The sequence below is a fragment of the Clostridium sp. Marseille-Q7071 genome (assembly GCF_965112025.1).
Genome location: NZ_CBCOPR010000001.1, coordinates 2804316 through 2919658 on the forward strand (window position 1 = coordinate 2804316; position 115343 = coordinate 2919658).

Below are 115343 nucleotides of genomic sequence, written 5' to 3' on the forward strand. Positions count from 1 at the left end.
TTTGGATTTAAGAGAACTAGATTTTACAGTAGCCTTTAAAGTCATTATTTGTACTAAGGAATCAATAGACCCAGAGTTACTTAAAAACTTACCTAAAGAGTGTAAAGGTGTAATTACAGATAAGGGTACATTGTGCCAGATAATGCATTCAGAGGTTTCAAAATGGAATAGTATTAAATATGTTATTAGTCATCTAAACTGTGAAATATCGGATACAATTGCATTTGGAGATGATTATAATGACATGGAAATGATAAAAAATTGTGGAACAGGTGCTGCAATGAAAAATGCGATTGATGAACTAAAGTCTGTTGCAAAATTTGTAGCAAAAAGTAATGATGAAGATGGGGTTGTTGTATTTTTAGAAAATAATAAATTTATTTATACGAACTAACTAATGATAAATAATATTATAGATATGGCAAAGAAAGCAAATGCAAAATTAAAAGCAGAGTTTCTTGAAACAGATATTAAATGATATGGGATTAAAGCTTAGATATGCAAAAACAATTTATAAGACAAAATGACCTTTTGCAGGAATAGGAAAAGAAAGAGCAAATGAGTCAATGAAATTATTTAAGGATCAAAATATTAAAGCTATTTTTGATGTTTCAGGTGGAGCTTCTGCCAATCAAATATTAGGGTACCTTGATTATGAAATTATTAAAAAGAATAATAAGCCTTATTTTAAAGTTATATTATGATTTTCGCTTGTAAAATGTAACAAATATGTAATAATTAAATATCTTAATATTAGAGTAATCTAGGAGGTTGTAAGATGAGTTATGAGCCATATACTTGTATAGATTGCGGAAGTGAATTTTGTCCTTGTCACTTGGCGGAATCTGGCAACTGCATTCTATGTTCACACCTAGATGGCAAAGATTTTTGTGATTGTTGCAATTGGAATGGTGTTTGTATATATCAGGAATTCGTTACTAATAACTTTAAAAGCAAACCAGGAAGAAAATATCAAAGTTGTAAAGTCATAGATAAATACAAAATTGAAGATAAAATACTAATTTTAAAAGTAAAAGCTAGTGACAAGCTTGTTAGTGAACTTGTGAATCCAGGAAGTTTTGTTTTTGTTAGAAAAACAGATTGTGAAAAAAAATTTGACACTCCAATTTGTGTAATGGATAGTAATACTTCAGAAAATGTATTAACTTTAACTATTGAACTTAAAGGGGTCAAAACCAAATCACTAGATAAATTGGATATAGGTGATGATATCTTAGTTAAAGGGCCATTTTGGAATGGAATATTAGGACTGAAAGCAATAATGGAAGCTAAAAATCAGATTTGTTTATTAGTAGTTAGAGGAATTGGTCAAGCACCTTTATTGCCAGTTTTAGAAAAGTTAAAGCATAACAACAATAAATTAATTGTCTTAATTGATAAAAATCCTTTTAAAGATATTTTTATTAAGGAGGAACTTTCTAAATATGCTGATGAAATTATAGAATGTATAACTATAATTCCTGGCGGACTATTAAGTGGAGCATGTAAAAATAAGTTAGAATATATACTAGAAAGTAACAAAATCTCATTGGTACATTGCGATGGTGCAGATATATTAAATTATCAAGTTATGAAAATAATAGAAGGTCATGATAAAAATATTAAGTTTTCTTGTTGTAATAATGAAAAAATGTGCTGTGGTGAAGGAGTATGTGGAGCGTGCACCATTATGAATAATGACGAGAAGTTAAGAAGACTTTGTAAGATACAGACTGAACCAAAGCATGTTTTAGAAGGGAGGAGAATGTTTTGAAGGTTGTAGTAATTGGGGGTGGATGGTCCGGTTGTGCCGCAGCCATATCCGCTAAAAAAGCTGGTGCAGAGGTTACCTTACTTGAAAAAACAGATTTATTATTGGGACTAGGAAATGTAGGCGGAATAATGAGAAATAATGGTAGATATACTGCTGCTGAAGAACTTATAGCACTTGGTGCAGGTGATTTAATTCACATTACTGATAATAATTCAAGACATAAGAATATAGACTTCCCTGGTCATAAGCATGCATGGCTTTATGATGTTAATAAAATAGAGCCAGAGGTTAGAAAGCACTTGTTAGACTTAGGAATTGAAATTAAATTGGTAACTAGAGCAGTAGATGTAGAAAGAGAAGGGAGTAAATTAAAAGGCATATATATTTCGGATGGAAGTTTTATTGAAGGAGATGTTTTTATAGAAACCACAGGATCTACTGGACCTATGGGAAATTGTTTAAGATATGGTAATGGATGCTCTATGTGCATATTAAGATGTCCTGCTTTTGGACCAAGAATAAGCATTAGTCATAGGGCGGGAATAGAAGATATAAAGGGAGAAAGAGACGAGGATGTTTATGGAGCTTTTAGTGGATCTTGTAAACTAGCTAAGGAAACTCTTTCCAAAGAGATAATAGAAGAACTTGATGAAAAGGGTGTAGTAGTGTTAACTGTTCCTGTTGAGGATATCAATTTAGATAAATTAACGCAAAAGGTATGTCAACAATATGCACTTAAAGAGTTTGCTGAAAATATAGTTTTACTGGATACTGGCCATGCAAAACTGATGACATCTTATTATCCATTAGAAAAGCTTAGAAAAATTAAAGGATTAGAATCAGCAAAATTTTTAGATCCTTATGCTGGAGGAAAGGGAAATTCTATTAGATATCTTTCTGTAGCACCTAGGACAGATGACTTAAAAGTCATGGGATTAGATAATTTATTCTGTGGAGGAGAAAAAAGTGGACTGTTTGTAGGTCATACAGAAGCTATATCCACTGGTTCTATTGCAGGGCATAATGCAGTTAGGAATTATCTTGGAATACCATTATTAATTTTACCAAGGAATCTAGCTATTGGAGATATTATTGCTTATGCTAATGAAAAGGTACAGACTAAAGAAGGTAGAAGAAATAGATACACTTTCGCGGGAGCTGGATATTTTAAACGAATGCAAGAAACGGGATTATACTCAACGGATAATGAGGAGATTCATAATAGAGTTAAGAAAGTAAACTTAGATAATATATTTAATGAAAAATTAATATAAGATATTAAAGGTTGGAGCAGATGTTCCAATCTTTTTTATTAAATATAAGCAGTTAAATTTTAAAATAGATATATGTAGAGATCATGAAAATAAAGTTTTTTATGATGTAGTTAAAGGATCAAAAATTCATTGCAAGAAGTGAGTATATAAACTATTAAAAGATAGATTTTTAAAATTTAAGAAGGGTCATATTAAAAATATATATAATTATACTTATAATAAGGTGGATAATATTATCCACCTTTATCTATTAAAATAATATCTTATTTTAAGCTATCTTTGTATATTTTAATAATATCATCTTCACAAACTATATTTGGATGATTTTTAAGTTTAGCATCATTGCTAGCCATTGCCTTACCATAACTTAATATTTCCTCATCAGTAAGGTCTACTGGTTTTCCTAGAACTTCTATTAAAAATTCACCTAGTTCATCTAAACTATTAAATTTAAGTAATGATATTATTTTACTAACTTTTGCTTTATCACTACAAAAGTTTAAGTACGATTTTAGCAACATTCCATTTGCCTTTCCATGGGGAACATTTTTAAAATAAGTCAATGCATATCCCATACCATGAGGAAGCGAAGTGCCAGCTTGTGAAATTACCATTCCAGCAATAGTGGAAGCAATTAATAATTTTTCGCGAATTTCAAAGTTAATTTCATTTTTTCTTAAAGATTGAATGCATTGACCAAATAATTCTAACCCTTTTTCTGCTAATACATCACTAAAGATATTAGCATTGGTAGCTAGATAGCCTTCGATTAAATGTGAAAGTGCATCCACCCCTGTATTCATTGTAACTTCTTTAGGGGTACTCATAAGATAAGTTGCATCTAAAAAAGCGACTGTTGGAAATATTCTTTGAGATATACCTTTTTTTGTTTGAAGTTCATGATCTGTAACAATAGCATAAGGTGTAGTCTCTGTACCTGTACCAGCAGTAGTAGGTACTGCTATAATTGGAATGGAATTTAATAATGGTGAGATAGATAAATCATTTGAATTTGAGTCAATATTTTTAATAAGTACTCCAGCTGCTTTTGCTGCGTCTATTGGAGAGCCACCACCTACACCAATTATAAAATCCACTTCTTCATCTTTTCCTAAAGTTGCAATTTTTTCTACAGTTTCTAGAGAAGGATTTTCTTCAACTTCATTAAATATAACATAAGGTATATTTAAATCCTTTAAAGATGTTTCCACATCTTTTAAAGAGCCATTTTTTCTTGATGAATTCCTACCAGTAACAATTAATGCTTTTGTACCAATACTTATTAATAAATTTTTATGATTATTTATAGCATTTTTTCCTACAACAATTTTTGTTGGCATGTGAAATATTGGATTATTCATAATAATACCTCCTAAATAAAAGACTTTACATAAATATATCATTATTAGAAATTTTCTACAATAACAGTCAAATTATAAAAAAAATGTTTATAGTGTATATTAGTCATTTTAAGGAAATGAATACTTAGTATGTCAGCAAAGCTTGCTTGGAATTTCATGAAAAAATAATTGATAGCAACACTATTAGTAAAAACTATAGGTGTGCTTGATAAAAAATATTTGCTTTATTTTCCACTAGTTATTTTTAGACCTTTCACATAAATTTTTGCAAGATGATAATGCTAATTTTAGGAGGTGAAAATATGTCTAAGAAAAATAAAAAAGAAGATATTAAATTAAAATCTCAAATGACTTCTATGGTTCAAGAAAGTGAAGATAGTAGAACTTCTAAAACAGGATTTATGGAAATGATGCCTAACTCAAAACAAATACTGAAAAAATAATATTTAAAGAGCTAGACATCTAGCTCTTTAAATATTATTAACAGAAGAAATTACAAAAATAATTGTGATTTTTAATCCTTTACTATTAATTATAGAACTATTAATTGATTTTTATAGTTTTAAATATTATAATTCAAATGATGATTATTGAGTTTGACTAACTAGAATATAATTAGGAAGTGGTAATTTGCAAGAAAGACTACAAAAATATATGGCATCCTGTGGAGTTGCATCAAGAAGAAAATGTGAAGAAATAATATTAGATGGAAAAGTAAAAGTTAATGGCACAGTAATTACAGAGTTAGGATTTAAAATTAATCCTGAACTAGATATAGTACTATTTAATGATAAAATAATTAAGCCAGAAGGAAGAAAAGTCTACATAGCACTTCATAAACCAGAAGGATATGTATCTACTGTCAGTGATGAAAGAGGTAGGAAGACAATAATTGATTTAATAGATGTTAAAGAAAGAATATATCCTATTGGGAGGCTAGATTATGATACCTCAGGATTGATATTATTAACTAATGATGGAGATGTCTATAATAATGTAATACATCCCAGGGAAGTTATTAATAAGGTTTATATAGCAACTGTAAAAGGTATACCTACAAAGGATGAAGTAGAAAAGCTATGTAAAGGTGTAGATATTGGAGGATATATAACTGCTTCATCAAAATGTACTATAATTAAAAAAAATACTGAAGATAAAAATAATATAACATCTGATTTAAAAATAATTATTCATGAAGGTAAAAATAGGCAAGTAAGAAAAATGTGTGATGCAATAAATCACAAAGTTATAAAGCTTAAGAGATTATCAGTAGGTAAAATTCAATTAGGAAATTTACCAAAAGGTAAATATAGATTTTTAAATGAAGATGAAATAAAATACTTAAAAGGTGGGAAATAAGTTATTGTTTAAATATGTAAGCGACGTAAGCAGTTTATCTCAATATATTATAAAAAACTATTCAATTGATAATAATGTAGCAATTGATGGTACATTAGGAAATGGGTATGATACTGATTTTTTAAGTAGTTTTTTCAACAAGGTTTATAGTTTTGATGTACAAGATATAGCTATAGAAAAATATTCTGAAAAGAAAAAGGAAAATGTAATTTTAATTAAAGATTGTCATAGCAAACTAAAAGAATATGTAAAAGAAAATGTAGATGTAGTAATGTATAATTTAGGATTTCTACCTGGAGGAGATAAAAAAATAACTACTGAAACAATCACAACTTTAATTAGCATAAAATCTTCTGTAGAAATATTAAAACCAGGAGGAATAATAACCATAGCAGTTTACATTGGACATGAAGAAGGAGAAAAAGAAAAGAATGAAATATTAAAATATGTTTCTGATTTACCGAAGGATAAATATGGAGTAATGCTTCATAAGGTTATAAATAGAAGTGAAAAAGCTCCTCAATTAATTGTAATAGAAAAGAAATAATTAAATTTATAAAAAGATTTTATTATAAATAATAATTAGTAACTTTACATAGTATAATGATAGATAGTAAATTTAAATAATTGTAAGATATAAAAATTTAATTAGAATATGAAAAAATAATTATTTTAATGTATATAACGATTTAGACATAATATTATTATATACATGTAAAAAAAGTTGATATTTCAGAATAATAGCTTGAAAATAATACATTAATTTGAAATTTCATAAAAAAGAAAAGTAGCATATTGCATGAACTTAAAAAAGAAATGAAGCCAATATTTCAAAATACAAAAAAATGAAATATTTATTGATAAATGGTTCACAAAATGTTAAAATGAAACAGTAAAAAAGTTAAAAGTGAAGTAAATAAAAAAGCATATAGTTAATAATTTCTTCATTTTATGAAGGGGTGGTTTAATAATGGATAACAATAATCAAGATCTTATGAGAATGATACAAACAAAATTTCCAAGACTAAGTAAAGGACAAAAGCTTATTGCGGAGTATATATTAAAACATTATGATAAAGCAGCCTTTATGACTGCTGCTAAACTTGGAACTAGTGTAGGCGTAAGTGAATCTACAGTAGTTAGATTTGCTAATCAATTAGGGTATAGTGGTTACCCAGAACTTCAAAAGGCTTTACAAGAGCTTATTAAAAATAAACTTACAACAGTTCAAAGAATAGAACTTTCAAATGATTTTATAAGTCATAATAATGCATTGAAAGGTGTTTTAAAATCTGATATTGAAAATATACGAGTCACATTAGAAAAAATTAATCATTCAGCTTTTGATGAAGCTGTTAATAATATTTTCAAAGCTAAGAATATATACATTATTGGATTAAGAAGCTCTACTGCCCTTGCAGACTTTTTAGGATTCTATTTAAATTTAATATTAGATAACGTTAAAATTGTGTCTTATGGTATGAGTGACATTTTCGAGCAAATGTTAAATTTGTCTGAAGAAGACTGTGTAATTGGGATAGGATTTCCTAGATATGCTATGCGAACTATAGAAGCATTAACTTTTGCAAAATCTAGAAAGGCAGCAGTAATTGCTATAACTGACAGTGTATTATCTCCTTTAGCAACTAGAGCTGATTATACTTTAGTAGCAGAAAGTAATATGGCTTCTTTTGTTGATTCCTTGGTAGCACCATTAAGTGTTATTAATGCACTTATAATAGCAGTTGGGTTAAGAGAAAAAGAAAAAATCTCTAAAACTTTTAATGATCTTGAGAACGTTTGGCAAGAATATCAAGTTTATTCTTATAAAAAGGAAGAAAAATAAAAAAAAATTATTGATTTCTGGAACAACATGTCTTATGATGATAATTGTAGGACATGTAATCGTTTTAGAAATTAATAATTTTTTATCATTTAATTTCTAAAATATAATTTCCTTCATAAATGTTAAAAAATTTTTAATAATTAAGAAGGAAAAATTGCATTTATAACGAATTATATAATATAAATGAAGGATTTAATATTAATTTTTTTAATATTAAAATATATTAAATTTAATTAAGATAATTATTTCATTATTAGGGGGTAATAGCATGGATACTAAAGCTTATATTGAGCAAGTATTAGAAAATGTTAAAAAAAGAAATAGTAGTGAGCCAGAATTTATTCAAGCAGTTGAAGAGGTTTTACACTCTTTAGGACCAGTTTTAGAAAATCATCCAGAATATATAAAGGCTAATATTTTAGAAAGATTCTGTGAACCAGAAAGACAAATCATGTTTAAAGTACCTTGGACAGATGATAATGGAGATGTACATGTTAATAGGGGATTCAGAGTACAGTTTAACGGAGTTATAGGACCATATAAAGGTGGTTTAAGATTCCATCCTTCAGTTTATTTAGGAATAATAAAATTCTTAGGATTTGAGCAAATATTAAAGAATTCATTAACTGGACTTCCAATAGGTGGAGGTAAAGGTGGTTCTGACTTTGACCCAAGAGGAAGATCAGATGCTGAAATCAGAAGATTCTGTGAAAGTTATATGACTGAACTTTATAGACATATAGGACCAGATGTTGACGTTCCAGCAGGTGATATTGGGGTTGGTGCAAGAGAAGTTGGATATATGTATGGACATTATAGAAGAATAAGAGGAGCTTTTGAAAATGGAGTTTTCACTGGAAAAGGATTATCCTATGGAGGAAGCTTATTTAGACCAGAAGCTACAGGTTTTGGTGTAGCATATTTCTGTGAAGAAATTCTTAAACATGAAGGAACAGATTTTAAAGGTAAAACAGTAGCTTTATCAGGATTTGGTCAAGTTTCATGGGGAGCATGTAAAAAAATTGCTCAATTAGGTGGAAAAGTAGTTACAATTTCAGGACCAGATGGATATATTTACGATCCTAATGGAATTATAACTGAAGAGAAAATTAGCTATCTATTAGAAATGAGAAATTCAGGTAGAGACAAAGTTAAAGATTATGCAGATAAATTTGGCGTAGAATTTTTCCCAGGACAAAAACCATGGGGTGTTAAAGTTGATATTATAATGCCATGTGCTACTCAAAATGATATACATTTAGAACATGCTAAACAAATAGTTGCTAATGGAATAAAATTTGTTTGCGAAGGCGCTAATATGCCATGTACAAACGAAGCAGTGCAATATTTCTTAGATAATGGATTAATTGTAGGACCAGCTAAGGCTGCCAATGCAGGTGGAGTTGCTACTTCAGCTCTTGAAATGTCACAAAACAGCATGAGATTATCATGGACAGGAGAAGAAGTTGATGCTAAACTTCGTCAAATAATGACTAATATCCATAATAATGCAATGAAAGCTGCGGAAACTTATGGATTTGGTTATAACTTAGTTGCAGGAGCTAATATTGCTGGATTTGTAAAAGTCGCTGAAGCAATGCATGCACAAGGAGTTTATTAATTTTAAAATATATATGAAGAGAATTCTCTAGGGAATTCTCTTTCTTTACGATTAGAACTGTTATTATAATTTAATAATCAAGCAATTTATTGTTAATATTATATATGTAACAATTAAAATTAATTGCTGATCTATTTTAATATAAGAGGTATGAAAGAAAATAACTAGTAAAAACTAAATTCTAGGCTTCTCTAAGATATGTCTATAGATATTCATAATAGATAAGATATAATTGAGTTCTAAAGATTCATTATGTTAAAGAATAAACTAATATATTGATTGATTATTTTTGAATATACCTAAAGAAAAAGACTGCAATTGTGCATTATATACTGTGAATTGTAAATTAATAAATCGTGACTAGCTGTCACGATTTTCTTCTAGTTAATTGATATATACTAGATATTGAAGTATAATTTATAAGTCTAAGTAGGAATTTTGTAGAAAATTTAGGTGGTGAAGTAATGTCAAAAGTTGTAGTAATTGGCGGAGGTCCAGCTGGTATGATGGCTGCAATATCTGCAGTTGAAAATCATAGTGTAATATTATTAGAAAAGAATGAAAAACTCGGTAAAAAGTTATTCATAACTGGTAAAGGGCGATGTAATGTGACCAATGCTAAGGAAATAGGGGAGTTTTTAAGTTATATCCCTACTAATCCTTATTTTTTATATAGTTCTCTATATACTTTTACTAATGAAGATACAATGAATTTTTTTCAATGTAGAGGAACAAAGTTAAAAGTTGAAAGAGGAGATAGAGTATTTCCGAGTTCTGATAAATCTTCAGATATAATAAAAACTTTAGAATGTGAGTTAAAAGAGAAAAATGTAAATATTATGAAGAATAGTGATGTAAAAGAATTTATTCTTCAAGATGACAAGATAAAAGAAGTAGTATTGCAAAATGGTAAAAGCATTACTGGTGATTATTTTATAATGTGTACAGGAGGTGTTTCTTATCCTCAAACTGGTTCAGATGGAGAGGGATTAAAACTTTGCAAAGGTATTGGACATAACATTATTGAATTAAAACCATCCTTAGTACCTGTAGAAATAGAAGAAGAGTTTGTTAAAGAACTTCAAGGATTAGCATTAAAAAATGTGGAATTAACCCTTAGAGATAGCAAAAATAAAATTTTTTTTAAAGAATTAGGAGAAATGCTATTTACCCACTTTGGAATATCTGGTCCGTTGGTTTTAAGTGCTAGTAGTAGCATAAAGAATAATGAAAAATATAAAATAATAATAAATTTAAAACCAGCTTTAAGCGAAGATGAGTTAGATAAGAGAGTACAAAAGGATTTTAACCAATATTTAAATAAGGATTTTAAAAATGCCTTAGATGATTTATTTCCTAAAAAGCTTATACCAATAATAGTTAGACATAGTGGCATAGATGAAAATAAAAAGGTTAATGCTATAACTAAAGAAGAACGTAAAAAACTTGTTCAGTTAATACAAAATTTAGTATTAACAGTTAAAGCTTTAAGGCCAGTGTCAGAAGCTATAGTAACTTCAGGAGGAATAGATACTAAAGAAATAGATCCCTCAACTATGAAATCAAAAATAATTTCGAATTTAAGTTTTGCTGGTGAAATTATTGATGTTGATGCCTATACTGGAGGATATAATGTACAAATTGCATTATCTACTGGATATTTAGCAGGGCAAAAGATAGGTGATTAATTATGTTATCAATAAGAGGTGCAACTACAATAGAAAAGAATGATGCCTTAGAAATAAAAGAAAAGGCTATTGAATTAATAAATAAAATTTTAGAGATAAATTCATTAAATACGAATAATATAAAGGTATTACTTTTTTCTTGCACTAGGGATATAACAAAAGCTTATCCAGGTGCATATGTAAGAGAATATTTCAATTTAAATAAAGTTAGTATTATGCATTTTAATGAAATGGAAGTGGAAAATTCATTAAAGCTTTGTATAAGAGTAACTATTTTATGTGACGAAGAAGAAAGAGATGTTAATTTTGTTTATCTTCATAAGGCAGCATCACTTCGAAGTGACATTAGCCTTAGATAATTAGCGTTTTTATATTAGAAAGGAAGATTGTGAATGAGAATGTCTGTTGCTATAGATGGACCTGCAGGAGCAGGAAAAAGTACCATAGCAAAAATAGTAGGTAAAAAGTTTAACTTAATGTACATAAATACTGGAGCAATGTATAGAGCTGTTACCTACGTAGCGATGAAAGAAAGAATCTCTTATGAAGATACAGATAAATTAATAAGTCTTTTAGATAACTTAGAAATGCATTTTGAGGGAGACAATTTGATATTAAATGGAATAGATATTACATCAGAGCTAACAATGCCTATAATTAGTAATAATGTATCAAATTATGCAGCCTTATCTTTAGTAAGGCAAAAGCTAGTAAAAATGCAACAAGCAATAGCTAAAAAATATGATGTTATTATGGATGGTAGAGATATTGGTACAGTAGTACTTAAAGATTCAAAATTCAAATTTTATTTAACTGCTAGTGCTGAAACAAGAGCTATGCGTAGATATAGTGAGTTAATAGAAAAAAATATAGAAGTAAATTATGATAGTATACTTGAAGATATAATAAAAAGAGACTATATTGATTCTAATAGAGAAGTTGATCCCTTAACTAAAGCTAAAGATGCAATTGAAGTAGATTCTTCAAATTTAACAATAGAAGAAGTGGTTGAAGTAATATGTAATCATATAAAAAATAAAATTTCTAATTGTGTTAGTTAAACTTTCTCTAATATGATAAAATAATACTAAAGTCAATAAATAGGTGGTGAAACAAATGAAGGAAATATTATTAGCGGATAAAGCTGGATTTTGTTTTGGTGTGAAAAGAGCAGTAGACACAGCTTTAAATAAGAAAAAAGAATATACTGATAACATATATACACTAGGGCCATTAATTCACAATAATGATGTAGTAGAGCTATTGAAAGAAAATAACATATACTCTATAGGTAATGATGATATAAATAAATTAGATGAAGATAATGTGGTAATAATAAGATCACATGGGGTTTCAGAAGATATCCTAAATACTTTAAAAAATAAAAAATTAAATATTGTAGATGCTACTTGTCCTTATGTTAATAATATTCAAATGAAGGTAAATAACTATTACAAACTAGGATATAGTATTTTAATTGTTGGAGATGAAAACCATCCTGAAGTAATAGGAATAAATGGATGGTGTGATAATAGTGCTATAATATCTAAAGATGGTGAAAATTTAGAAAATCTCCCAAGAAAAATTTGTGTGGTTTCTCAAACTACTGAAAAACAAAGTAATTGGCATAAGGTTCTTAATAAAGTAATAGATCAGTGTAAAGAAATAGTGGCTTTTAATACTATTTGTAGTGCTACTGAGGTAAGACAAAAATCCGCAGAGGATATTTCTAAAAAAGTAGATGCTATGGTAGTTATAGGTGGATATAATAGCTCCAATACTACTAAACTTTATGAAATATGTAAGAAAAATTGTAATAAAACTATTCATGTGGAAAATGCTGATCAAATACCCATGGATTTTATTGAAGATGTAGAAATAAAAAAAATAGGGGTGACAGCTGGAGCATCAACGCCAGATTGGATAATTAAGGAGGCTATATTAAAAATGAAAGGTGAGAACACAATGATTAATAGTGAAATGCAAGAATATGAAAAGTATATGGATGATGGTATTGAACTAAGAGTGGGAAAAGTCATTAAAGGAGAAATATTTAAAATTTCCGATAAAGAAGCATATTTAACTATAGGGGCAAAGAATGAAGCATATTTACCAATCAATGAAGTTACTAAAGATGAAAATGCCAAACTAACTGGCATTTTTAAAGTTGGTGATATGGTTGAAGGTAAAATAATAAGTGTTAGAAATCAAGATGGATATATAGTTATTTCTAGGGTTGAAATTGAGAGAGAAGAATTATATAAAGAATTAAAAAGAATTTTTGAAAGTAAAGAAATTATTGAAGTTAAGGTTATAGAAGAAGTAAAAGGTGGCATTATTTCTACATATAAAGGAATAAAAATATTTATACCTGCATCACATATATCTTTAGATAAAATTAAAGATCTAAAAACTTTAATTGGAGAAACTTTAGAGGTTAAAATCATTGAATTTGAAAAACAAAAAATTGGAATGAAGATTGTAGCTTCAAGAAGAGAAATTCTTCAAGTAGAAAAAGATAAGAAGGAAAAAGAAACTTGGGAAAGACTTGAAAAAGATCAAATAGTAGAAGGTATTGTAAGAAGAATATCAAGTTTTGGTGCTTTTGTTGAAATTGATGGAGTAGATGGATTACTTCATATATCAGAGATGTGTTGGAATAAGTTAGTGAGTCCTAAAGAAATGGTAAAAATAGGACAAACAATTAAAGTGTATATTATGGATATAGATAAAGAGAATAAAAAACTTTCTCTAAGTCTAAAGAGATTAACAGAGGATCCATGGATAAATGTTAAAAACAAATATCCTGTAGGAAATATTGTCCTTGGAAAAGTAGTCAGATTTGCTAAATTTGGTGCTTTTATAGAATTAGAACCTGGAGTTGACGGTTTAGTTCATATTTCACAAATTAGTACTAATAAAATAGATACTCCGAAAGAAGTATTAAAAATTGGAGAAGATATAAAAGCAGAAATAATGGAAGTAAATGAAGAAAATAAAAGAATATCATTAAGCATAAAAGCAGTAGAACAAATTTAAGGATTGCTGTTTATAATTAATGAATTGATTGATAGAAAGCCATCACTATGATGGCTTTTTTGATGTATAATAGATTTATAAATAGTTTATTGAGTTAGGCAAATTAGTTCTAATAATCAATTATTAGATAGTAGTTTTAAAATATAATTAAGAGTTGAAAATATCACTAAATAAGAGACTAGGAATTTAAATCTTTTTATCAATCAAAAGATTAGGATTGCTGCTTTATAAAATATGAGAAATTTAATATTAAATTGTAGACAATATTATTAATGAAAAATATTTGATTACATTGGAAAAATTACTACTCTAATTTCTATAGATGAATTTTCATATTTGATTAATAAATAATCAGCTTTTGCAGTAGTAAACCTTCAATATTTTATAAATATATTAAATAGAATTAACTAACCCAACAAGATATATTAATATAATGAATATGTATTACTAACTTAGATTAGTTTACTTATTAAATTTTAATTGTTTAAAATTTGGAATAATAGAAAAGATTATAAAGTAAAATATAGTAATCTAATAGTTAGTGTTAAGAGAGGGCATATGTATAAATGTAAAAAGCTAAGTTGGTTTAATATTAATAAATTTAAAAAATTGAGTAGAGAAAACGTATGTTTTGAATTTACAAGAGAAGACTTCTTTAAAGGTTATAATAGTTTAAATCCTATTAGTAAACTTCTATATAATAAAAATGTTAAGTTATTAAAGTATAATAGGAAATATATAGGATATATTTGGTTTACGAGAATATGTAAAAGCTTTTATAAAATTAATAGTATGACAATAAACTGTAGTAATAATGAGATAATCCTATATAGAAAGTTTTTTCAATCTTTTAAGAAAGGGAGCTTATTTGAAGCAGATGGAGGCTTTAATAAATTATTAATTGATATAGGATTTAAAGAAGTAAATAAATTATTTGAAATGAAAACTATATTAGAAGAAAAATATAATTTAAAATTACCTCCGGAAATAAGCTTTAAAACCTTTGAAATAGGAGAAGATGAAAAGATTAGATGTAGTCTTCAGAATAAAATTTTTAAAACTAGCAGCAGAGCGGAAATAGACATAGAAGATATAACATTTGAAGAAGAACAAAAATATTATTTGAATGAAGGGTCTATATTTATAAAATATGGTGAAAAATTTATAGGATATGGTCAATTAATTAAAGAGAATAATAAAGTTTCAATAGTGAATTTTGGAATATTAGATGAATTTAGGAATAGGGGTTATAGCAAGATTTTGCTAAAATATTTATTAAATATAGCTATAGATAATAATTTTAAAGAAATATATTTAAAATGTAATAGTGACAATATTAAAGCTTTAAAGTTATATAAGGAGCATAATTTTAAAATTGAAAAAGAATTTTGTACTTGGGGTTACACAGTATAAAAAGATAGATTGATAAATCAATCTATCTTTTTATTTTATCTTCCTAAAGCTCTATATTTTTCTAATCCTAAAGCAAAAATATCCATAGCATCTTTCAAAGCCTCTGTATTTAAACAATAAGAAATTCTTATTTCATCCTTGCCTAAACCTTCTGTAGCATAGAAGCCTTCAGCAGGTGCAAACATAACAGTTTTATTATTATGATTAAACTCTGTTAGCATCCATTTAGCGAAATCTTCTGAATCTTTTATAGGAAGCTTGACCATAACATAGAACGCTCCTGTTGGCTTTTCACAAGTTACTCCTGGAATTTGTGAAAGTTTCTCAAATAATATGTTTCGTCTTGTTTCATATTCAGCTTTAACTTTAACAAAATAATCTTTTGGAGTATTAACTAAATTTGCAGTAGCTAACTGTTCTATAGTTGGAACACATAATCTTGCTTGACAAATCTTTAAAATTTGTGCGATCAGTTCTTTATTTTTAGATGCTACTAAACCTATTCTAGCACCACAAGCGCTATAACGCTTAGAAATACTATCAACAAGTATAATTCTATCTTGTGCATCTTCCATATAGAGTGCTGAAGTATATTTTAAATCATCATATACAAACTCTCTATATACTTCATCGGAAATTAAGAATATATCATGTTCTTTAGCTATATCAGCAAGCATTCTTATTTCCTCTTCAGTATAAACTACTCCTGTTGGATTTCCAGGATTAGATATCATTATAGCTCTTGTCTTATGGTTTATATGTTTTATTATTTCCTCTTTTGGAGGAAGATGAAAGCCATTTTCAGCTTTTGTAAGGAAAGGAACTACATTAACTCCAACAACTTGAGCAAAACCAGAATAATTAGTATAGAACGGCTCAGGTGTTATTATTTCATCTCCATCATCAGCTATAGCTGTAAGTGCTAAAGAAATAGCTTCAGAACCTCCATTTGTTATTAATAGCTCATTGTAATCAAAGTCTATATTCCATTCTTTATAGTACTTTCTAAAACTATTAATTGTTTCATCAATACCTTGAGATTGAGCATATTTTAAAACATTGTCATGATAATTATTTATTCCTTCCATGAAAGTAGAAGGCGTTTCGATATCAGGCTGTCCAATATTTAAATGATAAACCTGAATACCTTTTTTCTTAGCAGTTTCAGCAAAAGGCGCTAATTTACGAATTGATGAATAATGCATTTTTTGAATACGATTTGAAAACTTCATTTTTAATCCTCCATTTGACTCTAAGATAGATTATTTTTATTAGAATTATTTATTTCAGCTATATCAGTGAAAGAAGTATAAGAAGATTTAATATCAAAAATAGTGCAATTTTTAAACTTTCCGCTAAAATAACTTCTTTCCTCAAATCCATTGTAACTTATAGAAATTTTCTTTTGCTTATCAATATCTTTAGCATTATACATATTATGATCCTCCTTTTAGGTATAGTTTTTCCTAAAAGGAGAATTTTTATTATATTTACTTATATTTTGCTGCTACTGCTTTGAAGCTTACTGATTGCCATAATGTTTATGAAGAACTTTTCCTAACCTTTTAATACCTTCAATGATTTTTTCATTAGTCATATTAGAGTAATTTAGTCTAAAGAAGTTATTCTTTCCACCATTTGGAAAGAAAGAAGCTCCTGGAACATAAGCAACTTTTTCTTTAAGTGCATCTTCCATAATCTTAGAAGAGTCTAGGTCCTCTCTTAATTCTACCCAAGTAAATAATCCTCCCTCAGGAAGTGTAAACTTCACATCTTTTGGGAAATATTTTTTGATGTTGTCTATCATTAAGTCTCTGCGAACTCTATAAACTTCAATTATTTTCGCAATATGATCATCTAATTTATATTGTTCCATAAATTTTGCAGATGAAATTTGACATAATGTATTACATTGTAAGTCAGCACCTTGTTTAATTAGGACGTATTTTTTTAATATTTCTGGACTTGCTACAATCCATCCAAGTCTTAAACCAGGGCAGAATGTCTTTGAAAAGGTACCCAGTGTAATTACATATCCAGCTTCATCGAAAGCTTTAATAGATGGTAATCTTTCACCATCAAATCTTAATTCACCATATGGACTATCCTCTATAACTGGAATTTCATATTTTGCTGCTAATTCAGCTATACGCTTTCTTCTTTCTAAAGACATAGTTATTCCACTTGGATTTTGAAAATCTGGAATAGTATAAATCATTTTAACATTAGAATGTTCTTTTAAAGCTTTCTCTAGATCTTCTATAACCATACCGTCTTTATCCATAGGAATTTCTATAAATTTAGGATTGTATGCTTTAAAAGCATTAATAGCTCCAAGATAACTTGGACTTTCACATATAATTATATCTCCCTCATTTATAAAAAGTTTTGCAGAAAATTCTAATCCCTGTTGAGAACCATTAGTTAGCATAATATTTGATATATCACATTTAACTCCTGCTGGTGCCATTCTTTCTTCAACAATTATTTTTCTTAGAGGAGCATATCCTTCTGTAGTTGTATATTGTAATGCTATTTCTCCTTGCTCAGTTAAAACTTTACTAGTAACTTCAGCTAATTTCTCCTTTGGAAATAGCTCGGGAGCAGGGAACCCACCTGCAAATGAGATAATTTCAGGCTGCTCACTTAATTTTAATAACTCTCTAATTTCTGATGCTTTAATATTTGATATTCTATCTGCATATTGTAAACTCATATTGCACCCCCCCATAATAAAAATAAAAATTTAACGAAAATTTAATAAACTCCGTATATTTCAATTATAACTTAAGTATCATAGGGTTTTCAAGGCTATAGGAAAATTTTGCTTAATTATAAAAATTGTGATTTTTAAATAATTTTAAGACATATGTAAAGAAAATAGTTAGAGAATATTTTACATCATAGAAAGAGCAAATTCTACATAACAATGGTTTTATTTTTGACCTCTGATAATCTAATATAGCTAGCAATATTATTATAGTACTGTAGTCATTTTTAAAGATTCTTTGATTTGCAATTTCAGTTTTTTAATATTTTAAAGTATAATATAATAAAAAGTTTATTGCAATGAATAAATACTGTAGAAAAAACTTTTATTATTTAAAGAAATTATATATAATTAAATAATGGTTATAATCTTACAAAGGAGAATGAATAATGATAAAAGAATTGAAATATTTTATTGAAACTTGGGGATGTCAAATGAATGAGGAAGACTCCGAAAAGTTATCAGGCGGATTAAAGCCACTAGGTTATAAAAGAACAGCGTCTAAGGAAGATGCTGATATAATAATATTTAATACTTGCTGTGTTAGAGAAAATGCAGAGCAAAAAGTTGAAGGAAATTTAGGTGCACTTAAGAAACTTAAAAAAGAAAAGCCAGAGCTTGTAATTGCAATAACTGGATGTATGATGCAACAGGAAGGAATGGCAGAAAATATAATAAAGAAGTTTCCTTATGTAGATATAATAATAGGTACTCATAATGCTTATAAGTTTAATGAATATTTAAGCAGAGCATTAGGTGGTGAAAGACCTATAGTAGAAGTGTGGAATAAGGAAGAGGATATAGTAGAGGGAACACCTATTGATAGAGCAAGTAGTATCAAAGGATTTGTCACCATTATGTATGGATGTAATAATTTCTGTACATACTGTATAGTTCCACATGTAAGAGGAAGAGAAAGAAGCAGAAAGCCCGAAGAAATTGAAAAAGAAATTATAGAAATGGTTAAAGCAGGCTATAAAGAGATAACATTATTAGGCCAAAATGTTAACTCTTATGGTAAAGGTTTAGAACCAGAGATTAATTTTGCAGCATTACTTAGAAGAATAAATCAAATTGAAGGACTAGAAAGAGTAAGATTTATGACTTCACATCCAAAGGATTTAAGTGAAGAAGTTATTGAGGCTATTGCAGATTGTGATAAATTATGTGAATCTATACATCTTCCAGTACAATCTGGCTCTTCAAGAATACTTAAGAAAATGAATAGACATTATACTAAAGAACAATATTTAGACTTAATTAAAAAAATAAAGCATAGAATTCCAAATGTAGCGTTAACTACTGACATAATTGTAGGATTCCCAGGAGAAAGTGAAGAAGACTTTCTTGAAACTTTGGAGTTAGTTAAAGAAGTGGAATATGACTCAGCATTTACTTTTTTATATTCAAAACGTAAGGGTACTCCAGCGGATATGATGTTAGATCAGGTTGATGAAGGAGCTAAAAAAGACAGATTTAATAGGTTGGTTGAAGCAGTAAATGAAATTTCTGCTAAGAAAAATAAAGAATATGCTGATAAAGTTGTTGAAGTTCTTGTTGAAGGTTATAGCAAAAACGATGAAAGCAAATTAACAGGCAGAACTAGAACAGGAAAGCTAGTTAATTTTACCGGAAATGCTGATAGCATAGGAAAACTTGCTAATGTTAAAATAACAAAAGCACAATCCTTCTCTTTGATAGGAGAGCAAATTTAGTTAAGAGCATTGTTTTAAATTAAGGCATATTCAAAGCAACAACAAGACAGTATGTTAGCTTATTTTGCATCATACTTTATTGTCAGAAGTCTATCATAGTACCATTATGAGTAAATCTGACAGCTTGTGTGATATAAGTAAACTAACACCTTTGACTTGTTATTTTCTTTTAGATGCTTAATGATGAAAAAAAAGAAATTCCTTTTATTTATATTAGGAAATAATTGATGAAGTTTTTATTAGTGAAATTAACATTTTTAAAATTATGCTAACTTTAAAAGCGACAATGTCGCTTTTTTTATAAGAAGAATAAAGGAGAGATAAAGAATATGTCATTCACTCCAATGATGAGACAATATCTAGAAATAAAGGATAAATGTAAAGATAGTATATTATTCTTTAGATTAGGCGACTTTTATGAGATGTTCTTTGAAGATGCTGAATTAGTATCTAAAGAGCTAGAATTAACTTTAACAGGTAGGGATTGCGGATTAGAAAATAGAGCACCTATGTGTGGTGTACCTTTTCATGCAGCAGAAACTTATATATCTAGATTAGTTTCAAAAGGATATAAAGTTGCAATTTGTGAACAGGTAGAAGATCCTGCTGTAGCAAAGGGGATAGTAAAAAGAGATATAATAAAAATAGTAACGCCTGGTACTTATACTGAATCCTCTTTTTTAGAAGAAAATAAAAATAATTTCTTAATGGGTCTTTATATTAGTGAAAATCTGTCTTCGGTGTGTTTTTGTGATATATCTACTGGAGAATTTTATTGCAGCGATTTTAATTATGATATAAATATTATTATAGATGAAATCTCTAAGTTTAATCCTAAAGAATTAGTAATATCAAATATGGTTAGTGAAGAAATACTAAAGGAAATTAGAGAAAGATTTGAAGTTTCTATATCAAGATTTGATGAGGATTTTTTCTCCACAGAAGAAGAAAAGTTACAAAATCAATTTAAAAATTATGAAGAACTTCAATTTAGTGAAAGTTTAGTAAGAGGATGTAATGGCTTATTAAATTATATAGTTGAAACACAAAAAGTTACGCTATCCAATATTGATACTATTGAAATTTATAATATCTTTGATTACCTTGTAATTGACGGCAACTCAAGAAGAAATTTAGAGATAACAGAAAGTTTAAGGGATAAAACTAAGAGAGGGTCATTGCTTTCAGTATTAGATAAAACTAGTACTGCTATGGGAGCAAGAAGACTTAGAAAATGGATAGAGCAGCCATTGGTAGATAAGAAAGAGATTGAGCTAAGACAAAATGCTATTGAAGAACTAATAAAAAATATTTCACTACAAGAAGATCTTGATGAGGCACTAAATGATATTTATGATATAGAGAGATTAGTTGGTAAAATTAGCTCTAAAAGTATAAATGCTAAAGAACTTTTAGCACTAAAAAACTCTATTGAAAAAATTCCAAGGATTAAAGATTTACTATCAAGTTTTAGTGAAGATTTGCTTATAGATATTGAAAAAAACTTAGATGATTTAAAAGATATTTATGAATTTTTACATTGTTCTATTAGTGAAAGCCCAGCGATTTCTGTAAAAGAAGGTAATATAATAAAAGAGGGCTATAATGAAGAAATTGATGAACTTAGAAACTCAAAGAAATGTGGTAAACAATGGATTGCCAATCTTGAGAGTAATGAAAAGAAATCAACTGGAATTAAATCTTTAAAAATAGGTTATAATAAAGTATTCGGCTACTTTATTGAAGTAACTAAAAGTAATTTATCCTTAATTCCAGAGGGAAGATATATAAGAAAGCAAACCTTATCTAATGCTGAAAGATTTATAACTCCCGAACTTAAAGAAATGGAAGATAAAATTTTAGGTGCAGAGGATAAATTAATTTCTTTAGAGTACGAAGTTTTTGTAACTATTAGAGAAGAAATAGAAAAACATGTTGATAGGATGAAGACTTCTGCAAAGCTTATATCAGAATTGGATTCTTTATGTAGTTTGTCCAAGGTTGCAAGGGATAACAATTATATAAAACCATCTATTAATACAAAAGGTATATTAAAAATAGAAGATGGAAGACATCCTGTAGTAGAAAAAATGCTACCAATAAATAGTTTTGTAGGAAATGATACTTTATTAGACGGAAAAGATAATCAAATGTTATTAATAACTGGACCTAATATGGCAGGAAAATCTACTTATATGAGACAAGTTGCGCTTATAACTTTGATGGCACAGATAGGAAGCTTTATACCTGCAAAATCAGCAGATATTTCCGTATGTGATAAAATCTTTACTAGAATCGGTGCTTCTGACGACTTAGCTGGAGGAAAGAGCACCTTCATGGTTGAAATGTGGGAAGTATCAAATATATTAAAGAATGCTACTAATAAAAGTTTAATATTATTAGATGAGGTAGGACGAGGAACAAGCACCTATGATGGGTTAAGTATTGCTTGGGCAGTTATTGAATATATATGCGAAAGCTCAAATATTAAATGTAAAACTTTATTTGCAACTCATTATCACGAGCTTACAAAGTTAGAAAACAAGATAAAGGGTGTTAAAAACTATTCAATTGCAGTTAAAAAAGTTGATAATAATATAATCTTCTTAAGAAAGATAATTCCAGCAGGCGCTGATGAATCCTATGGAATTGAAGTTGCAAAATTAGCAGGGATACCAAATAAAGTTATTGATAGAGCAAGAGAAATACTATCTCATCTTGAAGATAATAACAACAATAAAGATATAACTACTATTTATACTGAAAATAAGGCTGTAATTGTAGAGGAAAAAGATTTACAAGAGGAAATTACTAATAATGAAGTAGCTGTAGATAAAGTAAGTGTAGAAAAAGCAGCTAAAAAAGAAAATAAAGTTGAGGTATTAGAAGAAATACAGCTTGGATTTGAGGATATTCAAAGTATGAATTTAATGAAAGAAATTAAAAATATTGATATTTTAAATATGACTCCAATGGAAGGCTTTAATAAGCTATATGAACTAATCAAGAAAGCAAAATCATTATAAAAATACCTTTTCTTAATAGGAGGTGATTTTTTGAAAAGAATTAATATTTTAGATTTTGAAACTTCAAATAAAATTGCGGCAGGTGAGGTTGTAGAAAGGGCAAGTTCTGTTGTAAAAGAACTTATTGAAAATAGTGTTGATGCTAATTCAAAAAATATTATTATTGAAATAGAAGATAGTGGCAACAAATTGATTAAAATCAGTGATGATGGAGATGGTATTCATCCTGAAGATATAGAAAAAGCCTTTATGCCACATGCCACAAGTAAAATTAGAGGTATAGAAGATATATATAATATTAATAGTTTTGGCTTTAGGGGGGAGGCCCTTTCTAGCATAGCATCTATATCAAAAGTTACATTAAAGAGTAAAACTAAGGATGAACCCTTTGGAAAGGAGATATATGTTGAGGGAGGCAAGGTAGTTCATATTATGGATACAGCTTGTAATGATGGAACTACTATAGAGGTAAGAGATTTATTCTTCAATGTGCCTGCTCGTCAAAAGTTTTTAAAATCAGCTCAAAGGGAAGCTTCATTAATTTCTGATTTAGTGCTGAGATTAGCCTTAGGAAATCATGACATATCCTTTAAACTAATTAATAAAGGGAAAGTAACTATAAATACTTATGGCACAGAAGATATAGTAGAGACTATTAGAGTGTTATATGGCAAGGAAGTAAAGGAAAATATAATTCCTTTTGAAAAATATAATGATATAGTTTCTGTTCATGGTTTTATTGGAAATGCTGAGATAAGCAGAGGTAGTAGAAACAGGCAATCTATATTTGTAAATAAGAGACTTATAAAAAATAGTACAATAACTGCAGCAATAGAGAATGCCTTTAAATCTTTCTTAACAATAAATAAATTTCCTTTCTTCGTATTATTTTTAGATATTTTTCCTGAATTCATTGATCCTAATGTCCATCCTACTAAAGCGGAGATTAAGTTCTTTGATGATAGATCTATATTCAAGTTAGTATTTGATGGAGTTCATAGTGCATTAAGGGAATATATGCAGCATTCTTTTAGTATTGAAGAGGATGTTTTAGTTGTAAAGGAAAAGGAAGTTGTAGATAATAATTATATACAACCTAAATATGAACAAGAAGCCTTTAATGATAGTATTTTTGAAAGAAAAATATCCAATAAGGATATTGAATTTCAATCTATACCTATAGATCTAAAACCATTAAAAAATGTTGATTTAATAAATAACTTTGAAACAAAAGAAGAATTAGTAAAAAAACCTGAAGAAAAATTTGAAAATGAAACTATAAGTACTAAAACTTTAAAAATAAATAATATAGAAGAAAGCCCTATAGAAAACTTAAGTTTACAACCTAAGTTTGGTCATATAAATATTATTGGACAGTTTAATAATACTTATATAATAGGTGAGAGCAATAATGAATTGATATTAATTGATCAGCATGCTGCTCATGAAAAGTATCTTTTCGAAAAATATAGAACATCAATAAAAAAATTGGAAGTAGTGTCTCAAATTTTATTAACTCCAATAGTTATTGAACTAACTTATGAAGATTTTCCTTATTATAGCGAAAATGTAGAAGCTTTTGAGAATGCTGGGTTCAAAATTGAAGATTTTGGCGATAATACTATAAGTATAAGAGAAGTACCTATGTTTTTAGGTAAGCCTGATGTAAAATCTCTATTTTACGAAATATTAGATAATTTAAAAAAACTAGGTAGTGGAGAAACTACAGAAGTTAAGTATAATAAAATAGCTTCTCTTGCATGTAGAGCAGCAGTAAAAGCTAATGATAAGTTATCAATAATGGAGATGGAGAAGTTAATGGAAGATTTGCGTTATATTGAGGAACCATTTACTTGTCCTCATGGGAGACCTACTATGATCAAAATAACATTAAATGAACTAGAAAAAAGATTTAAAAGAATACAATAGAATAGAGTTTAGGTGAGATTTTATGAAGGATTTGTTTATTCTTGCAGGACCAACTGCAGTGGGAAAAACTGAAATATCCATTAAGCTGGCAAAAAAACTAAATGGTGAGATAATTTCCTGTGATTCAATGCAAATATATAAAGAAATGGATATTGGATCTGCTAAGATAACTAGAGAGGAAATGAAGGGAATAGAACATTATTTAGTGGATATTATTAATCCAAGTGAAGAATTTAGTGTGGCTCAATTTAAAGAATACGCTGAAGATGCTATCCACAAAATTTATGATAAAAATAAGCTACCTATGGTGGTAGGAGGTACAGGGCTTTATATTAACTCCCTTATCTACAATTATAGTTTTGGTGATACCAGTAAGGATGAAAAGTATAGAGAGTATTTAAGCAGTCTAGCAGAGCAAAATGGCAAGGATTATGTTCATAATATGCTTAAAGAAATAGATGAAGACAGTTTTCAGAAGCTTTATCCCAATGATTTAAAGCGAGTGATTAGAGCATTAGAAGTATATAAGACTACAGGTAAGACTATGAGTGAGTACTTAGCTGAACAAAATATTTATGATATACCTTATAATGTATATTACTATGTACTAACCATGAATAGAGAAAAGCTTTATGAACGAATTAATAAAAGAGTAGATATTATGATGGAAAAAGGACTCTTAGAAGAAGTAATTGCATTAAAAAATAAAGGGTATACTGAAGATATGCAATCTATGAAAGGAATAGGGTATAAAGAACTACTATATCACTTAAAAGGCGAGATATCTTTAGAAAAATCTATTGATATGATTAAGCAATTTAGTAGAAATTATGCTAAGAGGCAGCTTACATGGTTTAGAAAAGATCCTAGAGTAGTTTGGGTAGACAAAGATAGGTTCAATAATGATGATGAAGTTGCTAAGTTTATCGAAGAAGATTTTAAAAGAAAAATATTAATGAATAATTAAAACTAAATAATTTCCCAAATAAAAGGATTTTATAATTATTCATAGAATAAGTTAATTATATTTACGGAGGTGTTTTTAATGAGTAAATCTACAAATAATTTACAAGATATATTTTTGAATGGTGCTAGAAAAAACAAAGTGCCAGTTACAATACATTTAACAAATGGATTTCAAATAAAGGGTAATGTTACTGGTTTTGATAGCTTTACAGTTATTTTATATTCTGATGGAAAACAAATGCTAATTTATAAACATGCTATATCAACAATTACTCCTCTAAGACCAATTTTATTCAATAGTTCAAATGAAAATTCTAATGAAGATTAAATACATAAAATATACTTAGATTAAAAAATCTAGGTATATTTTATTTTAGGCATACTAAAGAAAATAACTAGTCAAAAGTTATGTATATTTTACGCTATACTGACTATTTTTTTAATATGACTTAGCTCATAAAACTCTTATTCAAGTAAATTATTGAGATTTGATTATTATTATTTACTATGTTAGTATTATGAAGGTAGTTTTTGTATAAGGAGATATGAATTATGATAGATATAACTAAAGAGTTTCTAATGAAAAAATATAATATAAATTCTACGCTTTTAGAGCTTTATGAAAATGCATTAGAAGATGTAAAACCACAATTTGAAAAATTAGATGAAATAAGAGAATATAATCAGCTTAAGGTTTTAAATGCACTTCAAGAGGAAAGAATAAGTGATATGCATTTTACTAATTCTTCTGGGTATGGATATGGAGATATAGGAAGAGATGCCTTAGATAAAGTTTATGCTAAAGTATTTAATACTGAAGCTGCTTTAGTTAGACCTCACTTTGTTAATGGCACTCATGCTATTGGTGCAGCCTTATTTGGAAATTTGAGGCCTGGTGATACAATGGTTAGTGTTTGTGGAGCACCTTATGATACTCTTCATAGCATAATTGGAATTAGTGAAGAGAAAAATATAGGTTCATTAAAAGAGTATGGTGTAAATTATAAACAGATAGATTTGGAAGAAAATAAAAAAGTTAATATAGAAGCTATGAAATCTATATTAAGAGAAGATAATACTGTAAAATTAGTACATATTCAAAGATCAACAGGTTATGGCTGGAGAAAATCCTTATTAGTAGAAGATATAAGACCGATAATTAAAGCAGTTAAGGAAATAAATGAAGATATAATATGTTTCGTAGATAATTGTTATGGTGAATTTATACAGATTATCGAGCCTACAGATGTAGGAGCAGACTTGGTAGCAGGTTCGCTTATTAAAAATATTGGTGGAGGTATAGCTCCAACTGGAGGATATATAGCTGGAAAAGAAGAGTACGTAAATCAAGCAGCATATAGGTTAACTATACCAGGAATAGGTGGAGAATGCGGTTCTACCTTTGGAGTAATGAGAACACTGTTCCAAGGATTATTCTTAGCACCTCATATTGCTATTGAAGCAGTTAAAGGAGCAATATTTTGTGCTAGAATTATGGAATTAGCAGGTTTTGAGGTTCTTCCAAAGTATAATGATGAAAGAAGCGATATAATTCAAGCAATTAAGTTTAATGATAAAGAGAAATTAATAAAATTCTGCAAAGGAATTCAAGCAGGATCACCAATAGATTCTTTTGTAGAATGTGAGCCGTGGGATATGCCAGGATATAGTGATCAAGTTATAATGGCGGCAGGTGCCTTTATTCAAGGTTCTTCAATAGAGTTATCTGCTGATGCTCCAATTAGAGATCCATTTATAGCATATCTTCAAGGTGGATTGACTTTTGACCACGCTAAAACAGGAATATTAATTGCATTAGGGAAAATATTTGCATAATAAAAGCGTGACATTTTGTCACGCTTTTATTAATACTTTCTATATAACCCTGCAAGCTTTCCAAGAATAGTACAATCTTTTACTAAAATTGGATTCATCGAAGCATTTTCGGGTTGAAGTCTTATATAGCCATCTTCCTTATAAAAAGTTTTAATTGTAGCCTCATTTTCGATAAGAGCTACTACAATATCACCATTATTGGCTACAGAAGTTTTTTCTATAATCGCCAAATCACCATCAAATATTCCAGCCTCAATCATACTTTCTCCAGAAACTTTTAATATAAAAAGATCATTTTTATTTTTTATAAAATTTATTGGCATAGAAAATGTATCTTCAATACTTTCATGAGCAAGTATAGGCTCACCAGCAGTTATTTTACCTACTATAGGAATATCTATTAACTCTTTTTTTATTGGAGAGCCTAATAAAAGCTCTATTGCTCTAGGTTTAGTGGGATCACGTCTTATAAGTCCTTTTTTTTCAAGACGAGATAGATGACCATGAACCGTAGAGGTTGATTTTAAATTTACTGCTTCGCATATTTCTCTAACAGAAGGCGGATAACCTTTTGTGGATATTTGTTCTTTTAAAAATTCATATATTTCAATTTGTTTATTATTCTTAACATCAGCCATAGAACCACCTCATTTCTTAGAGAAATTATATCATAAGAAATTTTAAATATCAAACTTATGTTCTATAAGACATATGAAATTTCAATATGTTTATAATAAGTGAATTTAAATAATACTAATAATAAAGTTAAAATTATTTCAATTTAACATTTTTTCCTGTATACTTATGTAGTTTACAAAGTTAGGCATCTTCAAAAAAATAATAGACCAGTATATTAGCCTATTTTCCATCATACTACGTCGTCAGAACCCGCCCATAGCGCCACTATGAGCAGAACCTAACGCCTTGTCTGATATGGAGGCATATTCAAAAAAATAACTAGTCAGTATACTCATCTATTTTGTATCATACTGCGTCGTCAGAACTCCATGATAGTTAAACTATCATGAAAACCTGTCTTCTTGTCTGATATGAAATATATTTCGCATCTTTAACTAGCTATTTTATTTCATATGCTTAAAATATACTAACATCTTTGATCTATTATTTTCTTTCAGATGCCTTATAGGAAAGCTTAAGGAGAGAGAAAGATGACAAATAGTTTCAGTGATTTAAATATAAGTGAAAATATAATTAAGGGTTTAGGTGTACAAGAAATAAGGATACCAACAAAAATACAACAGAAATCTATACCATATATATCTGACAATAAAGATGTAGTTGCACAATCAGAAACTGGTAGTGGAAAAACTTTAGCTTATCTGTTACCTCTTTTTCAAAAAATTGATGCTTCAAAAAGAGAAAATCAAGCTATAATATTAACTCCTACCCACGAGTTAGCAGTACAAGTACAAAAGGTAGTAGATACTTTGTCTAAAAATAGTAATTACAATATAACCTCTTCAGTTATAATTGGAAATGTAAATATTAAGCGTCAAGTAGAAAAGTTAAAAGAAAAACCCCATATAATTGTTGGTTCTACTGGAAGAATATTAGAATTAATAAAAATGAAGAAGATTTCTGGTCACACAATAAAAACTATAATTATAGATGAATGCGATAAGCTATTAGATATAAATAACATAGAAAATACAAAAGCTGTAATAAAGACTACTTTAAGAGAAAGGCAAGTCTTATGTTTTTCAGCAACTTTAACAGAAGAAGTTATTAATTTTTCAAAGGAAATGATGAAGGAACCTATTATTATAAAAAGTGAAGTAGAAAATGTAACAAATAAAAATATTGATCATATATATTTTATTTGCGATAGAAGAGATAAAATTCTTATGGTAAGAAAATTAGTAGCAGCTTTAAATCCTAGAAAAGCAATAGTATTTATTAATAAAAGTGATGAGATTGAAATAATGGCAGAGAAGCTTAGATATCATAAACTAAAAGCTGAATCAATTCATGGTACATCTTTTAAAAGTGATAGAAAAAAAGCTATGGATGCTTTTATTAATGGTAAATCTAATATATTAGTTTCTTCTGATTTGGCCTCTCGAGGTCTTGATATTAAAGGTGTCACCCATGTTATAAATCTAGATATACCAGAAAACTCAATGGATTATATACATAGGGTAGGAAGATGTGGAAGGGGTAATGAAAGAGGCGTAGCCATATCAATAGTAACAGAAAGAGAAGAAACTATTATTTCTCAATATAAAAATAAATTTAAGATTAATATTGATTTAAAGGATATATATTATGGTAAAATTATTAATCCTAAAGAAAAACAGTTTATAAAGAAAGATAAAGGCATAACGTCTAAACCAAAAACTAAATTTAAGAATAATAATAAAAATAGTAAAGAAAAAACATATAAAGAAGCAAAAAATAAGAAAACTTCTGAGAAAAAATTTAAATAACAATATATGCTGAAATTTATTAGTTTAACATAATTTCAACAAGAATTCTCCCATCTTCTTAGGTGGGAGATGAATTGGTGCTAACTAAATAAAATGAGAAATAAGGTGATATTGTGCTAAAAGCTTATAAATATAGGATATATCCTAATCAAGAACAGAGAGTATATTTAGCTAAAACATTTGGTTGTGCTAGGTTCGTCTATAACAAAATGTTGAGTGATAGGATTAAAGCCTATGAAGAAAATAAAGATTTAGATATTTAAAAATTAAATATCCTACACCAGCGCAATATAAATATGAATTTCCTTGGCTGAAAGAAGTTGATAGTTTAGCACTTTCTAATGAACAATTAAATTTAGACAAAGCGTATAAAAACTTTTTCAGAGATAAATCAGTAGGGTTTCCAAAATTCAAAAGCAAAAATATAAATTATCATAGTTATACTACTAATAATCAAAAAGGTACTGTATATATTGAAAATAATAAAATAAAAATACCAAAATTAAAAACAATGATTAAGATAAAACAACATAGGCAATTCAACGGATTAATTAAGAGTTGCACTATAAATCAAGTCCCTAGTGGTAAATATTATATATCAATTTTAGTGGATACTGAAAATATACAATTACCTAAGATAGAAAAGAAAATAGGCATAGATATGGGGCTTAAGGAATTTCTAGTATGCTCAGATGGATACAAAGAGCCTAATCCAAAGCATCTTAGACGATCAGAAAGAAGATTAATTAAGTTACAAAAAGACTTATCAAGAAAGCAAAAGGAAGTAATAATAGAAATAAAGCAAGATTAAAAGTAGCTAAATTACATAAAAGGATAGAAAATCAAAGGGCAGATTTCTTACATGAATTATCAATAAAACTAATTAGAGAAAACCAATCTATAGTTATTGAAGACTTAAAAGTTAAGAACATGCAGCAGAATCATAAATTAGCAAAAGCTATAAGTGAAGCTAGTTGGTCAGAATTTAGAAAGATGCTAGAATACAAATCTAAATGGTATGGAAGAGAATTTATAATAGCACCTAGTAATTATGCTAGTAGTCAATTATGTTCAGAGTGCGGGTATAAAAATTCAGAAGTGAAAAAATTAGCACTTAGAGAGTGGACTTGTCCGAATTGTGGTGTACATCACGATAGAGATATAAATGCTAGTAAAAATCTACTGAAATTAGCAATATAATTTTAGTAATTAGTGAGGTTGGAATGACCTTTTGAGCATGGGTAAACTTGTTCCAATAGGAATATTGACCATGAAGCTATAACTTCAACTAAGTAAGTACTAAGTAAGTGGTAGTAGTTCACAGTCCTTTTATATGATATAATAGGACTTGCGTTTTATAAATATTATTTATACATAAATAAGTGAAAGTAAAAAAATTAATTATTTTAAATAAATTTATAATTATCAATGTAATAAAAAGAATAATAAATTGGAGGTAATAACATATGATACAAGCAACTAATGTTAGCTTAAGATACGGTGCACGTAAGCTGTTTGAAGATGTTAATATAAAATTTACTGAAGGAAATTGTTATGGAGTTATAGGTGCTAATGGAGCAGGTAAATCTACATTTTTGAAAATATTATCTGGAGAGCTAGAAGCTAATACAGGAGAAGTTTCAATAACTCCAGGACAAAGACTAGCAGTATTAAAGCAGGACCACTTTGCTTATGATGAAGTAGAAGTTTTAAAAACTGTTATTATGGGTCATCAAAGATTAATTAAAATTATGGAAGAAAAAGATGCATTATATGCTAAAGAAGATTTTTCTGATGAAGATGGCATAAGAGCTTCAGAACTTGAATGCGAATTTGCAGAACTTAATGGTTGGGAAGCAGAAAGTGAAGCAGCTACACTATTAAATGGATTAGGAATAAATGAAGAATTACATTATAAATTAATGAAAGACTTAAATGGATCAGAAAAAGTTAAAGTGCTATTAGCACAAACTCTTTTTGGAAAGCCAGATATACTATTAATGGACGAACCTACTAACCATTTAGATGTAAAATCTATTAAATGGCTTGAAAATTTTCTTCTTGATTTTGAAGGAACAGTTATAGTTGTTTCTCACGATAGACACTTTTTAAATAAAGTTTGTACTCATATGGCTGATATAGATTTTGCAAAGATTCAGCTTTATGTAGGAAACTATGACTTTTGGTATGAATCAAGCCAATTAGCTCTTCAAATGTCCAAAGATCAAAATAAAAAGAAAGAAGAAAAAATTAAGGAGCTTCAAGCTTTTATTGCTAGATTTAGTTCTAACGCTTCAAAGGCAAAACAAGCTACAAGTAGAAAGAAGCAACTAGATAAACTTACTCTAGAAGATATTAGCCCATCTTCAAGGAGATATCCTTTTGTTGGATTTAAGCCAGAAAGAGAAGCCGGAAATGATTTATTAGAAGTTAAAAATTTAAGTAAAACTATAGATGGAGTTAAAATTTTAGATAATGTTAGTTTTATGGTTAATAAAGGTGATAAGATAACATTTCTAGGAGATGGTATAGCAAAAACTACACTATTTAAAATACTTATGGGGGAAATGGAAGCAGATAATGGAGAATTTAAGTGGGGCGTTACTACATCTCAAGCTTATTTTCCACAGGACAACTCTGAATATTTTAATGAGTGTAATTTGAATTTAGTAGATTGGCTAAGACAATTTTCAGAAGAAAAATCTGAAAGTTTTATAAGAGGTTTTTTAGGAAGAATGTTATTTTCAGGAGAAGAAGCACTAAAAGAAGCTTCTGTTCTATCTGGAGGGGAAAAAGTTCGTTGTATGTTATCTAAAATGATGTTAAGCTCTGCTAATGTATTAATTTTAGATGAACCTACTAACCATTTAGACCTTGAATCTATTACAGCAGTTAATAATGGTCTAATAAATTTTAGTGGAACTATATTATTTACATCTCATGACCATCAATTTATACAAACAGTTGCAAATAGAGTAATTGAAATAACTCCTAAAGGAATCATGGATAGAGCAATGACTTATGATGAGTATTTAGAAAATGAGGAAGTTCAAGGAAAAGTTGCAGAAATGTATAAATAAACTAGTTATTTTGTTGACAAAATTTTAAAATTGGATATAATATATAACATAATTTAATATTAAAATTCTGTGAAGAGGACAGTACTTTCTTATAAACTTTAAAGCGAGTAGAGGCATGGTGGAAGCTCTGTAAGAAGATAAGAAGCTAAAATGGTAACATAGAGGCATCTAATAATTAGATAGGAAGAGAACCTTGGAGAAGCTACCTGAAAGGATAAATAAGTTTTAGTTATAAAATTTATTAATTATTTGCATAGGGTTTGTCGCTAGAAGCGTTAAAATATTGAGTGGACTTTTGTCAACTAGAGTGGTACCGCGGATATTACACCCGTCTCTTATTTTAGAGACGGGTTTTTTATGTAAAAAATAAATGAAATATTAATTTATTAAGTTATAATTTTATTTTTAATAGAAAATAATAACTTAATATGTTATAGGAGGTCTAATAATGGATTATAAAAATTATATAGCTAAATTATTGTGTAAGCATATAGAAATTGATGAGGAAAATATAGAAAAATTAATAGAAATACCACCAAAGCCAGAAATGGGGGATTTTGCCTTTCCTTGTTTTAGTTTAGCAAAGACTATGAGAAAAGCTCCTAATATGATATCAACTGAACTAAAAGAAAAAATAGTAGATGAAAACTTTGAAAAGGTAGAAGCTTTTGGACCATATTTAAACTTCTTCGTTAATAAAGAAAGCTTTGTTAAAAATATTATTGAAAAAATATTAAATGAAAAACAAGATTATGGTTCAAATGATAATGGAGAAGGTAAAAATGTAATAGTTGAATATTGCTCTGCTAATATTGCAAAGCCATTCCACGTTGGACATTTATTTACAACAATGCTGGGAAATTCTCTATACAAATTATTTAACTTTCATGGATATAATGCAATAGGAATTAATCACCTTGGAGACTGGGGAACACAGTTTGGAAAATTAATATATGCCTATAATAACTGGGGTGATGAAAAAGCTCTTGAAAGTGACCCAATAAAAGAAATGTTAAGAGTTTATGTTAAATTCCATGATGAGGCGGAAAAGAATCCAGCACTTGAAGATGAGGGCAGAAAACACTTCAGACTATTAGAAGAAGGAAATGAAGAAGAAGTTAAACTTTGGACTAGATTTAAAGAATTAAGCTTAAAAGAGTTTGATAAATTATTTAAAATCCTAAATGTTAATTTTGATTCTTTTGATGGAGAAAGTTTTTATACAGATAAAATGGATGCTGTTATAGAGGAAATAAATGAAAAAGGATTACTTACTGATAGTAATGGTGCTAAAGTAGTAATGCTTGATGAATATAATATGCCACCATGCATAGTTAAAAAGGCCGATGGAGCAACAATTTATGCAACTCGTGATTTAGCAGCAGCTTTTTATAGAAAGAAGACTTATGATTTTTATAAAAATATATATGTAGTTGCTAAGGATCAAGCACTTCACTTTAAACAAGTATTTACTACAATTAAGCTTATGGGTCATGATTGGGCAGATGATTGTATTCATGTTGAATTTGGATTAGTACGTTTTGCTGATAAAAAGCTTTCAACAAGAAAGGGAGATGTAGTATTCCTTGAAGATTTATTAAATGAAGCGGTGGCTAAAACCTTAGAAATAATAAATGAAAAAAATCCAGAACTTGAAAATAAAGAAGAAGTAGCTAAAAAGGTTGGTATTGGTGCAATAGTATTTACTTACCTAAAAAATTCAAGGGAAAGAGATATAGTATTCAACTGGGATGAAATGCTAAGTTTTGAAGGTGAAACAGGACCATATGTTCAATATACTTATGCAAGAGGTAAAAGTATATTAAGAAAAGTAGGAGAAGAAGTAACTGGAGAAGTGGACTATGGCAAGTTAAATTCTAAAGAAGAGTTTGAATTAGCTAAAGAGCTTGGAAACTTTGAAAATGCAATAAATAATGCCCTAGAAAAACTGCAGCCTTCTGTAGTTACAAGATATTGTATAGAAGTAGCTAAGGCATTTAATAAGTTTTATAATGCTCATAATATTGCAAATTCAGAAGATAAAGCTACAAAGAATGCTAGAATCAATTTAGTTAAATCTACACTTCAAGTTCTAGAAAATGGATTAGGTTTAATAGGATTAGAAGTAGTAGATAAAATGTAATCAATGGATAATTGACAATTATGGTGGAAATTAGTTTAATTAAAACTAATTTCTTTAATGAATTTTTTACTAGTAATACAATTGCTAGTGTTTTATAAAAAAGTTATATAAAAAAATATATTTTTTATTGAAAACTATTTTCAATTGGTATTTATTATTGTATAATATATTTGGCATTTAAATTATACCGCGGCAAACCAAAAAATTGGAGGTAAATTTATATGGCAAAAATGATGGGACCACGCTTTAAATTATGTAGGAGATTAGGACTAAATGTTGCAGGTCATCCTAAAGCAATGGAAAGAGCAGTGAGAGGAACTTCTAGAGCTGATAAAAAATTATCAGATTATGGTATTCAGCTTTTAGAGAAGCAGAGATTAAGAGCTTATTATGGAGTACTTGAAAAGCAATTTAGTAGATATGCTAAAAAAGCTATTAAAGATGCTAAGAGAAATAAAGAAATTCCAGGGGAAGCACTTATAAAAATGCTAGAATGTAGACTAGATAATATAGTCTATAGATTAGGATTTGCAAACTCTATTCGCCAAGCTAGACAAATGGTTAACCATGGTCACTTTTTGGTAAATGGAGAAAAGGTAGATATACCTTCTTATAGAATCGAAGTAGGAGATATAATTACTTTAAAAGAAGCATCAAGAAAAAATGAAATGTTTAAAGAAAATTTTGAATCTACTTTAATAGGACATTTACCATACTTAGAGAAAGACATGGAAGTTTTTTCTGGCAGACTTTTAAGAATACCTGATAGAAGTGAGGTTCCAATACAAATAACTGAGCAATTGGTTATAGAGTATTATTCTAAGTAATATATCGAAGTAATGTAGATTTAGAGTAATAAATTTATAAAGGTTTTAAGGTTGTTATGCTTTTAGTATAACAACCTTAATTTTTTATATAAATCATTTTAATATGTAAAATTTTGATAAGAACTAAAGGTTTAAAATTTACAAAAAAGCGCAAAAGGAAGCAGAGTCGGATGCTTCCTTTCATGTGTATATTTAGAAGATTTGGATGTAATTAATGGACAATGCAAATTTTAAAAAATCTTATAATATAAACTTTGAACACCCATTTTATATATGATTTTATATTATTTGCTCTTCTTTTTAATAATAACATATGAAGAAACTAAATGCAAGTGAAAATCATTATCAAATAAAGTATTATTGTATTTTATTGTGTTAGTAATATAAATTTTTTATAATAGTTATATTAGATATGTAAAATAAAGTATTATTAGGTAAATTTAACATGTCTTAAATAAAATATATAAAAGGGGCTTGAATTTTAATATGGATATTTATTTGCTTATAAGTGAGTTTATATTAATAGTATATTATATTTTAGAAATTATAAATAATTTTAACTTTGGCATATTATCTGTAGGTTTTATATTAGTCTATATTATTATTACAATGGGACAAAGTATATTTCATAAGAAAAGCATTTATCTTATATTAACTTTAATTAAGTTTATGTTAATTTATTTTGGGTATTTTTATGTAGATAATAAGACAGTTATTTTTTTACCATTAAATTTATATACAAATATTAAAATAAATAGTTATCCACATATAAAAGTATTTATTGCTTTAATTATTTTACTAGTATTACCTAATGATTTAATCCAGATATATACCTTTATAACTTTAATTACGTACCTTATATATTACGTATTAAATCATTTTACTAATTCTATAGAACAGTTAGTAAAGGACACAGTTATTTTAAAGAATAAAAATGAAACTTTGAAAAATAAAATATATAGACAAGAGGAGTTTGAATCCCAGTTAAAATATACTTTTACATTAGAAGAGAGAAATAATATATCTCAGAAAATTCATGATGAATTAGGACATACTCTCTCTGGTACTGTATTTCAATTAGAAGCAGCAAATTTACTTTTAGATAAGGATATAAAAAAGGCTAAAGCTCTTATTGGTAATACCATTGATAAGTTAAGAGATGGAATGGATAATATAAGAAGTACATTGAAAGAAATTAAACCAGAAAAAGAGCAAATAGGTATTAGCAAAATAATGTTATTGATAGAAGAAATAAGAAGAAGTAGCGATGTTGAAGTTATTTTGTTTTATGATAACTATATAGATAAGGCTTCTTTTATTCATTGGAAAATTATATATGATAATATTACAGAATCCATAACCAACAGTTTGAAACATTCGGGAGCTAATAAAATAACAATAAACATATCTGTAATTAATAATAAACTTATAAAATTAGAAATAAAGGATAATGGAATAGGAGTAAAGAAGATAAATAAGGGTATGGGAATAAGGGGAATGGAGGAAAGATGTGAAAGTATAGGTGGAAAGCTTATAGTTGATGGAAGTGATGGTTTTTCTGTAATATCACTACTTCCTATTGATATTTAGGGGGATATTATGAGTGTTAAAATTTTAATAGCAGATGATGATGAACTCATTAGAGAAAGTTTAAAGATTATTTTAAATATGGATGAGAAATTTACAGTTGTAGCCACTGCTAGTAACGGTTTAGAGGCTGTTAAAGCTTGTTTAAAGGAAGATATAGACGTTGCGCTGTTAGATGTTAGAATGCCTGTTATGAATGGTGTAGAGGCTTTAAAAGAGATTGTATCAAAATGTAGCACAAAGACTTTGATATTAACTACTTTTGATGAAGATGAATATATAAAAGATGCACTAAAATATGGGGCTATGGGATATTTGCTTAAAAACAATTCTCCAGAGAAAATTAAAAATGCTATATATACAGTTATTAATGGAAATATAGTACTTCAAGATACTATTATAAATAAAATAATAAGCCATGATAAAGAAAATCAAGCTAATTTTACTGAAAATAATAAATTTACTGGAAGGGAACGAGAAATTATAAAATTGATCTCCGAAGGCTTATCCAATAAAGAAATAGCATTAAATTTGTATATATCTGAGGGAACGGTTAAAAATTATATTTCCTCCATATTAGATAAAACTTGCCTCAATCATAGAACTCAAATTGCTATATATTATTTAAAAGGATTACTTTAAGCAATGCACAATTTATACAATGGAGAATTGACTATGGAGAATTGAAAATTAAGGTAGAAATTATTTTTAGGTAAAATAATTTCTTTAAACGAATTTTTGACTAGCAATATACAATTGCCAGTTATGTGGCGAACACTGTCCGCTGCTACAATTAATAAACTTTAAATTTCTCAGTGGTAGCTGAGAAATATCCATAATTGTCCATTGTCAATAGTCAATTCTCAATTACATAAGTGTAAACTAAAATAATTTAACATCACAACTCTATAATCCTATAGATTAAATTTAGATTTTTATGTCTATATAGATAATGTATGACTTTAGTAATATTGAAATTATGACCTTCTCCACTTAAGAGAAGGTCTATTTTTTTATATTATATTTATAAGGAAAGAATTTATGGAGGATTTTGATATGAAAGTTTTAGAAGTAAATAATTTAATTAAAAGATTTAAGGATGTGACTGCTGTTGACAATATAAATTTTTCAATAGAAGATGGGGAAATTTACGGACTATTAGGACCAAATGGTGCAGGAAAAAGTACCACAATAAATATGATTTGTGGACTTATAAGTAGTGATATGGGGGAAATAAAGATATTAGAAAAAGATATAAAAAAAAATGTAAATTTTATCAAGGAAAATATAGGACTTGTACCTCAAAGTATAGCGGTATATTGGGAACTTACAGCATTAGAAAATGTAAAGTTTTTTGGTAGTTTATATGGATTAAAAGGTAAAGAACTAGAAAAAAAATCATTAGAAGCATTAGAATTTGTAGGACTTATAGATAGAATTAAAGAACCCTGTAGAAACTTTTCAGGAGGAATGAGTAGACGACTAAATATAGCTTGTTCTATAGTGCATAAACCTAGAATTATAATAATGGATGAACCGACAGTAGGAATTGATCCTCAGTCAAGAAAGCACATATTAAACTCTGTAAAAAAACTTAATAAAATGGGCAGTACCATAATATATACTTCGCATTATATGGAAGAGGTAGATGAAATATGCAGTAAGGTTGGCATAATGGATCATGGAAAATTAATAGCTGAAGGAACTAAGGAAGAGTTAAAGGCACTGATTACTGATTACAATTATATAAAAGTTCAGGTTGCTAATGTAGATAGTATAGATATTAACAAGCTTAAAAATATTAATGGTATTAATGATATTGATATTAAAGAGAACATTGTTGTTTTTGAGATTAATAAAGATATGATAAACATGGATAAGATAGTGAGAGTTTTTGTAGATAATAATATTTCTATAAGGGGAATAAATACAGTATTACCTAATTTAGAAGATGTGTTTTTAAACTTAACTGGTAGGAAGCTTAGAGATTAAGAGGAGTGGTATTAGTGAGAACTATTAGTATTATAGTTAAAGAAATGAAACAGCATTTAAGAGATAAAACATATATGATATCAATGATTTTATTTCCCATATTTTTAACGGCAATTTTAGGGAGTGCTACTGGTAGTGATTTAGAAAATGAAATAGTTTTTAACTTGAAACCTGTAATATATTATATAGAAGGACAAGGAAAAACATCTAAAGCCTTTGAAACTATGATAAAAGAATTAAATAATATAGAAAAAAAGGAAATTTATAGTTTTGAAGAAGGCATAGAACAAATTAAAAATAATAAGTTCTCTGCTTATATTCACCTTAAAGTTAATGAAGATAAAATAATTATATATAAGAATGAAAATTATAATATTGAAGGATCATTAATGGAATTGGTTCTAAATTCTTTTGTAGAAAGATTTAATATTCTTATAGAGATAAATAAAGTTACTAATGAAAATTTGGTAAAAGTAAGTGCAATAAGTAAGGCTGAAAGCCATAACTATGTAGAAGTAAAATCTTTAGATAAATTAAAAGGTCCTCCTGCGAAAGATTACTATGGAATAATGATGCTATTGATGATGGTAATGTATTGTGCCATGGGTGGAATGTCTATAGTTAATACTGAACGATATCGTAAAACTTTAGACAGACTTATAATTGCTCCAATAAATAGACTTAATTTGTTTATTGCAATGGCAATAGGAGCATTTATAGTGAATTGTATTCAGTTTGCTATAGTAATATCTGTGCTTAAATATTTATTTAATATAAATTTTGGAGAAGATTTTATAAGCGTAATATTAATTATAGCATCACTAGGGATATTAGCTATATCTATTGGATGCGCAATGTCTCTAATGATTCCAGGAGAAAAGTGTCAAGGAATTTTAAATATATTATTGGTATTATTATGTTTTTTAGGTGGAAGCTATATGTCTATAGAAAGCCTTAATAGTGAATTCTTAATGAAACTAGCTAATGTTTCACCAGTTAGATGGACAAATAATAGTATCTTTAGCGTAATTTATGCAAATGATTACTCAAAATTTTATAGTACTCTAGCATTAAATTTTGGTATTGCAGCAATATTATTTTTAATATCAATGATGCTATTTAAAAGAATGGAGGATTAACATGAGAAATTCTTTCCTTATAGTAAAAAATAATTTTAAAATCATATTTAAAAAGAAGTCTTCTATATTCACATATGTACTACTTCCTATATTTAGTTTATTGTTTTTATTATTTATTCAGCTTTCAAGTAAAATACCAATATATAATATAGGAGTTATAAATAAAGATAATGAGACTTTATCTAAAGATATGATAAGTTATTTAGAAAATACTAAAAGATTCAGTCTATTAAGTATAGAGGAGAGTGAAGTAAAAGATAAAGTTACTAAAGGTGAAATTTCTTATGCTATAATAATTCCAAAAGACTTTGAAAATAGTATTATAGAAAATGAACCTAAAAACATAGAAATTTTAACTATAAAAGGTCAAGATACAACAGTATGGATTAAAAATTATATAAATATGTATATAGAAAATTTAAAGATAATAAGTGAGATAAGTAAAAATAGCAAAGAATTTTATGATATATATAAAGGGTATAAATTTAATGGAAAATTGTCATTAGAGGGAAAAACTACAGAAGATATTACTGCTAAAAAAGTTTTTACGACAAATTCTATGGGAATATTTATAATGTTTTTAATGTATACATCTATAAATATTTCTAAGCTTATAATAAAGGAGAAGAGAGAAAAAACCTATTACAGAATATGTGTAGCGCCTTTTTCTTCAAGACAGTATATACTTGGGAATATGTTTACCAATCTATTAATTATAGGTTTTCAGCTATTTATAGTAATATTAATTTTAATAAAAATAATAAAACTTAACACAAATTATTTAAATTTCTTTATATTAATGATGGCTTTTGGTACTGTTGTAGTATCTCTTGGAGTTCTAATTATATCTTTTGCAAATTCTTCAATGTCAATAGGAGGAATTACAAACTTTATAGTAGTCCCTAGTTGTATGTTAGGAGGATGTTTTTGGCCTATAAGCAGTAGGGGAGAAATATTTAAAAAAATCTCTTTTTTAATGCCTCAAAGCTATGTTATAAATGGAATAGAAAAAATACAGAGTAATTTACATTTTAAAGCCTTAATTCCCAATATAGCTATATTAATATTATTCACTCTAGCATTTTTAAGTATAGCAGCTTATAAAATGAAGATAAATAAATCTATGGGGGAATTTGTATAATATATCAATAAAAAAGGAGTTCATCGAACTCCTTTTTCTAATTCACAATTCACATTCAACAATTGAGAATTGACGATTGACAATGGACAATTGTAGATATTTCTCAGCAATCGCTGAAAAATTTAAAATTTATTAATTGTAGCGGCGAACAGTGTTCGCCACATAACTAGCCCTTGTATTACTAGTTAGAAATATATTAAAGAAATTATTTTGATAAAAATAATTTCATTCTGAATTATGAATTGTGCATTGATAAAGTTTGCCATTTTTTACATCACCATATATTTTCGTAAAGGAATAAAAAATCCATGCATCAACGGCTTTTAACTGCTAATGAGACGGACCCAGATATATGAAAGAAAGTTATTATTTTGATAAAGATTTTCAATACTTATTGAAAATCTTTATCAATAATGATATAATAGGATTGTATTAAAGTTAACAAAGTAGCAGAGTTAACTTATCTATTTTGCACAATGGTTAGATTAAACTAACATAAGAAAAATCTGATAGTATAATACTCTAGCTAATAACTTAATAGGTAAACTTTAAAAACAGGATATTTTATAAAATATTTAGAATAAAAATATTGATTTTGAATAACTACCCTAAGAGGAGGTGAGTGTTATGACATTAGCTATGGCAAGAGAAGGTGAAATAAATAAAATAAAGAAAATAACAGGTAGAGACAATGTGCGGCAATTTCTTGCAAAGTTAGGTTTTGTAGAAGGAGAAAGCGTTACTGTCATATCAGAGATATCAGGAAATATGATAATAAACGTAAAAGATTCAAGAATAGCTATTGGTAAAAGTATGGCTAATAGAATTATTATTTAGAGAGGGGAATTATCTATGATGACGTTAAAAGATGTTGAATGTGGACAAAAAGTAACTGTAGTAAAACTTCATGGAAAAGGAGTTATAAAAAGAAGAATTATGGATATGGGAATAACTAAAGGGGTTGAAATTTTTGTTCGTAAATTGGCACCTTTAGGAGATCCAATAGAAGTAAATATAAGAAATTATGAGTTAACACTTCGTAAAGCAGATGCGGAAATGATAGAAGTAAAGTAAAAAATAAATTATAAACCTTTTAGGGGGGGATTTAAATGGAAAATATAAGAATTGCTCTTGTAGGAAATCCTAACTGTGGTAAAACTACAATGTTTAATTATTTAACTGGAAGTTCACAGTATGTTGGAAACTGGCCTGGAGTAACTGTAGAAAAAAAAGAAGGTAAATTAAAACAACATAAAGATGTAAAAGTAATAGATTTGCCTGGAATATATTCACTTTCACCATATACTTTAGAAGAAGTTATAACAAGGAACTATCTTATTACAGAAAAACCAGAAGTTATTATAAATATAGTAGATGGTACAAACCTTGAAAGAAACTTATATCTATCAACTCAGGTAATGGAACTTGGAATTCCTGTTATAATAGCCTTAAATATGATGGATATTGTCAGAAAAAATGGAGATATCATCAATAAGGACAAGTTAGGTAAATCTATGGGTTGTACTGTGGTTGAAACATCTGCTTTAAAAGGTGACGGATGTAAAGAACTAATTAATAAAGCAATAGAATTAGCTAAATCACACAAAGTTAATGTAATAGAACATACTTTTTCAAATGATGTGGAAAAAGTGTTGTCTGATATTGAGAATGAAATTCAAAATCAAATTTCAAAAGAACATTTACGTTGGTTTGCTATAAAATTATTTGAAAATGATGAAAAGGCAATTGAACAAGGAAATATTTCAAAATCTTCAAAAGATAAAATAGGAGCAATTGTAGATGGTTTTGAAGATAAATTAGACGATGATGGCGAAAGTATTATAACTAATGAACGTTATAATTACATAAGTAAAATAATTACTAAATGTGTAGTTAAGAAAAACAAATCTAAGTTAACTACTTCTGATAAGATAGATAAAATAGTTACTAATAGAATTTTAGGATTACCTATATTTGCAGCTGTTATGTTCCTTGTTTATTACTTATCTATTTCAACAATAGGTACTGGCGCTACAGATTGGGTAAATGATGTGTTGTTTGGTGATATTATACCTCCTGCAGTAGAAGGCTTCCTTACATCTATAGGAACTGCACCTTGGCTAAATTCACTAATACTTGATGGTATTATTGCTGGTGTAGGAGCTGTACTTGGATTCTTACCACAAATGATGGTATTATTTTTATGTCTTGCGATTTTAGAAGATTGTGGTTATATGTCACGTATAGCGTTTATAATGGATAGAATATTCCGTAAGTTTGGTCTTTCGGGTAAGTCATTTATCCCTATGCTTATAGGAACAGGTTGTGGTGTTCCAGGAATTATGGCATCAAGAACTATTGAGAATGAATCAGATAGGAAGATGACTATAATTACGACTACATTTATGCCTTGTTCTGCGAAATTGCCAATAATAGCTTTAATTGCAGGGTCATTATTCCCAGGGTCAGCTTGGGTAGCACCTTCAGCATATTTTGTTGGAATTGCAGCTATTATATGTTCTGGAATAATTTTAAAGAAAACAAAAGCTTTTGCAGGTGAGCCTGCTCCATTTGTTATGGAACTACCAAAATATCATGTGCCTAGTGTAAAAGGTGTGTTTATTCATATGTGGGATAGATCAAAATCCTTCGTTAAAAAAGCAGGTACTATAATATTCCTTGCTTGTGGATTAATATGGTTCTTGAGTACATTCAATTGGTCATTAGAAATGGTAGAAACTCCAGATTCAATATTAGCTTCAATTGGTAAAGTAATAGCACCTATATTTAATCCGTTAGGATGGGGCGACTGGAAAGCAGCAGTGGCAACTATTTCAGGATTAATTGCAAAAGAAAATGTAGTTGGTACATTTGGTATTTTATACGGAGTTGGAGAAGTAGCAGAAGATGGTGTAGAAATTTGGAATACTCTACAAGGCTCATTTACACAACTATCTGCATATTCATTCTTACTATTTAATTTATTATGTGCTCCATGTTTTGCAGCAATTGGTGCAATTAAACGTGAAATGGGTAATGCTAAATGGACTTGGGTAGCTGTAGGATATCAAACTGGATTAGCTTATGTAGTGGCACTTACGGTTTATCAATTAGGATCACTGTTTACAGGAAAAGGATTCGGAGTTGGAACTTTAGTTGCTTTAGTACTATTAGCAGGATTCTTGTATATGCTATTTAGACCTTATAAGGATTTTTCTAATTCAACTAACATAAAAGACGATAAGGTAGAGAATATTAGAGCATAGCGCGTAAGGAGATAATAAATATGTCTACATTTATAATTGGTACATTAGTACTAGGATCATTTGTTCTTGTTGGATACAAAGTTTATAAAGATAAAAAAAATGGCAATTGCTGTGGCGGAGACTGTTGTGACTGCCATAGCTCATGTAAGCCTACTAAGTCAAAATAAAAAATAAAAAATCTATTTTTCAAGTAATTCCTTATTAGATACTTGAAAAATAGATTTTTTTATTTGATGAAATCATGGTGACTTCAGTCATGAGTTATAACATGCTTAAGGTAGTTACATATGATATATACAAATAATTATATTATATTTATATGTACTTATAATTATAAGGAGTGGTTATTATATCATGGACGTGAAGATGTATATTCAATAAAATAATTGATGATAATAATTTTAGAATATTAGAAGATTATAATGAAAGCATTAAAGAGTCTATTAATGTAGCTTTTCTTAACACTGAATATCAACGATATATAGTGCATTAAGTTTGTAATACTTTGAAGTATGTCATTGATAAAGGTAAAAAAGAATTTGCTGCAGATTTAAAAACTATATATCATGCACCAGCTGAAGAGCAAGGACATGCTCATATAGTTAAAGTTACTGAAAAATAGCAAAGACACTATCCCGATGAAATGAAAAGCTGGTCAGTTAATTAGGATTTTATAAACTTATATTTAAGTTTCAGTTGATGTACGTAAGGCTATATACGCAACGAATGCTATTGAAATCCTTAACAATACTTATCGTAGATTGAATCGTCAGCAAAGTGTATTTCCAAGTGACACTTCTTTGCTTAAAGCATTGTACTTAGCAACTTTTAGAGCCATAAAAAAGTGGAATTTACCACTTTTAGAAACTGGGGGGAAGTTTATAGAGATATTCATAATGTATGAAGGAAGACTTCCTTAAAGTTTACGGCTAATATAAAAAACACACCCGCATTAAGAGTGTTCTTGACATGTAATTTATTTACTATCTTTAGTTCATTATTCAGTTTACATAAAATTATTTACAGAACCATAAAAGAGCATGACTCATGTCATGCTCTTTTTATTGATTAGATTTTTTTATTGAAATTGTTTCTTTGTAGTTAGGACATTTTGCTGCACAGCTTCCACAGTTACATTCACCTTTACCTTTTTTCTTAATTTGTTTAAATAATATAACTGCTGAAGCTATGAGAATACCACCTGTTACTAAGATTTCTATCATATTATCACCTCAATTAAAATATAAGGCCTCCTATATTATATATAAGGAATGCAGCTATCCAAGCTACTGCTATTTGGTAAACAGCAGAGAAGAAGGCGAATTTACCACCAAATTCTTTTTTCATAGCTCCTATTACTGCAATACAAGGAGTATATAGTAATGAGAAAGCTAAGAATGATAATGCACTTAGAGTAGTAAAGTTAGCTGCAATAGCGGCCTCTAACTCTCCAGAATATAACACACCCATTGTACTTACAACAACTTCTTTAGCTGCAAGTCCAGTAAGTAATGATACAGAACTTTGCCATGTACCAAAACCTAAAGGTGCAAATATAGGAGAAATAAAGTTACCAATAGAAGCTAAGAAGCTTTCATCAATTTCTGCCATACCACTCATATTAAAGCTTTGTAAGAACCAAACAATAACTGATATTGCAAATATAATTGTTCCTGCTTTCTTTAAGAAACCTTTACCTTTTTCCCAAGTATGATGAAGTACTGTTTTAGCTTCAGGTACTTTATATTCAGGTAATTCAATTATAAAAGGTTCTTCAGCTTTTTTATATAAAGTATTTTTTAGTATAATAGCTACTAAAAATGCTACTAAAATTCCAAGTAAATAAAGTCCAAATACTACTTCTGTTTGGTGACTAGCAAATAATGCTCCGGTAAATAGTGCATAGATTGGTAGTCTAGCATTACAGGACATAAAAGGTAGTATTAGAGCAGTTATCTTTCTATCTTTTTCACTTTCAAGGGTTCTAGCTGACATGATCCCAGGAACAGAACAACCAAATCCCATCATAAGTGGAATAAAAGCTTTTCCAGAAAGACCAAATTTTCTCATAAGCTTATCCATAATAAAAGCAGCTCTTGCCATATATCCACTGTCTTCTAATATAGACATGCCCAAAAATAAAGTTAATATAATTGGCACGAAAGTTATGATTCCTCCAACACCGCCAATGATACCGTCAACTATTAAAGAACTAAACCAAGGACTACTATTTTCTAAAAGTCCTCCAACTAATCCTGCAAAATCTTCAGTAATTAATCCCTCTAACCAATCTTGAAGAGGTGCACCTACCCACTCAAAAGTAAATTTAAATATAATCCATAGTAGTGCTAGAAATATTGGGTAAGCTAAAAATTTATTTAATACAATCTTATCAATTTTTTCACTTATAGATTCTTTTTTAGTCTTTGGTAATTCTACACAAGAATTTAAAATATTCTCTATATAAGCATATGCTTCAGATTCATTCATTCCACTAAAATTATGCTTAACATTTATTGTTGTATCCAGTTTGTTAAAATCTTTACTGTTTAGGAGTTCTTTAACGGCTTCAATACCTTTTGATTTAGAAGCTGAAATAGGAAGTATGTTTACTCCTAATTTTTTAGAAAGTAAATCAAAATTTATATGGATATTTTTAGATTTAGCAACATCTATCATATTTACAACTAAAACCATTGGTTTCTTAAATTCTGTTAGTTGTGAAGTTAAATATAAATTTCTTTCTAAATTTGTAGCATCTACAATGTTTACAATTAGATCAACCTCATCACTTTGTAAAAATTCCTTAGAGATTTTTTCTTCATTTGAAAATGTATCCATAGCATAGATACCAGGCAAGTCTACAATTTTAACATTTTTTCCTACGTAACCTTCTTTTTTATCAACAGTAACCCCAGCCCAGTTTCCAACATACTGGTTAGAACCTGTAAGAGAATTAAAAAGAGTTGTTTTTCCTACGTTAGGGTTACCAAGTAATGCAACAGTAACCATTAATTTTTCCCCTCCATCTTTATAAAAATATTTCTTGCGTCTTTTTTTCTTATAGCAAAATCCGTTCCACGCAAATTAATTATAATGGGATCTCCTAGGGGAGCAACCTTTTTCATAATAACTTTAGTACCTTCAATAAATCCTAAAGCTAAAAGTCTTTTAGACAATTTCTCATCACAATTTAATCCTTGTATATAAGCGATATCGCCTAGCTTTAAATCATTAATGCTCATGTCTTTTACTTCCACATAAGCAGCTTTACTTAAATTTAAATTATTAATGCTCATAATTTTCACCTCTTGTTGATAACAATTATCAGTATCATTATATGATTATTTATTGAAAAAGTCAATATTTTTTTAGAAAATTAGGTTATTTAAAAGAGTATTTGGAAATAATAATAAGTTATAGCAAGTTTTTTTAAATACTAATAATTTAAGTTTTTGCATGTATATAATTTGTAGAAAATAAATAGGTGAATGTGATATAATAATCAATATGTTGTATTTACCATTATTTTAATAGGAATTATATATTAATTATTTTGGTAACTTTAATTTAGAAAAGAGTGATATGGTGATTATTAAAGAAAATGTGATTTATGTAGAGGATTTTAATGAAGAGAATTGTTTAATATTTAATGATAAAAAGGATTTATTTAAGGATGCTATTTTTTTTGATTTAGAGCATTACGTATATAAAAAGCCTATATGCATAGGGGTTTTTGGTAGTGCATATTATGATGAGAATGAAAATTCTTTAAGAATAACTCAATATATGCTCGAAAATAAATATGAACTTAAAAAACTTCTAAGATTATCAAAAGATTATTTTAAAACTATGATTGAAGAGCACAATAAGAAATATATAATAACTTTTTCAGGTAATAATGATTTTACAGTAATTAATTATTTGTATGAGAAACATAAGATAAATTTTAAAATAGAAGAGCATTTTAAAGATATAGACTTACAAAAATGTTACGAAAAATCTATGAAAACTTCTATAGGACTTAAAAATTTAGAAAGTAAATTTAATATTACAAGAGAAAGTGAAATAATTAGCGGATCAAATTTAGCTAAAACCTTTAGTAAAATTATGAAAGATGAAGAATATTTTAATAGAATGCCTGTGGATAAAAAAGAAAAAATTTTACTATACAATATGCAAGATGTAGTTAGTTTGTTTTATATATATGTAAATTGGAATAAGTATATATTTCCTTCTATTGAAGAAGAAAATATTGTTAAATGCGAAGAGAAAATTAATTATAAAGTTATTGAAAACAATAGCTGTAGCTAAATGGTGTTTTAATCCATTTAGTTACAGCTTTTATTATTTTTATGTTATATATTATAGGATACTGTAATAAATATAGTAATAATCTAAAAAATAATAAGTCTTCTACATATTATTTTATATGTTACTACATAAATATTTAGGGGGTATATAAAATGATTTCTAATACTAATATATCAACAAATAGAAAAAATAAATTAGATGCATTTAGAGAGGTAGAAGAATTATTAAATAAACGGAAATATAAAGGATTTTTTAGAATAAATAGCGAAAATAAAACATTGTCCCCAGACATTGACAGTATTGTTTATCTAAGGCATAAAAATAATAGAATAGAAAAATTCAATGTAGCTTTTACTATAGAGCATGAAAAGGCTATACGAATTTATGAAGTCGAGCTACTATTAGAAGGTAAACCTGTTGATTATTTATATAAGCAATCTGTAATAAATATTATTATGAATAAAATTAAAGAAAGCTTGTATATTAAAGAATTAAATCCACAGTATTCTGGCTCTATTATTAAAGCTTATATAGGCGCAATTGAAAATGTAAATCATAACAATTAGTTATAAGAAAGGGGTAGCGATGGAAAAAATAAAGGGAAAAATTGAGATGAGTCTTGGAGAAGTAAAGTGTAATCTAGTTTTAAAGAATGCATTTTATATCAATGTGTTTAATGGACAAATTGAACAGGGAGATATAGGCATATGTGATGATACAATCATAGGTATTGGTAGTTATGAGGGAGATATAGAAATCGATTGTTCAGAACAATATGTAGCTCCAGGTTTTATAGATTCCCATGTTCATATTGAATCCTCAATGATAACACCAGAAAAGTATTCCTCAATAGCAATTAAAAATGGGGTAACCACTGTAATAGCAGATCCTCATGAAATAGCAAATGTAGAGGGGATAAAGGGAATTGAATTTATGCTTAAAAATTCTGAAAATGCTATGATTGATATATACTTTATGTTGCCATCTTGTGTTCCTGCTACAAGTTTTGAAGACAATGGATATACTTTAAATTGCGAAGAACTTCTAAAATTATCTGACCATTCTAAAGTCCTGGGATTAGGAGAGGTAATGGACATTAAGTCAGTTATAAATAAGGATGAGGAGATGTTATGTAAACTTAAATCATTTAATGGCAGACCTATAGATGGCCATAGTCCAATAATATCTCCTATAGAATTAAATGCTTACATTACTAGTGGAGTTAAAACAGATCATGAATGTTCAAATTACAAAGATGCTTTAAATAAAATTTCAAAAGGTATGTATATATTGATGAGAGAAGGATCAGCAGCTAAGAATCTAACAGCATTATTAAAAGCTATTAAAGATGAAAATTACCATAGATTTTTATTCTGTACCGATGATAGACATATAGAAGATTTAATGGAAGAAGGATCAATTGATAATTGTTTGAGAATAGCCATAAGAGAGGGGATAGATCCTGTTAAAGCCTTTACAATGGCAACTTTTAATGCAGCACAGTGCTATGGATTAAAAAACATTGGAGCTATAGCTCCAGGATATAAAGCGGATTTAGTTATTTTTGAAAGTCTTAAACAAATAAACATTAAAAGAGTATTAAAAAATGGAAAAGACCCATTATTAAATGCTAAGACTAGTGCTATTTATAATATTAAGACTTCAATGAACCTAGATTTTGTATCAATTAATGATTTCAAAGTTCCTGCTATAGGAAATGAAATTAATGTGATAAAAGTTAAACCACAATCTCTAGAGACTATAAAGGAAATAAGAAAAATTTCGGCAGAAAACGGATATGTTTCAAAAATAAATAGTAGAGATGTTTTAAAATTGGCAATATTTGAACGACATAGAAGAAGTAAAAAATATTCTGTAGGATATGTTGAAGGGTTAGGGTTAAAAGATTGTGCTATAGCCCAAACTGTTGCACATGATTCTCATAACATTATTGTAATTGGCGATAATGATAAAGATATGGAGGTAGCTGTTAATTCTCTTATTACTATAGGCGGAGGAATAGTTATAGTTTCTGAAGGCAAATTGATATCACACTTATCACTTCCAATAGGAGGATTGATGACATTTCAAGAACCATATATCGTTTGTGAGAATGTAAAAAGACTTAATAGAATAGCAAGAAGTTATGGAATAAAGCAGGATTTTGATCCATTTATAACTCTTTCGTTTTTATCACTTCCAGTGATTCCTGAAATTAAACTAACTACTAAAGGTCTGTATGAATTTAGTACAGAAAGTTTTATAGATTTATTTGTATAAATAGAATTATAAGAATGATAGAATGTTTTTTATTGTTACGAAAAAACATTCTATTTTTATTGCTCATATTAGAAAGGCTCAATATAAAATTTTTATATTGATAAGAATTTCAAAGTTATAATTATATAAAATACAAAAATATGTTATTTATTCTTATAATTGTCAATAATAACAATTAAATGAGTACTATAAATAAAATGGAGGTAAAACAGTGAGTTATTCTAAGAAAAAAAGAGGGGGATTTACTCTCATAGAAATAATAGTGGTTATATCAATTATTGCTATATTAGCTTTTATAGCTGTACCTAAATTCGGAAATATACAGGAGAATGCTAAGCAAAAGGCAGATGTAGCAACTGCTAAAAATATAGCAATGGCAATAAATACAGAATTATCAAAAGGAAAATCAGTACTTAAAATAGATGAAACCGTGGTTAAACAGTATTTTAATAATGAAGAAATAAAACAACAAGCTTTAGTTAATAATAATTTACCAAATAAATTTTCTATCCATATAAAAAGTGATGGAGAAATATTTATATTTACGGGAACTAGGCAGGTTTATCCTAGTCTAAAAAATGATACACAAGTATCAGAAGGCAAAGATATTAAAACTTTTGAAATAGCATGTAATTAAAAGTGGAGGTAGCATGGTATTAATATATAGCTTTATATTTATAACTGGAATTTTTTTAGGGAAATTCTTAAACTTTTGCATCAATGAAACAATTAAAAATGACGAAGAAAATAAAATAAAAAATTGTGAATATAATTTTCAAAATTTATTCGTAGAACTGATAACGGGTACTATGCTTTTGCTTTTGTATATTAAATATGGATTATGCTTGCAATTGATAAAGCTTTACACCTTATCATGTTTCATAATTGTAATTGGAGTTATAGATTTTAATACAAGATATGTATACGATAATACTGCTTATGGGGCTATAATTTTAGGCAGTGCCTTTATGATAATAGAATATATTAATGGATATCCTATTAAAGATTATATTCTTGGTGCCCTATTAGGAGGAGGAATCTTTTTAGCATTGATTCTTGTTACTAAATCTATATATAAAAAAGAGGTAATAGGATATGGAGATTTAGAAGTTTCAATTATAATAGGAGTCTTTCTAGGAGCAACAAGCAGCATATTAATTTTTGCATTGGCTAACATATTAGCTACTATAATATGTATATACATGATAGCTAAGGGAGAAAGTAGAAAAAAAACTATTCCTTATACACCCTTTATAACCATAGCTACTTTTATTGTAATATTATATAAGGATATTATTATAAAGTTTATTTTTAATAATTAAATATTAAATTACTTAGGTGAAATTTATAGTAATAGATAAATTAAAATAATTGCAAAGTATTGAATTTCTTACTTTCTCATAGGATAATTTTTATTAAAATCAGTGGTTATTAAAAGGTAAATGTGGAGGCTTTGAAAAAGTAATAAATTTGTTGACTTATGACGAAAAAATGTTGATAATGTAAAATGGTAGATGGATATTTTAAAATAAAAAAAGCTATGTATAATAAAATTTTTCATATTTTAAGAAAAGTCTAATTAATAATAAAAAATAGTTTTTAAATTTATATATATTGGAAAGAATTTAAGATAGGTATAATTAGAATTATTAGATTCACTACATTTAAAAAAATAAGCAATATTGTATTTCATAAATTAATAAATATACAATAAAAATGAATATTTATTATATAAATTTCATATTATCAATTGAAGTTAGAAAATATTATGCTATAATATCTTTTGAGAAATAATGTGATTTAGTATGAGTTAGAAAAATAAACATAATAGACTGAAGCATTATAACATTTTTATTATCTTAAAGGAAAGATTTTTTAATCTTAATAATTAAATTTAAAGTAGTAGGTTTAAAAACAGATTATTAAAAGTATATTTACAAATTAATAGTTGTCAAAATAAATTTTTAAAATATAATGTTTCATAATATTTTAAACAGATGAAAAGCTAAGAGTTTCAAAAAAGCTTATAACAATAATAAGTAATCAAAGTATAATAAGAAAAAATGAAAACATTTACTTTATTAATTAAGTTAAGTGAAATAATGTAATATCAATATGGAATATAAAATTAAAGCATTATTATGGAAAAGATAAAAGTATTTATTTTATAAATTTAAAACTAAGAGCTTACAATAGTGGACAAGCCGTATTAAAAAACTTTGTAACAATAATAAGCAATCATATTATAACTTAAATTTTATTAGATTTTAGACACATTTAGAAGCAAAGTTTTTTAATATTAGAGAGTAATAATAGATTCAATTTTAAATCAGAACTAATTGAAAATATTACCCAATATCCACATATAGATTTTAGTGAATTGTTCTATATTTAATGTAACTGACATTAATTTATTTAATTATTCCACATGAAATTACATATTTTAATAATAAGAAAATAGCTATATGTGCTAAAAAACTTATAGCATAGTTAAGTAGTACTATTTAGCTGCAATTAACTAATGAAAATTAACAAGGAGGACAAAAGATGAAAAACTCAAACACGTCGCAAAAGAAGAAAATGGGTCTTTTTGCAGCAACTGCACTAGTTGTAGGAAATATGATTGGTTCAGGAATATTCATGTTACCAACTACTTTAGCAAATGTAGCAGGGCCAGGTTCGACATTAATAGCATGGCTTTTGACTGGAGTAGGGTCAGTATTTATAGCATTGAGCTTTGCAAGATTGGGAAGTGTTATTCCAAAGACTGGAGGGCCTTATGAATACTCAAAAGAAGCCTTTGGTGAATTCGTTGGATTTACAAATGCATGGCTGTATTGGACTGGTTCAGTTATAGGAAATGCAGCAGTAATTATAGCAATAGGAAGTTATTCTAGTGCAGTTTTCCCAATTATAGGTAGTAATCATTTAGTTGGATTTTTATTTTGTTCAGCTATACTTTGGGGATTAACTCTTATAAATATAAAAGGTGTAAAACTGACAGGTAATATAGCAAGTATAATAACTGTATTTAAGCTTTCTATATTATTAATATTTATAGTAGTAGCTGGAACTCATTTTGACGTAAACAATATAACACCAATGTTTCCAAGTGGTGAAGGGGTAAATACAATATCAACAGCAGCAACAGTAACATTATGGGCATTTATAGGACTTGAATCTTCAAGTATTGCAGCAGGGGATATTGAAAATCCAGGAAAAAATGTAGCGAAGAGTACAATTTTTGGAATATTATTAGCCTGTTTATTTTATTTAGCATTAAGCTTTTTTGCAATGGGTGCAATGCCACAAAGTGAAATAGCTAAAAGTACAGCTCCAATATCAGACATATTAACTCAATATTTTGAAAAAGGAATTATAAATTTTATTAATATATCAATAGTTATATCAATAACAGGAACAGCCATAGGATGGATATTCTCTTCAGCGAGAATTGCTTACGCTGCTGGCAGCGATGGAATATTCCCTAAAGTATTTTCATCTAGTCATGAGAAGTATGGAACTCCATATAAAGCATTAATATTGAGTTCAGTAATTACAAATTTAGTTTTACTTCTTAACTTTTCTAATGGATTTGTAGGAGCGTTAAATATAATAACTTTAATTGCAACATTAACATATTTGCCTATATACGCAATCACAATAATGTCAGACATGGTTATTATGAGAAAACAGGGAACTTTAACGAAAAAACAAATAGTAAAAAAGAGTATAATACCAATAATAGGATTAATATATGCAGTATGGGCAATTTATGGATCAGGATTGAAAGTAGCATTTTATGTAGTTTTATTAGCGGTAGCAGGAATGCCAATTTATGTTTATTTAAAGATAAAAAATCAAAAAGAAACAGCAAAACTTTAATCTATTAAAGGCTAAAGTTAAATAAATTTTTAATTTATAATAATATAAATTAGTAATATGAAAACCAAGAATAAACCGCTTTTGATTATTTTATGTTTAAATAATTAAAAGCGGTTATATGTTTTCAATTTAAATTTTAAAATAGCACATCTATTATATATTTAAACTTTTCAGTATTATCTTACAGTATAATATTTTGGAAGTCCATTTTCATATTCAATTTTTGACTCTCCTAGAATAAGTGGTAAGGTATAATTATAAGCTTCTATAGTAACGTTATTACCTTCTAAATTTATCCATTCCCTAGGGAAATATTTAATTTTATTTGCAACTTCTGATGTGTGAAGTGCAAAAGGTTCTGACTTATAAGGAGTGTTAGAAATTCTTTTTATAGCAACCATATTGCCAGTTTCGCCTTCTTTAGAATACTCTAGTGCAAAGGAACCAATATCATAAGCCTCTTGAATGTCAGTTTCTGATGCGAAATGCATAGCTGACCTTTGCATTGTAGAAAGCTCTATAGCTCTTACTTTTTTTACTCCATTTTCTTTTAATAAATTTTTAAGATAATTACATACTCCACCAAGTTGTGCATGACCAAATTTATCTAATCCAGTTGAAGACATTTCTCCTAAAAAAGATCCATCAGCAGTCCTAATACCTTCAGAGACAACTATTACAACAGTATTTTTTTCTTCAAGTTTTGCATTAACATCTTTCACAAACTTTTCAATATTAAAAGGAATTTCAGGAAGGTATATAAAGTCCACTACAGATTTTCCGTTTATAGTGGCAATACAAGAACTAGCAGCTAACCAACCAGTATCTCTTCCCATTGTTTCTATTATAAATACATTTTTAGCACTATAAACATTAGCGTCTATGCTGTTTTCTAAAGCTATAGTAGCAATGAACTTAGCAGCGCTACCAAATCCAGGGGTATGGTCCATAATAGGTAAATCATTATCAATAGTTTTTGGAACACCTATAAATTTAATATTGATATTATGCTCTTTAGCATAATTACTAAGTTTATGTACTGTATCCATTGAATCGTTTCCACCTATATAGAAAAAAGTGCTAATTTCATATTCTTCTAATATTTCAAATAATTTTACATATTCATCCTTGTGATTTTCATAATTTTTTAGCTTGTACCTACAAGAACCAAGTCCAGAAGAAGGAGTGTACTTAAGTCCACTTACTACTTCCTTTGGCATTTCTGATAAGTTGAGTAAATTTTTATTTAAAATACCTTCAATACCATTTAATCCAGCATAAACATTATCATAATATTTGCACTCTAAATTTTTTTCAAATATTCCGATAGCACTTGAATTGATAACCGAAGTAGGACCACCGGATTGGGCCACTAAACAATTTTTCATATTAATTATCTCCTCTCACTATTATATACACCATATTTTATTATAATATATAATAGTGATAGCTACAATTATATTATCATATTGTGTAGTAAAATAACGAATATTGTATTATGATAACAATAGTTTAATATGTATATAGATATACCAGCTCTAAAATTAATATATATATGAAAAAATTGGTATTTTTTAGTGTTATAATTGAAACTATTGAATTCACAATTCACAGTTCACAATTATGGACATTTCTCAGCAAAAGCTGAGAAATTTAAAATTATTTATTTTTGAAGTGATACAATCACTTCTTATAACGAACTAGTAATACATTGCTAGTAAAAATTAGTTTAAGAAATTAATTCATAAAGAATTAATTTCCACCATAATTGTGAATTTTGCATTGTGAATTGTGAATTGAAATACTCGAGAGCGTAGCTATATTTAGCTATATATTAATTTTTAGGTAGTTTGTTTATATATAATTATAGAAGGAGTGTAGGTTATGGAAAATGGATTGTATCCTAAAGAAAATAATGATATGCATGGATATGTAGATGAAAATGGTAAAACAATTATAGATTTTAAATTTGATTTTGCAGATGAGTTTGAAGATGATATAGCTCTAGTAGAATTGGAAGGCAAATGCGGTTTTATAAATAAAGATGGAAAAATAGTTATTGAACCTAAATATGATGATGTAAACTATTTTAATGAAAATATGGCAGTAGTTGAAATGAATCATAAATATGGATATATAAATAAAAATGGAGATTTGGTTATTAAGACAAAATTTGAAGAAGCAAAAGGTTTTACTGAAGGGTTAGCAGCTGTTAAACTTTTGGGGAAATTTGGATATATAAATAGCGAAGGAAAAATGATAATAAGCCCATCTTATGACGATGCAAATGAATTTGAAAATGGATTAGCACTAGTTAAAAAAGGTGAAAAATTTGGATATATTGATAAAAATGGTAATGTAGCTATAGATTTCAACTTTGATTATGGTAGTGATTTTAATGAAGATTTAGCAGCAGTAGCTATAGGTGATAAATTTTTTTACATAGATAAAAATGGAGAAAAGATCTTTAATAAAGACTTTGAATTTGCTAATAGTTTTAGTGAAGAATTGTCAGCTGTTTGTTTTAACGATCAATATGGATTTATAGATAAAAGTGGGAATTTTATCATAGAGCCTGAATATGATTGGAGTGATAATTTCACTGGAGAATACGCAGTAGTCTCAATTGGGGAAAAATATGGATTTATAAATAAAAGTGGAAATGTTATAATTCCAATAGAATATGACAATGTTTTTGACTATAGTGAAGGATTATTCTCTGTTCAAATTCATGAAAAATGGGGCTATATAGATATGAACAATCATATTGTTATAGAACCTATTTTTGATGAAGTTGAAAACTTCTACAATGGAATTGCTAGAGTTATAGTTAATGAAGTACCCCAGTATATTAAAAAAGATGGAAGCATACTTTAAGAATAGTAGATTTTTAAATATGTAATCATTATATTTGGATAATACTGTAAAAATAGTTTTTATGATACAATTAAATAAATGATTATAATGGGGGATGAATGATATGAAAATGATTGATCTACATTGCGATACTATAGGGAGGCTCATGTATACTGGAGATAAAGTTAATTTAAGGAAAAATAATTTTTCTGTAGATGTTGAAAAACTAGTTAAAAGTGACTCCATGGCTCAATTTTTTGCTTTATTTGTAGATTCACAAGAGGTAGATGACCCTTTAAAATATGCTCTAAATATGTTAGATAGATTTTATAATGAGATTCAAGTTAATAATGATAAGTTAAGATTAGCAACTAATTATCAAGAACTTATAGAAAATAATAATAATAATAAGATATCAGCTTTTTTAACAATTGAAGAAGGTGGCGTAATACAAGGTAAACTTAGCAATTTAAGAAATTTCTATAGATTAGGTGTTAGACTTATGACATTAACTTGGAACTATACTAATGAAATTGGCTTTCCAAATTGCAAAAGTGAATTACAAAATAAAGGATTAACTGAGTTTGGTATAGATTGCGTAAGAGAAATGAACAATTTAGGGATGATAATAGATGTTTCTCATCTATCTGATGGCGGATTTTATGATGTTGCTAAATACTCTAGTAAACCATTTGTAGCATCTCACTCTAATTCTAGGCAGATATGTCATCATCCTAGAAATTTAAATGATGATATGATTAGGCTGCTTGCAGAAAAAGGCGGAGTTACAGGAATAAATTTCGAAAAAAGTTTTTTAAATACTAAAGGCAGGAGCTTTGCTCAGGATATAGTAAAACACATAAAGCATATAATTAATATAGGTGGAAGTGAAGTTGTAGCCCTAGGTACAGATTTTGATGGAATAGATGCTAAAGGGCTAGAGATAGATAATATTGGTGATATGGATAAACTATTGGTTGCACTAAATAATGAAGGGTTTAGTGACGATATAATAGAAAAGATCTTTTATAAAAATGCTCTTAGGGTTATTAAAGAAGTAATGAAATAGCATATTTATATGAAAAATTAGTATAATATATAATAGATACGAATAGAGCAAGAAACTTTGCTCTATTTTTATTAAAATTCAAAGAAAATTCACAAAAGTCTTAATGCAATTCATTATTTATTTGGTAGAATTAAATATATATAATTATTTCTAATAGAGTTTCCAGTTTAAAAAAGGAGAGGTTTGAATGGAATATCCAAAATTTTCATATGACAGAGTTGAAAGCAATATAGTACTTAAAAAGGTAAACATTACTGGTAATGTATGTGGCGAGTTTGTAGAATTTACTATAGATCATATATATGAAAATAAAGGCAAGAGTGATGTAGAGGCAATATACACTTTTCCTATACCAGAAACATCAGTATTGTCAGGCTTTGAAGCAAATATTGGGGGAAGAAGCATAAAAGGTATTATAGAAGACAAAAAAGAAGTTGATAAAATCTATAATAATATAAAGGATGACAATTCTAATTTTTTATTAGAAGAGTTTAATGCTAATGATTTTAGAATTTCTATGGGAAAAATATTAGCTGGAGAAAGTATTAATATAAAGATATCATATATTGAAGAATTAGCTTATGATAATGAACAATTAAAGTTAACTATTCCTAGAATAATACCACCAACCAATATAGACTCAAATGAAAATTTAGTTAAAAAGAATAATTATAAATTATACTTGAATTTATTAGTTGAATCTTTTACTAATATGGAGTTTATAAGCAATACTCATAAAATAAAAGTAGAAGAAGGTAATGATTATTTATATAAAATTACTTTAGCTTCATCTAAGGAAAATTTAGATAAAGATATGATAATTTATTTAAAGGAAAAAACTTTTGAAGAAACTACTGGAATGATATATGAAAATTCTAAGGAAAATAATAGTATAATTTACTTAAGATTCATACCTGATATAGAGCCTTCCAAGGAAAAGAAAATTGATAATTATATATTTATGGTAGATATATCAAGCTCAATGGAAGGGAAAAAGCTTCTAGAAGCTAAAAATGCACTTCAGCTTTGTTTGAGAAATTTATCTAAAGAAGATACCTTTAATATAGTTGCAATGGGAGATAAGCTTAATTATTTCTCAGAAGATAGAAGAGTAGAATATAATGAAGAAAATTTAATAAAAGCCTCTATGTGGATAGATGAATTACAGTGTGAAGATGATGCAGTTATCTTTGAAGGAATTAAATACGCTTTAAAAAATGAAGCTTTAGGAGAAGAAAATACTATTTTATTATTTACTGATGACATTGTAGATAATGAGAAAGAAATATTAGATTATGTAGATGAACATTGTATTGAAAGTAGAATTTTCCCATTTGGCATAGATGCCTCTGTTAATACTTATTTTATTAATAAATTAGCTCAAATTACTTATGGTAAAGCTGAATTTATTAATAATAATGAAAGAATTGAAGATAGTATTTTAAAACAATTTAATAGAATTAGAGGATTACAAATTACGGATATTGAAATTGATTGGGGGTTGGTTGAAGTTGAAAGAACTTATCCAAGAACCATTGAATACATGTATGATGGGGAACTGTTTTCTATTTTTGCTAAAGTACAAGGACAGGTAGAAGGAATTGTAACTTTAAGAGGAAAGGTTGGAAATAGAAGAGTTCAGAGACGAATAAGTTTAAGTAATTTAGAACTTGAAGAAAATATGAATTTAATTGAAAAAGTATGGTATAAAAAGAGGATACAGTCTTTACAAAATAGGATAAGATTTGAACGTGGAGAAACTTATAATGCTATGAAAAATAAGCTTATAGAGATATCAAAACGTATAGGAGTGCTGAGCAGTGAAACATCATTTATATTGATGGAACAACTTTATGATCCTGTGTTAGGAATAGGATTTAAAAAATTTTTACCAGTAAAAATTAAGTATGATGAGGGAGAAGGTACACAATTAGCATCTAATTTTTATTATAGACACTATTTTGATGAACCGCAATTTGATGAAGCAGAATTATCAAAAGCATTAAGGGGAGAACTACTAAGAATTCTAGCATCACATCAATTTGCTAGTGGAGCCTTTGCAAACTCCTTACAAGAAGATCAAATTGATAAAGTAATGTCTACAATAAAAGGTATATTAGCTTTTACATTAGGTAAAGAGGATATTTCTATATATAAAAATCTATTAAATAAATCTCTAAATTTTATTGTAGGTGATTTTGAAGAATTAAAGAATAATTATGATGATAATACTATATGCTTTTTATATTTAGCATTAAAGTCCTCATTAAATAGGGGAATCATAAAATCTGAAAAGAAAGAGGATTTTGAAAGAAAAATTAAATCTTTAGAAGAAGTCATTAAGCTTAGAGATATTGATATAGAAGATATAGAAAGTCACTTTATAAGCTTTATAGAAAAAGCTGAAAATAAAGATCATTCTTTAAGTTCATTAATTGATAAAGCAATATTAAAAAGTTAGTAAATGAAACTGCTGAAAATTCAGCAGTTTTATTTTAGGTATCTGAAATAAAATAATTAGTCAAGGATGTAAGAATATTTTGTCTCAGACAAGGCGTCAGAACCCAATGATAGTTATGCTATCACTGGGTTCTGACAACGCAGTATGTCACAAAATATTCTAGCATGCTGACTTTTTATTTTTTGAAGATGCCTTATTAGACTAATAAGTGTATACTGTGATATACTATCAATTATAACTTATTTAAGAGAGAATATATTTGGGTAATTAAAATGAAGAAAGAAGAAATTAATGATATAAGATATAAAATATATATTACATTTAAAGAAGTTACAGGTTTAAATAGTAGTAATATTGCAAGTATAAAGCCGTTACATTTAAGAGTTTTATTTGAGCTTTATAATAGTAATTTCTTATCAGGTTATTTTAGTGAGGATTTTATTAAAAATATTAGTTTTTCATTATCAAATAAAATGACAAAAGCAGCAGGAAAAACCATATATAAAAGAAATTCAATAAGTGAAAGCTTTGAGATAAAACTAAGTTTAAACTTTCTAAAAAACTATAATAAAACCAATAGAGAAAAAATAGTTTCAGGAATTGTAACGAAAGATGTAATTGAAGCAATGATGATAATCTTTGAGCATGAAATATGCCACTTAATCGAGTTTTATAAATATAAAAAATCAAGTTGCAAAACTGCAAGATTTAAATCTCTAAGTGTAAATCTTTTTGGCCATAGCGATATTTATCATAGATTACCTACTGACAGTGAGATATTTATGGAAAATTCTAATATTACTTTAGGGAGTACTGTGACCTTTAAGTATAATGGAGTTTTATTAAAAGGAATACTTTATAAAATAAATAAGAATGCTGTAGTAATGGTTAGGGATGATAAAGGCATGTACAGTGATAAATATAATAATAGATATTCTAAGTATTATGTGCCATTAGATAAGATGAAAAATTGATTTAGAAGGAGGAGAAATTTTATGATTAAAGCTATATTGTTTGATTTAGATGGAACTTTAATTAATACAAATACATTAATATTAGAAAGTTTTAAATATGTTTTAAATAATAACTTAGGTTTAAAAGTAGGGGATGACGAGCTCATTAGATATTTTGGGGAGCCACTGTCTTACACTATGTCTAAATACTGTGAAGAAAAAACTGAAGAACTTGTAAATGCATACATAGAATACTGTGCAACTATACATGATGATTATACAGAGGGTTATGATGGTGTAGAAGAAGCGTTTATAGAATTAAAAAACAGAGGATATAAATTAGCGATAGTAACATCAAAAATACGTAACACTGCCTTAAGAGGATTAAGACTATTTAACTTGGAAAAGTATTTTGATGCAATAGTAACACCAGAAGATACTAAGAAGCATAAGCCTAATCCAGAACCAGTGCTAAAGGCGCTAGAGCTTTTAAATATAGAACCAGAGGAAGCGATAATGATAGGAGATAGTCATAATGATATTTTATCTGGAAAAGCTGCTAATACAAAAACTTGTTTAGTTAAATATACATTTATTCCTTTAGAAGAAGTTTTAAAACATGAACCTGACTATGCTATTGATGATATGAGGGAATTATTGAATATACTTTAACTAATAATGAAGAGATAATGGTTCTATTTAAGTTAAAATTATTATAAAAGTTTAAAAGACAGGCTATTAACAGGTGCCTGTCTTTACCCTAGGGATTTTTGAGAACCTAAAGCAGTCTACGCTACAACATATGTACATCATTACATATCCATATATAATCCTTCGACTACATACAAACATTACACAACCTACACACATCTTTACTCGACAAAATAGAATACCTGTAGAGCATTAATTAATCTTTCGACTAAGTAACACCCTTAGCTTTTAATTAGGCATCTGGAAGAAAATAATAAACCAAAGATATTACTATATTTTAAACATATAAAATAAAATATCTAGTTAAAGATGGGTCATATATTTTACATCAGACAGGTCGACAGGTTTTCGTGATAGTCTGCTATCATGGACTTCAGACGACGGAGTATGATACAAAATAGATGAGCATATTGACTAGTTATTTTTTGAATATGCCTCACATCAGACAAGATGTCAGGTTCTGCTCATAGTTAAGCTATGGGCGAGCTATGACAACGCAGTATGATGAAAAATAAGCTAAAATATTGATCTATTATTTTTTAGAAGATACCTTACTGCCTGCGGCAACCTAAGTTATCTTAGCTCGACCATTATACATAGTTTAAAACCCTGTATATACAGTTATGCACATACACAGCACTTCACCACCTATAATAGTCTTCTCTCCAGCCCATATAAGAATTTTCACTCCCATATACACCTTTGACCGAATGTTATAAAGCCATTTCCAGCCTACAAACACTCTTGGCTCAACCACTTTACATCCTCTGTATACTAATATAGTTACCAAAAGAATTTTTCGTATTCTTAATTTTCTGTTAACAATTTATGAAACTACTTGTTTTTATTAATAATATCTTTCAATACGTTACAAGTATAATAAATATCTTCTTTAGTAATCCAATGATGGGTAACAAATCTCATTAAGCCATCTTCTTCACCATTGCTTTTAATTCCTTTTTCGTATAATTTATCTACAATTATTTGTCCATCAATTCCAGTATTCTTTAAGCTAAAAAATACCATATTTATGTGTATATCTTTTTTATTAACTTCGATACCAGGAATTTTTTCAAGTTCATTAGCTAATAGCAATGCATTTTCATGATCAGTTTTTAAAGGATTTATCATTTCTTTCAAAGCTACTAAGCCAGCAGCAGCTAAAAATCCACTTTGTCTTAATCCCCCACCTAATAGCTTTCTTTTTTTTCTAGCTTTATCAATAAATTCTTTAGAACCTGCTAATATAGAACCTACGGGAGCACATAATGCTTTAGATAAACAAAACATTACCGAGTCTGTGTATTTTGTAATTTCTGAAGGATGAACATTTAAATAAGTAGAAGCATTAAATAATCTTGCTCCATCTAAATGTACTTTAAGATTATATTTTTTTGCTAGAGTATAAATATCTCTCATATTGTCTAAAGGTACAACTACACCGCTAGAATGAGCATTTTCAATACAAATAAGACTAGTATCAGGAAAATGAATATCCTCTTCTTTTCTAATTCTTTTCTCAATTTCAGATGTACTTAATATACCTTTAGGATTATCTATAGTTCTTAGCTGAACTCCTGCAATTACAGAAGCGCCTCCTACTTCATGAGCTACAATATGACAATTATCTCCTAAAATTACTTCTTCACCCCTATTACAATGAGTAAAAAGTGCAAGTTGATTTCCAAAGGTTCCACTAGGAACAAATAATGCAGCATCTTTGTTTACTAGGCTAGCAGCATATTGTTCTAGTTCTTTAACAGTAGGATCATCTTCATAGACATCATCTCCTACTATAGCTTCAAACATAGCTTTTCTCATCTTGTCAGTAGGTTCTGTTACAGTATCACTTCTTAAATCTATAAATTTCATACGTTTTCCCCCTAAATATTATGGTTATAACATCTATTATAGTTTATTTCATTATATTAGAAAATATTAAATCCCAAATATGGTATAATAAAAAAATAATATAAATTTACGAGTGGTGATTTAAATGAAAAGTCTTATATTAGCAGAAAAGCCTTCTGTAGCTAGAAATATAGCAGAGGCATTAAAGTGTAAAATTAGAAAAGATGGATATATAGAGGGAGAAGAATATATAATAACATGGGCTTTTGGTCATCTTTTACAATTGTTTGATGCAAAGGATTATGACGAGAATATGATAGGATGGAGAATGGAAAAGTTCCCATTTATACCTAGTGATTTTAGATATAAGATCAAGTGTGATAGTTACAATAGAAATATTGTAGATAAAGGTGCAGAAAAGCAAATTAATATAATAAAAAGTTTAATAGATAGAGAAGATGTTGATGGAATAATATCTGCAACAGATTTTGATAGGGAAGGACAGGTTATTTCGGATGAATTGTTCATACATTTCAATGTAAACAAACCTATATATAGAATACTCCTTAACGAGTGGACGGAAGAAGAAGTAAAAAAAGGAATAAAAAATTTAAAACTTAATTCAGAAATGAAACCATTACAGGATGCAGGTATTGGAAGACAGTTAGCAGATTGGGTAATTGGAATTAATTTAACTTCAGTCGCAACATTACGTTACGGAGGAACTGGAAAAGATAGAAAAGTAATTAATATTGGAAGAGTGCTTTTACCAACATTAAAAATTATTTATGATAGAGATAAAGAAATAGAAAATTTCCAAGCTAGTTCTTACTATAAGTTATCAACTACTTATAAATCGAAAGATAATACTGAGTTTGAGACTCTTTATTATGAAAATTCTAATGAAAAGTTTGAGAAAAAAGAATATTTAGATGAGATTAGTAGGATATTAGTTGATAAAAGTGGGGTAGTTATTGACAAAGAAATTGAAAAGAAAAGAGAATATCCACAACCATTATTTAATTTGTCTAACTTGCAAGGATACATAACAAGTAAATATAAGGGGTGGACTTCGGATAAAGTATTAAAGGTTGCTCAAAGTCTTTATGAAAAGAAATTTATTACATATCCGAGAACAGCTAGCGTTGTATTGGAAGAAAGTTTAGAAGATAAAGTGAAGAAAGTCTTAGAAGATCTAAAAAAGGGATTGCCTTATGAAGAGCAAGTTAAGTTTGTAAAATCAAAAAGAGTTTTTGATAATTCTAAGGTAGAAAGTCATAGTGCTATAACTCCTACCTATGTAATTCCAAAGGGGTTAAGCACAGATGAACAAGATGTATATAATGCTATAAAGAATAGATTTATTATGCAATTTATGCCTGTAGCTGAATTTGAAGAAACTAAAATAACTATTAAGGTAAATGATGAGAAAGTTCCTGGAGAGTTTATTGCAAAAGGTAAAGTTGAAATTATTAAAGGATGGAGAGTTGTTGAAAAAATAGATACTAAGGATACAATTTTGCCATTAGTGCAGAAAGATGAAAATCTTGATATTACTGATAATAAGGTTAATAAGGTTACTAAAAAACCACCTAAGTATCATACGGAAAAAACACTTTTAAGGGTTATGGAGACCTGTGGTAAAAATTTTAAAAATGATAAAGAGGATAAAGATGAAAGTTTAGATGATGAAACTAATACAGATGAAATGATGAATGCAATATTAAGTGGATTTAGTATAGGAACTCCTGCAACTAGGGCTGAAACTATTAATAAGCTTAAAGATATTGGATATATTAAAGCAAAAGGTAAGAGTTTAATTACAACTGAACTTGGCAGAACTATAGTTGAAATCTTTCCTGCAAAAGAACTTTTGGATTTGGAATATACAGGAAAGCTAGAAAAGACACTATTAGATATAGAAAAAGGTAAATATAAAAAAGAGGATTTCTTGGATTTTATATATGATTTCACGACACAATCAGTAGATAAAATAAAAAATGACAATTCACTTCTACATAAATTTAAAGTTCAATTACCAGAAGGAAAAGAGATTATTGGTAAATGTCCTATATGTGGGAATGCGATAATAGAAGCTGAAAAAAGCTTTGGATGTACTAATTGGAAAAATGGGTGTAGATATACAATCTGGAAAGATGATAAATATATAGCTTCGTTTGGAAAAGTAGTATCTAAAGAGATGGTAAAGATATTACTTCAAAATGGTAAAGTAGGGTTTAGAAATCTTAAGAGTAAAAAAGGAAATACTTTCAGTGCATACTTTAAGTATGAAAGAAATGAGGAAACGGGATATTTTAACTGGAGTATAGAATTTATTGATTAAGAAAAAGCTTTAGTAACAAAAAATGTTACTAAAGCTTTTTATATTAAACATAAATAATATCATTTAAATAAATCATTAATTGAAACTTTAAGAGCTTTTGCTAAAGCCTTAACTTCATAATCTAGTACTTCTCTTGAGTTATTTTCAATTTTAGAAATCATAGGTCTATCAATATCTATTTCTAAAATATTAAGTCTAGCAGCGAGGTCTTCTTGTGTAATACCTAATTTTTTTCTTAATAATCTAACGTTGCTTCCAATAACATTTCTATTACTCATAAAATCACCTTATTCTAGTACAAACTATGCATAAATTTTATATGAAAGCGGAGACTAAAATGTATGGTAATTACACAAATGTAATATTTTATGCAAAAGTAGGTGCTATTATTGAATAAAGATAAGGAACTTAAAAATTGTCCGAATTGTGGAAGGGACATGATTTTGAAAAAAGGAAGATATGGAGCATTTTGGGGATGTTCTAATTATTCTAAATGCAAAGGAAGTATTGATACTGGTAAAAAGAAAATTAGGCTAGAAGAATTAGAATTAATAAGTGTAGATTACGATCGTTTAATAGAGAGTGGAAGAATAGATAAAATAGTAACTGAAGTGATAGAAAATAATAAGAAAGTAAAAGAAATTATACAAGGTTTAAGTAGTATAGAAGAAAAATTATGCTGTAATAATCTATGTTATAAAGTATTAGAGTATTTACATAAAAAATCTCGATATATTGATATATCAAAGTTTGTACATTCTATTTATAGAGTACGAGGAGAATTACCTAGTCAGTTTAAATATTGGATAAATAGTAATAATTATTCCATAAATTATTTAGAGAAAGATATTAAAAAATAATATTAAAAACATGGGAAGAAAATATTTCTTCAAAAATGAATTTGAAATTGATTGGTGAGGAAGTATTTATCGGAAATTTTGAAGAGGAGGGAAGGAAAGTTGATATAATGGCAAAAAATAAAGAAAATGATTTTAGTGTAATAATTGAGGTTAAAGTACCTAAAAGTAAGGAGAGAGTAGCATGGGGACAAATAAAGTTGTATATGGATACATATAAAAACTTTGATGAAATAAGGTTGAGGGAATGATAGTTTCGAGAGGATATCCATTTGGGGTATATGCAAAGGATATTATTTTTGTTGGATATGTTATCGAAGGGAATCAAATATCGTTTATTCCTTGGAATTTAAAATCTTAATATTATAAGTAGTATGCGGTTAGTAACAACAAATAATAATACATACAAAGTAAGATTAAATTGAGAAATATATAAGTAATTTGTACTATATGTATTATAAGTATGGTTTTTACATATAACACAAAATTAGAGTATCTAATAAAGAATATTGATGAAAAGGTTAAATTTATAAAATATCCTTATAAATACCAGATTTAATATGTTAAGATATTATTGTATTAATTTGAGAATTAAGGAGAATTTTGTGATGAATGATATAAAAGAACGAATTGTGAAACATTGTGAGGAAAAATACAGTGGTAATGTCGAGGAAAAAGAAAATATTATAGATATAATAACTACATATTTATTAAATAAAGATTCAAATGATACTTTTTCAGGTGTTACTGCTACAAGAGGATTTTTTTATCAATATTTACTTTTCGTTTATTATTGTTTAGAATGTGTTGAAAATACTGATTATGAGCAAGTATGGTATGAAATTGGTGATGACATTACCTTGGTTGGAAGAAAATGTTTAGAGTTTATTCAAGTTAAAACTGAAAAAGAAACAATTATAGATGGAAGAATAAATTGTGGAGATATGACAAAAAGAAAAAAAGGATTTGACAGTTGGATTGATAAGTTATTTTTGCAATATGAAGATTTTAAGACAAAAATGAATATAGATAGTAACAGTATAAAAGTAAAATTTAAATTATGTTCTAATAAAAGATTGTCTCCAAAATTGTATTCTGGTATAGAGCATACAAAATATAACTGCATTTTAGATATAAAAGGAATAAAGGATACTATAAATTCGCCTATTAAAAATATTATAGAAAATGAAAATGAAGAGAAGGTTGAAGTTTTAGAATATATAAATGTGAATCTGTCAGAAGATATAGAATGGTATTTTAAAAATTCTTTTTTTGAAACGTATGGTGATAGGGCAACACTAGAGGATTATATTTGTCAGAAGATTGACAAGATATTTGGCATTTATTCTAGAGATTTAAGTGAGTATTGTACAAAAAGATTTTTAGTTGATGCTCTTTATAAAACATCAGATGATTCAAAGACATCTGAAAGAGAAAGAATAGATTTCTGTTTTAATAAAGAACAAATTAAGCAAACCTTTATAAAATTAATAGATAGGTGGCGCAAAGAAACTTATGATAATTTTAGAGAACAGTCCATTACCAACACGTTCCAAGAGGTCTTTGTAGAAATACAGGAAGAAATAACAAAAAGTTTTAAGGATAAAATGGCAACAGTTATGTTGGAAAAATTAATATGGATTTCATGTGAATTGAAAGATGCGGCTACAAATGCAGATCAATATATTTATGAGCGATTTTTAAATAGAATATTTATTGTTGAGGATGGGATAGAGGGGTTAATAGATCATAAGAAGGACAAGCATTATATAAGAAGAACGTTTTTAATAATTATTTACTTATTATCTGCTTATGATAATCATAAAATAGAATTAGAAGAAGAAATAAAAATGTTAATAAATTCTTTGTGGGATAAAGATGAAAATGATGTTGTAATAATAATTAATGGACGTGGGATTAAAGACGAAGTAGAAATAAAAAATGATGTAAATTCTAAAAGTAAAAAATGCAAGTATTTAAGCAAAATCAATGCTGATATAGATTGCATATTAATTGATGTAGTTGAGGATAATAATCCTTTCAATGATATTTTTGATATAAATCAAAGTATCAAGGATTATGAAAGATCAAATGATGAGATTAAGTCTTCAAAGCTTGAGATTAATTATATTTCTAGCAAAAATATAGAGAATGCAATAAATGCAATAAAAAGAACTCCGCAAGATGAAAAAACGTATTTAAAGTATGTAGAGCAAAAAAGGAGAATTATATATGAAAAAGCATAACTTAATAGATGTAATAAGTAATAATAGATTTGTAGAATATAATGATGTATATGCAATTTTAGAAGAAAAGAAGGTTAATATAGTAGACAAAGATATATACATTTTTACTGATAATAAAAGAATAATAGTTTTAAAACCATATGAAACTTTTAAATCAGCATATCTTACTTATGAAGATACTCAAAATAAAATTAAAGCAATTTTAGAGGTAGTAAATAAAAAATATAGAAAAAATCTATATTATTTTTTATGCATAAATGAACAACTAAAAGATAAATACATAAAAATAATAAATTTGATAGAAAAAGATCAATATATATGTAAAAAATATGTAATATCTAATCATGATGATTTTAAAAGAATATCATTTTTAAAAAGTGAGACTATTGATAGTGAGGGTTTGAATTATAATGATATAAAGGTAAATGATCTTTTCATAAATTTAGTTGATAAATATTGTAAAAACAAATATTCTGTAATTTATGCTAAACAGTATATAGAGGATAATAAGATTAAGTTAGAAGATGGGGAGTAAAATAAATGAACATAGATAAATTATGTCTATATAATTTTAGAATTTATAATGGTAAGAAAGAATTTAATTTTAAAGAAAAAAAATTAGTTGTATTTTTAGGACCAAATGGATCAGGAAAAAGTGCTATATATGATGCTATAGAATGGGCTATGACAGGAGATATATCAAGATATTCTGATTCAAAAGAAAGTAATTTTAATTTTGTAGTTAATAATAAAAGTTTTAATTTAGGGTGTTATGAAACCTATGTAGAAATAGTTTTTGATAATGGAATGATAATTAGGAGGAGTATTGAAAAAAGAGAAGGAGTAAATGCAAGAGAAGTACGACGTGTAATAATAAATGGTAAATCCTTAAGTTGGGGAAAAGGTACAAGTGAAATTTATAGTCAAATAACAGGAGATTGTAAATTAGAAGGATTAGATAGGTTTACTAAAACTTTTAAAGCATCAACTATACTTTCGCAGGATGAATTATCAAATTTTGTATTAAGTGATAAGCCAGAAGAAAGGTTAAAATTATTTATGGATATTTTATCACTTGAAGGATTTGGAGTTAATTTTAAAAGGGATATTACTTCAAATAAGAAAGATAATAAAGATGAAATAGAAAAAAATATAACTGAAATAAATAAGTTACAAGTAGAAAAGGAGATATTAATAGGTAAATTAAAACAAAAAGAAACAGAATTAAGATATGAACAAGGTATGGAAGAGTCAAATAATATTTATAATAAAGATGAATTAATTAATATGGTAAATACTTTATTATTAGAAAATAAAGTATTTATTGGGAAGGAGTTGACAATAAACGATATTAGCATTAAATCAATCAACATTTTAAGCGAATTAATTAAAGAATTAATGCAAAGTAAAGAAGTTTTAAAGAGTGATATAGAAATTATTAATTCATGTTCAAATAAAAATTTAATTTCTATTGAAGATTTGAAATTAGAAGAGAATAATTTATCTGAAAATATAATTAATGAAAATAGTAATAAAAGTAAAGTTGAAAATAGTATTAGGGATTACATTAAACAAAAGTTTAAGATAGAAACATTAGCTAATAGATTGAAAAAATATAAATTTGAGCAAGAGTCCTTAAAAAACATTAAGGAAAAAGTATTAGATTTAGAAAATGAATACATTGGTCTACAAAATAAACTAGAAGAAGAAGGAGTTAAATCAATAGAAGAATTTGAAATACAAAAATCCGAATTATTAGAAAGTGAAAAGTTATTTAATAACATATTGGAATGTAAAAAAATTATAAATGGTATTAGTGAACTAAAAATTGATTTAAAGGAAAATGAAAAGTTAATAGAGGTTAATAGAAAAAGGATTGAAGAGACTTTTTTAAAGTTGCAAAATATAAAAAGTGAGTTAGAAATATTATATAAAGATTCTAAGAATAATAAGCAAACTGAAATTGATAAAATAATTTATACTATTCAAGAGGAAATAATAGAAGAAAAACAAAATATTTGTCTTGTTTGTGGTAATGATTTTAGCACAGGCGATCAGATGGCAAATGCGATAGAGGTTTTAAGAAAAGCAAAAGAATTAGAAAAGAATGTATATAATAAGAAAATTTTAGAGTTGGAAAATTTAAAGAATCATTATACTTTAATTTTAGCTGATGAAAATAGAAAAGGAAATGATTTAGCTAATTCTTTAAATAAAATAACAGATAATATTCTTAATAATGAACAGAAATATAATATTATTGCATATAACATAAAAGATTTAGATATAAATAGGGATAACCAAAAAGTCGAAGATGAACTAAGATTAATTAACTCTAAAGTTGTCAAATTTTTAAAGTTAGATTTGGTGGTAAAAAAGTTAGAGGATGTGAAAGTTAAATTAGATATTTTAAAAATTCAAAAAAAACACTCCGAAACGAAAATAGAAGATTTATTTGAATTAATTAGTAATGGATATAAGGAATTAACAAATGAATGGAAATTTGATTCAACTAATTTTCATATCGACTTAGATAAAAAGAATATTATTAATCTTGACAACATTTTGGTGAAGGTGGAAAGTAAATTTGAAGATATCATAAAAGAGAATAAAGAAAAATTAGGTTGTTTAAAGTCAAAAATAATTACTGATGAAAAAGAATTACAAGAGATTAGAAATAAAATTTTAATTTATGATAATAGGCGAAGAAAAAGTGAGGATATACTAAAAAAATATAATGCTGAAAGTTTTGAGCAATTTATTATAAAGTCGGATAATTATATTTTAACCAATGGTCAAGTAATTAATAAATTAAAGGAAAAAATTAATTTGATGAATAACAGTATTTCCAATACTAAAATATTAGTATTAAATAAAGATATAGGTGAAATTAATAAAAATATTGTGAGTTTAGATAATAAATTGTTAGGATTAGGAACCATTAATAAAGGATTAGAAGATAAAATAAATATGTTAAATGAATTAAGTGACAATTTACCAAATATAATGAGCGATTTACTTGCAGAATTTTTAAAGATATCGAACAAAGAAATAAATAAAAATTTCGTTCAAGTATCCCCGTATATTAATAATAAGTACATTAATATAGTTTCAAGAGATGGAGGATTATATGTCTTGCTTACAGATTCAGAAGAGTATGATGAGTTAGTCAAAATGGATAAAAAAAGTTTTGAAAAACAAGTAAATGCCTCAATGACTTTAAGTTCGGCTCAATCTAATATTTTAGCATTAAGTGTATTTTTAACATCTAATAAAATAAATATAATTAACAATTTTGAAATAATTGGATTAGATGATCCTTTTCAAAATATGGATGATATTAATATATATTCTTTAATAGACATTCTATGTGATTTAATGGAATCAAAGCAAGTCTTAGTTAGTACACATGATAATAGTTTTGTAAATTTATTAGTGTCAAAATCAGGACTAAGATTAGATCAGACAGAAATAGTTGAATATATAACTTATGATGAAAATGGAGTATATATTTTGGGTGATGATTTAGGTATCTAGTAAAAGAAAAGCAAGGTGTTTATATCTTGCTTTTATTGAGTGTGCAAATATAATTGTGCAACTAAAAAATGTAGTGAGTAATTATTAATTTTTAAAAAAGACTTATAAATATTGAAAATATAAGTAGTTTAACATTTTACACATGAATATAAGTAAGTATAAGTGAAGGAGAAGTAATAGCATTATTAATATTTAATTATATTAATGTAAAAAAACCTATTTATAGATTATTATTAAATGAGTGGACTGAAGAAGAAGTAAAAAAAGGACTTACTAACTTAAAATCTAATGAGGAGATGAGATTTCTTCAAGATGCAGGTGTTAGTAGACAGCTTACTGATTGGGTCATAGGGATAAATTTTACTTCCGTAGCTACAATGAAATATTGCAGTGGAAAGGGAAATCTACTAAATATAGGTAGAGTACTAATGCCTACTCTTAAAATGGTATATGATAGAGATATAAAGATAGAAAGCTTTAAAGGAGAAAAGTATTATGAACTTTATGGTGAATTTGAGAATGAGGCAGGAAGCTATAAGGAAAATTTTCTCTTTTTTTTTTTTTTTTTTTTTTTTTTTTTTTTTTTTTTAAAATTTTTTCATAATAAATTAGATAAATTTACTAATAAAGAAAGCGTAGAAAAACTGAAAAAAGAGATTGAAAATAAAGAAGGTACTGTAATAGAAAAAAAAGTTGAAGTTAAAAAGGATTATATAAGTACTTTTTAATTTAACTAATCTACAAGGATATATTACAAGTAAATACAAGGGATATACTGCGGATAAAGTACTTAAAGTTGCGCAAAGTTTATATGAAAAAAAACATATAACCTATCCAAGAACCTCTAGTATTGAGCTGGAAGAGAGTTTAAAAGATAAAGCTAAAAAGGTATTAGAAATAGTAAAAAAGGGGTTACCCTTTGAGGAAGAAATTAAATTTAATACTTCAAAAAAGGTATTTAATAATGATAAAGTAGAAAGTCACAGTGCTATAATACCTACATATGTAGTACCTAAAGATTTGTCATTAGATGAAAAGCAAGTTTATGAAGCTATAAAAAATAGGTTTATAGCTCAATTTATGGACCCTGCTGAATTTGAACATACTGAAATTATAACCTGTATTAAAGGTGAAAAGTATGACAGATTGTTTAGTACAAAAGGTAAAATTTTAATAAAAGAAGGTTACTTAAAAGTAGAAAACTATACAGGAAAAGATGAATTGTTGCCTAAGGTTAATAAAAATGATATAGTACATACAGTAGAGATAAAAATAGAATGTAAGAAAACAAAACCACCCGCTCATCACACAGAAAAAACTTTACTTACCATGGAAACTTGCGGTAAAAGTGTAAATAGTAATAATGAAGATGAGGAAGATAACTCATCAGTGCTAAGTGGATACTCTATTGGTACTGCTGCAACTAGAGCTGAGATTATAAATAAACTTAAATTTGCAGGATATATAAAGCCAAAAGGAAAATCATTGTTAATTACTGAAAAAGGCAAAAAACTTATAGAAACCTTCCCAATAAAAGAATTGTTAGATGTTGACTATACTGGAAGAATGGAAAAAGCGTTGGCTGATATGGAAAAAGGGGAAGCTAGTAGAGATAAGTTTTTAAATTACATATATAAATTTACTAAAGAAGGCGTAAATAAAATTAAAAATCATAAAGCAAATTTAATCTGCGATACTCGCCAATAATTAAAAAGCACAGAATATATATAAATTTATAAATTCTGTGCTTTTTAATTAATTTGCATAAAATTTCTACTTAAAATTTACCCAATTTTATTATATAATAATAAATAAGCAAATTTATTAAGATTTGATTACAAAAACACTATATTATAATTAATGAGAATAATTATAGAAATTTAATCCAAAATATATTTAAAAAATTCATAAGACCTGAAAAAAATATTGAGTATCTTATGAACAAAAGGAGAATAATTGAGTATGAACAAAGTAAAAAAGATTATTTTATCGTCGAGTTTATTAATTAGCACTGTGATTTTAACTAGCCTTGTAAAAATGGAAAGTAATATGGATTTTAATATATATGATAGATTTATGAATAGTGCAATCAGTTCAACGATAGAAGAACAATCTACTTTGGAAAATTCCATTCCAGTAAAAGATAATAGTGTAGAAGATCAAATTCCTAAAGGAACAAAAAAAATTGAGCCTAGTGGCAATACATATAATGAGGAGGAAAGGATAGCATTTTCAAGAGGTGGTAATATGGATGATATTGATGAAAATCCAATATTACCTAAAGGTGCTACTATATCAACAGAAAAGATGATTCAGAAACCTTCTAAACCCAACATAGAAAATTTGGATTGGTGGAGTGAAGCACAATATCTATATCCTATTGGTTCAGTAGCTGAAGTTGAAGATATTCATACTGGTAAGACCTTTAAGATGAAAAGAACCTTTGGTACAAATCATGCAGATGTTGAAGCACTGACTACTAATGATACAGAAGTAATTAAAAGCATCTGGGGAGGGTTTTCTTGGGAGAGAAGACCGGTAGTTATAAAAATTAATGGAAGAAGAATAGCAGCGTCTATGGCAGGAATGCCTCATGCTGGAAATGATGATTACCCTGCACTTTCACAGGCTCCTGATTTATCAGATGGATATGGTACAGGACAGAATTTAGACGTAGTTAAAGGTAATAATATGGATGGTGTTTGTGATATTCATTTTTTAAATAGTACTAGACATGAAGATGGTAGTGTGGAAGCAGTTTCTGATCCAGAGCATCAAAAAAATGTTGAAATCGCTTCAAAATCTAAATAAATTGAATAAAAATTGAGTTTGTACATATGAGGCATCTTTTATTTTAAGATGTCTTTTTCTTTATAAAATCTTTATAATTTCATTTTAATATAAGTATATAATAATTAATAAATTAACTTAGTAGAAATTAATATTATATTAGTTTAGTCAATAATTTTATATTATAATTACTATAAATATTAAGAATCTAATGGAGAGATAGATATGTATAAAATATTAGTTATAGATGATGAGAAGGAAATAGTCTCTTTTATTAAAGAAGCTTTAGAAATGGAAGGATATTATATCATAACCGCTTATGACGGAAATGAGGCACTAACTAAAATAACAAGTAACCCAGATTTAATATTATTAGATATAATGATGCCGAATACAGATGGATATGAATTTTGTAGAAAAATTAGAGAAGAAATTCAATGCCCTATCTTGTTTTTAAGCGCAAAGCAAGATGAATTAGACAAAATAAAAGCTTTTTCAATTGGTGGAGATGATTATATAACTAAGCCTTTTAGTTTAAAAGAATTAAGAGCAAGAGTTGCAGCTCATTTAAGAAGAGAAGAAAGACATAGTAAAAATAGTATTAAAGAAAGTAAAATAAGTTTTGGAGAGCTATGTTTAGACATAGCTAATCATAAAATAATTATAAAAGATGCATTAATTAACCTTACCAAAAAAGAATTTGAAATTGTTGAATTATTAGCGATGAATAGTGGGCAGATTTTTTCTAAAGAAAGAATATATGAATCTTTATGGGGATATGATGCTGAAGGGGATAGTAGCACTATTGCAGAGCATGTTAAGAATATTAGAGCTAAATTTAAAGAGATAGATAATAAAACTGAATATATATCTACAGTTTGGGGTGTAGGATATAGATGGGAGAAATTAAGATAATGAAAAGAAGTTCTTTAAAAAAGCAGTTTGTTTTTAATTTTTTCATCATATTATTTTTTAGCATAGCTGCTACTATTATAACAGTATTAATACTTTTTACAGCAATTAATTTAAAAGTTATAAAGCCAGAAAATCATTATGAACAATTGGTGCCTCAATTTGAAGAGTATATAAAAAATAATGGATATAATGTGTTGGAGTTAGAAAGAAAAGAGGATATATTAAAGCTTATAGATAAAGATGGAATGGATTATGAGATTTTAGATTTGAAAGGAAATTATATTCATGGCACGTCGCACTTTTTAAAAATGGAATCTAATGACATATTATATAAGATTAATACCATTGATTATAGAAAAGATTGGAATATAGAGCGAGGATATACAAATAATATACCTATTAATTATGCAAGTATAAAATATATACCTGTGGAATATAATGGAGAATTAAAAGCTGTTGCTGTTATAAAATATAATTATAGAATTTCATCATTATTTATAAATAATAATTTAATGAAAATCATAAATGTTTATTTGCTTATTTGTCCATTTTTCTATTTAATAATATTTACTATAATATTCATAGGTAAATTAAATAAACGGATTAATAAGCCTATCAATGAGTTAATAAAAGCTTCTAATAATATTAAAAATAAAAATTTAGATTTTACTATTAATTATAAAGGTGATGATGAGTTAGGAGATTTAATTTCCTCTTTTAATAATATGAAAGATGAATTAAAGAACACTTTAATTAAAAACTGGAATATGGAGGAGGAGAGAAATAATATAACATCAGCTATTGCTCACGATATAAAAACTCCTCTTACTATAATTAGGGGCCATGTGGAAATTTTAGAAGAAATGGATTTAAGAAATCAAGAAAAAGCAAAAAAGCATTTAAAAGTTGTAAAACAAAATACTGATAGAGCAACTAAATTGATTGAAAATATGAATTATATTTCTAAAATAAGTAGAGCTGATTTTAACTTGATTTTGGAAAAAGTAGATGTGAAGGACTTTATTATTGAAAAAGAAATTGAGTTTAAATTGCTTTGCAAAGAAAAAAATATAAATTTTATTTGTGAAATTTACAATGAGAAAAATAATAATATAGCAATTTTTGATAAAGATAAGATTTCACAAGTGCTAGATAATTTGATTATAAATTCACTACGCTTTACTGAAAGTGGTGGAAATATTAATCTAATTCTATCTATGTATGATGACAAAATAAAATTTACTATTAAAGATGATGGAATAGGCTTTTCTACAAAAGATATGAATAATTTATTTAAAAGCTTTTATCAAGGTGATAGTTCTAGATCTTTAGAAAAAGGGCATTCAGGATTAGGTCTGTATATGTGTAAAATTATAATTGAAAAACATAATGGTAAGATTTTTGCACATAATGATGAAAATGGAGGGGCTGTTATAGAATTTTACATAAATCAATAATTTATATAATGCTCAATAAACCTTAGTAGTTGATGAGGAAATTAAAAAATAAAATATGTTAATAAATAGATATAACTTTAAGCTATTTACAAAATATTATAAGCCTATAGGTTAAAACCTATAGGCTTATGTACTAGTAATAACGTGTATATCTTCTTTTATTATGTTTTCTTTTATTAATTAAGTAAATTGTAAGAACTATCAACGAGATTATTACAATTAACATAATTGAGTATATTAAAATATTTTCTTTAATTATATCAAGTTTTGAAATTGTAGGATATAAATCATACTTAGATTCAGAATTTTTAATTTTTACAGATACTTGTCCAATTGATTTGTCTTTGTTTAACTTCCAAGCACTTAAGTTATTAACGTTATAGTTAATTTCTGGCTTTATTTCTGTATCATAATATGTAATATCCTCATGAATAGTTACAGGAACCCTAATTGCCCTTTCTGGGCCTATTAATGGAATAGCATTATATTTTAATGTAATAGTGTTAAGATCACTGTCTTTCTGAAGAAGAAGTTCTTTTTCTGCACTATAACTATAATCTGCTAATTTCTCCATATCCTCAAAGACTTTTGTATCTTTAGGAAAATCATATTCAGAATTTAAAACTACTGTAGCTATTTTACGATTTTCTCTTTCATAAACGGAAACTAAACAACGACCAGATTTTTCTGTGTATCCGGTTTTTCCACCTATATTTCCGTTAGTTCCAAGCAATTTATTTCTATTTTCAATTTTAGCTATTGGACCTTTAGTAGATTGAACTGATGCTTCTTTCTTATTTATAACGGATTTAGTCCAATCATTTGACATTGTTGCTTTAAGAAGTATGCTTAAGTCGTAAGCAGTAGTTAAATGGTCTGGAGTATTGTCGTCTAATCCATTAGGTGTTACAAAATGAGTATTAGTCATTTTTAGCTCTTTTGCTTTTTCATTCATCATTTTAACAAAATTATTTACACTTCCACCTACATTTTCAGCAATCATATAAGCTATATCGTTACCAGAATATAATAAAAGAATATCCATTGCATTTGAAGCAGTAAAAGTATCACCAGTATTAACTGGATGAATATTTAAGCCATAGGAATAAGGAGCCTCATTTTTAGCAGCTTCAGGATAGGTTAACAAATCTCCAGGACTTTTATTTTCTGCTAAAAGTAATGCAGTCATAAGTTTCGTAATACTTGCAGGATACATTTTTTTATCAATATTCTTTGCATATATTATTTCATTAGTTTCCAAATCCACAGCTAATGCAGAGGTACCTATAAGCTCTGGCTCTGGTGCTTTTGCAAATGCAATGGTGGAAAATACTGAAGTAAATATTAGTGTAGATGCTATAAATTTAGTTATTTTTTTCACTTTACACTTCTCCTTTACATAATTTATGTTAAAACATAAAATTAGTATAGCATTTTAAGATTAAATGGACAAGGTAAATGGAGATTATTATTATTTTGTATAATTTTTATGATATAATAAACTTAGAGAGGTGTGAATTTTGATAGATAATATAAAAGATATTTTTAAAGATAGAGAAATAAAACCAATTGGTAAATATAAAAACAGTGCAGTTATGATTTTACTTTGTGAAGATGAGGAAAGTAATGATCTAAATATAATATTTGAAGTTAGATCTAATAAGTTGAAAACTCAGCCTGGCGATATATGTCTACCTGGTGGTATGATTGAAGAAGGGGAGAATCCTAAAGAAGCAGCTATTCGAGAAACTATGGAAGAACTTAACTTAAATAAAGAGGATATAGAATATATAGGTGATATGGATTATTTCATAAGTCCATATGGAATGTTTATGTATCCATTTATATCAAAGACTAATTTAGAAAAAATTATACCAAGTAAAGAAGAGGTAGATCATATTTTTACAGTGCCATTAAAATTTTTTATAGAAAGTACCCCATTATTATATGAACTAGAAATTGGAGCAATAAATAAAGAAGGATTTCCTTTTCATCTTATAAATAGTGGTGAAGAATATAAATTCAGACATGGTAAATTGAATGAATATTTTTATGAATATGATAATTATGTAATATGGGGATTTACAGCGCAAATCATAAAGACTTTTATAGATATTATTAAGAATAATGGTAATAATATGCTATAATAGGGAATATATAATAATTAATCAAAATTAACATAATATTTTATTTAAAATTTTATTTATATTATGGTATAAATAATGATGATTTTAGGGGTGTGATTATATGGAACATGTATATAAATGGCATAATCAAGCTATAGGTGAAAGAGTAGTGAAAGCCTTAGAAAAAAACCAATTTCATGCTATTTATTTTGAAACAAAAGAGCAGGCAGAAAATTTTATAATGTATCATATAAAATCCGGGGATGTAGTTGCTTTTGGGGGCTCAGTGACAATAAAATCTATGGACCTTAAAAAGAAGATCACGAAAATTGGAGGAACTATTATAGACCATGGAGAGCCAGGGCTTACTCAAGATGAAAAAATGGATATAATGAGAAAAGAGCTAGTGAGTGATTTATTTCTTTGCAGTAGCAATGCAGTTACATTAAATGGGGAAATAGTAAATGTTGATGGTGTTGGAAATAGAGTTGCAGCTATAACTTTTGGTCCTAAGAAAGTTATAATGGTGGTAGGGATAAATAAAATAGTAAAAGATGAAAAAGCTGCTTTTGAGAGAATTAAAAATATAGCATCACCTCAAAATAATAAGAGATTAGCTTGTAGTAATCCCTGCACTATTACAGGGAGCTGTATGGATTGCGATAGTAAAAATAGAATTTGTAGAGCTTATTCCATATTAAAGAAAAAGCCTATGCTAAGTGATATAAGCGTTATAATTATTGGAGAAGAAATGGGATTTTAAATTAAAATTTTAAATATGAGTGTAAAAAATCGTGATAGTTTAGTCACGATTTTTTATATTAAATTAAGTTTAATATTCTAAAATAATATAATTTTCTAAAAATACTTTATCTTATTGCTATTATGCCTTATAATATAAACAGGACTTTAATAATTCAGGATGGGGTGATATAATGTCAAAATGTCCTTTATTGACTACTTTTGAAGAAGAAGTTCAATGTTTTAAAGAATGTGCACTATATAGATGGGCGGAAAATGAAAATAAATGTCCCTTTGCAGAATTGAAAAATTTTAAGCCTTTGGTAATTAAAAATATATATGAGTATGATTTGTTTAAAGATGATAAAACTTCTCCTATAAGCATACTTTATAATGAAAGTTACTTATAGGTACATGATTAACTTACTTCGCCTGAATATAAATTGTAAAATATAAAAGCATTATAAATTTATAAATTGAAAATATTATATTTTTAAAATAGGTTAAGAAAACCAGATATATTTAATTGGATTTTCTATATAAATTTATAAAGATATAAAGGGTATAAAAAAATAGCACTATTAGGTGCTATTTTTTTAATGTTAAGTTACATCCTTTACTGCAACCACTGCAATTTCCTTGGATTTTTTTATTACAATTATTTTTAACTCCATCTTTAAGAATAGTTTTAACCATAAAAGAGTTGTTTTTATAGGTTAAAATGATTTCTTTAATATAGTTTGTAACCTCATTATCATAAACTATATTAAGATCTTCTATACTATCTCTAATATCATTAAGATTTTCACTATCTAATAAAATTTCCACTTTTGCTGACCTACAACAGCCGTTAACATACTTAAATCTAACAAAGTCATATTCAGTATGATTTTGTAATAAGGAAATTAAACCTTCATAGGCTTTATTGGATATTTTTATTTTAGGTTTATCATACATATCAATCACCTAAATCTTTATATTATTCATGATATTTAGAAGAATATTCATATAATAATGACTCTTTAAGTTCCCAAAGTTTTTTAGATAAATCTACATAATAATTATGTGGATTTTGAAGTCTTAAAACTTCAGGCCAAAGTTTTTGAGTTTCAACTTTAGAATATTCTTTTATGTCCATTACAGAAGGACTATTATATATAGGTTTCCCTTTATCAAAAATTTTAACCATTAGTTCTTTTACATAATAGTTTTTTAGTCTCTTTCTTTTCCATGTAAAAGTTGGATTAAAAATTTCTAGGGGTTCATCAATATTTATTTCTTCATCATTAAGACAAATTAAATCAGCTATAGCCATATCTGTTTTTTTATCAAAGATTCTATATAATTTTTTAAAAGCAGGATTAGTAATTTTTTCGATATTTTCACTGATTTTAATTCTAGGAATAATTACATTATCTTTTTCTATTGCAACAAGCTTATAAACACCACCAAATACAGGTTCACTTCTAGCAGTTATCAATCTTTCTCCCACTCCAAAGCTGTCAATGGCAGCACCGTTTTCTAGCACAGCTCTAATTATAAATTCATCTAGAGAGTTAGAAACTGTAATTCCTACATCTTCATAACCAGCATCATCTAGCATTTTTCTTACTTCTTTTGTAAGATAGGTTATATCTCCACTATCAATTCTTACAGCTTTAGGTCTTTTACCCATTGGTTTTAGTACCTCATCGAAAACTCTTATTGCATTAGGTACTCCAGACTTTAAAACATTATAGGTATCTATAAGTAAAACAGTGTTGTTTGGGTAAGTAAGAGCCCAAGCTTTAAAGGCCTCATATTCACTGTCAAATAATTGTATCCAAGAATGAGCCATTGTACCTACAGCAGGAATACCAAACATTTCCTCTGCTATAGTACAGGCTGTAGAACTACAACCTCCAATAACAGCTGCTCTAGCTCCGTATATAGCACCATCATATCCCTGTGCACGTCTAGAACCAAATTCCATGACAGCACGGCCCTTTGCTGCTTCGCAGATTCTTGCTGCTTTGGTAGCAATTAATGTTTGATGGTTTATAGTAAGAAGTATCATTGTTTCAATAAACTGTGCTTGCATTACTGGACCTCTTACTGTTAGTAAAGGTTCACCAGGAAATACAGGTGTACCTTCAGGGATAGCCCAAATATCACAAGCAAACTCAAAATCCTCTAAATATTTTAAAAAGCTTTCACTAAAAATATTTTTACTTCTAAGATATTCTATATCATCATTTGTAAATTCTAAACTTGAAAGAAATTCTATTACTTGTTGTACACCGGCCATGATGCAATATCCACCGCCATCAGGAATTCTTCTAAAGAACATATCAAAATAAGCAATGGTATCTTGAACATCATTATTTAAATATCCATTAATCATGGTAAATTCATAAAAATCTACTAACATGGTTAAATTTCTATGATTTTTTACATTAAAACTTTGTGAAGTACTCATTTTTTATCCCCTTACTGTTTTATAAATTGTGTGTTATATTATAACATAATCATAGTATATAATCTATAAAGTTATTGGATTATAAAGTATATTATATGCAATTTTGCTAAAAAATAAAATCTGTTTAAATATGAGGTAATAATATGTGTTGTAAGGAATATGAAAAACTTAGTGATGAACAATTAAAAGCAGTAATTTGTGAGGAAGAGAACATATTAGTTAGTGCTGGACCAGGCAGTGGTAAAACTGTTGTAATAGTTAATAAAGTTCATCATTTGATAAAATATAAGAATGTTAATCCTAGAAATATTATAGTTATAACATTTACTAAAGCTGCTGCAAATAATATGAGAAATAGATATAAGTATTTAAGTAAAGAAAAAGTCAGCCCTTTTTTTGGTACATTTCATGGGTTGTTTTATAAAATATTAAATTCTTATTATGGGAAAATAGATATCATAGAATCACAAGAAACCTATAAAATAATTAGAAGCTTTTTATCAACCTATATGGATGAGGTAGGGGATGAAAAAGTAAAAGAATATATAAGTAATATATCCTTATTGAAAAGTAGCAACTTACAAATTAATGAATTTGAAACAACGTTGGATAAGGAACTATTTAAAAACTGTTATGAAATATATGAGAGCTATAAAAATGAAAAAAACATATATGATTTTGATGATTTACAAATAATGTGTAAGAATTTATTTATTAAGAATCCTAGGCTACTTCAGAATTATAAGGATTTGTTTAAATATATATTAATTGATGAATTTCAAGATTGTGATGAAATTCAAATAGATATCTTAAAATTACTTAAAGGAAATAATCAAATTTTTGCAGTAGGCGATGAAGATCAATGTATATATAGTTTTAGAGGGTCTAGACCAGATTATATGGTAGATTTTAATAAGTATTTTCCAAATGCAAAAGAAATATTTCTCTCCACCAATTATAGATGTACTAATAATATTGTAGAAACTTCTATGAAAGTTATAAAAAAGAATTTTTTAAGAAGTAAAAAAAATATAATAGCCTATAAAAAATATAATGGTGAAATAAAAATTGTAAGCAGTGACAATGAAAATTTAGAGGCAGATTACATTGCTTCACATATAGAAAAAAAAATAATAACTAATAAAGAGGAACTTAGTGACTTTGCTGTAATCTATAGAACTAATATTGAAAGTAGAAATATAATTGATACTTTCATTAGAAAAAGAATACCCTTTAGGCTTTTAGATAAAGAATATAATTTTTTTGAACATTTTATTTGTCAAGATATAATATCCTATTTGAGATTAAGTATTAATAATAAAGATAAAGAAAGCTTTTTAAGAATTATAAATAAACCTTATAGATATGTTAGCAAAGTTTTATTGGAGAAAATTAAATACAGTAGTTCAGATGAAGACTGTTTTGAAATATTGAAATCAAGTAGTGATATTAAAGCTTTTCAAATTAAAAATATAGATAAGTTAAAAAATGACATACATAGTTTAAATAAAATGTCATTAAATACTGCAATTGCTTTTATCATTCAGGATTTAGGCTATTATGATTATTTAAAAGATTATTCTTCAAGATTTAAAGGTAGTCTTAAGGATTTAGAAAATATTTTAGAAGAATTTAAGTCTTCAGCCTATGAACAGAGAACTATTATTTCTTTTTTGGCCTATATAGAAGAATATAAAAATCATATAATAAACAAAAATAAAAAAGAAGATGCAGTAATATTAAGTACTATACATGGGGTAAAGGGAATGGAATTTAAAAATGTTTTCATAATTAATATGGTACAGGGATATATTCCTCATGAAAACAATATAGAGAATAATATAGAGGAAGAAAGAAGATTATTTTATGTAGCTATGACCCGTAGTATAGAAAATCTCTTTCTATTTATACCTAAGAAAATACAAAGTCAAAGCTATAGGCCTTCTCAATTTATAAAAGAATGTGAATATAAAAATTCTCTTCCATTTAAATTTAATGATTTTGTAGTTCATAAAAGTCACGGTAGAGGTAAAATTACATATATAGATGAAAATACAATAGAAATCGAGTTTACTAATATAACTAAGAGATTTGATTTAAATGTATTGTGTGATTATAACTTAATAGAATTAGTGGCTAAATAGTTTAATTACAGGGTGCAACAGTTTAATTTATTCCATACATTCAACGGTTAAAAATATAGTTGGAGGTATGGAACAAAAAATGGCTAGAATATTATTAAAAAATATCAAAAAGAATGAAAATAAAACAGTAGAGGAATGCTATAAGGAATACATAGATTATTGTATTGCTATTGGACAAAGACCTAAAACAATAGAGAGCAAAGAACGATTTGGAAAATATGTTTTAACTAAAGTAGTAAGTTTAGAAGACGACATTTCTAAGCTTACAAAAGATAGAATACAAGCATATATAATTTTTATGCGTAAAAACAACTATAAAGGAAATACTTATAAAACTTTTGTAATTAAATTAAGAGCATTTCTTACTTTTTGCTTTATGAGAAATTACTTAGAAAAATTTGATATTAAAATTCCCAGTATAGATTTGGAGAAAAAAGAAGTATATACAGAAGAAGAATTAAACAGACTACTAAAAAAGCCAAATTTAAATAAATGTTTGGTTGGAGAGTTTAAAACTTGGTCGACTTGTAACTTTTTACTTGGAACAGGGTGTAGAGCAGAAACATTGTTAAATGTTAAAGTAGAAGATATAGATTTTGTAAAAGAATCTATATTATTTACACACATGAAAACTAAAAAACAAGTAACTGTACCTTTAAGTAATACTTTAAAAACTGTATTGAGGGAATATATACAGGTATTAGGATTAAGAAATCAAGATTTGTTATTTCCAAAATTAAATGGAGAAAAAATGAAATATGATACATTGCATCAAAATACAAAAAACTTTTTTGATAACAGAAAAGTGGTATTTAGAGGCATTAATGTGTTTAGAAATACTTTTGCCACTATGTTTATTAAAAATGGGGGAGATATTTACAGATTAAAAGCAGTTTTGGCACATAGTAATATTAAAACCACAGAAAGATATATAAATTTATTACCTTTAGATTTGAAAGATGATATTCAACAATTTAACCCATTAGATGTTTTATCTAAAAAAAATACTAGAATATCAATAAATAGAAATGGAGGTAATAAATAATGACTAACTATACAATAATTCAAAACGATACAATTACCTCTAATCTAAGTAATGGTGCATTTAGATTGTACTGCTTATTACAAAGCATGTGCTATGGAGATAAGAATGCTTGCTTTCCTAGCCAGTCTTATTTAGGAGAGAAGCTAAATAAATCTGTAAGAACAATTCAACGTTATTTACAAGAGTTATATAATGCCAAACTTATCCAAAAACGTCGCAGAGGGTCTATAAGCAATGTCTATACAATCTTAGGTAAGAAGATATTACAACAGGTAGATAAAGCTGTAAACAAGGCTAAAAACGCCTATAAAAGCTATAAGAATAAAAATAAGAAAGAAAAAGTTTCTTCTTTTAATGATTACGAGCAAACGCAATATAATTTTAATAACCTAGAAGCTGTATTATTGGGAGAAATGAAATATGATCCTGATGCTTTGTTAGCTAAAGACTAGGATTAATAATTATAAAAGTAAAAGCACCTGCAGAGTTAGCGGCTCTACAAGTGCAATAATTAAATAAACCCATTTATTTAACATCTATTTATATTATACCAAACTTTTTTAAAAATAGTAGTAGAATAGGTGCATTTGTCATGTAAAAATTTAATATAAATTTATGATAGATAGTATTAAAGAATATATTATATAGCGTGGAGTATGTTATTTAATGCTATTTTTTATTGTGATAATAGAAAATATAAAGTTATTCACAGGTTAATTTTCGATTTATATAAGCGTTTTTAAACAAAAATAAAATAATGTCACATAAGAATGGACAAGTTAGTAACAAGAGATAAGACAGAGCTACAGTCCAAAGAAATACAAGAGAAGAGTTAATTATATTTAATATAGTTACTAAGTTTTTAAAACTCGGTCACAGAGAGTGATTGAGTTCATTATGTTAGTTTAGGTCACCCTCTGTTGCCACAATTGGCAACGCAGATATAAAACCTCTTAACGTTCATATCGTAAGACTATAAACGCATTGCACTAATGTGCAACATTCTAAAAACATTTCACTTTTTTATTTGGGGTACAGCCTTGCACCCCAATTTCCCGCGGACGTAAGAATATTTTTTGTAAGAACTTTTAGGGTCGAACCTTCGACACCGATATATTGATTTAAACGATAGGATGTTATGTCCTATCATTGATTCAATTGGTAAGGATATAATTGATAAAGAAGACAAGAGGGTGAACAAAATGGACATCCCTGGAGGGAAACAAGAGATGCAATAAAGAAACATGTTGATAAAGACGATAAAGCTGAAATCACAATTTGGGACTACAGCAGAAGAATCCAATAACAAAACATGTAGATGAAGATGATAAAAAGGATGCCCCAATTCAGGGCGACCTTGGCTGCAGTCGTGATTTGCGATACCATATTCCTAAAATGGGAACAAGATAGTGTCCTGCTCTGGGCCACAATATACAAACGAAGTATTTGTAGGTTATCTTAGCAATTGGTGAGTCAGATAATCTTACTCACCAAAAAACTCAATCTGATTTGTATATTGGTGATAGAAATAACTCTAATGACCAAATAAAACAATTAGTTTAGACCAAAATAATTTGGGTCTAAAACTTAGAGACTGTAAAATATGGCTAAATAGATTAAAATTTGAAAAAATGTGCAAAATGATACTATAGACCTATGTAATAATATTATTAGGAGCACAAAATGTTAAAAGAGATAGGAAATGCAAAAAGAATAGGAAATGAATATGAATTAATTGATTATATGTATAAGAGAAAGAGTAAATATTTCAATTTCGATATAATAGCTACAGAAGTTTCTTTTAAAAATTGTCTAAAAGCCGTAGATATGCTTGGCGAAGATGGTACGTATTATTATGCTATAGAATTTAAAAGAGAGCATATTTCTCGGGAAGATTTTTGTAATGTTAAATATATAATTGAAAATAGTTATTATGATAAGCCTATTAGGGGATTGCTGGTAGGAACAAAAATAAGCGATAACTTATTAGAATTAATTAAGTATGAGAATAATATAGATTATTTAATAATTAATGATGTAAAATACGATAGAAGTATTCATAATGTGAATAATAAGAAATACAATGTAAATGTTTGGAAAATGGGAAATGCAATAAAATTTTTGTTCAAAATTTCTTGTGGGCGATACATGAGATATATAAACTTTTCAGATAGTGGTGAGATAATGATTTTTAATTTTTATTTAAGTAATGGATTAAAGATTTACATAAGATACCATAACAATGAAAAACATATAATATCTGTTTTTAAAGAAGATAGAATCTATGATGAGTGGCAATTGGTTCATAAATGGTGCATAGATTGCTCTCGATTAGATTCTGTAATTTTTAGGTTGAAAAATGAATATAGTATAAACACAATAGTACAAAATAATACTTTTTTAAAAGATATAAAAATTACGAACACACGGAACATAGAGAATGTTATAAATATACAGATGAAAACTTAGATATTTTAGAAATATTAACAAACTATATTGAATTATATGTATTAGAAAAATACATAAAAAATGATGAATTAATAATTGATACTTATACAGGAATAAGTTTTCTACCAGATAAGAAAGGTGATTGCTGTATTATTCCATTAATATATAGTTTTATTGTTAAAGATGAAATAAAAGATATGTGTATCAAAAATGTAAAGGAATATAATATTATAAATATACTAGAGAGTACTAGAATAATGATAGATAACAAACTTTATAAACCATTAACTAGAGCAGAAATTGGCTTAGAATACACAATAATAGAAATGATTATGGAATTAAATGATGGTAGAAAAGTGTCTAAAATTTATACAAAGAAAAGTTTACCACGGGTAACAAAATATGAATTTTATCTAATATGCGAGATAGATATAATATTAGATTTTGAAATGCATGTGAAAAAATATCTTAATAATAAAACGCATATACAAGAGAAGTATTTAGATATAGTTAATCAATATGTTTATAGTAAATCTAAAAAGAGAGAAGGAAATAAACATATAAGAGATTTTGTAAATAATGTACCTGAAGATTTGAAAGCTAGAATTAAAAGAAGTAAAAGAACATGATGGATATCATTGGTAAAAGACTAGGGGATTTAATCCTAGTCTTCTTCTATGTAATCAATTATATCAGTAAACTTTATGGTATCATCTAATTTTTTAAAAGCCTTAACTATGGCATTCAATTGTTCAATTTCTATTCTTTTAGAAGTCTCATAATATAAATTACTTATTGTAGCAGCTCTAATTCCAGTTTGTTCAGATAGCCATGATTGATTCTTTTTATACTTTCCTAATAATTCACTTACATATATTCTTATCATTTTATGTACCTCTCTTTAAATAATCATGATAACTACTTTATATAATAAATCATACTAATTTGATAAGTAAAAAGCAATAGCTATAGAAAAAAATACTCCTACGGTAAAAAAATTACTTGACTTATTACTCCTAGAGTAATATAATTAATGTAAAAGTAATAAGAGGTGATAACAATGAGTATTAAAACACTAAAACAATTTATTATATTCGCTAGAGAATTTGATATAGAACTTACAGCAGATAATCTTAGAAAATTTAAGAAAGTAATAGAATAAATTAAAGTATTAGGAGGAATTTAGGATGTCAAAAGAAAATTTAAAAGCAAAAAAATTATATAATTTTGGGTTAATGAATAGTTATTACGGAATTGCAACTATGAAGGAAATAATGAAGATGTGCAGAGAATGTGAAACAGAGATTTATAAATTAGAGTTAGCAAGTTTAGCAGACATTGTAGATTGGGTTTGCATGGGGCAAGATCCATTTGGAGAGTATGTACAAGTTAAAGAAGGAATATATAAATGGATAGATTTAACGTTTATTGACCCATACGATTTTTACGGATATGCAAAAGTATCATAGTCAATAACCGTTGATATTATGGAGAATTATATTAATTAATTGGGGGTATTAATAATGATGGAGCTAACAAATTGTAGTTATGTAAATTTTATTATTTTCTTGGAAGAAAACGAGCCTTATGGGCTGATAAAAAGAACAGAAATTGGAGAGGAGATATTTGATATTTCTGAAGCGCTCAACGATAAAAAATACGAATATGAGAATATTAAACGATTAGAATTTCTCGAGCCTTATGGTGTTAAAGTTGAAATGATTCAAGGGGAAAAATTTATATTAAGTGAATTATAGTAAAATGTATTTAACATACATAAAATTTGCTAATTAAAATAAAATATGGAAAACAAACATAGACAAAAAAGCATAGTTGTGATATAATATTGGATATGTCTACCACTATGTTTTTTTGCCTATTATCCCACGGTAATTTAATTATTATATATAGAATACACTATGTACAGTATAATGTCAACAGTAAATGTTAGTTATACACACCTAACTTGAAAAAATATGTCGAAAAATGATATTGAAAAGCGTACAAGTTAGAAGACCTAATATGCACTAACATTATGCAGCGTGGGGTGGGCAATGTGAATCCTATGAAGATGGCTAGATGTATTATTGAACTAGAAAGAATTTATGGGATAAAAAAGGTGGAGATAGGGGAAATCAGTACAAAGTGGCAGATGGAAATAAGTTCGCTCTGGCAAAATCACAAGAAGATTTGGCAAAACAAATAAATATCACAGATGAACAACTTAGAAATTACAAAAACTCAACAACCTAATACCGGAATTGCAATCTCTAGTAGAAAATGACACGTTAAAAGCTACAACAGCATATAAAATATGGGCTAAAATGCCGTCTGAAGAAGAAAAATTAAAAAAGCTATTAGCAACAAATTTTGGTAGACTTAAAAATAATCCAGTAAAGCAAGGAAAAGTATATGCTGAATATGAAAAATTGTGTGGAGTGTATCATGGTAATCATCAAAAAGTGAAAGGACAAAATGTCCGTTCACAAGAAGATATTGCAAAAGAATTAGGGATAGATGTTAGAACTATTAGACGTTTAAAAAAACTCCAAACATTATCACCAGATCTTCAGCAACTCATAGAAGATGGTTCAGTTAAATATACTACTGCTTTAAATGTATTTGGCAAATTGTCAAATGACGAACAGGAAAAACTTTAGCTTTAGTGAAAAAATGCAATGGGCTGAACAGTTAAAAAAGAATATGAGAAGATTGCTAAAGAAAATCAAGCTACATCCACTGGAGGAAAAAGTCCTCAGCTTAGTACAACATTGGACGAAGCTGAGAAAATAAGAACAGACGAATCAGTTGCAAAAGATTTAGATATGGGTAAAACTACATACCGAAAAGCAGAATACATATATAAAAATGCAGACGAAGAATTGATAAAACAGCTAGATGAAGGGCAATTAAGTGTAAATAAAGCTTATAATACTGTCCCATAGAAGGACACTAAATAAAACTAATAAGGGAGAGAAAATTTATGAGAAAGTTAGAAATGTATACAATTTACTCCATAGCGAATGGAGATTTAGAGAAAACAGATTGGACTGATGAAGAGTTATTAGACAGAGAAATTAATTTACAAGCTAATAACTTAATTAGAAAGTATTTAAGATTTAAAGGCTTAGTAGAGAAAGACCAATTCCTAGAAAATATTATAAAAGTAGCGTTACCCCATAGTAAGAAAGATAAAGAAAATGAAATACCTTTAGAAATATTAAAGAATGGTATAACGTTTAGAAAGAAGAAATTTATACCTCTTGTGAGTAGCCCAAGTATGATGAAAAAAGAGGGGCAAGATGATTATTATAAAGAAGATTTTAAATGCGAATATTTTTTTATTGCAGAAGAAGATAAAGAATTTATAGAAATATTTGAAGCAATAACAAGTGCCTATAAACTAATAGAAAAACAAAAAGCTAAAGAAAAAATAAGCTTAAATAAAGATGTTATTGCAAGATTAGCACTTAATACGTCCTCTAGCTATGCAATTAATTATAAACCCAACATAGTAATACTACCAACAGATACATATAAATATACTTCTAATTATTGTTATTTTGAAGGTGAAGATTATAGCAAATTAAAATACGATGAAATCGAAAAAGAGCATGAATTCCAAGATGGTTGCGGCTTAATGAGTCCTAAAATGGCACATATAATACAAAAGCAAATGAAAGTAAACTATCCTGTAGATTTTGCAATAATAAGGCAAGATCCTTTAGCTATAAAAGGATTAATTGTAAAAGTGGATTTTAATAAGTATTTTGAAGAAATGTACAAGCAGGATATTAAAGGAATTTTTGAGAAAAGAGAAGATGGTTTTTATACACTAGATTTTTTTGGCGAAATGGTTAACATATCAAAGGCAGATTTAATTATTAACACAAATATGGCAAAATGGGCGAAATGGTGGAAACAAGATAATCCTATAAACATTATGGAAGAAATAGATAAAGAACTATGTAAAGAAAAATATGATAAATATAGAGATTTATTATTAAAGCTATATGTAACAAAAATCAATAAGAAACAGCCTAAAGAATACAGTTTAACTAATTATCAACTCATTTCTAATTTAGCATTAACTCCAAAGGAATTAGAGCAATTAAGTAAAGAAACATATGAAATGTATAAGAAAGTATTAAGCATGGATGTTAACTATATTAGGCTATTAATGCAAGACATAGCATCAGAAGAAGAGGAAGAATTAAGTTCTATGGATAAGATACACTATTTATTGCAATCTACAGAGGAAGCTTTAACCATACCAAGTGTTAGACAGCAAGTTGTAAGTATGGTTAGAAAGAAAATAAACTTATTAGCAGAAGGTAAATTCTATGTAAAAGGACACTACAAAATAGCGTCTACTTGTCCTATAACTTTTATGGATTGGATAATGTGCAGGGATTTAAATAAATGCAATAGAGGATTGGGAATAAGAGAATATTATGTTCCGAGGGAAACAGGGAAAAGAGTTATAAGTAGAAATCCACTTAATTCATTTTCTGAAATTCAAAAAGGTTGAAATATCTAAAAATGAATTATTAGAAAAATATTGTGGAAATCTAACCACGGAAATTGCTTTCTTTAACCAAAAGGATGATACGTTTATGCTTTCAAGTGGGGAAGATGCGGACGGAGACTCTAATTTATGGATAGATAACGATATTATTTACAATGCTGTAGTAGATGCAGAAGATGGCTATAGTTTTTGTAATATGCAAGATAATAAAGAAACAGTTAAAAAACATCAATATACTAAGGAAAATGAGTATTATTGTGTAATTAAGGCAGCAGGAAATAAAATAGGGAGTATAGCAAATATAGGTACTAAAATAAGCACTTTATGTACAGAGATTGGTTATTATAGTCCAAGTTTTGATACATCTTATGGATATAAAGAATTAGAAGAACTATTCTATAAAAATAAAAAAGAAGAGTTTGAAAAAATATATATGAAATAAAACAAGTGGAGAGTTTACAACAAGAAATAAGTGGACTTAAAAATGGACTTAGGGAATTTGGATATATGATGGACGATGAGGAAAAATTGAAAAAGAATATGAAATTGGAATGCTTCGAAAACATTTATATTACGCTGAAAAAGATGTGGATAAAAGAAAAAAGAACGTTTTAAAAAAGCATTAGAAGAAAAGGTTAATAAAAATGAATTAGTACCTATGGAAACTTTAGAAGAAGAAAAATAAGAGAACTAATAATAAAACAATTTTATTATTATAAAACAGAATCTTATATAGCATTACAATTACAAATGTTAGCGATTGACATCCCAAAAACATTAAAAAAAATTGATAATGAAAAAATAGCAGATTTAAAAGAATCTATATTAGAAAAAGATAATCCAGTTTTTAGAAAGTATAACACACCTTATAGAAAAAGATTCGACAAATATGGTAGAGAAAAATATTTTAGTAATACACATTCTGTACTAAATTTACACGCTAAAAATGTTGCTAGAACACTCATGGTAGAAGAACAAGAGTTAAAAATGAAACAGATAATTATGCCAAAAGTGATAGAGTTGGGTGCATGAATTTAATACTTAGTAATGCTAATATTACAGATAAAACAGATGAGGCTGTATCGTTAGTAAAAGCAGTATTTAATAGTTGGAGTGGTGAAGCAGAAAGAATAAGAGGAATTTATAAAGATAATAAAACTAAGAAAAATGAAGAATTAAGAAAAAATAATCTTATAATATCTAATTCTATAATGGAGCTAAGCGGAAGATATGATTTAGATACAATGGCAAGTGCATTACTCAAAATGAGTAAATCTACTAATAGTGCTATAAGGACAAAATTTATGATAGATTGCTGCTTTAATATAATACAGCAATTATTAGATATTTATTACAATGATATTACAATATTTAAAGAAGATGATAATGGTAATCATGATTGGATGTTTAAAAAATATAAGAAGATACATACAGTTAGAAAAGAAATGGATTTACAATCGATGGCTATTAAAAAAGAACAGTTAAAACAGGGTGAAATAATAGAAATAAAATTTAGACCAATAGAATTGAATAAACAAATTATAACTAAAAAAGATGATAAGTTTTATATAAATAATGAACTTATCTTTAATAACAAAGTAAAAGGTAAAAAAAGGTGTAATGACCTTTGATTTGTTAAACAAATTATTCAAGGATAGAAATAAATTAGAAGTAGAATTAAAAGATATAGAAAATAAAGAAACGTACATAGTAGCTTATATTTAACTAGGACAAGCATTAACGCATAGGGTCTAACGGCTACGCCTATCCTATGCTATTTTGTGAAAGATGGTTAGAATAATTATCTTTTATAAATTAATTGGAAGGTGGAATTAACTTGGATAAGAGAATACAGGTTATTAGAAATTTTAACGACGCAAATATACTGCTAGAATATGGTCATCAAATTAAAAAGATAGATAGAGATAGAAATAATAGAAATTATTTAATATTTTTATTTGAGAATAATGAAGAATTACAAAAAGATTTAAAGAAAATAACAGAATAAAATATAAAAAGGTGAAGAAAAGGGTTGATGGTTTTTGAGAGAAATAAGGCTAATTGATGAATTGGAATATAATAAGAAATATAAAGAAATTGGCAAAAATAATGGTAAAAAAATATATGATGGTGATAGTTACATATATGATATAGTAAAATTATCTAAAGAAGTATATAAAGCCGATGAATTAGTAAGTACAAATGAAGAAATTAATGTAATGGTAAATGATGTTAAGAGTAGTTTTATTGAAACTTTTAATAATAGAGGTGGAGCAACTAAACAACAAATTGATTTTGCAGAAGAAACAGCTAAAATAGTATTTGGAAAATTAAAAGAGGATATAGTAACGGTAATTCCTGCTCCTTGTGGGTTTGGGAAAAGTTCAATATCATTAGAAATCTTAAAAAAATTGATTGAATTAATTAAAAACAATAAAACTACAGATGGCTTAATACTTGTAACAGATAGGTTAGATTCTTTAAGAGATACTCAAAATGATTTAAAAGAAATGGATTTAGATGGATATACATATATATTAGAGGGCTGGAATGAAAATATATGCATGAATGAAAAAGTAAAGCAGGCGAAAAGTAAAGTTTGCACTCCTAAAAATTGTCCTTATTTTTATAAATGTAAAATATACGAGCAACAAGAAAAGCAGAATAAATATCCTGTTTTGATGATTACTAATGCAAGGCTTAAAGAATGTGGAGATTCTATAAAAAAATATTCTCAATATGAGAATGGTGAAAGAAAAGTATTATTAATAGATGAAAGACCAGATATACTAGATACTGTTAAGGTAGATAAAAAATTATTAAATGAAATAAGTACAGAAATAAGTAAATGTGAGTATGAGAATACAGATGAAAAAACTAAATTTGAAAATATGTTTAAGGAAATTCAAGATGTTTTAGCAATAAAGATGCAAAAGTTAAGAAAAAAATATAAAAGATTTATAGTATCCAATATTAATAATGAGCTTATTTGCAAGACAGATAATGAATTTATGGATTTATGGAACAAATATATGAAAAATGACTACAAAAGAGAATTAGAACATATTCATGCAGTATTAACAAAAGGTGGTTTATATGTTTACGAAAAGAACACTGAATTTATAACAACCATAGGAAGTAAAGATCTAAAAGAATTATATAGTAATACATTTAAAACGATAGTGTTTGATGGTACTGCTTTATATGATCCTTTATATTCTGGCATGTATAAAACCAAAAGTATTAAATATTTAGATGTTGAAAATACAAGATTATATAATAATTTATATATAAATGTCTACATAAGGCATAAATTAACTAAAACAACTTTTAAAGATAAAAAACATCTTGTAAAAGCTTGTGGTGAATTTGTGAATGAAAGAATGAAAATAGGTTTTGGAAATAAAGCATATGTAGTGACATATCAAGAGAAAGCAGTTGAACTAGCTAATTGTATTGATGAAAAGTATACTATTTCGATGCTTGATGAGAAACAAACATATTACTTTGGCAATACAAAGGTAAAAATGATATGCAATATTGTAATACTATGTTCCAGTTTGGATGGGACGTAATGCCAGATTATGAATATGTAATACAATGGTTAAGTACATCGGTAAATTGGGATGGAGTTATTAAATATTGCTCTGATATAAAAAAGCTGAAGAAATTAGTGATGACTTTGTAATACAAGATAGAAGTAATAATAAATATGGATATTATACATATTCTTCTGAATACAAATGTTTTGAGTTTGGAGCACAATTATTAAATCAATTTAAAATGTTTAGTATTGTAACTAATTTTTATCAAGAAGTACATAGAACAAAGCTAAGGAAATATACTTGCAACGACAAAATAAAAGTAAATATTTTTGCTATACAAACTATTATTTTGGATATGATAAAACAATTATTTATGGGATGTAATCTTAAAATAATTGAAGAGGAACTGAAATGTTTTACTAAAGCTAAAGATAAAAATTTTACTAAAAAAGATGGTACTAAAACTAATGCACAAAAATTTATAGAATGGGAAGAAAAATTTAACGATAAAAAGATTAAAATTAATTATATTAAAAAAGAATGTAATTTTTCCAATGAAGATTGGAGAAATGTAAAAAAGAATAAAACTGTAAAAGATATATTATTAAAATATAAGACAGTAAGAGAAGGAAAAGAATACTTTCTAGTGAGAATTTAATAATTAGGTGGGTATAAAACTCTATATAATTATATAGGATTCTTTACCCACCCATAAATTATAATTATACCATAATCATATAATATTAATCAAACTCTAAAAGTGATAATTAATATTATGTATGTAAGTCAAAAATAATAATAAATTGAATAAGCCGTTTTAAAAGTTCTAGTGGCTTACCTTTTGTCGGCTAGGTCGGAATATTTTAGGGATAGTAGGAACAAAGTGACGTACTAGCCCTTATATACCGAGATTGGTGATACAAAAGGTAAAAGAACGTAATAGATATTAGATAAAAGATGTATGAATTATCATACATCTTTTTTATTGCCTTTTTATAAACAATTAAACCGATCAACAAACAAGCATTAACGCCTATAGCTGCCTACGTCGCTATAGGCTATTTTGTGGAAAGGTATGTAAATTATCTCATCCAAAAATAAATTAACTATGAAAGGTGGAATTATATTATGAAATTAATAAGTGGAATTTATGGAATTGAGGATGTTGAAACAGGGAAATTATACGTAGGAAGAGCAGATTCAGATAATGGAATTAAAAAGAGATGGAGCTGTCATAAAGCTCATTTGAGAAATGGGAGACATGACTATAATGAATTACAAGATGCCTTTAATGCAGACCAAAACAGAATTAAGTGGATAATATTAGAGGAATGTCCTGATGAGGAGCTTGAAGAAAGAGAAAATTATTGGATTAAATATGTAGATAAAATTGACGGTTGGACTGTTATAAACAAAGAAAAGAAGTCTAAAAAGAGAAGTAAAGTGAAAGACACCAGTAGAATGTCTGTAGCCCAAACAGGAGAGAATAATGGACATTGTATAAAATTAAATAAAGAAAAAGTAAGAGAAATTAAAATATATCAGAAAAACAATACATATAATGATGAGAAACTATCAGAAATGTATAATGTTTCTCTAACACATATAAAGAATATTAGAGATGGTAGAAGATGGGCAAGCGTATCTCTAGAAGATACAAAATAAAATACATATATAAATTTAAAATCAATTATATACATATACGCAAATTAACATAAGGGGGTATTATTACTCCCTTATAAATTAAAATGTGATTGGAGGTAGAAGAAATGTATAGAAACTATAAAAAGAATGAAGATGAAATAGTGATTATAAATAGAGGAAAAATAGCCTATTTACACATGAATAACATGTTTGAAGAAAGAATTGAAACTGTTGATGTTAATGGTAATAAGTCTTGGGCATGGGTGTTTAAGAGAAGTGAAGACTTAAAGGAATTGATTAAAGAATACAATAAGAATCAGTTTTTAAAAGATTATAACTCTTGCTTTAAAAATATAGCGTATGATCTTGCTAGAATTAAAAGTAGACAAGGAATATGTTAATAATGGAGAGTCAGTGAGGATGATTGGTGTTATGAATCTTATGAAATATACATAGATGAAATGCAAGAATTGTTGATATTTTGATTGTGGATTAATTGTTGATAAAGTTGTGGATAGTTTATTGATTAATTAAAGCTATATGTTATAATTTTCTTATAAGTATAATATATGGGAGGATAAATAATGTCTAAATCAAAAAAGATAAATATAATTATAGACCAAGAGGAAAGACAGTTAGTTTATCATAGTGAATTTATAAATAAATATCCAAAGCTTAAGGAATTATTAAATAATAAAATGAAAGTTTCAAAAAAAGATTTAATTAATATAAAAAATTTGGATAAAGACCTATATAATTTAATAAAATATAATTTCAAAAATATAGTGAAAGAAAGTTCAAAAGAATGGTCAGCTTTTAAATATGATGGCGAATCTAAAAAGAAATGTTCTTTATGCAATACTCCCAATAAATATATTTTCTTAATAAAAAATAAAGTTAATAATATAGTTCTAAATGTTGGCTCTGAATGTAGAAAAAAATTTCCTGGAATTGATAGTATTATTGATGGAAAAAGCATAGATCAAATAAAAAAAGATAGAAGCAAAGAAGTTAGAAGAATGCTTAGAATAAGTGAATTTAATGACAAGTATCCTGATACTATAAAAAAATTTGAAATTTGGCAGGAATATTATAATGAGTTACCTATTATAATGCCTAAAAAAATACACACTGGATTTATAAAACTGCTACGTGATAGCAAGGAATTCTATAATAATTATATAGAGGGTAAAAAATTAAAGAAAGAATTGAATGATTTCTCTAAATATATTTATGATTATAACACTTTGGCAACAAAAATAGATATTATTATTAATTCAAATAAAAGTAAAGAATTTATTTGTACAAAATCAATAAAAGATTGGCTCTTAAGTAATAATTTGAATGGAGTTATCGAATTAATAATTAATGATGATGGATATATAACGATAAAATCTGTTCGTTATATTTATTATTTTCCTTTTTTAGAAAGATATATATATAAATTTCAAAATGTATTTGAAAATCTAAATTTTATTATAGAAGAGTTTAATGAAGATGAAGTTGTTATTAGTTATAAATTTATTAACAATAATAAAGTACATTTTAGAATTAGTTTAAAAAATTTCATGAATAAATATGGACAAATTATATTTGAAGAGTTCTCTAACTATGTTACTGTTTCAAATATACTTGAGAACTTTAATATAATAAAATCAGAGGGAAATTATTATAATATATCTAATATAATAAATTCAGAAATAGATAAGAAAAAATATACTGTAACTATAGATTTAGATAGAAATGAACTTGAAGTTGAAGATAAAATTAATAAAAAGTATTGTTCATTAAAAGCAGAAGTTTTTATTCAATCAAGCATAACATGTTTATTAGAAAGAGAGAATAATGAGAGTCTTATTCAACTTATTGAAAAAGTTCAGAACTGGAAAGACATTTCTGAGAAGAAGAAATATAATATTGATGAATTAGAAAAGTTAATGAAAAATATGTAATATAAGAAACACTTACTTTTTAGTAGGTGTTTTAATTTTTGTATAAAAGTAGGTGATTATTATTCCAATAAATATTTTAAAACTTGATAGAGCATCTAGGTGACTTCTCTAATTTGACAAATATATTTAAACAGAATATATATTTTAAAATATGTTTTACAATAATTATAAAGTTTTAAAAAATATGACCTAAATTGTAGTAAATTTATCCTTGAATATGTAAATTTATACAGTATATAATGCATATGTACAAATTACACAAGGGGGATAAAATAATGAAAAGAAAATTAAAATCAATTTTAATACTAATGTTTGCATTTGTATTCATGTCATTAAGTTTTAGTAATGCAAAAATAGTAAAAGCGGCTTCATTTAATGATGTGGTTATAGGTACAGAAAATTTAAATAATACACCTGAAAATAGTGCTAAGCTAGGTGATGTACTTCATATGCCTGAAATAGGATGGAAAAGATATGATAGCACAAATTCAAGTTTTGCTTATGAAAATAGAAAGTATGTAATGTCTAATTTGCCTACATTATATAATGGTAGTATGTCATGTGGCAATGATATGAGAATTAAATTTAAGTTCTTAGGAAGTCAGATTAGATATGTAGGCTCAAATCCGCTTGTTGACATGAGGGGAACTCACAAAATAATAATTGATGGAAAATCTTATACATTCGATGCTAAAGGAAAGAAACAGTATGAAGTTCTATATTTTGAGTTGAGAAACTTAGAGTTCAAAGAACATACTGTAGAAATTATAGGCGATACTAATGGATTTGAAGGTTTTAATGAAGGATATACTCTCTCTTTTAATGCACTAGATATAGATGAAAATGGTGAGTTAATAGCAGAAGAAAAAGAATCTATATCACTAGATAAGACATCTATAAATCTATTAGAAGGTAGTTCAGAAAAATTAACTGCAACAGTTTTACCTGAAGATACTACAAATAAAAAAATTATATGGTCATCAAGTGATGAAAGTATAGCAAAAGTAGACGAAAATGGGAATGTAACAGCTATAAAAGAAGGAAAAGCAACAATAACGGCTAAATTAGAAAATACTGATTTAACAGCTACTTGTGAAGTAAATGTAAGCAAATTAGTAGAAGAAAATAAGAACAATGCAATTTTAAGTATTTCTTTAGTAAATGGAGCTACAAAAGAATATGATGTAAGTATGGAAGAAGTAAATAAATTTATAAACTGGTATGAAGAAAGAGCTAACGGCAAAGGTTCAGCACTATATTCATTTGATAAAAAGCTTAACCCATATACATCAGTTACTGAATATATAGTACATGATAAAATAGCTTCTTTTGAAGTTAGAGAATATGAAATAAGTAAATAAATTAGATAAGTATAGCATCTAGGCAACTAGGTGCTTTTTTAGTCCCCTTTTTATAGTATCTAGGTGATTAGGTGCTTTTTTATATAAGATATTATGTAATATAATAACTGTAAAAAAAGTTAAAAGTTGACATTAAATTTTAATAAGATATAATAGTCATTAAAGGGAGGTGAAGAAAGGTTATGAAAAGATTTAAATTTTCAAAAGGAATTTTTCTAATGCTTACTTTAGTTTTAACATTATCATTAATACCAAGTAAAATCACATATGCTGTACCTACTTGTTGTGATAGATTTTCACCTGGATGGGAAAGAAGAGGTACAGATAGGGAGAGATCAAGTCATAAAATTAACTGTAGGACTCATAATGTAGTACATTATTGTGAAATTACTGAGACGTATCGTAATTATCGGAAGATATGCTTAGCTGTGATACCTATTTGGGAGAAAAGGACAGAGTTTTGGAATCAACAACACATTCTGTTAAAACATGCCATTAATTATAAGCAAAAAAATTAAGAGCTCTTAACAGGGCTCTTTTTTAATACATAAAAGGATAGGATTATGAAGCTAACGCCAAAATAGAAATTAATTATACAAATATTATACTTAACACAATAATGGAATGATTATATATTTGTGTTAATATAGTCAAAAAGCGTATGAGGAGAGAGATTTATGGGATTATTTTCTGGGGAGACTTTAGAAGAAAAAAAGAAAGGCATTTTGACGAAAATATAGATAGAATAGGATTGAAGAACTTAAGTCCAGTAAGAACTTGAGCAAATAAAGGATATTATTTATTCAATGAATAGTGTTTTAAGAGAAGCCAGGTGGATTTTACATCTTATTAAAAGCATTAATGGAACAAAAATTGGTTATTAATGAAGAAACTAGATAGCATAGATAAAAAACTTGAAAGAATTGAATAAATTAACAGGACACTATTTATATGGGTGTCTTTTTTAATACATAAAAGAAGGTGTTAGAATGTACATTATGTAAAGCGAAAAGATTATTATTAGTCTTAAAAAATTATGTAGATGTGGAGAGATAATAGACTATACAGAAAATAATAAAAGGAATGCATTAAGAAAGTTGAACAGGAAAATAAAGAAAGTTATAAAGAGTATAAAAGGAATATAAAAGATAAGAAAGAGCAAGCATTTTATGTTAGTAATGAATGGATAAAAGTACGGATAAAGTTAAGAACAAGTATAAAGGAATATGTTTATACAGTTATTATATCTTAGGAGAAATTAAGTATGTAGATTATATACATCATCGTAGAATTAAAAGAGGATCAAGGGCAGAAATTAAATATAGACAACCTTATACCATGTTGTGATAGTGTACACAAGATTATGTATAATGCTTATACAAGAGTAATAAGCATAAGAAGTATATGCAAGAATTATTAAGAGAATTAAAAAGAAAATATGAAAAAGAGCGAGTACTAATTTAAAAGTTAGTGCTTTTTTATTTTAAAGCGTAGCTATGTGAAAATTTTAAGTGAATTTTTAAAAGTCTGTGGTGCAGTTTATTTCACAAAATTCTAAAAACTAATGCTCAGGGGAAAATTATTGTTGATTAGAAAGGTGATTACAATAGCACGTCCAAAGAAAATGTTAGTAACACAAGAAGGACACTTGACAAGAGAGCAACAAGAAGAAAAGAAAATACAAGAACAAATTATACGAACTGGAACAGAGCAGTTAAGCAAATCCTCCTACATGGTTAAGAAATTCTATGGCTAGAAAAGAGGGAAAAGATTAGTTGAGCAATTTAAAACTTTGGGTGTAATACAAGGCAACTTAGATTTAAATAACTTGGGTGCTTATTGTAATGCTTATTCTAGTTATATAGAGATTACAAATGAAATTAAAAGGACAGCTACTAAATTCATAGAATACACAAATAAGGTAGGAGCAACTAATATTATAGAAAATCCGCTTATAAAAATTCAAATGAAGTATTCAGATGAAATGCGAAAATATTCTAGTTTACTAGGTTTAACAAATTGACAGTAGATTAAAATGGTGCAACTTTAAAATTGACAGAAATCAAAAAGGATATTGTAGATGATTTTGGTGATATATAGATGACTATACTTGAAGAACTAATACAATATGCTAATTATTGTTTAGAGGATAAATACATAAATGAATATGAGGATTATATTAGTTGCCAAAAACATATGACATGTCAAAGATTTTTGAATGATTTAGATAGAATAGGTAAAGAAGACTTTCCTTATGTTTGGAATGAAGTTGAAGCAGAAAAATAGTTAAATGGAATGGTTTATTTACAAGAAGTAAAAAAGGTGATATTGGCAGGTCAGCTGAATTCATTTGAACAATATGGCAAAAGTTCAATTTATGTCAAATCTATGCTTGGAGATATGGAAAACACAGGTTATAAGAGATTTTAATAAAAGCTTCATCGAGGTAGCAAGAAAACAAGCAAAATCGCAAATGGAAGCTGGAGTTATTTTATATGAAATGTCGACTAATCGATAAAAAACAGGGAAATTGTGAATGTTATTGTGCAGGAACTAAAAGAGAATAACGGAAGTTATATTTGATGAATGTAAAAACTTGCTTAGCGGAAGTCCATTAGCTTGTAAATTCAAAATAAATAGAGATAGAACTGAAACAGCACAAACGAAGTTTTTAAGACCTTTATGTAAAGAGGATGGGAAAAAGGGAGATGGGACAAATCCTGCTATACTTGTAGCCTTGATGAGTACTATCAGCATAAAACAACAGAATTTTATGATTTAGGATTAGGAGCAACACAAAAGAAAATTTGTTAATGATAAATTACAACAGCAGGAATGGATTTAACTTATCCATGTTTTACGCAAGAATATAAATATTGTTCTAATATATTAAATCCTAATGTTGACGTTATTAATGATAATTATTTTGTTGATATATGTGAAATTGATGAAAAAGACGATATAGAAGATAAAAGATGTTAAAAAAAGCCAATCCGTTAAGGATGACATATGCACAAGGTGTCAAAAGATTGAAGATGAATATAAAATTGCTAAAGAGATTCCAGAAAAAATTTATTTTTCCATTTTTTAACTAAACGTCTAAATAAATGGGTGCGCTAAAGAAAATGGTTATATGGACATGGCTAATGGAAAGCTTGTGAGGTAAAAGAAATTCCTTATAATCTTAAAAATAAAGTTGCATTTATTGGTGGGAGAGCATGCTGTAAATAAAAATAGATCTTACATCTTTAGCTTTTGTTATACCTATAATGGACAATGGAATAAAAAAATATGTTGTATTTAGCCATAGCTTTATTCCGAATAGAGAAAAATTAAGAGAGAGATGCTTAAAGGATAAATGCCTTACGATGCATGGGAAAGACAAGGATTTATCACTGTAACGGATACTTCCAATAGTAGACTAAAATGTAGTAATTCAATACGGAATAGATTTTTAAAAAAAATAATTGGAACATAGATACATGGTGTTTTGATCCAGCGAATGCAAGCAAAATTATGATGGATGTAAGTGATATGGGCTATAATGTTATTGAATTATTTCAATCACATAACAATTGAATGAGAGTACTGTTGCTTTAAGAGAAGAAGTGCATGAGTAATGTAATATATTTATTTAATCCAGTATTAAATTTTGCTATGTCTAATGCAGTTATAAAAACTAATAATGGATTAATAAAAATAGATAAAGATGCAACTATGCAAAGAGTAGATCCTGTAGATGCTCTAATTTGTGGTTTCAAAATGGCTTGGTTATATGAATTTGAAGCCAAGTTACATAAGATAACAGACGAATATTTAGATGCTTTAGGATGGTAGGATGTGATAAAAGTTGAATATATTAAATAATTGAAAGAGTTTCTTCTATTATATATAGAAGATTTTTTTATTTTAAGAGGGACTAATTTTAATTAATGTACCTTTCTATTTATGGAAATGAAGCAGGTATAGTATAAGTGGTTCGATTTTATTTGGTTTAGGAATGTATTTCTCTAAATATCCATCAAGAAAGGAGGTGATGACAATTGTTATTTAGAACAAAGAAAAAAGAAGTCAAGGTTTTGATAAAGTAGAATGATAAAGAATTATTACAATTTTTAGGTATTGAAATTAATGGATTAAGCCGCATGGGTTAGAAGAGGTTACTTATTTTACTTGCTTTTTATGTATACTATGCGATACTGTAAGTAAATTACCTTTAAAGTTGTATTTTGACACTAATAATGGTATTCAAAAAGCAAACGATCATTATCTATATTCAATTTTAACCAAGACCTAACCTGCACATGAGTGCTTCGGATTTTTGGAAATGGCCAATTCTGTAAAGAAATCATTTTGGAAATGCTGTTGTTTATATTGAATGCGATAGAAGAGGAAAAATATGCTAATTATACTTTGGAAGATGGATATTGGCAGATGTGTAGATGATGCCGGTATATTATCTAAGAATAATAACGTTATTTGGCATGTTATTAAAGTATAAGTTAGGCAAAGAATACAAAGTCCAAGCGAGTTTTACATTTTAAAGGGTTTACTGAAAATGGTTTAATAGGTGTCTGTAAGAGAATATTTACTTACAACAATAGAAAATGTACAAAGTGGACAGCAATATTTAACAATTATTTTAAAAATGGTTTATTTGCTAAAGGATTATTGCAATATATATGAGATATTGATGAAGAGGCACAGAAAATATGCAATAAAGATTCGAGAAAATGGCTAATGGTATTAAAAATGCAGGTAAAATTTACCAGTACCATTAGGATTTAGTTTTCAAACCGTTAACTCTACGATGCAGATGCACAAATCTTTGAGTTAAGTACATTAACTCGGCAAATAGCAGCAGCATTTGGAATTAAAAATGCATCAATTAAATGATTTTAGAAAGGTCAACTCACACAAATATTGCAGAATAACAAAAGGAATTTTATATTGATACTCTTATGTCCAATTTTTTAAATATGTATGAGCAAGAATCAACTTATAAATTGGTTATTAAAAAGTAACTAGATAAAAATCATTTTTCAGATTTTAATGTGTATAGTATTCTAAGAGCTAATATTAAAGAGATTTGAAGCTTATAGATAGGAATACAAAGTGGATTCATGAAGATTAATGAAGCTAGGAGCTTGAAAATTGGACAAGTGAAGAAGATGGCAATAATTTAATTTGCAATGGTAATATGTAAAAGGTAAAAGATGTAGGTGTATTTTACAAAAATAATCTTAATTCAACACAGAAGGGAGGTGGAAATTGATAAAAATGAATAAAAATGAAAAAGAGATAAGAAATTTTACTTCTGATATTGAGGTTGAAGTGAAGAAGGAGCAAAAGAAAATTGTTGAGTGCTCTAAAATTTAATACCTGGAGTGAAAATTTATGGATTTATTGAGATTCATTGATAGACAGGCTTTAGATAATTGTGATATGTCAGATGTTAGATGTCTTATAGACCATGATTCACAAAAGATTTTAGGAAGAACTACAATGAAATATTGCTGCCATAGATGATATAGGTTTAAGATATGGCGATGCCATCTGATACTACATACGCTAGAGATTTACTTATAAATATGGAAAAAATGGTAATATAACCACAGTGTTTTGGTTTTGTTTTAAATTAAGTGGCAATGTAGAATGTGACAATTGGGAATACGATAAGGAAAATGGCATCTACAAAAGGACTTTAAAAGATATTAAAAGATTATTTGATGTAAGTCCTGTTACATATCCTGCTTATTCGCAGACAGAATGTGTTGTTGCACAAAGAAAGTTGAAGATCAAAGAGAATGAATTAAAACAAAAGCAGTAAGAGATTTGAAATTAGGAATTGATAAAGAATAGAGTTATTTGAAAGAACTATATAATAGATAGTTCTATTTTTATGTCTAAATTTAAAATACAAAAGACACAACAATGGAGGGTAGGTAATAACATGACAAAGGAAATAAGAGAATTAATAAATAAATTAGAGGCTTTAGAAGTTACGAAGCCAGAGAGTTAATAAACAATACAGAAACAAGAACAGCAGAAGATATTACAACTAAGCAAGAAGAGATTAGGGATTGGTGCCAAAATTGAGATGCAAGAAGAACTGGAAAATGATTTTAAAGACGAAGAAAGGATGGATTAATATGAATAAAGAATCAAGAGATGATAAAAAAAGTTAAATATGATGGAGAATTATTTTTATAGAGCATTAACAGGTGTAGAATTAATCAAGAAGAAAGAAAAATTAATAAAAGAAGTACAAACAAGAGCTTTGAGTGAAACAGGCGATAAAAGACGGTGAAAATGCAGTTCCTGATGATTTATCCCAAGAAATTATGAAAGTATAAAGGCGAAGAAGAATCTGAAGAAATCTTGTTAGAACAGAAAATGCAAAATCTAAAACTGGTACTGGGAATAGTAAGAACTGCACACCTAATAAATTACATAATATCGCAGAGCGTGCGCTATACAATGATTAATAACCTCAACATGATGTAATTACATATAACTAACAAAAATTTGCAGGAATGATGGATGTAAGTAATGAACTACTTGATGATTCTTTGCTAATTTTAAAGATGAAATTAAAACATGGTTAGCTGATAGCTCAAGAGAAACTGAAAATGAAGAAGTGTTCTATGTTTAGGTGGGGATAATGCGTGTGAAGGATTAATTTCAAAGGTAAAAAATATAAAACAGTAAAAGCACTTGGCAATAATAGATATTAAGTTTCTAAGAAGAGTTAAAAATATGTTGAAGAAAGGCTATAGAACACCAAAATGGGTAATGAATACAGAAGCTTTTGAAGTTTTATCCAATATAGAAGATAAACGGTAGGGGAATATTAGCAGAAGACCCAAGAAAAGAGGATTCTTATACTTTGTTTGGCAGAACTGTTGAAATTTATGATACTATACAAGCTAATGACACCACTAAGAAGACAGAAATATTATTTGAGACTTTATAAGAGGCTATAGAATGTTTGAGAAAAACTTTGAAATAAAAATGACAGATATATGAAAAGAGGCATTTGAAACTGATACTGTAAAAGCAATAGGAATTGAAAGATTTGATGGCAAAAATAATGGATACAGTACAGTTATAATTGTTACAGATATTGTTACAGGTGAAGTTACACTAACACAAGGTTAATTAAATAATAGAAATTAAACCAAGGGTATAAGTAAAACAGGTATGTTTTTATGTCTTCACTAAAGGAAGGTGATTTAGAATGATACTTACATTAGAAGAAACTAAAGCTTTTTTAAAAGTAGATTATGATGATGAAGATGAAAAAAGAAAGAAGCTTAATTCAAGGTGTAGACTATATCTTAAAAATGCTACAGTAAAGAATATAATTCTAGTAATCCATTAAAGCAAATTATTTTGTAAGGTTTTAGTTAGTGATTGGTATGATAATCGTGGATTTATGGAAGATAGTAAAATGTCTAGTAAAGTGTGATATACAATAAATTTACATTTCTACCAATTAACTTATTGTGAGGATTAATTATGAATATAGGACAATTAGATAAAAGTATTAATTATACAAAAATTTTCTACATATACTACTGAAAATGGCTCGGCATGCAGGATTGGATATCATATAAAATCGTATGGGCTATGTAAATAATCTCTGGGGTAAAGAATTTTATGCAGCTAAAGCAGTACAAGCAGAAAATACAGTAGAATTTGTTTGTAGATATAGCAAAGATTTAGAAAATATAAATTCTAAAGAATACAGAATCAAAGTTATAAAAAACAAAAAATGCTGAAAAAGAAGAAGAGAAATATAGATACTTTAACATAACATTTATAGATAAATATTAATAAATATAAAAATAAATGGCTTAAAATTAAAGCCACTGAGGTGAATTAATTGGATAATGGAATAGAAATTGAAGGTATGAAGAGTTCACAGAAATGCCAGAGGTAGCTGGTGACTTTAACTGAAGAAGATGAAAAGAGAGCAGTAAAAAAAGGGATAGATATAATTGATAAAAAAGTCTAGATGGACAGATACCAACAGGAAAGACTAAACGATTATCTAAACGTAAGAAAAGTGTTAAGAAAGATGGATTAGCAACAGTTGAAACGGTTAAGTTAACAGCTTTCTATGATTTCATGAGTTTGGCACAAGCCAATCCAAAGCTAATGCAGGCTTCTTTGAAAGAGCAGTAAAAACAGTGAGAATGAAGCTGTAGAAGCTATAGCAAAAGAATTGCTAGATAAAATAAAGTAGCAAGCTTATATGAATAAAAGTACATTAAAGAAGGGTTAATACAACAAAGAGATTATAGACTTATTGCCGGATAAAAGGCATTTCTTCCTTACATGCTAATAATCCTGATAAAAATTTGTATTTAGAGTATGAAATTATTAATGAGCACGGTGTTGATTATATGAAGGAAAAGAAGACTTTACCACTTATATAGTATATGTAGATATATTTACAGAGATTATACATACTCAGAGGGTGTAGTAAAAAAAGCACGATACAAAATGGACGAGCGTGATATGGCAGCAGATCTATATGAAAAGGAAACAGGGAAGCACTATAAAGTAATGAGGATTTAATATGTTTACAGACTAGCAAAAGCTAGTCTTTTATGCAAACAATAAAGAAAAGAGAGGTTGATAAATATGGTACAAAGTAGTTCCTTTACAGTGGACTTGAAAAAATTATATGTAGCTGGAGGAAAAGAAGATGGAGCAGTAGCAACAACTTTTGATAGTCCAAAAGCATTTTGAAGGTATTAAAGAATTAGCGTTAAAACCAAAAGTCAATTCAGATGAATTCTAGCAGTAAAAAAGGTGGTTATCTGAAACCACATTAGCCAACATTGATGTAGAAATAGATATAAAATGGGATTTAGAAAAAGAAGAAGAAGCATTTCTTTTAGGACACAAATTAGCAGCAGAAGGTGGAATTATAAGAAGTGCAAATGATAAAGCACCAGAAGTTGCTTTACTTTATAAGACAATAAAAGGAAACGGTAAAGCAAGGTATGGAATACTTTATAAAGGTACTTTCAGTATTGGTGACGAGAACTATAAAGGGAAAGAAGGAAAGGCAAATTTTCAAACTAAAAAATTAAAAGCTACTTTTGCACCTTTACATTCAAATGAAATGTGGAGCTATAAAATTGACGAAGAGGATGGTATGACAGATGAAAAATTCTTTAAAGCAGTAATTATACCAACAGAAAAAACTATAACAGGAGAGTAAAAGTAGGATAGGATATTTCTTATCCTATTCTCATTTGAAAAATTAGAAAAAAGTTTTAAAAATAAAAAATTTAATACAGGAGGTATTTATTATGATTGATAAATTGAGAAAACAAAAAATAGGCGATAAAGAATATAGTTTTAAAATGATTAATAAAACAATAAGAAAAATTGATGAAAAGTATGGAAACTATGGCTCTGTACTATATGGAATGATGGAAGGTGTGCAATTTTATACTAATTGCTTAAAATTAATATCTGTGTGTTGCATGGAAAAAGAGTGGGACATAGAAGCGTTAGAAGATGAGATGACATCTGAGCAATATCAAGAAATTACTGGATTAGCGGTAAATCTATATTTAGACTATATGGGATTAAATGAAAAAACTGAAGAAGAAAAAGCAGAAATGGAAGAAGTTAAAAAAGAAAAAAACTAGATGACCAGTCTGAATCTAAATATGAAATAGATTTTGACTGGCTTTTCTATATAGCAAAAGTACATTTAAATTATACAAAAGAAGAATTTTGGGATAGCACACATAAGGAACTCTACAATATGTGGAAATCACATATTAAGTTTAATGGTTGGGAAGTAAAGTCTAATAATGAAGAAAATGATTCTACAAGTGATACAAGATACAAGAAAGTAAATATAGAAGATATACCATTTTTATAAGAGAGGAGGGTGAAAGTGTGGCAGGCAATACAGAGAAACGTATAACTGCTAAGATGGTTTTAGATAGTACAGGTTATAACAATTCAATAAAAGGTATAAATTCTGAAATGAAAAATTACCAATCACAAATGAAAGTTGCAAGTGAAGGAATAAAGCAGTTTGGCAAAGATACGGAAAAGTTAAAATCTGTACAAGAATCTTTAACAAGACAAGTAGAGTTACACAGTAAAAAAATAGATGTATACAAACAAGCAATGGAAAAAACTACTTCCAAAATGCAAGAGAACATAAAAGAAAGAGATAAGTTTAAAAATAGTTTAGATGCTGCTAACAGAAAGTATGATGAAGCAGTTAAGTTATATGGTAAAGAAAGTGAACAGGCTAAGAAAGCAAAAGAAGAAGTAGAAAAATTAGAGAAAGAATATAAAAACAAAGAAAAAGCAGTAGAATCCAATGCTAAACAAGTGCAAAACTATGAGCGTAATATGAATAATGCTAATACTACCATGATAAGAGCACAAGGTGAGTTAAAACGTATAAGTGAAGAATTAGATAGAAGTAACAATAAGTGGCTTAATATCAGTGAAAGCTTAGAAAAAGGATCTGAAAAATTTAAAAATATGGGAAGTGCAGTTTCTGGAGTAGGCGATAAAATTTTAAAACTTACAGCACCAATAAGTGCAGTAGGAATTGCAGGTGCTAAGTTGGGAACTGATCTTAATGAAGCTATGTCTAAAGTAGCTACACTGATACCAGGGCAACAAAAGAGATTACAGGGATTAAAGAGTGATGTTCAAAATGTTGCTATAGTTGCTGGTAAATCCACAGATGACATTGCAGATGGTACTTATCAAGTTATTTCAGCTTTTGGTGATGCAAGTGACACGATGAAAAAGGTTGAAATAGATGCCAAGGCAGCAACAGCAGGAATGGCAACTACAACAGACGCATTAAATTTAAGTTCAGCAGTTATGAAAGGTTACGGAGATACTACGGCAGAAGCAAATCAAAAAGTTATGGATATGTCGTTTATGACAGTAAAATTAGGTCAAACAAGTTTTCCAGAGTTAGCTAGTTCAATTGGTAAAGTTGTTCCACTTTCAAATGAATTAAAAGTAAGTCAAGAAGAATTATTTGCTATTTATGCTACAGGAACAGGTGTTACCGGTGGTGCGAGTGAAGTAAGTACACAATATAGAGGTATATTACAATCTTTACTAGCACCAACAAAGTCTATGACAGATTTAATAACTGAAATGGGATACGCAGATGGAAAGGCTATGTTAGAAAAGCAAGGGTTAATAGGGGCTATAGAAACTATAGTTAAAAAGTCTAAAGAAATAAATACACCACTCCAAAAATATATTGGATCTATTGAAGGACAAACTTTAGCACTAGCATTAGCAGGAGAACAAAGTGAAGTTTATAAAGATAAATTAGAGGAAATGAAAAATTCTAGTGGTGCATTAGATGAAGCATTTAACGAACAAACTAATGGAATAAATAAGACTGGATTTGCCTTTAAACAAGCTACTATAAAAATGCAAGTAGCTGGACAAAAGTTAGGTGATGCAATGGCTCCAATATTAGAAAAAGGTGCTGAATTATTTACTAAACTTGCAGATAAATTAGGAAGTCTAAGTAAGGAACAATTAGAGAGCTATACCAAATGG

Annotated in this window: 111 protein-coding genes and 6 pseudogenes (2 of these 117 cut by a window edge); 101 read left to right on the forward strand and 16 right to left on the reverse strand. The window is 27.4% G+C overall.

Annotation, left to right across the window (positions count from 1 at the left end; all coding sequences use genetic code 11):
- From ACWPW7_RS13215 to ACWPW7_RS13230, 4 genes are all read left to right on the forward strand, one after another.
- Positions 1 to 394, forward strand: partial view of an HAD family hydrolase gene (locus ACWPW7_RS13215; RefSeq protein ID WP_454053877.1) — the 3' portion only. 380 nt of this gene lie to the left of the window's left edge; the window shows 394 of its 774 coding nt (coding positions 381–774); its start codon lies beyond the left edge, outside the window; its stop codon occupies positions 392 to 394.
- Positions 395 to 539: 145 nt separating this feature from the next.
- Complete coding sequence (locus tag ACWPW7_RS13220; protein WP_454055509.1) at positions 540 to 704, forward strand: LD-carboxypeptidase; 165 nt, start codon at positions 540 to 542, stop codon at positions 702 to 704.
- A gap of 74 nt (positions 705 to 778) precedes the next feature.
- On the forward strand, positions 779 to 1774 hold the full coding sequence (locus tag ACWPW7_RS13225) for a sulfide/dihydroorotate dehydrogenase-like FAD/NAD-binding protein (RefSeq protein ID WP_454053878.1): 996 nt from the start codon (positions 779 to 781) through the stop codon (positions 1772 to 1774).
- Positions 1771 to 3048 carry an FAD-dependent oxidoreductase gene (locus tag ACWPW7_RS13230; RefSeq protein ID WP_454053879.1) on the forward strand — a complete coding sequence of 426 codons (1278 nt, stop codon included), beginning with the start codon at positions 1771 to 1773 and terminating at the stop codon, positions 3046 to 3048. The genes ACWPW7_RS13225 and ACWPW7_RS13230 overlap by 4 nt, the downstream gene beginning before the upstream one ends.
- A 263-nt stretch (positions 3049 to 3311) precedes the next feature.
- Here ACWPW7_RS13230 and ACWPW7_RS13235 read toward each other — a convergent pair whose 3' ends face one another.
- A complete protein-coding gene (locus ACWPW7_RS13235) occupies positions 3312 to 4409 on the reverse strand; it encodes an iron-containing alcohol dehydrogenase family protein (RefSeq protein ID WP_454053880.1) in 1098 nt (365 codons plus the stop codon).
- Between the two features lie 302 nt (positions 4410 to 4711).
- Between ACWPW7_RS13235 and ACWPW7_RS13240 the strand changes: the two genes are divergently transcribed.
- From ACWPW7_RS13240 to ACWPW7_RS13285, 10 genes are all read left to right on the forward strand, one after another.
- The gene (locus ACWPW7_RS13240; RefSeq protein WP_454053881.1) at positions 4712 to 4852 is read left to right on the forward strand and encodes a hypothetical protein; all 141 of its coding nucleotides are present in this window, start codon (positions 4712 to 4714) and stop codon (positions 4850 to 4852) included.
- A 187-nt stretch (positions 4853 to 5039) separates the two neighbouring features.
- Positions 5040 to 5768, forward strand: a complete 729-nt coding sequence (locus tag ACWPW7_RS13245; protein ID WP_454053882.1) for a pseudouridine synthase — start codon at positions 5040 to 5042, stop codon at positions 5766 to 5768.
- A 4-nt stretch (positions 5769 to 5772) separates the two neighbouring features.
- A complete protein-coding gene (locus tag ACWPW7_RS13250) occupies positions 5773 to 6315 on the forward strand; it encodes a tRNA (mnm(5)s(2)U34)-methyltransferase (protein WP_454053883.1) in 543 nt (180 codons plus the stop codon).
- A 423-nt stretch (positions 6316 to 6738) separates the two neighbouring features.
- Positions 6739 to 7614 carry a MurR/RpiR family transcriptional regulator gene (locus ACWPW7_RS13255; RefSeq protein WP_039630280.1) on the forward strand — a complete coding sequence of 292 codons (876 nt, stop codon included), beginning with the start codon at positions 6739 to 6741 and terminating at the stop codon, positions 7612 to 7614.
- Between the two features lie 268 nt (positions 7615 to 7882).
- The gene (gene gdhA / locus ACWPW7_RS13260; RefSeq protein WP_039630282.1) at positions 7883 to 9235 is read left to right on the forward strand and encodes an NADP-specific glutamate dehydrogenase; all 1353 of its coding nucleotides are present in this window, start codon (positions 7883 to 7885) and stop codon (positions 9233 to 9235) included.
- A 464-nt stretch (positions 9236 to 9699) separates the two neighbouring features.
- Positions 9700 to 10923: an NAD(P)/FAD-dependent oxidoreductase gene (locus tag ACWPW7_RS13265; RefSeq protein ID WP_454053884.1), complete on the forward strand. Its 1224-nt coding sequence runs from the start codon at positions 9700 to 9702 to the stop codon at positions 10921 to 10923.
- A 2-nt stretch (positions 10924 to 10925) separates the two neighbouring features.
- Positions 10926 to 11282 carry a chorismate mutase gene (aroH, locus tag ACWPW7_RS13270; RefSeq protein WP_454053885.1) on the forward strand — a complete coding sequence of 119 codons (357 nt, stop codon included), beginning with the start codon at positions 10926 to 10928 and terminating at the stop codon, positions 11280 to 11282.
- Positions 11283 to 11315: 33 nt separating this feature from the next.
- Entirely contained in the window at positions 11316 to 11984 is a 669-nt protein-coding gene (gene cmk, locus ACWPW7_RS13275; protein ID WP_454053886.1) for a (d)CMP kinase, read from the forward strand.
- 55 nt (positions 11985 to 12039) lie between these two features.
- Positions 12040 to 13962: a bifunctional 4-hydroxy-3-methylbut-2-enyl diphosphate reductase/30S ribosomal protein S1 gene (locus tag ACWPW7_RS13280; protein WP_454053887.1), complete on the forward strand. Its 1923-nt coding sequence runs from the start codon at positions 12040 to 12042 to the stop codon at positions 13960 to 13962.
- A 558-nt stretch (positions 13963 to 14520) separates the two neighbouring features.
- Positions 14521 to 15375 carry a GNAT family N-acetyltransferase gene (locus tag ACWPW7_RS13285; RefSeq protein WP_454053888.1) on the forward strand — a complete coding sequence of 285 codons (855 nt, stop codon included), beginning with the start codon at positions 14521 to 14523 and terminating at the stop codon, positions 15373 to 15375.
- A 35-nt stretch (positions 15376 to 15410) separates the two neighbouring features.
- Here the strand turns inward: ACWPW7_RS13285 and ACWPW7_RS13290 are convergent, their stop codons facing one another.
- The 3 genes from ACWPW7_RS13290 to ACWPW7_RS13300 form a co-directional block, all read right to left on the reverse strand.
- Positions 15411 to 16607: a pyridoxal phosphate-dependent aminotransferase gene (locus tag ACWPW7_RS13290; protein ID WP_454053889.1), complete on the reverse strand. Its 1197-nt coding sequence runs from the start codon at positions 16605 to 16607 to the stop codon at positions 15411 to 15413.
- Between the two features lie 20 nt (positions 16608 to 16627).
- A complete protein-coding gene (locus tag ACWPW7_RS13295) occupies positions 16628 to 16810 on the reverse strand; it encodes a hypothetical protein (RefSeq protein WP_039630296.1) in 183 nt (60 codons plus the stop codon).
- Between the two features lie 87 nt (positions 16811 to 16897).
- The gene (locus tag ACWPW7_RS13300; RefSeq protein ID WP_454053890.1) at positions 16898 to 18091 is read right to left on the reverse strand and encodes an aminotransferase-like domain-containing protein; all 1194 of its coding nucleotides are present in this window, start codon (positions 18089 to 18091) and stop codon (positions 16898 to 16900) included.
- Positions 18092 to 18534: 443 nt separating this feature from the next.
- On the opposite strand from ACWPW7_RS13300, the gene miaB reads away from it, so the two are divergent.
- From miaB to ACWPW7_RS13330, 6 genes are all read left to right on the forward strand, one after another.
- A complete protein-coding gene (gene miaB, locus ACWPW7_RS13305; RefSeq protein WP_454053891.1) occupies positions 18535 to 19860 on the forward strand; it encodes a tRNA (N6-isopentenyl adenosine(37)-C2)-methylthiotransferase MiaB in 1326 nt (441 codons plus the stop codon).
- A 329-nt stretch (positions 19861 to 20189) separates the two neighbouring features.
- On the forward strand, positions 20190 to 22886 hold the full coding sequence (gene mutS, locus ACWPW7_RS13310; RefSeq protein WP_454053892.1) for a DNA mismatch repair protein MutS: 2697 nt from the start codon (positions 20190 to 20192) through the stop codon (positions 22884 to 22886).
- Positions 22887 to 22916: 30 nt separating this feature from the next.
- Positions 22917 to 24815: a DNA mismatch repair endonuclease MutL gene (mutL, locus tag ACWPW7_RS13315; RefSeq protein WP_454053893.1), complete on the forward strand. Its 1899-nt coding sequence runs from the start codon at positions 22917 to 22919 to the stop codon at positions 24813 to 24815.
- Positions 24816 to 24837: 22 nt separating this feature from the next.
- Entirely contained in the window at positions 24838 to 25782 is a 945-nt protein-coding gene (gene miaA / locus ACWPW7_RS13320) for a tRNA (adenosine(37)-N6)-dimethylallyltransferase MiaA (protein ID WP_454053894.1), read from the forward strand.
- 78 nt (positions 25783 to 25860) lie between these two features.
- Positions 25861 to 26109 (forward strand): RNA chaperone Hfq, encoded by a 249-nt coding sequence (gene hfq, locus ACWPW7_RS13325; RefSeq protein ID WP_291561910.1) that lies wholly within the window; start codon positions 25861 to 25863, stop codon positions 26107 to 26109.
- Positions 26110 to 26333: 224 nt separating this feature from the next.
- A complete protein-coding gene (locus tag ACWPW7_RS13330) occupies positions 26334 to 27617 on the forward strand; it encodes a methionine gamma-lyase family protein (RefSeq protein ID WP_454053895.1) in 1284 nt (427 codons plus the stop codon).
- Between the two features lie 29 nt (positions 27618 to 27646).
- Here ACWPW7_RS13330 and lexA read toward each other — a convergent pair whose 3' ends face one another.
- The gene (gene lexA, locus ACWPW7_RS13335) at positions 27647 to 28255 is read right to left on the reverse strand and encodes a transcriptional repressor LexA (RefSeq protein WP_454053896.1); all 609 of its coding nucleotides are present in this window, start codon (positions 28253 to 28255) and stop codon (positions 27647 to 27649) included.
- 531 nt (positions 28256 to 28786) lie between these two features.
- Between lexA and ACWPW7_RS13340 the strand changes: the two genes are divergently transcribed.
- The 16 genes and pseudogenes from ACWPW7_RS13340 to ACWPW7_RS13415 all read left to right on the forward strand — a co-directional run.
- The gene (locus ACWPW7_RS13340) at positions 28787 to 30064 is read left to right on the forward strand and encodes a DEAD/DEAH box helicase (protein WP_454053897.1); all 1278 of its coding nucleotides are present in this window, start codon (positions 28787 to 28789) and stop codon (positions 30062 to 30064) included.
- Between the two features lie 113 nt (positions 30065 to 30177).
- Complete coding sequence (locus ACWPW7_RS13345) at positions 30178 to 30327, forward strand: helix-turn-helix domain-containing protein (RefSeq protein ID WP_454053898.1); 150 nt, start codon at positions 30178 to 30180, stop codon at positions 30325 to 30327.
- Between the two features lie 47 nt (positions 30328 to 30374).
- Positions 30375 to 31264 (forward strand): annotated as a pseudogene (locus ACWPW7_RS13350) (RNA-guided endonuclease TnpB family protein).
- Between the two features lie 266 nt (positions 31265 to 31530).
- Complete coding sequence (locus ACWPW7_RS13355; RefSeq protein WP_291561901.1) at positions 31531 to 33144, forward strand: ABC-F family ATP-binding cassette domain-containing protein; 1614 nt, start codon at positions 31531 to 31533, stop codon at positions 33142 to 33144.
- A gap of 448 nt (positions 33145 to 33592) precedes the next feature.
- Positions 33593 to 35287, forward strand: coding sequence for an arginine--tRNA ligase (argS, locus tag ACWPW7_RS13360; protein ID WP_454053899.1), 1695 nt, complete (start codon positions 33593 to 33595; stop codon positions 35285 to 35287).
- A 221-nt stretch (positions 35288 to 35508) separates the two neighbouring features.
- Positions 35509 to 36114, forward strand: coding sequence for a 30S ribosomal protein S4 (gene rpsD, locus ACWPW7_RS13365; RefSeq protein WP_454053900.1), 606 nt, complete (start codon positions 35509 to 35511; stop codon positions 36112 to 36114).
- A gap of 486 nt (positions 36115 to 36600) precedes the next feature.
- The gene (locus ACWPW7_RS13370; protein WP_454053901.1) at positions 36601 to 37704 is read left to right on the forward strand and encodes a sensor histidine kinase; all 1104 of its coding nucleotides are present in this window, start codon (positions 36601 to 36603) and stop codon (positions 37702 to 37704) included.
- 9 nt (positions 37705 to 37713) lie between these two features.
- Positions 37714 to 38343, forward strand: a complete 630-nt coding sequence (locus ACWPW7_RS13375; RefSeq protein ID WP_454053902.1) for a response regulator transcription factor — start codon at positions 37714 to 37716, stop codon at positions 38341 to 38343.
- Between the two features lie 414 nt (positions 38344 to 38757).
- Entirely contained in the window at positions 38758 to 39693 is a 936-nt protein-coding gene (locus ACWPW7_RS13380) for an ATP-binding cassette domain-containing protein (RefSeq protein ID WP_454053903.1), read from the forward strand.
- Positions 39694 to 39707: 14 nt separating this feature from the next.
- Positions 39708 to 40832 carry an ABC transporter permease gene (locus ACWPW7_RS13385; RefSeq protein WP_454053904.1) on the forward strand — a complete coding sequence of 375 codons (1125 nt, stop codon included), beginning with the start codon at positions 39708 to 39710 and terminating at the stop codon, positions 40830 to 40832.
- A 1-nt stretch (position 40833) separates the two neighbouring features.
- Positions 40834 to 41973: an ABC transporter permease gene (locus tag ACWPW7_RS13390; protein WP_454053905.1), complete on the forward strand. Its 1140-nt coding sequence runs from the start codon at positions 40834 to 40836 to the stop codon at positions 41971 to 41973.
- Between the two features lie 627 nt (positions 41974 to 42600).
- Positions 42601 to 42810, forward strand: coding sequence for a FeoA family protein (locus ACWPW7_RS13395; RefSeq protein ID WP_291561883.1), 210 nt, complete (start codon positions 42601 to 42603; stop codon positions 42808 to 42810).
- Between the two features lie 15 nt (positions 42811 to 42825).
- Entirely contained in the window at positions 42826 to 43047 is a 222-nt protein-coding gene (locus ACWPW7_RS13400) for a FeoA family protein (RefSeq protein WP_454053906.1), read from the forward strand.
- Positions 43048 to 43082: 35 nt separating this feature from the next.
- On the forward strand, positions 43083 to 45239 hold the full coding sequence (gene feoB / locus ACWPW7_RS13405; RefSeq protein WP_454053907.1) for a ferrous iron transport protein B: 2157 nt from the start codon (positions 43083 to 43085) through the stop codon (positions 45237 to 45239).
- A 20-nt stretch (positions 45240 to 45259) separates the two neighbouring features.
- A complete protein-coding gene (locus tag ACWPW7_RS13410; RefSeq protein ID WP_039630339.1) occupies positions 45260 to 45406 on the forward strand; it encodes a FeoB-associated Cys-rich membrane protein in 147 nt (48 codons plus the stop codon).
- Positions 45407 to 45669: 263 nt separating this feature from the next.
- Positions 45670 to 46159: pseudogene (locus ACWPW7_RS13415) on the forward strand (transposase); the annotation flags it as partial.
- 141 nt (positions 46160 to 46300) lie between these two features.
- On the opposite strand, the gene ACWPW7_RS13420 reads toward ACWPW7_RS13415, so the two are convergent.
- The 3 genes from ACWPW7_RS13420 to ACWPW7_RS13430 are packed head-to-tail and all read right to left on the reverse strand — an operon-like array spanning position 46301 to position 48484.
- The gene (locus tag ACWPW7_RS13420; RefSeq protein WP_145953059.1) at positions 46301 to 46462 is read right to left on the reverse strand and encodes a FeoB-associated Cys-rich membrane protein; all 162 of its coding nucleotides are present in this window, start codon (positions 46460 to 46462) and stop codon (positions 46301 to 46303) included.
- A 13-nt stretch (positions 46463 to 46475) separates the two neighbouring features.
- Positions 46476 to 48251, reverse strand: coding sequence for a ferrous iron transport protein B (gene feoB, locus ACWPW7_RS13425; protein WP_454053908.1), 1776 nt, complete (start codon positions 48249 to 48251; stop codon positions 46476 to 46478).
- Positions 48251 to 48484: a FeoA family protein gene (locus tag ACWPW7_RS13430; RefSeq protein ID WP_291561949.1), complete on the reverse strand. Its 234-nt coding sequence runs from the start codon at positions 48482 to 48484 to the stop codon at positions 48251 to 48253. The genes feoB (ACWPW7_RS13425) and ACWPW7_RS13430 overlap by 1 nt, the downstream gene beginning before the upstream one ends.
- Before the next feature lie 340 nt (positions 48485 to 48824).
- On the opposite strand from ACWPW7_RS13430, the gene ACWPW7_RS13435 reads away from it, so the two are divergent.
- The 6 genes from ACWPW7_RS13435 to ACWPW7_RS13460 all read left to right on the forward strand — a co-directional run bounded on the left by ACWPW7_RS13435 (position 48825) and on the right by ACWPW7_RS13460 (position 55718).
- A complete protein-coding gene (locus ACWPW7_RS13435) occupies positions 48825 to 49553 on the forward strand; it encodes a ribonuclease H-like domain-containing protein (protein ID WP_454053909.1) in 729 nt (242 codons plus the stop codon).
- A gap of 152 nt (positions 49554 to 49705) precedes the next feature.
- The gene (locus ACWPW7_RS13440) at positions 49706 to 50119 is read left to right on the forward strand and encodes a hypothetical protein (protein ID WP_454053910.1); all 414 of its coding nucleotides are present in this window, start codon (positions 49706 to 49708) and stop codon (positions 50117 to 50119) included.
- A 19-nt stretch (positions 50120 to 50138) separates the two neighbouring features.
- Positions 50139 to 51833, forward strand: a complete 1695-nt coding sequence (ade, locus tag ACWPW7_RS13445) for an adenine deaminase (RefSeq protein ID WP_454053911.1) — start codon at positions 50139 to 50141, stop codon at positions 51831 to 51833.
- A 211-nt stretch (positions 51834 to 52044) separates the two neighbouring features.
- Positions 52045 to 52470 (forward strand): prepilin-type N-terminal cleavage/methylation domain-containing protein, encoded by a 426-nt coding sequence (locus ACWPW7_RS13450; protein WP_291561866.1) that lies wholly within the window; start codon positions 52045 to 52047, stop codon positions 52468 to 52470.
- A 13-nt stretch (positions 52471 to 52483) separates the two neighbouring features.
- A complete protein-coding gene (locus ACWPW7_RS13455; RefSeq protein WP_454053912.1) occupies positions 52484 to 53155 on the forward strand; it encodes a prepilin peptidase in 672 nt (223 codons plus the stop codon).
- Between the two features lie 1225 nt (positions 53156 to 54380).
- Positions 54381 to 55718: an APC family permease gene (locus tag ACWPW7_RS13460; protein ID WP_454053913.1), complete on the forward strand. Its 1338-nt coding sequence runs from the start codon at positions 54381 to 54383 to the stop codon at positions 55716 to 55718.
- A gap of 176 nt (positions 55719 to 55894) precedes the next feature.
- Here ACWPW7_RS13460 and ACWPW7_RS13465 read toward each other — a convergent pair whose 3' ends face one another.
- Positions 55895 to 57106: a 6-phosphofructokinase gene (locus tag ACWPW7_RS13465; protein WP_454053914.1), complete on the reverse strand. Its 1212-nt coding sequence runs from the start codon at positions 57104 to 57106 to the stop codon at positions 55895 to 55897.
- A 496-nt stretch (positions 57107 to 57602) separates the two neighbouring features.
- On the opposite strand from ACWPW7_RS13465, the gene ACWPW7_RS13470 reads away from it, so the two are divergent.
- The 5 genes from ACWPW7_RS13470 (at position 57603) to ppaX (ending at position 63729) form a co-directional block, all read left to right on the forward strand.
- The gene (locus ACWPW7_RS13470; protein ID WP_454053915.1) at positions 57603 to 58595 is read left to right on the forward strand and encodes a WG repeat-containing protein; all 993 of its coding nucleotides are present in this window, start codon (positions 57603 to 57605) and stop codon (positions 58593 to 58595) included.
- 103 nt (positions 58596 to 58698) lie between these two features.
- Entirely contained in the window at positions 58699 to 59643 is a 945-nt protein-coding gene (locus ACWPW7_RS13475; RefSeq protein ID WP_454053916.1) for a dipeptidase, read from the forward strand.
- Between the two features lie 187 nt (positions 59644 to 59830).
- The gene (locus tag ACWPW7_RS13480; RefSeq protein WP_454053917.1) at positions 59831 to 62104 is read left to right on the forward strand and encodes a VIT and vWA domain-containing protein; all 2274 of its coding nucleotides are present in this window, start codon (positions 59831 to 59833) and stop codon (positions 62102 to 62104) included.
- Between the two features lie 272 nt (positions 62105 to 62376).
- Positions 62377 to 63078: a hypothetical protein gene (locus ACWPW7_RS13485; protein WP_454053918.1), complete on the forward strand. Its 702-nt coding sequence runs from the start codon at positions 62377 to 62379 to the stop codon at positions 63076 to 63078.
- A gap of 21 nt (positions 63079 to 63099) precedes the next feature.
- Complete coding sequence (gene ppaX, locus ACWPW7_RS13490) at positions 63100 to 63729, forward strand: pyrophosphatase PpaX (protein ID WP_454053919.1); 630 nt, start codon at positions 63100 to 63102, stop codon at positions 63727 to 63729.
- 640 nt (positions 63730 to 64369) lie between these two features.
- On the opposite strand, the gene ACWPW7_RS13495 is transcribed toward ppaX, so the two are convergent.
- The gene (locus tag ACWPW7_RS13495) at positions 64370 to 64525 is read right to left on the reverse strand and encodes a hypothetical protein (protein WP_291561848.1); all 156 of its coding nucleotides are present in this window, start codon (positions 64523 to 64525) and stop codon (positions 64370 to 64372) included.
- 77 nt (positions 64526 to 64602) lie between these two features.
- The gene (gene ltaE, locus ACWPW7_RS13500; protein WP_454053920.1) at positions 64603 to 65640 is read right to left on the reverse strand and encodes a low-specificity L-threonine aldolase; all 1038 of its coding nucleotides are present in this window, start codon (positions 65638 to 65640) and stop codon (positions 64603 to 64605) included.
- A 124-nt stretch (positions 65641 to 65764) separates the two neighbouring features.
- On the opposite strand from ltaE, the gene ACWPW7_RS13505 reads away from it, so the two are divergent.
- The gene (locus tag ACWPW7_RS13505; protein WP_454053921.1) at positions 65765 to 67963 is read left to right on the forward strand and encodes a DNA topoisomerase; all 2199 of its coding nucleotides are present in this window, start codon (positions 65765 to 65767) and stop codon (positions 67961 to 67963) included.
- Between the two features lie 59 nt (positions 67964 to 68022).
- Here ACWPW7_RS13505 and ACWPW7_RS13510 read toward each other — a convergent pair whose 3' ends face one another.
- A complete protein-coding gene (locus ACWPW7_RS13510) occupies positions 68023 to 68241 on the reverse strand; it encodes a helix-turn-helix domain-containing protein (protein WP_454053922.1) in 219 nt (72 codons plus the stop codon).
- Between the two features lie 111 nt (positions 68242 to 68352).
- Between ACWPW7_RS13510 and ACWPW7_RS13515 the strand changes: the two genes are divergently transcribed.
- The 9 genes and pseudogenes from ACWPW7_RS13515 to ACWPW7_RS13555 all read left to right on the forward strand — a co-directional run bounded on the left by ACWPW7_RS13515 (position 68353) and on the right by ACWPW7_RS13555 (position 79765).
- Entirely contained in the window at positions 68353 to 68823 is a 471-nt protein-coding gene (locus ACWPW7_RS13515; RefSeq protein WP_454053923.1) for a topoisomerase DNA-binding C4 zinc finger domain-containing protein, read from the forward strand.
- Between the two features lie 47 nt (positions 68824 to 68870).
- The gene (locus ACWPW7_RS13520) at positions 68871 to 69071 is read left to right on the forward strand and encodes a hypothetical protein (RefSeq protein ID WP_454053924.1); all 201 of its coding nucleotides are present in this window, start codon (positions 68871 to 68873) and stop codon (positions 69069 to 69071) included.
- A gap of 357 nt (positions 69072 to 69428) precedes the next feature.
- Positions 69429 to 71066, forward strand: a complete 1638-nt coding sequence (locus tag ACWPW7_RS13525; protein WP_454053925.1) for a dsDNA nuclease domain-containing protein — start codon at positions 69429 to 69431, stop codon at positions 71064 to 71066.
- The gene (locus ACWPW7_RS13530; protein WP_454053926.1) at positions 71053 to 71601 is read left to right on the forward strand and encodes an ABC-three component system middle component 1; all 549 of its coding nucleotides are present in this window, start codon (positions 71053 to 71055) and stop codon (positions 71599 to 71601) included. The genes ACWPW7_RS13525 and ACWPW7_RS13530 overlap by 14 nt, the downstream gene beginning before the upstream one ends.
- Positions 71602 to 71606: 5 nt before the next feature.
- Complete coding sequence (locus tag ACWPW7_RS13535) at positions 71607 to 74603, forward strand: ATP-binding protein (protein WP_454053927.1); 2997 nt, start codon at positions 71607 to 71609, stop codon at positions 74601 to 74603.
- A 164-nt stretch (positions 74604 to 74767) separates the two neighbouring features.
- Positions 74768 to 76310: pseudogene (locus tag ACWPW7_RS13540) on the forward strand (type IA DNA topoisomerase); the annotation flags it as partial.
- Positions 76311 to 76565: 255 nt separating this feature from the next.
- Positions 76566 to 77414 (forward strand): hypothetical protein, encoded by an 849-nt coding sequence (locus tag ACWPW7_RS13545; protein WP_454053928.1) that lies wholly within the window; start codon positions 76566 to 76568, stop codon positions 77412 to 77414.
- Positions 77415 to 77618: 204 nt separating this feature from the next.
- The gene (locus ACWPW7_RS13550; protein WP_454053929.1) at positions 77619 to 78308 is read left to right on the forward strand and encodes a response regulator transcription factor; all 690 of its coding nucleotides are present in this window, start codon (positions 77619 to 77621) and stop codon (positions 78306 to 78308) included.
- Positions 78290 to 79765: an ATP-binding protein gene (locus tag ACWPW7_RS13555; protein WP_454053930.1), complete on the forward strand. Its 1476-nt coding sequence runs from the start codon at positions 78290 to 78292 to the stop codon at positions 79763 to 79765. Before ACWPW7_RS13550 ends, ACWPW7_RS13555 begins: the two co-directional genes overlap by 19 nt.
- Positions 79766 to 79898: 133 nt before the next feature.
- On the opposite strand, the gene ACWPW7_RS13560 is transcribed toward ACWPW7_RS13555, so the two are convergent.
- The gene (locus ACWPW7_RS13560; RefSeq protein ID WP_454053931.1) at positions 79899 to 81146 is read right to left on the reverse strand and encodes a D-alanyl-D-alanine carboxypeptidase family protein; all 1248 of its coding nucleotides are present in this window, start codon (positions 81144 to 81146) and stop codon (positions 79899 to 79901) included.
- A gap of 139 nt (positions 81147 to 81285) precedes the next feature.
- Between ACWPW7_RS13560 and ACWPW7_RS13565 the strand changes: the two genes are divergently transcribed.
- The 3 genes from ACWPW7_RS13565 to ACWPW7_RS13575 all read left to right on the forward strand — a co-directional run bounded on the left by ACWPW7_RS13565 (position 81286) and on the right by ACWPW7_RS13575 (position 83042).
- Positions 81286 to 81912 carry an NUDIX hydrolase gene (locus ACWPW7_RS13565; RefSeq protein WP_454053932.1) on the forward strand — a complete coding sequence of 209 codons (627 nt, stop codon included), beginning with the start codon at positions 81286 to 81288 and terminating at the stop codon, positions 81910 to 81912.
- Positions 81913 to 82012: 100 nt separating this feature from the next.
- Complete coding sequence (locus ACWPW7_RS13570) at positions 82013 to 82654, forward strand: lactate utilization protein (protein WP_291561825.1); 642 nt, start codon at positions 82013 to 82015, stop codon at positions 82652 to 82654.
- 172 nt (positions 82655 to 82826) lie between these two features.
- Positions 82827 to 83042 carry a hypothetical protein gene (locus ACWPW7_RS13575; RefSeq protein ID WP_291561823.1) on the forward strand — a complete coding sequence of 72 codons (216 nt, stop codon included), beginning with the start codon at positions 82827 to 82829 and terminating at the stop codon, positions 83040 to 83042.
- 178 nt (positions 83043 to 83220) lie between these two features.
- Here ACWPW7_RS13575 and ACWPW7_RS13580 read toward each other — a convergent pair whose 3' ends face one another.
- Together ACWPW7_RS13580 and ACWPW7_RS13585 are read right to left on the reverse strand one after the other, a co-directional pair.
- Positions 83221 to 83589 (reverse strand): hypothetical protein, encoded by a 369-nt coding sequence (locus tag ACWPW7_RS13580; RefSeq protein ID WP_454053933.1) that lies wholly within the window; start codon positions 83587 to 83589, stop codon positions 83221 to 83223.
- Between the two features lie 22 nt (positions 83590 to 83611).
- Complete coding sequence (locus tag ACWPW7_RS13585) at positions 83612 to 85090, reverse strand: nicotinate phosphoribosyltransferase (RefSeq protein ID WP_291561819.1); 1479 nt, start codon at positions 85088 to 85090, stop codon at positions 83612 to 83614.
- A gap of 143 nt (positions 85091 to 85233) precedes the next feature.
- Here ACWPW7_RS13585 and ACWPW7_RS13590 point away from each other — a divergent pair, with 143 nt between their 5' ends.
- The 6 genes from ACWPW7_RS13590 (at position 85234) to ACWPW7_RS13615 (ending at position 91356) form a co-directional block, all read left to right on the forward strand.
- Positions 85234 to 87234 (forward strand): ATP-dependent helicase, encoded by a 2001-nt coding sequence (locus ACWPW7_RS13590; protein WP_454053934.1) that lies wholly within the window; start codon positions 85234 to 85236, stop codon positions 87232 to 87234.
- Positions 87235 to 87301: 67 nt separating this feature from the next.
- Positions 87302 to 88279, forward strand: a complete 978-nt coding sequence (locus ACWPW7_RS13595) for a tyrosine-type recombinase/integrase (RefSeq protein ID WP_454053935.1) — start codon at positions 87302 to 87304, stop codon at positions 88277 to 88279.
- On the forward strand, positions 88279 to 88731 hold the full coding sequence (locus ACWPW7_RS13600; RefSeq protein WP_454053936.1) for a helix-turn-helix domain-containing protein: 453 nt from the start codon (positions 88279 to 88281) through the stop codon (positions 88729 to 88731). The genes ACWPW7_RS13595 and ACWPW7_RS13600 overlap by 1 nt, the downstream gene beginning before the upstream one ends.
- 826 nt (positions 88732 to 89557) lie before the next feature.
- Complete coding sequence (locus ACWPW7_RS13605; protein WP_454053937.1) at positions 89558 to 89689, forward strand: hypothetical protein; 132 nt, start codon at positions 89558 to 89560, stop codon at positions 89687 to 89689.
- A 273-nt stretch (positions 89690 to 89962) separates the two neighbouring features.
- Positions 89963 to 90748, forward strand: coding sequence for a hypothetical protein (locus ACWPW7_RS13610; protein WP_454053938.1), 786 nt, complete (start codon positions 89963 to 89965; stop codon positions 90746 to 90748).
- Between the two features lie 176 nt (positions 90749 to 90924).
- The gene (locus tag ACWPW7_RS13615) at positions 90925 to 91356 is read left to right on the forward strand and encodes a hypothetical protein (RefSeq protein ID WP_454053939.1); all 432 of its coding nucleotides are present in this window, start codon (positions 90925 to 90927) and stop codon (positions 91354 to 91356) included.
- A gap of 35 nt (positions 91357 to 91391) precedes the next feature.
- On the opposite strand, the gene ACWPW7_RS13620 is transcribed toward ACWPW7_RS13615, so the two are convergent.
- Positions 91392 to 91613 carry a helix-turn-helix domain-containing protein gene (locus tag ACWPW7_RS13620; protein ID WP_454053940.1) on the reverse strand — a complete coding sequence of 74 codons (222 nt, stop codon included), beginning with the start codon at positions 91611 to 91613 and terminating at the stop codon, positions 91392 to 91394.
- A gap of 301 nt (positions 91614 to 91914) precedes the next feature.
- Between ACWPW7_RS13620 and ACWPW7_RS13625 the strand changes: the two genes are divergently transcribed.
- The 35 genes and pseudogenes from ACWPW7_RS13625 to ACWPW7_RS13795 form a co-directional block, all read left to right on the forward strand.
- The gene (locus ACWPW7_RS13625) at positions 91915 to 92196 is read left to right on the forward strand and encodes a hypothetical protein (RefSeq protein WP_454053941.1); all 282 of its coding nucleotides are present in this window, start codon (positions 91915 to 91917) and stop codon (positions 92194 to 92196) included.
- Between the two features lie 54 nt (positions 92197 to 92250).
- Entirely contained in the window at positions 92251 to 92484 is a 234-nt protein-coding gene (locus ACWPW7_RS13630; protein WP_454053942.1) for a hypothetical protein, read from the forward strand.
- Positions 92485 to 93051: 567 nt separating this feature from the next.
- Positions 93052 to 93387: a hypothetical protein gene (locus ACWPW7_RS13635; protein WP_454053943.1), complete on the forward strand. Its 336-nt coding sequence runs from the start codon at positions 93052 to 93054 to the stop codon at positions 93385 to 93387.
- Between the two features lie 111 nt (positions 93388 to 93498).
- Positions 93499 to 93672, forward strand: a complete 174-nt coding sequence (locus ACWPW7_RS13640; RefSeq protein ID WP_454053944.1) for a hypothetical protein — start codon at positions 93499 to 93501, stop codon at positions 93670 to 93672.
- A gap of 38 nt (positions 93673 to 93710) precedes the next feature.
- Positions 93711 to 95258, forward strand: coding sequence for an RNA dependent RNA polymerase (locus tag ACWPW7_RS13645; protein WP_454053945.1), 1548 nt, complete (start codon positions 93711 to 93713; stop codon positions 95256 to 95258).
- An 85-nt stretch (positions 95259 to 95343) separates the two neighbouring features.
- Complete coding sequence (locus ACWPW7_RS13650) at positions 95344 to 95697, forward strand: hypothetical protein (RefSeq protein WP_454053946.1); 354 nt, start codon at positions 95344 to 95346, stop codon at positions 95695 to 95697.
- A 5-nt stretch (positions 95698 to 95702) separates the two neighbouring features.
- Complete coding sequence (locus tag ACWPW7_RS13655; protein WP_454053947.1) at positions 95703 to 95870, forward strand: hypothetical protein; 168 nt, start codon at positions 95703 to 95705, stop codon at positions 95868 to 95870.
- 135 nt (positions 95871 to 96005) lie between these two features.
- A complete protein-coding gene (locus ACWPW7_RS13660) occupies positions 96006 to 96287 on the forward strand; it encodes a hypothetical protein (protein WP_454053948.1) in 282 nt (93 codons plus the stop codon).
- A complete protein-coding gene (locus ACWPW7_RS13665; protein ID WP_454053949.1) occupies positions 96284 to 96886 on the forward strand; it encodes a hypothetical protein in 603 nt (200 codons plus the stop codon). Before ACWPW7_RS13660 ends, ACWPW7_RS13665 begins: the two co-directional genes overlap by 4 nt.
- 206 nt (positions 96887 to 97092) lie before the next feature.
- Complete coding sequence (locus ACWPW7_RS13670; RefSeq protein WP_454053950.1) at positions 97093 to 97263, forward strand: hypothetical protein; 171 nt, start codon at positions 97093 to 97095, stop codon at positions 97261 to 97263.
- Positions 97264 to 97297: 34 nt separating this feature from the next.
- Positions 97298 to 98830: a hypothetical protein gene (locus ACWPW7_RS13675; RefSeq protein WP_454053951.1), complete on the forward strand. Its 1533-nt coding sequence runs from the start codon at positions 97298 to 97300 to the stop codon at positions 98828 to 98830.
- A gap of 208 nt (positions 98831 to 99038) precedes the next feature.
- On the forward strand, positions 99039 to 99458 hold the full coding sequence (locus ACWPW7_RS13680; protein ID WP_454053952.1) for a hypothetical protein: 420 nt from the start codon (positions 99039 to 99041) through the stop codon (positions 99456 to 99458).
- A gap of 470 nt (positions 99459 to 99928) precedes the next feature.
- On the forward strand, positions 99929 to 100465 hold the full coding sequence (locus tag ACWPW7_RS13685; RefSeq protein WP_454053953.1) for a GIY-YIG nuclease family protein: 537 nt from the start codon (positions 99929 to 99931) through the stop codon (positions 100463 to 100465).
- A 104-nt stretch (positions 100466 to 100569) separates the two neighbouring features.
- Positions 100570 to 100845 (forward strand): DUF5659 domain-containing protein, encoded by a 276-nt coding sequence (locus tag ACWPW7_RS13690; RefSeq protein ID WP_454053954.1) that lies wholly within the window; start codon positions 100570 to 100572, stop codon positions 100843 to 100845.
- 183 nt (positions 100846 to 101028) lie between these two features.
- The gene (locus tag ACWPW7_RS13695) at positions 101029 to 102396 is read left to right on the forward strand and encodes a hypothetical protein (RefSeq protein ID WP_454053955.1); all 1368 of its coding nucleotides are present in this window, start codon (positions 101029 to 101031) and stop codon (positions 102394 to 102396) included.
- 275 nt (positions 102397 to 102671) lie between these two features.
- A complete protein-coding gene (locus ACWPW7_RS13700) occupies positions 102672 to 103757 on the forward strand; it encodes an Ig-like domain-containing protein (protein ID WP_454053956.1) in 1086 nt (361 codons plus the stop codon).
- Between the two features lie 182 nt (positions 103758 to 103939).
- Complete coding sequence (locus ACWPW7_RS13705; protein ID WP_454053957.1) at positions 103940 to 104275, forward strand: hypothetical protein; 336 nt, start codon at positions 103940 to 103942, stop codon at positions 104273 to 104275.
- Positions 104276 to 104939: 664 nt separating this feature from the next.
- A complete protein-coding gene (locus ACWPW7_RS13710; RefSeq protein ID WP_454053958.1) occupies positions 104940 to 105104 on the forward strand; it encodes a hypothetical protein in 165 nt (54 codons plus the stop codon).
- A 235-nt stretch (positions 105105 to 105339) separates the two neighbouring features.
- Positions 105340 to 105513: a hypothetical protein gene (locus ACWPW7_RS13715; protein WP_454053959.1), complete on the forward strand. Its 174-nt coding sequence runs from the start codon at positions 105340 to 105342 to the stop codon at positions 105511 to 105513.
- 36 nt (positions 105514 to 105549) lie between these two features.
- Positions 105550 to 105780 (forward strand): P27 family phage terminase small subunit, encoded by a 231-nt coding sequence (locus ACWPW7_RS13720; protein ID WP_454053960.1) that lies wholly within the window; start codon positions 105550 to 105552, stop codon positions 105778 to 105780.
- A 77-nt stretch (positions 105781 to 105857) separates the two neighbouring features.
- Positions 105858 to 106043, forward strand: a complete 186-nt coding sequence (locus ACWPW7_RS13725; RefSeq protein ID WP_454053961.1) for a hypothetical protein — start codon at positions 105858 to 105860, stop codon at positions 106041 to 106043.
- Positions 106044 to 106116: 73 nt separating this feature from the next.
- A complete protein-coding gene (locus ACWPW7_RS13730; RefSeq protein ID WP_454053962.1) occupies positions 106117 to 106275 on the forward strand; it encodes a hypothetical protein in 159 nt (52 codons plus the stop codon).
- Between the two features lie 78 nt (positions 106276 to 106353).
- Positions 106354 to 106539 (forward strand): hypothetical protein, encoded by a 186-nt coding sequence (locus ACWPW7_RS13735; protein ID WP_454053963.1) that lies wholly within the window; start codon positions 106354 to 106356, stop codon positions 106537 to 106539.
- Positions 106540 to 106592: 53 nt separating this feature from the next.
- Positions 106593 to 106739: a hypothetical protein gene (locus ACWPW7_RS13740; protein WP_454053964.1), complete on the forward strand. Its 147-nt coding sequence runs from the start codon at positions 106593 to 106595 to the stop codon at positions 106737 to 106739.
- Positions 106740 to 107369: 630 nt separating this feature from the next.
- Complete coding sequence (locus ACWPW7_RS13745; protein ID WP_454053965.1) at positions 107370 to 107594, forward strand: hypothetical protein; 225 nt, start codon at positions 107370 to 107372, stop codon at positions 107592 to 107594.
- A gap of 1560 nt (positions 107595 to 109154) precedes the next feature.
- Entirely contained in the window at positions 109155 to 109286 is a 132-nt protein-coding gene (locus tag ACWPW7_RS13750; RefSeq protein WP_454053966.1) for an HK97 family phage prohead protease, read from the forward strand.
- A gap of 70 nt (positions 109287 to 109356) precedes the next feature.
- Positions 109357 to 109587 (forward strand): annotated as a pseudogene (locus ACWPW7_RS13755) (HK97 family phage prohead protease); the annotation flags it as partial.
- An 887-nt stretch (positions 109588 to 110474) separates the two neighbouring features.
- Positions 110475 to 110603: a hypothetical protein gene (locus tag ACWPW7_RS13760; protein ID WP_454053967.1), complete on the forward strand. Its 129-nt coding sequence runs from the start codon at positions 110475 to 110477 to the stop codon at positions 110601 to 110603.
- Between the two features lie 394 nt (positions 110604 to 110997).
- Entirely contained in the window at positions 110998 to 111141 is a 144-nt protein-coding gene (locus ACWPW7_RS13765) for a hypothetical protein (protein ID WP_454053968.1), read from the forward strand.
- 241 nt (positions 111142 to 111382) lie between these two features.
- Positions 111383 to 111541, forward strand: coding sequence for a phage head closure protein (locus ACWPW7_RS13770; RefSeq protein WP_454053969.1), 159 nt, complete (start codon positions 111383 to 111385; stop codon positions 111539 to 111541).
- 518 nt (positions 111542 to 112059) lie between these two features.
- Positions 112060 to 112343, forward strand: a pseudogene (locus ACWPW7_RS13775) (prohead protease).
- Between the two features lie 66 nt (positions 112344 to 112409).
- Positions 112410 to 112995: pseudogene (locus tag ACWPW7_RS13780) on the forward strand (major tail protein).
- A 91-nt stretch (positions 112996 to 113086) separates the two neighbouring features.
- Positions 113087 to 113431, forward strand: coding sequence for an RNA polymerase subunit sigma (locus ACWPW7_RS13785; RefSeq protein ID WP_454053970.1), 345 nt, complete (start codon positions 113087 to 113089; stop codon positions 113429 to 113431).
- A 119-nt stretch (positions 113432 to 113550) separates the two neighbouring features.
- Positions 113551 to 113670, forward strand: a complete 120-nt coding sequence (locus ACWPW7_RS13790; RefSeq protein WP_454053971.1) for a hemolysin — start codon at positions 113551 to 113553, stop codon at positions 113668 to 113670.
- A 17-nt stretch (positions 113671 to 113687) separates the two neighbouring features.
- Positions 113688 to 115343: the 5' portion of a phage tail tape measure protein gene (locus tag ACWPW7_RS13795; protein ID WP_454053972.1), read on the forward strand. The gene runs 1587 nt beyond the window's last position; the window shows 1656 of its 3243 coding nt (coding positions 1–1656); its start codon is at positions 113688 to 113690; its stop codon lies beyond the right edge, outside the window.

Coding starts and splice junctions, on each gene's coding strand:
- ACWPW7_RS13510 (WP_454053922.1), bottom strand. CDS start 68,241: ATGAGTAATAGAAATGTTATTGGAAGCAACGTTAGATTATTAAGAAAA.
- ACWPW7_RS13465 (WP_454053914.1), bottom strand. CDS start 57,106: ATGAAAAATTGTTTAGTGGCCCAATCCGGTGGTCCTACTTCGGTTATC.
- ACWPW7_RS13395 (WP_291561883.1), top strand. CDS start 42,601: ATGACATTAGCTATGGCAAGAGAAGGTGAAATAAATAAAATAAAGAAA.
- ACWPW7_RS13710 (WP_454053958.1), top strand. CDS start 104,940: ATGGATAAAAGTACGGATAAAGTTAAGAACAAGTATAAAGGAATATGT.
- ACWPW7_RS13645 (WP_454053945.1), top strand. CDS start 93,711: ATGAGAAAGTTAGAAATGTATACAATTTACTCCATAGCGAATGGAGAT.
- ACWPW7_RS13525 (WP_454053925.1), top strand. CDS start 69,429: ATGAATGATATAAAAGAACGAATTGTGAAACATTGTGAGGAAAAATAC.
- ACWPW7_RS13410 (WP_039630339.1), top strand. CDS start 45,260: ATGTCTACATTTATAATTGGTACATTAGTACTAGGATCATTTGTTCTT.
- ACWPW7_RS13240 (WP_454053881.1), top strand. CDS start 4,712: ATGTCTAAGAAAAATAAAAAAGAAGATATTAAATTAAAATCTCAAATG.
- ACWPW7_RS13535 (WP_454053927.1), top strand. CDS start 71,607: ATGAACATAGATAAATTATGTCTATATAATTTTAGAATTTATAATGGT.
- ACWPW7_RS13480 (WP_454053917.1), top strand. CDS start 59,831: ATGGAATATCCAAAATTTTCATATGACAGAGTTGAAAGCAATATAGTA.
- ACWPW7_RS13595 (WP_454053935.1), top strand. CDS start 87,302: ATGGAACAAAAAATGGCTAGAATATTATTAAAAAATATCAAAAAGAAT.
- ltaE (WP_454053920.1), bottom strand. CDS start 65,640: ATGAAATTTATAGATTTAAGAAGTGATACTGTAACAGAACCTACTGAC.
- miaA (WP_454053894.1), top strand. CDS start 24,838: ATGAAGGATTTGTTTATTCTTGCAGGACCAACTGCAGTGGGAAAAACT.
- ACWPW7_RS13630 (WP_454053942.1), top strand. CDS start 92,251: ATGATGGAGCTAACAAATTGTAGTTATGTAAATTTTATTATTTTCTTG.
- aroH (WP_454053885.1), top strand. CDS start 10,926: ATGTTATCAATAAGAGGTGCAACTACAATAGAAAAGAATGATGCCTTA.
- ACWPW7_RS13660 (WP_454053948.1), top strand. CDS start 96,006: ATGTTAGCGATTGACATCCCAAAAACATTAAAAAAAATTGATAATGAA.
- ACWPW7_RS13665 (WP_454053949.1), top strand. CDS start 96,284: ATGAATTTAATACTTAGTAATGCTAATATTACAGATAAAACAGATGAG.
- ACWPW7_RS13705 (WP_454053957.1), top strand. CDS start 103,940: ATGAAAAGATTTAAATTTTCAAAAGGAATTTTTCTAATGCTTACTTTA.
- ACWPW7_RS13390 (WP_454053905.1), top strand. CDS start 40,834: ATGAGAAATTCTTTCCTTATAGTAAAAAATAATTTTAAAATCATATTT.
- ACWPW7_RS13690 (WP_454053954.1), top strand. CDS start 100,570: ATGTATAGAAACTATAAAAAGAATGAAGATGAAATAGTGATTATAAAT.
- ACWPW7_RS13570 (WP_291561825.1), top strand. CDS start 82,013: ATGGAACATGTATATAAATGGCATAATCAAGCTATAGGTGAAAGAGTA.
- ACWPW7_RS13625 (WP_454053941.1), top strand. CDS start 91,915: ATGTCAAAAGAAAATTTAAAAGCAAAAAAATTATATAATTTTGGGTTA.
- ACWPW7_RS13440 (WP_454053910.1), top strand. CDS start 49,706: ATGATTTCTAATACTAATATATCAACAAATAGAAAAAATAAATTAGAT.
- ACWPW7_RS13740 (WP_454053964.1), top strand. CDS start 106,593: ATGGATTTAACTTATCCATGTTTTACGCAAGAATATAAATATTGTTCT.
- ACWPW7_RS13545 (WP_454053928.1), top strand. CDS start 76,566: ATGAACAAAGTAAAAAAGATTATTTTATCGTCGAGTTTATTAATTAGC.
- ACWPW7_RS13470 (WP_454053915.1), top strand. CDS start 57,603: ATGGAAAATGGATTGTATCCTAAAGAAAATAATGATATGCATGGATAT.
- ACWPW7_RS13730 (WP_454053962.1), top strand. CDS start 106,117: ATGGCAAAAGTTCAATTTATGTCAAATCTATGCTTGGAGATATGGAAA.
- ACWPW7_RS13770 (WP_454053969.1), top strand. CDS start 111,383: ATGGGCTATGTAAATAATCTCTGGGGTAAAGAATTTTATGCAGCTAAA.
- ACWPW7_RS13460 (WP_454053913.1), top strand. CDS start 54,381: ATGAAAAACTCAAACACGTCGCAAAAGAAGAAAATGGGTCTTTTTGCA.
- ACWPW7_RS13790 (WP_454053971.1), top strand. CDS start 113,551: ATGTGGAAATCACATATTAAGTTTAATGGTTGGGAAGTAAAGTCTAAT.
- ACWPW7_RS13785 (WP_454053970.1), top strand. CDS start 113,087: ATGATTGATAAATTGAGAAAACAAAAAATAGGCGATAAAGAATATAGT.
- ACWPW7_RS13700 (WP_454053956.1), top strand. CDS start 102,672: ATGAAAAGAAAATTAAAATCAATTTTAATACTAATGTTTGCATTTGTA.
- ACWPW7_RS13615 (WP_454053939.1), top strand. CDS start 90,925: ATGTGTATCAAAAATGTAAAGGAATATAATATTATAAATATACTAGAG.
- ACWPW7_RS13550 (WP_454053929.1), top strand. CDS start 77,619: ATGTATAAAATATTAGTTATAGATGATGAGAAGGAAATAGTCTCTTTT.
- ACWPW7_RS13400 (WP_454053906.1), top strand. CDS start 42,826: ATGATGACGTTAAAAGATGTTGAATGTGGACAAAAAGTAACTGTAGTA.
- ACWPW7_RS13600 (WP_454053936.1), top strand. CDS start 88,279: ATGACTAACTATACAATAATTCAAAACGATACAATTACCTCTAATCTA.
- ACWPW7_RS13295 (WP_039630296.1), bottom strand. CDS start 16,810: ATGTATAATGCTAAAGATATTGATAAGCAAAAGAAAATTTCTATAAGT.
- ACWPW7_RS13225 (WP_454053878.1), top strand. CDS start 779: ATGAGTTATGAGCCATATACTTGTATAGATTGCGGAAGTGAATTTTGT.
- ACWPW7_RS13435 (WP_454053909.1), top strand. CDS start 48,825: ATGGTGATTATTAAAGAAAATGTGATTTATGTAGAGGATTTTAATGAA.
- ACWPW7_RS13280 (WP_454053887.1), top strand. CDS start 12,040: ATGAAGGAAATATTATTAGCGGATAAAGCTGGATTTTGTTTTGGTGTG.
- ACWPW7_RS13375 (WP_454053902.1), top strand. CDS start 37,714: ATGAGTGTTAAAATTTTAATAGCAGATGATGATGAACTCATTAGAGAA.
- ACWPW7_RS13555 (WP_454053930.1), top strand. CDS start 78,290: ATGGGAGAAATTAAGATAATGAAAAGAAGTTCTTTAAAAAAGCAGTTT.
- ACWPW7_RS13235 (WP_454053880.1), bottom strand. CDS start 4,409: ATGAATAATCCAATATTTCACATGCCAACAAAAATTGTTGTAGGAAAA.
- ACWPW7_RS13745 (WP_454053965.1), top strand. CDS start 107,370: ATGAGTAATGTAATATATTTATTTAATCCAGTATTAAATTTTGCTATG.
- ACWPW7_RS13485 (WP_454053918.1), top strand. CDS start 62,377: ATGAAGAAAGAAGAAATTAATGATATAAGATATAAAATATATATTACA.
- ACWPW7_RS13430 (WP_291561949.1), bottom strand. CDS start 48,484: ATGAGCATTAATGATTTAAAGCTAGGCGATATCGCTTATATACAAGGA.
- rpsD (WP_454053900.1), top strand. CDS start 35,509: ATGGCAAAAATGATGGGACCACGCTTTAAATTATGTAGGAGATTAGGA.
- ACWPW7_RS13610 (WP_454053938.1), top strand. CDS start 89,963: ATGTTAAAAGAGATAGGAAATGCAAAAAGAATAGGAAATGAATATGAA.
- ACWPW7_RS13580 (WP_454053933.1), bottom strand. CDS start 83,589: ATGTATGATAAACCTAAAATAAAAATATCCAATAAAGCCTATGAAGGT.
- lexA (WP_454053896.1), bottom strand. CDS start 28,255: ATGGCTGATGTTAAGAATAATAAACAAATTGAAATATATGAATTTTTA.
- ACWPW7_RS13725 (WP_454053961.1), top strand. CDS start 105,858: ATGACTATACTTGAAGAACTAATACAATATGCTAATTATTGTTTAGAG.
- ppaX (WP_454053919.1), top strand. CDS start 63,100: ATGATTAAAGCTATATTGTTTGATTTAGATGGAACTTTAATTAATACA.
- ACWPW7_RS13765 (WP_454053968.1), top strand. CDS start 110,998: ATGATACTTACATTAGAAGAAACTAAAGCTTTTTTAAAAGTAGATTAT.
- ACWPW7_RS13650 (WP_454053946.1), top strand. CDS start 95,344: ATGCTTTCAAGTGGGGAAGATGCGGACGGAGACTCTAATTTATGGATA.
- ACWPW7_RS13265 (WP_454053884.1), top strand. CDS start 9,700: ATGTCAAAAGTTGTAGTAATTGGCGGAGGTCCAGCTGGTATGATGGCT.
- ACWPW7_RS13455 (WP_454053912.1), top strand. CDS start 52,484: ATGGTATTAATATATAGCTTTATATTTATAACTGGAATTTTTTTAGGG.
- ACWPW7_RS13475 (WP_454053916.1), top strand. CDS start 58,699: ATGAAAATGATTGATCTACATTGCGATACTATAGGGAGGCTCATGTAT.
- ACWPW7_RS13575 (WP_291561823.1), top strand. CDS start 82,827: ATGTCAAAATGTCCTTTATTGACTACTTTTGAAGAAGAAGTTCAATGT.
- feoB (WP_454053907.1), top strand. CDS start 43,083: ATGGAAAATATAAGAATTGCTCTTGTAGGAAATCCTAACTGTGGTAAA.
- ACWPW7_RS13530 (WP_454053926.1), top strand. CDS start 71,053: ATGAAAAAGCATAACTTAATAGATGTAATAAGTAATAATAGATTTGTA.
- ACWPW7_RS13340 (WP_454053897.1), top strand. CDS start 28,787: ATGACAAATAGTTTCAGTGATTTAAATATAAGTGAAAATATAATTAAG.
- ACWPW7_RS13685 (WP_454053953.1), top strand. CDS start 99,929: ATGAAATTAATAAGTGGAATTTATGGAATTGAGGATGTTGAAACAGGG.
- gdhA (WP_039630282.1), top strand. CDS start 7,883: ATGGATACTAAAGCTTATATTGAGCAAGTATTAGAAAATGTTAAAAAA.
- ACWPW7_RS13290 (WP_454053889.1), bottom strand. CDS start 16,607: ATGAAGTTTTCAAATCGTATTCAAAAAATGCATTATTCATCAATTCGT.
- miaB (WP_454053891.1), top strand. CDS start 18,535: ATGATAAAAGAATTGAAATATTTTATTGAAACTTGGGGATGTCAAATG.
- mutS (WP_454053892.1), top strand. CDS start 20,190: ATGTCATTCACTCCAATGATGAGACAATATCTAGAAATAAAGGATAAA.
- ACWPW7_RS13420 (WP_145953059.1), bottom strand. CDS start 46,462: ATGATAGAAATCTTAGTAACAGGTGGTATTCTCATAGCTTCAGCAGTT.
- ACWPW7_RS13620 (WP_454053940.1), bottom strand. CDS start 91,613: ATGATAAGAATATATGTAAGTGAATTATTAGGAAAGTATAAAAAGAAT.
- ACWPW7_RS13285 (WP_454053888.1), top strand. CDS start 14,521: ATGTATAAATGTAAAAAGCTAAGTTGGTTTAATATTAATAAATTTAAA.
- ACWPW7_RS13695 (WP_454053955.1), top strand. CDS start 101,029: ATGTCTAAATCAAAAAAGATAAATATAATTATAGACCAAGAGGAAAGA.
- ACWPW7_RS13370 (WP_454053901.1), top strand. CDS start 36,601: ATGGATATTTATTTGCTTATAAGTGAGTTTATATTAATAGTATATTAT.
- ACWPW7_RS13505 (WP_454053921.1), top strand. CDS start 65,765: ATGAAAAGTCTTATATTAGCAGAAAAGCCTTCTGTAGCTAGAAATATA.
- hfq (WP_291561910.1), top strand. CDS start 25,861: ATGAGTAAATCTACAAATAATTTACAAGATATATTTTTGAATGGTGCT.
- ACWPW7_RS13680 (WP_454053952.1), top strand. CDS start 99,039: ATGTTTAGTATTGTAACTAATTTTTATCAAGAAGTACATAGAACAAAG.
- ACWPW7_RS13590 (WP_454053934.1), top strand. CDS start 85,234: ATGTGTTGTAAGGAATATGAAAAACTTAGTGATGAACAATTAAAAGCA.
- argS (WP_454053899.1), top strand. CDS start 33,593: ATGGATTATAAAAATTATATAGCTAAATTATTGTGTAAGCATATAGAA.
- ACWPW7_RS13255 (WP_039630280.1), top strand. CDS start 6,739: ATGGATAACAATAATCAAGATCTTATGAGAATGATACAAACAAAATTT.
- ACWPW7_RS13355 (WP_291561901.1), top strand. CDS start 31,531: ATGATACAAGCAACTAATGTTAGCTTAAGATACGGTGCACGTAAGCTG.
- ACWPW7_RS13585 (WP_291561819.1), bottom strand. CDS start 85,090: ATGAGTACTTCACAAAGTTTTAATGTAAAAAATCATAGAAATTTAACC.
- ACWPW7_RS13300 (WP_454053890.1), bottom strand. CDS start 18,091: ATGAGTTTACAATATGCAGATAGAATATCAAATATTAAAGCATCAGAA.
- feoB (WP_454053908.1), bottom strand. CDS start 48,251: ATGGTTACTGTTGCATTACTTGGTAACCCTAACGTAGGAAAAACAACT.
- cmk (WP_454053886.1), top strand. CDS start 11,316: ATGAGAATGTCTGTTGCTATAGATGGACCTGCAGGAGCAGGAAAAAGT.
- ACWPW7_RS13380 (WP_454053903.1), top strand. CDS start 38,758: ATGAAAGTTTTAGAAGTAAATAATTTAATTAAAAGATTTAAGGATGTG.
- ade (WP_454053911.1), top strand. CDS start 50,139: ATGGAAAAAATAAAGGGAAAAATTGAGATGAGTCTTGGAGAAGTAAAG.
- ACWPW7_RS13330 (WP_454053895.1), top strand. CDS start 26,334: ATGATAGATATAACTAAAGAGTTTCTAATGAAAAAATATAATATAAAT.
- ACWPW7_RS13750 (WP_454053966.1), top strand. CDS start 109,155: ATGGATTTATTGAGATTCATTGATAGACAGGCTTTAGATAATTGTGAT.
- ACWPW7_RS13635 (WP_454053943.1), top strand. CDS start 93,052: ATGCCGTCTGAAGAAGAAAAATTAAAAAAGCTATTAGCAACAAATTTT.